Raw genomic sequence first — 84,498 nt, 5'->3', positions numbered from 1 at the left:
CAACGGACAACGGACCCTATTCTTCACACCCGATTGGTGCTCCCGGAGGTGCTATCGCATGAAGGGTTGGTTTTGCATCGGCGGGCGTTTTCATTCTTTCAAGGGCAAGTAAAAGGTGCCCGTTATATAGGGAGTCGGTGGATGTTTTTCTTTTGGATTCGATGTATGATTTAAGTGAGGAAAGTGACTGAGATAGTACGGAGCGGGTCGCAAATGAGTTATTGTCATTTATGCCTGACGAAAGCAGGTACGTGAGCAATAGCTGCTCGGTTTGCTGTTGTATCAATCCTTCCGTCCCTTTTCTGCGGGGAGCTTTCCAGGTTGCGCCGATCACAAGATCCAGGACTTCAGGGAGCGCGAGCGTATTAGTTTGCGCAATATTGCCGGAGAGCCTGTTAAGCCGGTCGCTGTTGAACAGGAATGATAGCGGCAGGTCGGCAGCTGTTTCTGCGGGACTTAGTGCATCGAAAGCCATGCCTCCTCTTTTGCGGAAAAGTTCGCGGCTGCTGCCATAACCAGAAGGTCTGGGAGGAATGAGTTTGATTATCCGTTCCGGAAGAATTAATGCGGAAGGCTCTATGGTGGTGAGCACTGCCTGCAGGGCAGATAACTGTTCCTGGCGCGAAAGAGCTTTGGTGACCGTCTGTCCGTCACCACGCAATGCGTAACGGTAATCCATTCCGCCGACGAGCTTGACCGTCGCTTCAACCTGGTAACGATGAAAGAGGTAGATCGGCACCAGTGCATCTTCCAGGAAAGCCATGGGTGTGCCGGGGCGGATATTGTTCTCTCCGAACCTGCTCAACGCTTTTTCACGAACTTTCATCACATGCTTCAGTTCATCGATCGCATTGCTTCCGTTATCCCAGAGGTGCGCTGTAGGATGGAGTCCGCCGGGAGCACGTGCATCACGATCGCTGATGAACTGCATTCCTTTTTTGTCAGCATCTGTCAGAAGTTTGTTGAGCGCAGCTTTTTCATCTGTACCATTGGGAAAATCCTGGTACCCCCAGGTAATGCTAAGCTTATCCCATTCTCCGATTCCGTCCGCATACGCCTGGCTTAGATCGATGTTGCCATTGGCATCAAGCGTCGCTGCCGGTGGGGGATAGTCCATCACACTGGAACGATTGACGACACTGGCGGCATAGTTATGCATAAGTCCGAGTGTATGCCCTATTTCATGTGCCGATAATTGTTTCAAACGGTTCAATGCCATCTTCAGCATTTTGTTATCGGCAGGTATTCCATTTTCATAAGGAGAAAGCAGACCGCTTGCGATCAGGTAATCCTGACGTACACGCAGGGAACCCAGTGTTACGTTTCCTTTGATGATCTCGCCGGTGCGGGGATCAGAAACGGAATAGCCGTAAGACCAGCCACGTGTTGAACGGTGGACCCAGTTGATCATGTTATAGCGAACATCCATCGGATCAGCTTCTTCCGGCAGGATCTTCACCTGGAATGCGTTGATGTATCCGGCAGCTTCAAATGCCTGATTCCACCATTGCGCTCCTTCAAGAAGTGCACTGCGGATCGGTTCGGGCGTGCCATTGTCAAGATAATAGATAATGGGTTTTACCGCTTCACTTTTAGCGGCAGACGGATCTTTCTTTTGAAGCCTGTGGCGAATGATAAAATATTTATCGATCGGTTCGGTAACAGGTGTGCTGTAATCAAAATAAGACATGCTGATAAAGCTGCTGCGTGGATCAAATACACGGGCTTGATAGTTGTTGTCCGGTAGTTGCACGAAGGAGTGATGAAGCCGCAGTGTGATCGCTTCGGAAGATGGTGTAACCTGCTGGACAAAGTTACCTGCTTCGCCATCATTGTTCACAAAAGTCAATGTCGTTTCCAGTTCTGTATTCTGCGGAAAATTCTTGCTTTGCGGCAGATAGATCGCCGAACGTGTTTTATCCAGCGTATAATTTCCCTGACGCATGCCACGGATGCGGCTGGCCACTTTCATGGCATCGCGCATTAGAAAATCAGTAGCGTCTACCAGCACACGGCCGTTTGATTCGGCTTCAATGGTAAAACCCCAAAGGACAGACTGGGCAAAGGACTGCTCAACGGCGCGGCGTTCTGCCTTATCACTCGAGAGAGCGCGGTAGTCGTAGTTCGGTTGAGTCATCAGTAACTTGCGGCCGGTCCGGTTGAACCGCACAACACGATTGTCTCCCAACAACCCTCGATCAAGACCGATATCATTTGACCCAAGACCCGCCGGCAGCGAGTTGATGTACAGAATAGCCGAGTCCAGCTTGTCTATTTCAAGCCAGATCTTACCGCTGTTCTCGTCCCAGTAGAAATTAAGATACCCTTCATACTTTTTCAGATTCTTTGTTTTGTCGTCAATAGAAGGTAGTGCCTGCGCACGGGTGATAAACGGCAATAACGCCAGGAGAAAGAGCGTGATGCGAGCCATAACAGTTAGAGGTTTTAGTATGGCTCAAATTACGCCCAAAACGCGAATAAAATACAAACGCGAATGACCGCGAATGGCCGCGAATGACCGCGAATGAACGCGATCATTCGTGTATGATCATGTTGTACCGTTTTGCCTGCTGCCTGACGATCCGTTCAATTTCTGTTTCGAGGGTCTGATCTCCTTTGCCTGTTGCGTTTTTTGCTTTTTCGGTCGTGATAAAAGACTCCCTTTTCGTGTTGTTATCTTCAATGGCTTTCTGGATCTGTTTTCTTTCTGCTGATTTTTTATCTACAAAAACTTTCAGCTCTTCTCTTGATTTTGTCTTGAGGCTGTCGGGCAGAGTTTTCATGTCTACTTTTTTGTAAGCGGCCGCATCATTCTTGCTGGCATCTACGAGGTCCCAGGAGGCATTGTCGTACAGCTCTGCTTTAGCTTTTACGGAGGCACGCTTCGCCATTACGGACTTATTCATTTTGGAGTTCATCTTATCCACTTCTTCCTGCCTGAGAGAAGAGGCTGCGCCTTCGGCTCCATAGCCGATATAGGTTTTGTTAAGCTGTTCATTCAGTGCGAAAATGGTGCTGTCATACGGGGTGGCAATATCGTCGATCTTAGCATCCTGGTTGATATTGGTGAAGCTTCCTGAGCCGCATTCACTGCCGAGGTTCCAGTGTTCGCTGATCCCCTGCATTTTATCACCGCAATAGATCGTGTTCACGATCACATTCTTTTTCCGGGCTTCGGCGCATGCTTTGGTAAAGCTGAGTTTCCCCTGTAAGAAATCTTCATTACCGGCAATAAAGATGACTTTGTAGCTATTGGCAGCGGTATCCCATTTCATTTCGGTGAGCGAACTGTACATCACCTGTCCGCAGTATTCGTCACCGCCGTTTGTCGTAAGTGAGAACAGTTTTTTTGAGACCAGGTCCAGGTCGGATGTGAAGTTGGTGATCTGTTTTACGTATCCTTTCCTGAGATCATTGTCGTCTCTTCCATATTCATACAAAGCGATCTCTACTGTAGGCGCGGCGCCATCACAGGTGGCTTTTCCCATGACGCTGACCATATTCCATAATTGCGCTTTTGCCTGATCGATCAGGCCGTCCATGCTATTGCTTACATCGAGGAGAACGGCTGCCTGGATCTTTGCGGAGCTTTTCGGTAAAGGCTTGCCGGACGGAGTTGCACCGGCCTGACTTGTATCATCCGGCAGACCGGTACCGTCCGGTGGGTTGACTGTACTAATATATTTTTCAGGGGTATGACCCTTTTTGCCGGAAAATCTTGCAATGGCGTAAACGGAGGCGAACACGCAGAGGGCAATAGCTGCAGGTTTAATAAGGCTGTGCATATCAGATGGTTTTATGCAGCTGAAGATGCCAGAGAAGTACAATTGCACAAGGTGCCATCACGGCCGAAGTGGCTTTAGGGTTATTTTAACTCTTTTTGCGAGTATGATCAAAAAAGTCCTGAAGATCAGTCGAGGAAAGGCATAAGGTGTCAGGGGTTTGTTCTTGCCTTGTTTTTGTCTGATCCATTGTTCTTCCATTCATCTACCGTTAAATTTCGGAAGATGAATGGAGGATGAACGGAGGATGGCGGAATAATCTATGACTGATCCACGGCCATTCACTATTCAGAATGACCGAAGGTGATTAGTTTCCGGTTAAACGATCTGGAGATACTGGCGGGTCAGTGACCATCTTCGGGGGATTGCCAATGATCAGGCGTTTTTAAGGGGTATTGCCATTAATGCGCGTAATGTCAAACTAAAGTTCCTGTCCGGTTCGCCGGCTATCGGTCATTGGCTATCAGATTCGCATTGCGGCCTTATAGTCCCTGGACGTGGCGGTTTTGAGCTATGCAGGTGGTCGATATTCTACATCAATTCCGCAACCCATGCTTTGAGCTCACTGGCAGTATTATTGAATCAGGGTATTGACTTAATGATCATCAATATGAAAAAGCTATTTTGCCTTTTACTGACAGCGTCAGTTTTTGTTGCCTGTAATAATGAAGGAGAAACCGATGGTTCGGGGATTGACAGTATTCCTGTTCCGGCAGACAGTATGACGAATCCGAGTTCAAGTGATCCGAATAACCGGAACACGTCTGTATATGACACTTCCGCACGCCGGGATACTGCGTCTTATGAAAGAATGCAGCAGATCAAGACGGATGACAGTATACGGCGTTAACGGGTCTCGGTAAGAAGCTGCTTCAGCAATTGCTCAAGCTCTTTTACGCGTTTTTCGAGATCGGGCAGTTTTCTTGAAACAGCCTGGCTGCGAAGGGCGGAGGTATAGTCATATGCCGGTGAACCGGTTACGGCTTTGCCTGCGTCGATTGACTTGCTGACACCGCTTTGAGCGTTCACCTTGGAGCCATCCCCCAGCTGAATGTGACCGACAATGCCGGCCTGTCCACCGATCATCACGCCCTTTCCGATCTTTGTACTTCCGCTGACACCTGCCTGGGCAGCGATCACTGAACTGTTGCCGATCTCTACATTATGGGCGATCTGGATCAGGTTGTCCAGCTTGGCGCCTTTTCTTATGATCGTAGAACCGATCGTGGCGCGATCGATGGTTGTATTCGAGCCAACTTCGACCTGGTCTTCCAGTATTACATTACCGATCTGCGGCACTTTCTTAAAACTGCCGTCCGGCTGCGGAGCAAACCCAAATCCGTCGCTTCCGATGACCGTACCGGAATGGATGGTCACACTGTTCCCAACCTGGCAGTCATGATAGATCTTTACGCCGGGATGGATAATACAATTTTCACCGATCACTACATTATTGCCGATATATACCTGTGGGTAGATCTTTGTATTGTTGCCGATCTTTACATTCTCGCCGAGATAAGCAAATGCTCCGATGAAAACCTGCTGGCCATAGCTCGCAGTTTTGGCAATGTAGCTTGGCTCCTGGACGCCGGTCATTTGCTGCTGCATTATCTCCTGGTACTTGCTCAGCAAAGTAGCAAATGCCGAGTAAGCATCCGGTACCCTGATCAGTGTTGTCTGCACAGGTTGCTTAAGCTCATAAGCTTCACTGATGATGATAACGCTGGCGCGTGTGGTATATAGATAGTCTTCGTACTTGGGATTGGCAAGGAAACTAAGTTGACCTTCTTTCGCTTCTTCAATCTTTCCGAAGGATCCAACCGTCGCATTGGGGTCTCCTTCTATCTTACCACTAACTATCAATGCTATCTGCGATGCAGGAAATATCATGAATAAAAAGTTTATGTCGGGTGAGCAACGGCAAGTTTTAAGCCAGTCAAACCCTCCAGCAACAAATGTAATATTTTTTAACAGTGCTGCTGAGATTGTGTTGTATCAATGCATTGTCTACCTGAGAAATATCGCGGATGGTCCCATCTTTGAAAAGGATATTGATCTTCTCATCAGCCGGGTTGTAAGTTGTATTGCTGGCCTCGCCGGTGAATACAAAATAATTAGCGACCTCTTCAGGCGTGAAACCGAGTTCTGCACTCAGTTCCTGTACTTTTCCGGCAAGCAGTTCCTCGCTGATAGGGTCTGCCTGTAGTTTCACTTTGTAAAGCTTCCTGTCGATCAGTGAGCGGCACAAGAGACGTAGAATTTTATCAGGATGCCGGCACCAGTTCTTGACGGTAGCCATCATATCATGATCATCAAGCTGGCAGAAGGTCTGTAGAACGTCGGCAATATTGGTAAAATCCTGCGGATTCTTCAGCATATTATCCAGCACATCTGACGCAGCCTGCAGGGGGATCCCCTGGCGTATCAGCTCTTTTGCGCGGCCGATTATCTTAATCAGCATCATTTCGGCTCCCATTACTGTTTTGTGGAGATATACCTGCCAGTACATTAATCGTCTTGAAACAAGGAATTTTTCGATCGAATAGATGGCTTTTTCTTCGACCATCAGGTCTCCGTCCTTTACGGTCAGCATTTTGATGATCCGGTCATAACCGATCACACCCTCTGCCACACCGGTAAAAAAACTGTCGCGGTTGAGATAATCCATCCTGTCTACATCCAATTGTCCGGAAACAAGCTGGTGCAAAAATCTTTTGGGATGATTATTGGTGAAGATATCGAGTGCGGTTTGAAGCTGGCCACCCAGTTCTTCGTTCAGCACCTGCATAATGCGGAAAGAGATATGTTCGTGATGAACGCCGGGGATCAGTTCCTGTTCAAGTGCATGGGAAAAAGGTCCATGGCCTGCGTCGTGGAGCAGGATGGCGATCTTTGCGCCGAGTTCTTCGTTCGCCGTGATCTCAATGCCTTTGCTTTTTAGTTCGGAAAGTGCATTGCACATGAGGTGGTAGGCTCCCAGCGAATGATGCAGGCGTGAATGCACTGCGCCAGGATACACCAGGTGGGCAAACGCCATCTGATGTATATTACGAAGCCTTTGATAATATGGATGCGATATGATCTGTAAGATCAGTGGGTGGTCAATTGTAATAAAACCGTATACCGGATCGTTGATGATCTTTCTGACTGCAGGCATTGTTGCGTTTTTGTTAAAGACCCAGCGGGGAATCGGCAAAATTACGGAAGCGGGAGCGGAAAAGGCTATTTTTGGAGGAAACCGTCTAAAAGTAAAAAGTAAAAGGTCAAAAGTAAAAACGACATTACTGATGAGGAACTACTTTTTTCAATTTTTAATTTTGACTTTTTAATTAGCACACATGGCATTGGTAAAAATTATCTGGGTAGACGATGAGATCGAAAGTTTACAATCGCAAAAGCTTTTCCTCGAAAATAAAGGCTACGAAGTACAGACATTTACAAATGGGTTTGATGCGATCGATTATGTGAAAGAGAATCATGTGGACGTGGTGCTGATCGATGAGAGCATGCCGGGTATTACAGGGCTGGAGACGCTGGCCAAGATCAAGGAAATGAAGCAGTCGCTCCCGGTTGTACTGATCACCAAAAATGAAACGGAGAACCTGATGGATGAAGCCATCGGCAGCCAGATCAGTGATTACCTGATCAAGCCGGTCAATCCTAACCAGGTCTGGCTAAGCCTGAAAAAGATCATCGATAATAAAAGACTTGTTGCGGAAAAAACGACAACGGCCTACCAGCAGCAATTCAGGCATTTGTTCATGGCATTGAACAGTAATCCTGACTACAACGAATGGATGGATATCTATAAGAAACTGGTGTACTGGGAACTGGAAATGCAGAAGAGCGACAGCCCGGAGATGCAGGAGGTGTTGCAAAGCCAGAAAGGTGAAGCGAATACGGAGTTCTTCAAATTTGTTTCACGTAATTATGCATCATGGATAAATCCGAAAAGCGGGGACGGTCCGGTGATGAGCCATTCGCTTGTTCAATTCAAAGTGCTACCGCATATTGAGAAGGGCACTCCCTTGTTTTTTGTGTTGATCGATAACCTGCGTTTTGATCAATGGCGTGCGATCCAGCCCATTTTTGCCGAAAGCTTCCGCATACTGGAGGAGGATAGTTTTTACAGCATTCTTCCGACAGCCACACAATATGCGCGTAACGCGATCTTTGCCGGGATGCTGCCGATGGAGATAGAAAAGAAATTTCCGCAGCAATGGAAGAATGATGATGAGGAAGGAGGGAAGAACCTGCATGAAGAAGAATTCTTCCGTGCGCAATTGAAAAGGTTTGGGAAAGGTGATTTGAAAGTCTCCTATACGAAAGTGCTGAATAATCATGCAGGTCTTGAACTGATGAACAATATCCATAACCTGCTGAACAATGATATCAACGTGATCGTCTACAACTTTGTGGATATGCTGAGCCATGCGCGTACAGAGATGGAAGTACTGAAGGAACTGGCTGGTGACGAGATGAGTTACCGTTCTATAACAACCAGTTGGTTTGAACACTCCCCTCTACACCAGGCGTTGAAAAAGATCGCGGATAAAAATATCCGGATCGTTTTGGCAACAGATCATGGAAGTGTGCGGGTGAAAACTCCCTACAAGGTGATCGGAGATAAACAGACCACTACAAATCTCCGGTATAAGCATGGCCGGAACCTGAACTATGAACAAAAAGAGGTGCTGGCATATCGTGAACCGAAGGAGATCGGACTGCCTTCACCAACGATCAATTCATCATTCATATTTGCGAAAGAGGATGGGTTTCTTTGCTATCCCAACAATTACAATCACTACGTGAATTATTACCGTAACACCTTCCAGCATGGTGGCGTCAGCCTGGAAGAGATGATCGTGCCGGTGATAAAGATGGAGAGCAAAGGGTGACACTCCGCTGGTTTGTGAAGTCGTTTAACGCCATTTCGGCGTCGATGTTTTAAACTCCTGAGGAGGTAATTAAATTGACGCATCGCAAGATAAAATAGAAAAGGAAAGGATCTCACTTCAGAGATCCTTTCCTTTTCTATTTTATCGTTATAATCGTTCGGGCAAATAGCTTAAGACGGCTGCTCACCGTTTTCTTCCGTCTTGTCCCCTTCTCTTTCTCTTTCTTTCGCTTCTTCCGCTTCTTTGCTTTCCATGATAGCCAGGTTGGCCATGATCTCAGCATGGAGTTTTCTGCCGTCTTCGGGAAGAAAATCAGCGTGGATGTCCAGCTGTGGGATCAGGTCGATCAGTGTGTTTACCCGTCCTTCCACCTGAAGAAATTTGTTTAAAACCACTACTTTTTTCTGTTCCAGGATGCAGTATCCGCTCTGGAAGGTTCCCCTTTCATAGCGCAGGACATATCCGGCTTCTTCAGGGATAGCTTCAAGTTTATCGAGGAAGGATTGCGTGTATTTTATATTCATCAGATCAGTAATATTAGTAAGTGACATACAAAAGTACGTTGATTGGAAGGGGGACAGGAATAAGCTAACCGTAAGTTTTCCACAGAGACGATGGCAGATGACCGATGACCGATGGCAGATGACCGATGGTCACCGTTCACCGGATCTTCTCGGTACCGGAGAACGGCATAAAATCATTATTTTTACCCGTGTCATATCCTTCTCTCAAAATAACTTTTCTCGGTACAGGTACGAGCAGCGGTGTTCCGATGATAGCGTGTCCCTGTGAGGTCTGTGCTTCCGGCGATAAACGGGATAAACGGCTGCGTTCAAGTATCATGGTTGAATCGGCCACGACGCGTTTGGTGGTGGATACAGGACCCGATTTCAGGTACCAGATGTTAAGGGAAAGAGTGAAAACGCTTGATGCGGTCATTTTTACGCACCCGCATAAAGATCATCTGGCCGGGCTGGATGATATCCGCGCGTTCAATTATTTCTCCCGAAAGTCAATCGATATTTATGCAAATGCCATGACGGAGGAGGCGGTACGCCGTGATTTCTATTATGCGTTTACGGAGAATAAATTTCCCGGATTGCCCGAGTTGACCATGCATTCCATGACTGAGGAGCCATTTATAGTAGGTGATATTCCCGTAACGCCAATTCAGGTGTGGCATCTCAGGATGCCTGTGATGGGGTTTCGCTTTGGCCAGTTCACATATATCACAGATGCTAACCGGATAGAACCCGATTCAAAGGAAAAGATCCGCGGTTCGGATGTGATGGTGCTGAACGCACTTCGGAAAGAATCGCATGTTTCGCATTTTACGCTGGATGAAGCAGCTGGTATTGCAAAGGAGTTAAATATTCCGAGAGCTTATTTTACACATCTTTCGCATCAGATGGGATTACATGCAATGGTGGAACCGGAGCTCCCGCCAGGGATGCATATTGCATATGATGGACTGGTGATTGAAATGCCGGGGAGTTAAACAGATAAAATAACGAAAGAGCCGGGTGATCAGGCGCTTCCACCCTTTGGTCGGGTGTTTTCTCTTTCAGAAGGAACCATCTGTCATATAGATAGTTATAGAGCTTTTCTTTATTCCAGTAATGAAAAATACTAAACACTATTTTTAATACCGGCCTGAAGGAGAAGGGAAATATTGAAATAACTACCCTAACGCTTGTTAGTTACCTGAAGTTTTTTATATATTGCACCTGACTTCTATCGATTGCATTTTAAACGCTAAGGGTGCTACGCGGTGTGCCATCTTCCCGGGACTAAGTGATAGGGACGGTGGCACATCTTTTTATCTAAACAATAAACCTTATGAATTTTTCTACTTCCGAATTGACCGAACAGGTGCAACAAACTGCCCGGGAATTTGCACGTCAGTATATCAAGCCTCACGTAATGGATTGGGATGAAACGCAGGAATTCCCTGTTGAGGTTTTCCGTGAGATGGGAAAGCTGGGTTTGATGGGCGTGTTGGTTCCTGAAGAATATGGTGGTGCCGGTCTGGGGTATGTAGAGTATAAAACCGTGATCGAAGAGATCGCCAAGGTCTGTGGCTCCGTAGGGTTAAGTGTTGCAGCGCATAACTCGCTTTGCACTGGTCACATACTTGCGTTTGGAAACGAAGAGCAGAAGAAAAAATATCTACCGAAACTTGCAACCGCTGAGTGGATCGGAGCGTGGGGATTGACAGAAGCGAATACAGGAAGCGATGCCGGCAATATGAAATGCACAGCCGTAAAAGATGGCGATAGCTGGGTGATCAATGGAACCAAGAACTGGATCACGCACGGGAAAAGCGGCGAATTAGCTGTAGTGATCTGCCGCACTGGTGAACCACGTACAAAAGATAATTCAACGGCCTTCGTGGTTGAAAAAGGAACACCGGGTTTTGGCGCGGGCAAGAAAGAGAATAAGCTGGGTATGCGCGCCAGTGAAACAGCTGAAATGATCTTTGATAACTGCCGTATTCCGGATGCAAACCGTTTGGGCGAAGTGGGAGAAGGTTTTAAACAGGCAATGAAAGTGCTGGACGGCGGAAGGATCTCTATTGCCTCTTTATCTCTTGGTATTGCAAAAGGTGCTTACGAAGCAGCCTTACAATATTCAAAAGAACGTCATCAGTTCGATCAGCCTATCTCCAATTTCCAGGGGATCTCTTTCAAATTGGCCGATATGGCTACTGAAATAATGGCGGCGGATCTACTCACGCTCCGCGCCTGTGATCTGAAGAACCGCAAGCAACCGATGACCAAGGAAGCCGCCATGGCAAAGTATTATGCCAGCGAAGTGGCGGTGAAGGTGGCAAATGATGCGGTGCAGGTGTTTGGCGGTTACGGATATACCAAAGATTTTCCGGTGGAGAAATTTTACAGGGATGCAAAACTTTGTACTATCGGAGAAGGAACAAGTGAAATACAGAAGCTGGTTATCTCCAGGGAAGTGTTGAAGAGTTAGCGTTCTTTTTCTTTAAAACGTTCAGCTTGCAACAATACAAATATATAGTCCAGGCGATCGGCTTATTGTCAATCTGTGTAATCACGTTCACGGCACTCGCAAAGTATGCGACGGTGCCGATCGTAAGCTAGTAAACGGCCTTCTGGTACTTCTCAATCTCCGCTGGCGGAATACCAGCAAACAATCCTGGATAAGATCGATCAGGAGTTTTTTGAGGGAAAGAAATTGTTTGAAGATAAGAATTGTCAAACTTGTCACCGGGTAACAGGCCTTCATTCAGACCTTTTCACCTCTTCCGTAAAGAATGAGTACTGAACGAGCGCAGGTAAGATCGCAGATTTCCTCAGAAACCCGGAGAGCTTTTCAACTGAACCCTACCTGGTGAGCAGAATGGAAAAATTTGGCATGAAAGGGCTGCATCGTTCTTATCCCGATCTCACGGATGAACAGGTGAGCCTGATCTACCAATACATTATCCTGGCCGACTTCAAAGCCAATCAGCAATAAAACGGCATAGTAAAAGTTATCAGATCTCCGCAGATCGATCTGTAAAGCGGTTTATTTCACTTCCTGCATTTCTACGAGCTTCCTGTAAAAGCCATTGTATGCGATCAGTTCTTCATGATTACCTCTTTCCACGATCTTTCCTTTCTGTAACACGATTATCTCGTCAGCGTGGCGGATCGTGCTGAGACGGTGTGCGATCACAATACTGGTGCGGTTCTGCATCATATTGTTGATCGCGTCCTGAACCAGACGTTCGCTTTCTGTATCCAATGAAGAGGTTGCTTCGTCGAGGATTAGTATTGGCGGGTTCTTTAACACGGCGCGTGCGATGGTCAGGCGCTGGCGTTCGCCCCCGCTTAGCTTGCTGCCGCGGTCACCGATATTTGTTTGATAGCCCGCTTCCTTGTGGGAAATGAAATTATGGGCGTTTGCTATTTTGGCGGCTTGTTCAATTTCCTCCAGTGTGGCATCAGGTGTTCCCAATGCGATATTGTTCGCAACAGTATCATTGAACAGGATAGGCTCCTGTGTAACGATGCTCATCAGGCTGCGTACAGAATACAGCGAATAATCTTTGATATTGATCCCGTCGATCAGCACTTCGCCGGAAGTGACATCATGAAAACGCGGAACAAGGTCCGCCAGTGTTGATTTACCAGCGCCGGAAGATCCAACAAGCGCGATGGTTTTTCCTTTTTGGATAGTGAGATTTACATTATCGAGGATCACCGCATCGTCATACGAGAATACTACGTTTTTGAATTCGATCTTATCGTTAAAGGACGTGAGTTGTGTACCATTCGGATTTTCATCTACCACAACCGGGGCACTCAGGACTTCTTCCACACGCACCAGTGCTGCGGCACCGCGTTGAATATTAAAGAATGAATTAGAGATGTTCTTAGCCGGGTTGATGACCATCGCAAACAGGGCAATGTAACTAAGCAGTTCTCCACCTTCGATGCCCTGGTCTGCCAGCACAAGCCTGCCGCCAAAGTACAGGATCGTACTCAGTACGATCACGCCAAAGACTTCCGTCAGTGGAGATGCCAGGTCGCGGCGAGCGCCCATTTTCTTCCTGATCTTGTACAACTCATCGTTCACATCATGAAAACGACTACTCAGTAATTTTTCAGCCAGAAATGCTTTGATCACGCGCAGACCGCCAAGTGTTTCGTCGAGAATGGACAGACCTTCGCCGAGTTTGATCGCGGCATCTTCCGACTGTCGTTTCAGTTTGCGGCTTACCCGTCCGATTAGCAAACCAGTAACCGGCAATAATATGAGAAGGAAAAGTGAGAGTTGGGGAGAAATGATCACGAGCGCGACAAGGTATCCGATCACCGTGATCGGATCTTTGATCATGCCGTCCAGCATCCCGACCACAGAACCTTCTATTTCTCCGATATCGTTCGTCATCCGCGAAATAATATCACCTTTTCTTTTTTCAGTAAAATAACCGATGGGCAGCCGGAGGATCTTATCATAAACGTCGCCCCGGAGCTTTGTGATGATCATCGCCCGGACGGGCACCGAGATCCGGTTCGACAGATAAATGAAAATATTTTTCAGGATCGTGGAGATAATGATCATAAAACAGATCGCGGTCAGACCGGCCACTTTCCCGTTGTCTCCGTTATCGGCTATAGTTTTTTCGAGAAAATCGCTGATATAAGAGCCGAGTACGTTGGTTCGCATTACTGCGGGGTTCGGTGTTTGAGCCGATTCGAAGATCAACCCGAAAAAAGGGCTCAGCATGGCGATGGAAATGACGCCGAAAAGAGTGGCAAGGAGAGTGCACACAAAATACAGAACGAGTTTGCCTCTATATTGTCCCAGATAGCTGAAAACCCTTGAAAATTTTTTCATTATGTTTCTAAGTCGCTTAAACGGGCAAAGTAACTAATTTTACACCGTCTGCCAGCAAGTTTTAGGATGGGCAGATATAAATTATACGTTTATTATGGAAGAGGGAAAAAGACAAAAACAGATTGCCGGCCTGCTGAATGAAGAGATGAACCAGATCTTTCAACGGCTCGGTTTGAGTATGATAAATGGCGGAATGGTCTCAATATCATCGGTTAAGGTAACGCCAGATCTGCTGGAAGCCAGATTTTACCTGAGTCTGTTCCAGGTCAGTGACCAGGAAGACGCGCTGAAAAAGATCGAAGACCGTCACCATGAGATCAAAAAGGAGCTTTCCGGGCGTGTTCGCCATCAGCTCCGCAGTATCCCCGTGCTGAAGTTTTTCAAGGACGATACACTGGATCATGTATTCAAAATGGAAGAATTGTTCAAAAAGATCAACGAAGACCGCAAAGACACGAATTAGTTTACACTAATTTCACGAATTAGCGTAATTCATGCACACATCTTCAACCCGAAACACCCATCAGCGTTTTGAGCTTTCTCTTTGCCTGGCGTTATTTTAAAGCAAAAAAATCCACGAATGCCATCAATGTCATTTCCTGGATCAGCGTAGTGGCTATCGTGATAGGCACGGCTGCGCTGATACTGGTGTTGAGTGTATTCAACGGCTTTGAGGGATTAGTGAAGTCGCTGTATTCGTCTTTTTATACGGATCTGAAAATATTGCCACCCAGCGGAAAGAATATCACGGTTACCGCAGAACAGTTGCGGGAGCTGAAAGGTATCAAAGGGATTAAGAATTATTCGCTGGTCGTAGAAGAGAAGGCGCTTGTTCAAAATGGCGATTATCAGTCGATCGTTTACCTGAAAGGAGTAGACGATAATTATCGCTACGTTACGGGTGTGGCAAAGCATTTAGTTAAAGGAGAATATGATCTCGGTACGGAAGATTTTCCGAAACTTATCCTTGGAGCCGGTGTTGAAAATGCGTTGGGGGTTCAGGCAGACCGGAATATTTTCCCGTTGAATATCTATCTGCCCCGTAAAACAGAGGGTGAGCAGCTGGATGCAATGAATGATATCAGCAGTGATACGATCAATACTTCGGCTGCATTTGTGATCCAGCAGGACTTTGACACGAAATACGGGATCACGAATCTTGCCTTTGCAAAAAAAGCCCTGCGGCTCGGAGCGGATGTTTACAGCGGCGTTGAGATCACACTCAACGATCCCGGAGCAGCAGAGCAGGTTCAGAAACAGGTGCAAAAAGTCTTCGGGAAGGGGTACCTTGTTCAAACGCGCTATGAGCAGAATCAGGGTCTTTATTCTGTAATGAATATGGAGCGATGGATTATCTATGGGGTGCTCAGCCTGATCATGGTTGTCGCGGCATTTAACATGATCGGAGCACTAACAATGCTTGTGCTGGAAAAGCAGAAAGATATTGGTGTATTGCATGCGCTTGGCGCCGATCGTGGTTTTATCCAGCGTATTTTTCTCAGCGAGGGTCTTTTGCTTGCGCTGATCGGTACTGTCGTGGGAATGTTTCTTGCTTATACAATGATCCTGCTTCAGTTGAAGTTTCATCTTATCTCCTTAATGCCCGGATCTTTCCTCATAGATTATTTTCCTGTTGAGCCGCATCTTGCAGACTTTCTGCTTGTAACGGCCACTGTTTTTGTGATCGCCATACTGGCTTCCTGGTTTCCTTCGAGAAAGGCGGCGGGGCAGAGGTTTGTTGTCCGTTGACCGTTGGTCGTTGATCGTTGCCGTTGACCGGAGGGAAGCTGAAGTGGAGAAAATTGAATATGCGTATAAAACTAAAAAGCGAATGGCTATCGTCATCAACGATAGCCATTCGCTTTTAATTTTTATCGGTCAACGGTCAACGGACAACGGTCAACGATTAATAGTCTCCCATTGTTTCCGGCAGTTGTGCCAGTGCTTTGGCCAGTTGTTCGTCATTTGGAGCGATGCCATGCCAGTTGTGATCGTTTTCCATGAAGTCAACACCTTTGCCCATGATGGTGTGCATCATGATGGCGATTGGTTTGCCCTGGCCGGTGAGTGATTTTGCTTTGTCGAGCGTAGCGATCACATCGTCCATATCGTTGCCGTTCATTTCGAGGGTGGTCCAGCCGAAAGCGTCGAACTTCTGGCGGATGTTGCCGAGGCTCATTACTTTATCTGTGGGTCCGTCGATCTGCTGACCGTTCCAGTCGATGGTAGCGATCAGGTTGTCAACTTTATGGTGAGGGGCGAACATTGCTGCTTCCCAGATCTGTCCTTCATCCAGCTCGCCATCGCCATGGAGGGAAAAAACGGTTGTATTTTCCTTGTTGAGCTTTTTGGTCAATGCCGCGCCGATCGCTGCGCTCAGGCCCTGGCCCAGGGAACCGCTGGCGATACGGACGCCCGGAAGATGTTCGTGAGTGGCAGGGTGGCCCTGCAGTCTTGAATTGATCTTACGGAATGTTGCCAGTTCTTTTACGTCGAAATACCCGGAGCGGGCCAGAACGGAGTAAAAAACCGGGGAAATATGCCCGTTGGAGAGAAAGAACACGTCTTCGTTAGTCGCATTCATGTTGAAGTTCGGGTCATGTTTCATCACCTGGAAGTACAGGGCGGTGAGAAAATCAGCACAACCGAGTGAACCACCCGGGTGACCGCTGCTGGAACCATGTACCATCCTTACGATATCTCTGCGGATCTGTGACGCAATTGCTTTGAGTTCAGGCATAAATATTAGGGATTTTTTAAACTTTTTGTATCTTGCTGCCTCATTTCACTACGAGGGCGTTGCAAAAGTGCAATCTTTTTTTGATACAAAATTCATTGACAGGGATTAATTGTTGCGCCGGATAAAGTTCGTGCGATTGTCTTTTACACCCCGTGTTCGAAATGATCCTATTCTTTACCCTTGATAAGCCAGCGGTTCAGGCCAACTTTTTTACCGTAAACCCAATCTGATGCTTGACATCTCGCTTCTGGACATTCTGCTCACGGCATCCGTGGCATTTATCATATCTTTCCTCGCAATACCTGTTGTTTTACAAATTGCGGAGCAGAAAAAGCTATACGATATCCCGGATGAAAGAAAGGTACACGCACATGCGGTGGCTTCGCTTGGCGGAGTAGGGATATTCGGAGGATTTTTACTGGCGTCCCTGCTTTCTATTCAGGGGTATCTAAACCCGGAGTTCCAGTATTTTTTTGCCGCGGCGATCGTGATCTTTTTCCTGGGGTTGAAAGATGACCTGGTAGTTCTTTCGGCCAGTAAAAAGATCATCGGACAGGTGATCGCTGCCTCTATCCTGATCCATCTTGGAGGTATCAGGATCAACAGCATGCACGGGCTCTTCGGGATCAATGAGCTTCCCCAGGCTTTTGATCTGGCGCTTTCTTACCTCACGGTTATCGTTGTGATCAATTCTTTCAACCTGATCGATGGTGTTGACGGGCTTGCCGGCAGTCTTGGTGTACTGACCATGCTTGTCTTCGGTACCTATTTCTATACCATCCATTTCCAGGCTTACGCCTTGCTTGCGTTTGCCCTGGGAGGAAGTCTTGTTGCTTTCCTGATCTTTAACCATCCCCCGGCAAAGATATTTATGGGAGATTCCGGTTCACTGATGATCGGATTGATCAATGCGATCATGGTGATCAAGTTCATCAATGTGGCGGGCAATCCGGCCGTCCGCGTTCCGCTTGATTCATCCGTAGCCATTGGCGTTTCCATCCTGATCATTCCCCTGCTTGATACGCTGCGGGTGTTCGGGATCCGGATCTTCAATGGCAGATCCCCCTTTACCCCCGACCGCAATCATATTCATCACTTATTACTGGCACGCGGCCTCGGGCATGCGGGAGTTACCCTCACCTGTGTTGCTGTAAACATCTTCTTTATAGTACTGGCGTACACGCTGCGCTCTTTTGGTTCTACCATTGTTCTCGCGATCATGCTCGTTATCGGCCTTGGCGGAATCGGTATGCTGTATTACACACGTAAACAGAATCGCCGTCTTTTTGTGGCCCGTCAGCCGGAGGAACTGAAACCAACTTCAAAAGTGGTCAATCTGAATCCCGAAACGGTTGCTGCGGAACACAAGTGATTCTCGTCGCCGTTGTCCGTTGACCGCCGATCACCGGTGCAAGGTTCAATTAATGCCCTTTATAAAATTACTTCTATTACGGAAATCAGGACGATGGTCAACGAACAAGGCTCAGCGATCCGTGGATTTTCATTAGCTTTGCCGCGACCGCTAAACGGATTTTATGACAGAAGATATTTCAACAATTATTGCCGCAGGCGAAGAGCTGATGCGGAAGGCTATCAGTCACCTGGAAAGTGAATTGACAAAGATCAGAGCCGGGAAAGCCAACCCGCAAATGTTCGATAGTGTGATTGTAGATTATTATGGTTCTCCGATGCCGATCAACCAGGTAGCGAATATCAGCGTGATGGATGCCCGTACACTCAGCATTCAGCCCTGGGAAAAGAATATGCTGCAGCCTATCGAAAGAGCGATCATCAACTCAAACCTTGGTGTGACTCCTCAGAATGACGGCGTCCTGATCAGGATCTTTATGCCGCCGCTGACAGAAGAAAGAAGACGTGAGCTGGTGAAAAGATGCCAGGGAGAAGGAGAACAATGTAAAATTGCCGTGAGAAATATCCGTCGCGACGCGATCGAGAACATAAAAAAACAACAGAAGAACGGCCTTAGCGAAGATGCTGCAAAAGACGCGGAAGCGGAAGTGCAACAACTTACTGATCGCTATACAGCCGTGGTGGAAAAGCATTTGGCAGCAAAGGAGAAGGAGATTATGGCGGTGTAGGGAGGAGATCGTTGACCGTTGTCCGTTGACCGTTGTCCGGAATTTCAGCGAGCTAGAATACAATTGCATTTTCGTGTACAAATTAAAAGAGAGGGGCTATCGTTTAAAAACGATAGCCCCTCTCTTTTAATTTGTGACGGTCAACGGTCAACGGTCAACGGTCAACGGTCAACGGTCAACGACTTTCTTCCCGATCTGCAACTTTGCCAGAAATACCCCAAGCAGGATCAGCAACAGGCACGCAATATCTTTGATAGTGATCGTTTCTCCAACAAGGGCGCCCCAAAAAAGTGCTACGAAAGGAATGCCGTATGTGACCAGTGAAGCGAACAGGGGGCCTGCTTTTTGCACCAGGGCATAGAAGAGAACGGTGGCGAATGCACTGCCAACAATTCCCAGCACGACAACGTTGAGAACAGACCATTGCAGGTCGCGGACAGAGAAATCAAGCGAGAAGAAGCCTTGTGACCAAAGCACAATGCCTGCAGGAACTGACATAAATGCAAGTGATACTGATGCCATATGAACAGGCCTGATATCCTTTAAAAAATGACCTACGATGTTAACATTCAGTCCGTAAAAGATCGTCGCCAGTACAACAAGCCCTGCATAACCAAGATTACCGAGATTGATGTCCTGCCTTGATATTGCGAGAAGGCAAAGTCCGGCGAAACCAACGATCACTCCCAGGATCTTTTGCCATTCTATTTTGTCTTTGAAGAAAGCGATACCGATGATCACCATGCAGATCGGTGTGAGCGAGTTCAGAATGCCTTCGAGCGAACTATCCAGTTTGATTATGGCGGCCGCGAAAAGAAAGGCGGGGAACAGGTTGCCGAATAAACCGGTCACTACCATCAGCCCCATCTTTTTGCGCGGAATAAAGCGGATATGGTAAAAGGCGAAAGGGATAAATACAATCCCGGCGGAAAAGATCCGCAGCGACGCTATCTGTGCGGCAGTCAACGCCGTCTTTCCTTCTTTCATAAGGATGAAAGAACTACCCCAGATAAAACAAAGAAGGGTGAAGAGAAGCCAGCTGAGCAGTTTGTTATTCATAATTGAAGTGCAAAGGTCTTGTTTTTAGTCCGACTGGCGTTTGGTTCCCGCAGATTTCGCGGATTTCTCAGCTCTTTTTTTGCACCTGACTTCTTTCATTTGATAAGAGGATAATTTGTTTGCGCAGATCACGCAGATGATCCCTGAGCAGCGAAAGATCTGCGGGAACCAACGCCGGTCGAAGTACCTGAAAAATCAATAACTTTAAATATGAGCAAAATCAGTCTAAGTAAGATCAGCACACGTGCCCCGAAAGAATTTGACAAGGCCGAAACCAAAGAGAAAACCGCCGCGATTCTCGAAGAGCTGGATGATCTGCAGAATCTTCTCTATGCAGAGAACCGTCATTCTATATTGATCGTGATACAGGGAATGGACGCCAGTGGAAAGGACGGCGTGATCCGTAATGTAATGGGAAGTATGAACCCGCAGGGGGTAATGGTCAAATCATTCAAAGCTCCGACATCGGAGGAACTCAGCCATGACTTCCTCTGGAGGATACACAATCATACGCCGGCAAAAGGAATGATCCAGGTCTTCAATCGCTCTCACTATGAGGATATCCTGATCACACGCGTGCATCGCTGGATAGACGATGAGCGTACAAAGAAACGCGTTGAGGCCATCAATGCATTTGAACGGTTGCTCGAAGAGCATAATGAAACGCATATCCTCAAATTCTATCTGCATATTTCCCGGGAAGAACAAACTCAGCGGCTGGAAGAACGTATGCATAATCCTGCCAAAATGTGGAAGTACAATGAACAGGATTTTGAAGAGGCGAAGCTTTGGGATAATTATCAGTCAGCCTATGAAGATTGTTTCGAAAAGTGCAATGAGCCTGAGTGGACGATCGTACCATCTGATCAGAATTGGTATAAGGAATATGTGATCGCAAAGGCGCTGCGTGATATGCTGAAAGGATTAAAAATGCAGTTTCCCGGTTTGAAGAAAGAGTAAAAAGTTTTTTCCTTTACTTTGGGTAACTTTTCAATAGGAAAAGTTTGAAAGTTTAATTGTTTGAAAGTTCATTGGTTGTAATCGCTTCGGCCTGAATTTTGAAACATGGATGCGCATCAAAAAACCTCCTTTTACCAACACTAAAAACTTCAATTATGGGACTTTTTAAAGAATTCAAAGAATTTGCGCTGAAGAAGAATGTTGTAGAGCTTGCCGTTGCCGTTATTATTGGTGCAGCTTTCGGAACCATAGTATCATCTCTCGTGGATGATGTGATCACTCCTCTATTGTTAACACCTGCGCTGGAAGCAGCAAATGCTCAGGATCTTGATAAGCTGGTATGGGGAAATGTTAAATATGGTAAGTTCCTGGCGGCTGTGATCAAGTTCGTTATTATCGCCTTTATCCTGTTCCTGATCATAAGAGCGATGAAGGGATTGATGAAAAAAGAAGAGGAAGCTCCAACGCCTGCGGTGACGCCGGAAGATATCCTCCTTTTGCGTGAGATCCGTGACTCTTTAAAGAAATAGTCCCCAACGATATTTCCCTTATTTTTGACCCCCGTACCGCCCCAGGTGGTCCGGGGGTTTAACTTTTAATATGGCTAATACAGCATCTTACCAGATCAAATTACCCCAGTTCGAAGGACCTTTCGACCTGCTCCTGTTCTTTATTGAAAGGGACGAGCTGGACATTTACAATATCCCTATCACCCGGATTACCAATGACTTCCTTGAATATATCCATCAGCAGGAATCGCTGAACATTGAAATGTCAAGTGAATTCATCCTGTTCATTTCCACGCTGATGCGGATCAAGGCGAAAATGCTGCTGCCCCGTAAGGAAGTGGATGCCCAGGGTAATGAAATTGATCCGAGGGAAGAGCTGGTAAGCAAACTGCTTGAATACAAGAAGTTCAAGGAAGCGTCTGCCCAGATGGCGGAAATGGAAGCTATCCGGATGCTGATGGTAAAGCGTGGAAATATTCAAAAAGAACTGTCACAGATAGGTGAAGATGCCGGCGAAGGAACAGAGATCCAGAATATCACCCTGTTCAAATTAATGAAAGCCTTCGAAAAGGCGATGCAGAAGTATTCAGACAGGGTAAACAAACCGGTGCACACTGTTGTGCAGTATCGCTACACGATGGAGAACGCACGCCGGAATATGATGGATGTTGCAGCCAGGGAAAAGACGGTTTCCTTTGAAAAGATATTTGAAGTGGCAGAGAACCGCGTCCATGCGATCTTCCTGTTCCTGTCGCTTCTCGAACTTGTACAGCAGAAGTTCATGAAGATCATGATCGGAGATGGCCGGAATAACTTCCTCATCGAGTATGTAGAACCTGAAGAACGCGCGGCAGAGCTGGCGGAAGACGGTCTGACAGATGCCGACTTCAAATCGTCATTTGACGATCCAGCGCCTCCCGCGGAAGAAGGAGATCAGCAGCCTCAGTAAAACCATAAACATTATATATTATGAAACGTCACGCTACAGCCAACTGGAAAGGCACCGGAAAAGAAGGAAAAGGAACCAACACCACGCAATCAGGCGTATTAAAAGATACTCAGTATTCATTCAGCAGCCGCTTTGAAGAAGGCATCGGCACAAACCCTGAAGAACTTGTTGCGGCAGCTCATGCAGGTTGCTTCACCATGAAACTCAGCTTCGACCTGAATGCAGCAGGATTTACTGCTGACAATATTGACACGAAATGTACGATTACTTTTGAGAATGGCGCTATTACAGAAAGTCACCTCGAAGTAAAAGCCACGATCCCGAATATCGATGCCGCGAAATTTGCAGAAGTAGCTGCGGGTGCAAAAGCAAACTGCCCGATCAGTAAATTGCTGAATACGAATATTACAATGGAAGCGGAATTGGCGTGAGACCGCTATCCGTTGACCGTTGTCCGTTGACCGTTGTCCGGCTTTCGGAATTTTGTAAAACTATTATAGTAAAGAAGCCTTCTGCGATTAGAAGGCTTCTTTGTTTTATCGCAGAGTACGACGAACACGAACACGAACACGGACACGGTCAACGGACAACGGACAACGGTCAACGGATAGCGGCCCGCCATTCATCCTTACCCCTTCTGGCGCTCGCCTAGTTTCCGTATCTTCCGATTTTCACCCCCTTATACCAAACCAAACCGAAATGCTCAAACGAACTATCGTCCCTTTTCTCCTGTTCCCGGCATTCATTGCCAGCGCACAGGAAAAAAAAGACTCTTCAAAGACAGCCCGTCCAATGGGATGGAAGGATATTTCCTCCTGGCGTTCTATCAGCTCCTTTAGTGTATCCCTGTCTCCGGATGGCGACTGGGTTGCTTATCCGCTGACCACCCGCGAAGGTGATGGCGAACTGATCGTGAAAAAAGTAAATGATACAACGCTGAGAAAGTACCCGATCGGAGGAACATCCGCCGGCTTTACTTTTTCGGAGGATGGAAAATGGCTGGCGTTCAAAGAAACGACCAAATTCAAGGAAGCGAAGGCTGCCGCTAAAACGCCCGGAAAACAGCTTTTTGATAAGTTGATCCTGGTAGAACTTTCTACGGGTAAGAAAACCGAATTCGAAAGAGCCGGGCTGTATTCATTCAATGGCCGTGTTTCTTCTCATCTCGCTGTTTCTATTGTAAAAGAAAGAACAATGGGTGGCGGCGGAGCCGATGCACCAAGAGGCGCAGATCTCCTGCTGGTAGAGCTTGCTTCCGGCAAAACACAGAACATAGGCAATGTTGCCGAATTTGATTTCAACAAGGCAGGAAACCTGCTTGCGTATACGATCGATGCAACCAATAAGACTGGTAACGGTGTTTATCTGCTGAATATAAGCGCCAAACAAACTACAGTGCTGGATAACGATAAAGCGTCTTACAAATCTCTGTCATGGACAGAAGACGGTGAGGCTTTTGCCTTGCTGAAAACAACTAAGGATGAGAAATTCAAATCTGATAAAGGTGTTGTACTTGGTGTAAAGAATGTAAGTGCTGTTCCTTCTGTAACGATCTATGATCCTGCGAAGGATTCGCTTGTGTTCCCCAAAGGAATGACCATTAGCAGCAACCGCAGACCTTACTGGTCAGAAGATCTTTCCCGCCTGTTCTTTGGTATCGCACCATTGCTGCCGGCTAAAAAAGAAAATGCAGACACGGCGAAGAAAGCTCCTGCTACTGCTTCTGCACAAACAGAATCACAGAAGATCGAAAGGCTGAAAACAGATACCAGTATCAAATCGCTGGCAGATCTGAAGAAAGCACTGGCTAAACTTGAAACAAAGCCTGATGTAAAACCAGCTGTTGCTCCTGGTGACGAACCTGCTAAACCGGATATGATCATCTGGAACTGGCAGGATAAACGCCTTCAAAGCCGTCAGCAGGTAATGGAAATGCAGGATAAGAACTTCACTTATCTCGCTTCATATACATTGGCGACTTCTTCATTCAAACAGGTAAATGACAGCTCGGTTCGTACGCTTGCGATCTTCCCGAAACAGCAGTTTGCGATCGCAACAGATAGCCGCGCCTATGAACTGGATCAGAATCTTGACGGACAAACTTATTCAGACCTGTACATCGTTGATCTGAAAACAGGGGCTAAAACATTGTTCCAGGAAAAATTCTATCAGCCGTCTTTTACCGCAATGCCGCAGTCATCACCTGATGGAACAAAATTCATTTATGGAAAAGATGGTCATTACTATGTGTATGACCTGATCGGTAAAACAAACGTAAATGTTACGGAGAACATTCCTTCTTCATTTGTGAATACGGAAGATGATCATAATGTGGTAAAACCACTGACCAACGTCATTGGCTGGAGCAGTGATAATAAGTATGTGCTGATCCGTGACCTCTGGGATATCTGGCAGGTAGCTGCAAACGGCAAAGAAGCCGCAACAAATCTTACTGTTACAGGACGTAAAGATAAAGTACGTTTCCAGGGGCGTTTTATGCTTGATCGTGATGAGAAGGGAATCGATCTAAAGAAGCCTTTGTATGTACGTATGTATGGCGAATGGACAAAGAAAGCTGGTATCGGACGTATCGAAGCTGGTAAGAAAGGTCTTCAGCCTGGTGTGAAAACCCTGATCTGGGATGATATTTCAGTGAATGCACTTGCAAAGGCAAAGAACGCCGATGTATATATGTTCTCAAAAGAAGGATTCTCTCAACCGACAGAATTTTATGTTGCGAACGCTTCATTGGAGAGCGGAAAACAAGTGACGGAGAATGCACCTGACCGCGGTAAATATACATGGAGTGCGGGCACTCAGCTGGTAGATTATGTGTCGGATAAAGGCGATACGTTACAAGGCGCATTATACCTGCCGGCAGGATATGTGAAAGGTAAAAAATATCCTACCGTCGTATATTATTACGAAAAAACATCCCAGGGGAAGAATGCTTACAGCAATCCTGATTTTCCGGGTGGCGGATGGCAGCCTGCGATGTATACCAGCAATGGTTATGCAGTGTTCATGCCGGATATCGTTTATAAAATGGATGACCCGGGTATGAGCGCAGTCTGGTGTGTAATACCGGCGGTAAAAGCTGCTATTGCTACCGGTGTGATCGATGAGAAGAACATCGGGATACAGGGACATAGCTGGGGAGGTTATCAGACTGCATTCCTTGCTACGCAAACTAATATGTTCAAAGCCGCAGCTCCCGGAGCTGCCCTGACCAATATGGTCAGCATGTATGATCTGATCTACTGGAACTCTGGTGGCGGTAATATGGCGATCTTCGAAGCTTCCCAGGGACGCTTCAAAGGTGCTCCATGGGAGAACTGGGATTCTTATCTCCGTAACTCACCTATTTATCATGTGAAGAAAGTAAATACACCGATCCTGTTATTGCATAATGATAAGGATGGTGCGGTTGACTTTACGCAGGGTATCGAGTTTTACAATGCACTTCGCCGTTTGAAAAAACCAGTGGTGATGATCACTTACAAAGGAGAAAACCATGGGATCGCAAAAATTGAGAACAGGAAAGACTACGCTGTTCGTATGATGGAATTCTTCGATCATTACCTGAAAGGTGCACCGGCTCCTGACTGGTGGAAGAATGGTGTGGAGAAAGGTGACCTGGAAGAGCATTTAGGTACAAGAGCGTTTGACATGGAAGATTGAATGTTTTAATATTTGCGTGGCAGAAGTATCGCAGAGCACGCAAAGAGCCGCAAAGGGCGCTAAGATCATCTCTTAGCGCCCTTTGCGCTTTTCCTCCTGGCGTTCTTAGCGATACTGCTACGCCAGGTAAATAAAAAAGCCTCATCAGGTTTACTGATGAGGCTTTTTTATTGTAGTCGATAAATTAGTTTATCCCAGCAATTCAGTAACGCGAACTTTATCCTTCATCATCTCCAGTACAGTTTCTTTGATCGCTACGGCATCATATTTACATTCATGCTGCAGTTCTTTTGGTGTTCCATGTTCTACAATGCGATCAGGAATGCCGAGGATGCGTACTTCGTTTTTGTAATTATGTTTCGCCATGAACTCGAGTACGGCGCTGCCGAAACCTCCTTCGATACATCCGTCTTCTACAGTAATGAGCTTCTGGTAACGCTGACATGCTTCATGTAACAGTTCTTCATCCAGAGGTTTTGCGAAGCGCATATCGTAATGTCCGGGGTTGACACCTTCCAGTTTCAGATCGCGGATAGCGCTGGCAGCAAAATTTCCCGGATGTCCGAATGAAAGGATGGCAATGCCATCACCATCTTTCAGTTTGCGTCCTTTTCCGATCGTGATCTCCTTCATTTCTGTTTTCCATTCTGGCATGGTGCCTTCGCCACGGGGATAGCGGATCACAAAGGGGACATCGGTAGATTCAAGCTGCGAGGTATACATCAGGTTCCTGAGTTCGCTTTCATTCATTGGTGCGCTGATCACGATGTTCGGGATGCAACGCATATAGGCGATATCGTAAGCGCCGTGGTGTGTTGGTCCGTCGTCACCAACGAGGCCTGCACGGTCGAGGCAGAATACAACCGGCAGTTTTTGGATCGCTACATCATGCACAACCTGGTCATAGGCGCGTTGCATGAAAGAAGAGTAAATATTGCAGAATACGCGCATGCCCTGTGTGGCCATACCAGCGCTGAGTGTCACCGCATGCTGTTCGCAAATGCCGACATCAAACGCACGATCCGGCATTTTCTCCATCATGAATTTCAATGATGAACCGGAAGGCATGGCAGGAGTGATACCGAAGATCCGTTGGTTGCGTTCAGCCAGTTCGATCAGCGTATGGCCAAAAACATCCTGGTATTTGGGCGGCTGTGGTGTGTCGAATTTCTTTTTAAAGATCTCGCCCGTCACTTTGTCGAACAATCCGGGTGCGTGCCATTTGGTCTGGTCCTGCTCCGCCAGTGCATATCCCTTTCCTTTAGTGGTAACAATATGCAGGAGCTTCGGCCCGGGAATGTCACGAAGGTCTTTCAATGTATCCACCAGTTTTGCGACATTATGCCCATCAATAGGTCCGAAATACCGGATCTTCAATGCTTCGAAAAGATTGGCGCTGCTGTTGACCATTCCTTTCAGTCCTTCCACAAGTTTGTGACCCATGGCGCGGGTGAAGTTCTTGCCAACGGGCAGTTTGCCCATCAGTTTCCAGACATCATCTTTTACTTTATTGTAGGTAGGTGATGTAGAGATATCAGTGAGGTATTCTTTCAGTGCGCCGGTATTAGGGTCGATACCGATCCCATTATCATTAAGAATGATCAGCATATCGGAGTTTGCCACGCCGGCGTGGTTCATGGCTTCGAAAGCCATCCCTGCGGTCATGGAGCCGTCGCCGATCACTGCCACGGTCTTGCGGTCTGTTTCGCCCTTGTATTTGGCGGCCATCGCCATTCCTAATGCAGCGGAAATAGAGGTGGAAGAATGTCCCACGCCAAATGTGTCATATTCGCTTTCGCTTCTTTTGGGGAACCCGCTGATGCCGTTGTATTTCCGGTTGGTGACGAAATTGTCGCGGCGGCCGGTCAGGATCTTATGTCCATAAGCCTGGTGGCCGACGTCCCATACGAGCTGGTCATAAGGTGTATTATACACGTAATGAAGTGCAGTTGTCAGTTCAACTACACCGAGACTTGCGCCGAAGTGCCCGCCATGCACACTCACCACATCAATGATATATTGACGCAATTCGTCGCAAACCTGGTGCAATTTTTCGCGCGGAAGCTTTTTGAGATCGGCAGGTGAATCGATCGTCTTTAACAACGGTCCGGGTATAATCTCCATGGAGGGCGGTTTTGGCGACAAAAGTAGGCTTTTTCGGTGGATTGGGAAGGCGCGTTGTCTATTCACCTTTGCCCGTTGCCCGGAATTATGGGCTGATCGTGAATGTTCCGCCGGAGCTTCGGCTATGTACATCAGCAACAGCTTTGATCCGGTCAGCGGACAACGGTGAACGTTGAACGCTTCTCGGCCATATTTCCCTGCTCCCTTTTGTCTATTTTCTCGCCCACTGGTATATATTTACCATGTTCGCCGGCGGCGGAATTAGTTAGATTTGTTCACATGAGTAACGGTAAGTCAATATACTGGCTATTCCAGCTTATTGGTTGGGGCAGTTTTGCTGCGATCAATATGTTCTTTGCCTTCTTCTTTGAGAGAATGGCTGATGCTCCGTCACGGCAACTGGCGATCGCCAGATTATCGCTATTTATCCTGTCTGGCCTTGCTGCAACCCACTTGATGCGGTCAGTGATACAACGGCTAAATGTCGTAAAGAAGTCGCTCGACAAGCAATTTGCTTATTTTTTCTTTTTATCAGTCGTCTTCTCCGTCCTCCCGGGCACCTTGTATGCGATGGGATGTTTAAGGTGGGAGATGCTGGGCGAAGGGGACGCCGCTTTTGCCGGCAGGCCCTTGCTGCTGATCCTAAGAGGAAGTTTTTATTTTTTTCTGAATACTGTGATCTGGAACCTGGTCTATTTCGTCTCTCATTTTGTATCCGCAAGCCGCAGGCAACAACAGGATGTTTGGCGACTGGAAGAAATGATGAAAGAGATGACGCTGGATAATTATCAATTTCAACCGGAGCAGAAATAATTAGATTTGAATTTATGCGGATAGGTAACTCTTTATACTGGCTGTTTCAGGTGATTGGTTGGGGCTCCTTTGCTGCCATCAATGTATTCTTTGCCATCTTTTTTGAGAAAATGGGTGATGCGGAGTCGCGGCGGCTTGTATTGACCCGCCTTGGCATTTTTGTTTTGCTGGGTATAGTGTTCACCCATCTGATGCGGGCGGTCATCATTCAGCTGAATACCCTGCAGAAAACGATCGAGAAGCAAGTTGCCCAGTTCTTTTTCATCTCCATAGCTTTTTCCCTGATCACCGCCACCCTTTATATGCAGGCATGCGAAAGCCTCGGACTGCTGAATGATGGCGAGAAGAACTTCGTAGACCGCCCGTTGCTGCTGATCCTGAGCGGTGCGTTCTACTTTTTTATCAATATCGTCATCTGGAACCTGATCTATTTCATTTATCACTATGTGACGAAAAGCCGTAAACAGCAACTGGATACTTTAAGGCTGGAATCGCTTGTAAAAGAACTTGAATTAAAGACGATCAAAGCGCATATCAATCCTCATTTTATTTTTAACTCCCTCAACAGCATACGTGCACTGGTAGATGAAAATCCTGAGCGGGCTAGACGTGCAATTACTGAGCTGAGCAATATCCTGCGGAGCAGCATGCAGTCTGATAAATCTGAACAGGCTCCGATGGAAAAAGAACTGGATATTGTAAAAGATTATCTCGCGCTGGAGAATATGCGTTTTGAAGACCGTCTGAAAATTGAATACGAAGTGGATGAGGATACGCTTGATCTTCCAGTACCTCCGATGATGCTGCAGACACTGGTGGAGAACGCGATCAAGCACGGCATCAGCAAACAGATAAAAGGAGGAGTAGTGAGAGTGATCTCCGTATTGAAAAACAACTTCCATGAGTTATCTGTGCAGAATACCGGCTTGTTGAACAGCCAGGTGAACGGCAGTGGTTTTGGCTTGTCCAGCACCACTAACCGGTTAAATCTTTTGTACGGAAATAAAGCTAAATTTGAAATCAGACAGGCAACACCTGAACTTGTGGAAGCAAGGGTGTTGATCCCATTCACAGCCGATCATTAAAAAAAATCACATGCGAGCTATTATTATCGATGATGAACGCCTGGCAAGGACTGAACTTAAAAAACTGTTACAGGAATTTCCAGAAATAGAAGTGATAGACGAAGCCGCGAATGCGGAAGAGGGCATCGCTAAAATTGACAGTCTTCAACCTGATCTGATCTTCCTTGATATCCAGATGCCAGGTAAAACCGGGTTTGACATGCTGGCGCAACTGGAACGTGCCCCTCAGGTCATTTTCACTACAGCGTATGACGAGTTTGCTCTTAAAGCATTCGAAGTAAACGCCCTTGATTACCTGCTTAAGCCTGTTGAACCAAAACGCCTTGCTGACGCTATCCATAAGCTGCATGCAGCCGAAGCAAAGGAAGTGAAAGTGAACGGCGAGTTTGTAAACAATAGTATTCTCGGTGAGCATGACCAGGTTTTTGTAAAAGATGGGGAGCGCTGCTGGTTTGTGAAGCTGAGTGAGATCAGGCTTTTTGAAAGCGTGGGAAACTACGCGAAGGTTTTCTTCGGCCCTAACAAACCGCTTATCCTGAAATCTCTGAACGCACTGGAAGAAAGACTGGATGAAAAATTCTTCTTCCGCGCTAACAGAAAGCATATTGTGAACCTCCGGTTGATCGAAAAGATCGAACCTTACTTTAATGGAGGGTTACTGCTTGAACTGAAAGGAGGGGAGAAGATAGAAGTAAGCCGCCGTCAAACGGTTAAGTTCAAGGAAATGATGAGCCTTTAAGAAAGTAAAAAATCGAAAGTAGAATTAAAATAAGTTCCTGCTTCATGAGGGCTTAATATTGTAAATTTCTAATTATACATAATGAGGAAAATCGTTTTTAGCTCGGTGTTGCTGACTGTAGCAACTGTTTCTTTTTCGCAGAATATTGATAAGATCATTAATGCAAAAGAAGCAGAGCGTATTGAGCGCGTGCTGGCATCTGATGAAATGAGAGGTCGCCGGACTTTTTCTCCGGAGATAGATAAAGCGGCAGATTTTATCGCTGCGGAATTTAAAGCTGCAGGCCTTGAGACCTGGAAGGGTAGCGGTTCTTATCTCCAGAAGTTTGCGCTTATCGGAACAAAACAGACAAGTTTATCAGCGACATTGGATGGCAAACCGATCGATGCAAAGAACGTGGCGGTTTCAACTACACAGGCAGAAGTAAAGGTAACCCCTGCTTCCGGTTATGAAGTTGGAAGCATCGCCGCTGGTGCAAACTTTAATGTTGAATATCCGAAGCTGGTACAGTCAGGAAAAAACATGATCATTTACATTGATCCCAGCTTTGCAAATATCTTTACGCGTGTGTCGTCTTCGCTGAGGAGAGCCGCATTCAAAAAAGAAAATAATATCGTTCTGATCCTGGATTCAAAACCTGCTTCCGATTTCCTGATCGAAGCAAAATTTGAACTTACCGAACAACCGCTGGCGAATGTAGTAGGTGTTTTGCCTGGAAAAAGTAAAAAAGATGAGTATGTGATTTTTTCTGGTCACTATGATCATATCGGTATTGGCAAACCTGTAAATGGCGATTCGATCTACAATGGCGCAAACGATGATGCAGCCGGCACTACGGGTGTAATGTTACTGGCAAAGTATTACAAGGAATTGAAGAATAATGAGCGTACGATCGTGTTCGCAGCGTTCACCGGGGAAGAAGTGGGAATGTATGGTTCAACTTATTTCTCCAAACAATTCGATCCGGCTAAAGTAGTGGCGATGTTCAACCTGGAGATGATCGGAACTGAAAGCAAGTGGGGAAAGAACTCAGCCTATATTACAGGATATGATAAAACGGATATGGGCACAATACTTCAAAAGAACCTGGAAGGAACAGGCTTCACATTCTATCCGGACCCGTACACGGAGCAGCAGTTGTTCTATCGCTCCGATAACGCAACACTGGCGAGATTAGGCGTGCCTGCTCACACAATCTCGACTTCCAAGATGGATGTGGAACCACATTATCATAAAGTGAGTGATCATGTTGAAACACTTGATATGGCGAACATGGCCATGGTGATCAAATCGATCGCGTTAAGTGCACGCAGCATCGTTGCAGGCAAGGACACGCCAAGCAGGGTAAAAACAGAGGATCTGAGATAACAATGTATGTAGGTAATGCATAAAAAAATTGGACATCTTCTGGCCATGCTTTTAGGAGCATGGCCTTTTTTATTGGCACAACAACCGGTTACAGATTCTTTTCCTGAGCAAAGGGCAAGAGAGATCATTACAGTGTTGGCCGGCGACTCATTGCGTGGCCGGGGAAACCTGACTCCCGATCTGTTGAAGGCGGCCGGTTTTGTGATGAATGACTTCGCCCATTCAGGATTGAGACCTTTGCCGGGTGGTAGTTTCTTTCATGCCTTTCAACCGAATGGCGGCCCTTCTGAAAGTAAGAAAGACAGGCTTGAATGGAATGGCAGAGTGGTCAGCCCGGACGACTACCTGTACTTTCACAATGCTCCGGGGATTTATCAACCACGGGAACTTTCCTCATTCAAGGTGATAAGGATCGATTCTGTCAGTGCTGATATTCTGCAGCGCTACCAGGATGTGCAGGATGATCTGCTTTTGTGGACAGTCAACCCATTGAAAGAGGAGGACTGGAAGAGGATACGTCTCCCCGCAGATACGTTTGCAGGGGCAAGGCTCCTGATCACTGGTGTGGATGCTCCGCAGACGATGCGATTGGTGGCGGAGGAAGCGTATTACAGGTCTGTCAGCTACAATATCGCCGGAATATTGCCAGGAAAAACGTTGCCCTCGGAATGCATCGTTTTTTCCGCTCATTATGATCATATCGGGATTGAAAAAGGACGGGATAGTATCATGAATGGAGCAAACGATAATGCGTCTGGTACAACAGCCCTGCTGATGCTTGCAAGATATTTTGCAATGAGGGATGATAATGCAAGAACCCTGGTGTTTTGCGCATTTTCAGGTGAGGAGATCGGTTTGAGAGGTTCTTCAGCGATGACCAGGGAGCTTTCCACGGATAAAATAAAAGCAGGGATCAACCTAGAGATGCTTGGTTATCCGCAATACGGCAAGAAAAGGGTTTACATTACGGGCCAGCACTATTCTTCAATGCCGGCTTTCTTAAAAAAGGCCCTGACCGCAGAAGGGCTGAAGGTGGTCAGGGAACCGGATGAGGAAAAGATGCTTTTTGCCCGTAGTGATAATTTCCCTTTTTTCAGGAAAGGGATCCCGTTTCATACCATTATGGCGAGCGACGATGATGAGCCCTGCTATCACAAGCCCTGTGATGAGGTGGCCCGGATGGATCTGGCAAATCTCTGTGTAATTGTCAAAGCGATCGCACATGCGGCAAAAGATCTGATCAGCGCGGCTGAAACACCCGGGAAATTGCGGCTTCCCCGGTATCTCGAGAGAGAGGATTGATACAGTTACAGGATAGCTAAGCTGTTACAGTGATGGAATGGATCGCATCACTCATTTCACGGATCAATGAAGCATCTTTTTCGATGGCATTTCCGACAACGATCACATCGGCTCCGGCTTTACAGTTCAGGTAAGCCTTTTCAGGATGAGTGATCCCTCCGCCAATGATGAGTGGGGTAGAAATGCTTTTAGAGACTGCTTCGATCATGCTCTCCGAAATTGCGCGGCGCGCTCCGCTACCGGCGTCCATATAGATCAGCTTCATGCCGAGCATTTCACCCGCCATTGCGGTACACATGGCGATTTCATTTTTATCAGCAGGCACAGGCGCCGCATTGCTGATATACGAAACGGTAGTTGGCGCTCCTCCATCGATGACGATATAACCGGTGGACATGATCTCCAACCCGCTTTGGCGAACGGCGGGTGCCGATACCACGTGCTGGCCGATCAAAAGTTCGGGATTGCGTCCGGAGATCAGCGACAGATACAACAGCGCATCCGCATGCCGGGTGATCTGAGAAGGGCTGCCGGGAAAAAGAACAACGGGAATGGAACAGTTCTGTTTGATGTGCTGAACGCACTCATCCAGGTGATTGGAGATGACCAGGCTACCACCAACCAGCAGATAATCAACCTTTGCGGAAACCGATAATCCGATCAGTTCATCCAGGATGGCTTTATTGACCTTATCTGGATCGATCAGCACAGCAAAGGACTTTTTGCCCTGCTGCTTTTTACCCGTTAAAGAAAGATAGATGTCCTGTTTCATTCGGTACCGGTTGTACATTCACAAAAATGCGAAAAAGTTTTGGCTTTTAAAGGGTTAATTTTCACGGGGATGACGGGGAATGAAGGTTTTTATATGGCCAAAAAGTAAATTGCTGATGAGTTCTCAGAAAATATCGCTGACTACCAAACATTCTTTGCGCAAAAAACCATTGTTTGCGTTTGGTTCCAGGAAATAGTGATCCTTTTACTCTAGCTTATCGGGAATCTATTCCGGTCCGGATGGTGATGGATAACGCCCCGTAAATCTACCTGATTACTGTAAACCAACTATCTCTATATGGAAAAGCTTCGAAACCATATCGTGCTGTTTGCCTTCGCAATTGGCCTTTTATTCCTGGCAGCCTGCCAAAACGAAAGATCAAATAACAATTCAAAGGAAGCTTCGCCAGATGTTCCTGCCGGCGAAATAATGGTAAAAGAAACAAAACCGGCTGCACCCATTTTCTCATCGATAACGGAGTTGATCAATTATTACAAGAACGCGATTGATTCTTTATCCCGGCAGGAAAAAAGGGCACAGGACCCTGAATTGATCATGAAGCTATCAGACTCGTCTTACGTTGTAACCAGGGAGCAAAACAACCACATCTATGCATTCCTGGCGGAGCATGACAGAACATCAGAAAATTTTTACGCATTACGCTACCTGGTCATACCTGCTTTAACGGATGTCAGGCCAGAACAGTTGGATAGTCTTTTTCAATCATTTCCAGATTCGATGAGAAAGACGGCCAATGGAAGATTCTTTGCGGAACAGATAAGGCTGAAAAAGATCTGGAGTTCCCAACAGACATATGATCCATCGATCCTTGACCTCGTTTTTATGGATACATCGGGTGGTAATGTCAGACTTAAAGATATTCCGGGGAAATATCTGTTGCTCGATTTCTGGTCTTCGTGGTGCGCGCCCTGCCGTGTTGAGAACCGCTACATGGTAACAGTAGCAGATCAGATCCAGGCAGACGGCAAAATAGCGCTGGTGGCTTTTTCTCTTGACGATAAAAAGCATAAATGGATCGAAGCTACCGGTGATGATAAATTGAATTATATCAGTCTGTCAGACCTTAAAGCGTTTGACTCTCCCCTGGTTACCGCATTCAAAATAGATGTGAGCAAACGCGGGATCCCATTCAGTGTGATGATCGATAAAAATGGCAATATAATCAGGGGCGGTGTGTCGAGAGAGGAGTTGATGCAACTGGCAAACACGCTTCCATGATCTCATATTGCCGTATCGGGTTATGTAGGTCCCAGCAGATTTTTATGACATTCATCAATATAGAACAGGTTGCTGACGCAAGATTTGCTTAGCGCCCGTATAGTTTTACCGGTTTATTTTTTACAGGCAAATCTGTACCATCTGTGGGAACCGACGCATTCCGGTTTAAAAATGTGTTTTAGCTGCAGGATTTCATAACCGCAGGTAGGTCGCGATCTGCGCTATATGATTGTTGATCGAGGTATTATTTCTTCCCTGGGTATACTGATACATGTAACCTGCTTCAAGGTCGATCTTTTTGTTTATGCGATATCCGCCAGCAATATAAAGACGATTCTGATCAAAGGTTTTTCCGTTTACATTTGATTTGTTCCCGGTATTGATAAACACCTCATTCTGAAGAGAGGCAAATAATCCTTCTGTAAAAGCGCCGGTTTGTTTTTTCAGCGGAACGATATTGCGTATGAAATAACGAAGACGGTATGCATTACCGAAGCCATCTTTTTCAAGCTCATTATTATTGTTGATCCGTGCGGCAGGGATAAATCTTTGCTCAGATCGCAGACGGTGTTGAATAAACACGGGACCCGTTTTATGGTTATAGATCAGCTGTTGCCAGATCCTGTGCTCCATCAGGTAGCCGCTTACACCGGATAACTGCCGGCGGTTATCGATTGATGCATAACCCAGTGTCAGGCCGAGTTTATTCGTGATGCTGTATTGCAATCCCGAACGGATAAGCAGGGTTTGAAGATGCTGGATCTCGTCGGTGCTTCGAAATTGAACATCGTTGAGAAGCGTGGTTTTCTTTCCCAGTTTTATTGTGTTAAACACGCCCAGCCACCCTGAGAATTGGTTCTGTTGCGCATTAACTGAAATCGTCAAAGAAGAAACAAGAAGACACAGGCAGGCGATCAGCGTTTTTTTCATTCGTCTGTAAAGTTTTTGTAATGACTTATTAAGGGCTGCTCAGAGTTGATCTTCTTCAGCGGCAAAAAAACAAAAAAATCTGTTATCATTCTCTTATCCTTTGTTAAACCTTTTCTTATGCTATTTTAACCAGGCTTTCTGTAGATGAAAAGATATAAGATCAACCAATGAGGATCTAACGTTATTGTATGTGTCTTTACTATAATTGGAGCATATTATAGAGTGCAGCGGCCGCTCATTTACAGTCGATATCGTAAAGCCGCGGCGTCAAAAGGTGCCGGCCTGTTGTTTTTGATGATGGTTGCCCTACGGCATCATGAGGATAGAAATTGTCGATGGTTAACGATGTAGCCAGGATGAATGAATAAATAAAGGCCAACTCAAATCAATGAGTTGGCCTTTTACTTTTCCCAGGAGATTGAACTGACAGTAGATGGTGGCGTTTATCGTTACTGGTTATTTATCCCACCAAACTTTTGTATCCGGAGTATCTCCCCCGCTTAGTCTGCCAACAGCCGTATTGGTGTTCTCGCCATTTACAGAGTAGGCGAGTGAACCATAGGTAAAACGTCTCGGGATCTGTTTGCTCGGATTGCTCGCGTTGGGCGAAGGCACCAGTGCGGGAACACCCGTCCTGCGCCAGTTAGCCCATGCCTGCATTCCATTAGGGTAGAATGCAAAATATTGCTGCATATGGATCTTGGATAATGCATTTCCTCCGGCCAGTGAGACATTCGCCTGTCCGACATAAGCATTGATGTCTCCTTTTGCCCCCCATTGTCTCCATGATTCAGAAATGCCCTTTTGATAGGCTTCTGTAACATCTCCGGCGATCCAGCCACGTTGTCTGGCTTCTGCTACGGCCAGCATCACATGCGCGGAAGAAACTACTACTACCGGTGCACCCGCTGCGCGATAAGCTGACGGGTGGATACGTGAATAGGTGGGATTATTCTCTCCAAAGGTCACCGCATCGAATCTGGTTAATCCATAGGGAAAACCGATAGTGGATGAACCGAACGAAGTTTGCCTTGGATCGTTGTACGCTGCCATAAAATCAGTCATCACCTTTGACTGTGCGAAGTCAGCGCGGGTCAGGTAAAGATTATACCACGGGTTTCTGTAAGCAGCAGTGCCCGGATAAAACAAGGTGAGGTTTTGTGTGCTGTCACTGATGTATCCGTCGCTGTCAGCATAGGCATTTGCAAATTCTGTTGCAGCCCATTCGCCCGGGTTGGGATATACTTTAGACGTGCGTAAACTGATCAGCATTCGCAGCGTATTAGCGAGTCGTTTCCATGATGCTGCAACACCACGATAGAGAAGATCTCCCGTTGCAATCGATCCTCCATCAAACTGGTCGCTTGCCTCTTTCAATTCCTTCACAAGATCTTTATAGATCGCTTCCTGCGTATCGTATGCGGGCGTTAATTCCTCTTCACCCTTAAGTGCTTCAAAATAGGGAACGTCTCCCCATCTGTCGGTGATAGTCCAGAATATATATGCCTTCAGGATCCTGGCGATAGCGATCTGATGATTGGCTGAACCAAATTTTGCGGAAAGCGCCAGCTTGTCTGCGTCGGTATTGTACCGGATGATGTTTTGAAGATCGAACAGGGCACCTGAGTACACGGCGTCAAAATCCAGCCGGGGCAGTGCGTAGTTGGATACTTCTGTGTATTGCGTTTCGGAGAAATACTGAGAATATAAACCTTCTCGGGTCTGTGTGGCATAGCTGCCCAGTCCCGCTTCTACACCGCTAAGCAAAGCTGCTGTGGATGGGTCTGTAGCTCCATTGGGATTCACATTTGTGTCTCCGAACTTACTACAGCCGGCAGCTATTACAGATGCAGCCAGTAGGAATGATAAAACTTTTACTGATTTCATATTGATAATTTTTTCCAATAAATATTAGAAGCCAAGTTTGAGGTTAATACCGAGTGATCTGGTGCCTGGGAATTGTCCGTTCTCGCCAAACACATTGCTGATCTCTGAGGGATCAAAATCTTTAGCTTTACGGTAGATCATTAATGGATTCCGCGCAATGAAAGAAAGTGTTGCATTCTGCAGCCATTTGCCGGTGAAACCCCATTTTTGCACAGGTAGTCTGTAGCCAAGGCTGACTTCGCGCATTTTTACAAACGTGAGATCATAAATAAACTCATCGAACACGTTATTCTCAACCATGGAATGGAAGTAATCCTGTGCCTCTACATAGACATCAACAGGGTTCTTATTCTCATCAACTCCTATTACGCGGATCCCACCGCCATCTGCGACTGCATCGCGGATCGGGTTGCCCTTATCATTCAGTCCAACCGTTCGGGACGTCAGGCCTGAGTAAGAGCCCCACATATCAGACATGGAAAAGAATTTGCCACCAACCTGGAAGTCGATGTTAACGTTCAATACAATGTTCTTGTAATTGAAAGAGTTTTGGAAACCACCAGTGTAGTCAGGCAATACAGAACCGAATTTTACATTTTCATCTTTTACGAACAGACCTTCTGAAGTGACAACGGGTTTTCCATCGACGTACCTTTTACCGCCACCGATCAGCATACCCCATGTCTGACCAACCTGGTGAACTGTAAACGGAGGAGTGATCCCATTGAAGCCGGTGCCATTTGACAGTGTGATCTGTGATACATCAGGAGCCAGGCTCACTACTTTGTTTTCAAGTATCCGTCCGTAATTCACACTAATATCCCAGGAGAAGTCCTGCGTTAATACAGGTTTCGCGAACGCCTGGATCTCCATACCGCGTCTGGTGATCTCGCCTGCATTGATCGTTTTGGAACTGTAACCGCTGGTTCCGCTGACAGTGATCGAGATAGGAGAGTTAACGGTCGATGCGTGGAAGTAAGTGGCACTTACACCAACCCTGCTTTTCAGGAAACGGAGGTCGAGTCCTAACTCTTTGGTAGTTTGAGTGGCGCCTTTGATGTTAGCGGCAGCGATACCGTTCGGAGTTGTTTGTGTGATAAAGTTTGTTGAAGGAACCGTAGCGGCCCATTGGTCAGCATTAACGCCATAAGCCATTGCAAGGCTGTATGGCCCGACAGCCTGCGGTACTTCACCCCAGGTTGCTCTTAATTTGCCGTAGCTCAACCAGGGCAAAGCTGCTTTTGTAAGATCGCTGAATACAAAGCTTGCGCCAAACGATTTTACAAAGATATTGTTATCGGTTACCGGCAATGTGGAATACCAGTCATTGCGCAATGTAATATCTGCAAATAATAAATTTCTCCAGCCGATGCTTCCTCTGGCGAACACGGCGCGGCGTTTCTCATTGTTCCGTTGGTTGCTGTATTGAATGGAGGAAAGAGAATTACTCAAAGCGAAGAAATCCGGGATATAAAGGCCGTCCCGGGTGTTCGCCCTGATGTCCTTGTCGGAGATCTTTACGATTTCACCACCTGCCAGTACATCAAAAGAAAGGTCATTCACTTTTTTGTTGAATGTACCGATGAGCTCAAGCCTGTCATCCGAGAAGAATGATTCTCCGGTTGCATAACCTGCTCTTGTTCCGGTTTGACGGGCACTTCTTTCAAGGATGTAATTAACCTTGTTCTCATACCAGGTCGTAACCAGGCTTTTTCTGTAAGCAGCGCGGATCCTGATGTCACTGTTTACTTTATAGGTGATGGAAACATCTCCAAACAGGCGGTCTCTTCTGGATAGATCTTCCCGGTTGTTGAAATAATTGAACGGGTTGTAGTGATAGTTAGCACCATAGAAGTTCAATGGAAGGTTCGGATTATATGCGGGTGGATTGGAGTGATTCCATGCGGCCAGCACGCCCGGGGTTCCGGTGGCTCCTGCCGGCGACAGGACACCCGCCATCTCTCTCATAATGCCCATATCAATATTCCTGTGGAACCATTGATTAAAACCTCCGCTTGATGCATTACCGTAACCGTCATTATTTTCGGCCTGCATGTTCTGCGTGATATAATTCAGGTTAGTGCCCACCGTCAGGTGAGGATTGAGATCAAAAGAGAAGTTAGCGGCAAATGTGTTTCTTCTCAAATAACTGTTCGGGATCAAACCTTCCACATTGAGATTTGTATAGGATAAACGTGTAGAATAATTATCACCCGCTTTCGCGAAGTTGATATTATTCGTCGTGGTAACCCCGGTATTATAGAAGTCACGGATATTGTCTTTCTGCGGGGTCATATTCGCCGTCTTATAGGAATATTTTGTATTGGGATACCATGCATACCATGGAATGTATTCCTGCCCGGTCATTCTTGGTCCCCAGGACGCATCATCACTGTAGTCATGATGATATTTTCCACTCAATGCTTTCCATTCTTCGGGTTGCCCGGCAGCCCAGGTATATTGTGTAAGGACGGAATTCGAGCCGCCGCCGTATTCATTTTGATAGTTGGGAAGAATATAGATCTTATCCACGGTAACACCGCTATTCACCTCGATGCCTAATCCTTTCTGCCCCTTTTTTGCTCTTTTAGTGGTGATCACAATTGCACCATCAGCCGCCTGCGGTCCATAGATGGCTGCGCCGCTCGGGCCATTCAATACGGTGAGGTCTTCCACATCATCAGGGTTGATATCGATAGAGTTGGTCGGTGTTCCATCGACGATATAAAGAATACTCTGCCCGCTCAGCGTACCGTCCCCACGTAAACGAACAACGGCATCACGCCCCAGCGCTGCGGCAGACTGGCTGCGTACCTGTGCTCCGGCTACTTTACCGGCAATGGCATTGTTGATGTTGGGTTGACGGATCGTGTTCAGCTGTTCTGCCTGAACGATCTGCGCATTGGAAGTCAGGCTTCGCTGCGTTTTCTTGGTATTGTAACCGCTTGATACAATAACTTCTGTCAGGCTTTCACTGCTTTTCCGAAGGGACGCAGTTACTGCACCAGACGAAGAAATGGTGATCTCAACCGGGCTATAACCCTGGCTTGAAACAACCAGGACATCTCCCACGTTTACTTTGATGATGAACGCACCATTTTGATCCGCAGCAGTTCCCTGTGTGGTGCCTTTCACAGAGATGCTTGCGAGAGGAATTGCTGTTCCCTGCTCGTCCGTTACCTTACCCGTAACACTACGGGTTTGCGCGAATGCCAATGCACTGAATAGCATCAGCACCACGAAAGAAGAAACTCTTCTCATGTAGCTAATTTTGATTTGTTGTGATAAATAAAAGTCCTGCCCAGCAGTAGGGCCTTATACATGGACAACCGGATTGTTAAAATTTGATAACGTTTACCACCGAAATGTCGGATTAGTGTGCTGAAGTGAATGGCAGGACAGATTCTATGCTGGGGCTGGCGATTTTTATTCTCATCTGGCGTAGGAGTATCACGGAGTACGCAAAGTAACCGCAAAGCACGCAACGAAATCTTCGCGCTCTTTGCGGCTACTTTGCGTACTCCGCGATACTCCTATGTGAGTCGGATACAAGACAGAGACTTCGGTAGCCTGACGGCTACAGGCTCAGGTGCAGGAGAGCAACGCTCCCGGAAAGATTAAGACAGCATGCATCATTTAAATGAACACCCGGTTGTCATAACTGTAATTCTCTCTGAATTCTTTTGGCGTACAACCCTTTTTCTTTCTGAATAACCTGTTGAAATTGGAGATATTATTGAACCCGCAATTGTAAGCTACTTCTGCAACAGACTGTGTGGTGTCTATCAATAACCTTGACGCATGTCCTAACCGCATTTCCAGCAGGCTATCCATAAAAGTGATGCCTGTTCTATTCTTAAAAAACCTGCTGAATGATACATCCGTCATATTCGCAAGCTTTGATACCTCGGAAAGTGTGATCGCCTTCTGGAAATTCAGGTTCATGTACTCTATGGTCTTTTCAATACGGCGGCTATTGTAAGAAAGCTCCGCATTGCTGAAGCTGGCATCAGAAAGTGTATGCATGTTCCGGGAGATCGAAAGATCGTGCAGGATAGAAAGAAGCTCAAGTACCGAATCAAAACCCTGCTTCTGACTTAAGATGGTCAGCCGGGGGTGGATCGATTCTATGGTCTGACGGGAAAACTGAATACCACGGGCAGACCGTTCAAGCATATTCCTGATAAAGCTGAGCTGATTACGCCGCAGAAACTTTTCATCAAACAAGTCTTTGTGAAATTGTATGGTGATCTCTCTGATCTCATCACTTGTACACTTGTGTGTTTGCCATACATGCGGAAGGTTTGACCCCACCAGGACCATTTCCAGGTCATCGATCTCACCGATATGATCGCCTACCACACGTTTCGCTCCATGGGCATTCATGATGAAATTTAACTCCAGTTCCTCATGACTGTGAAGCGGAAAATCAAAGTTTGACTTCACCCTGCTGAAGATGGTAAAACAGTCACTGCTTGTGAGGGGAGTGATCTCACGCAAGATATTTTTCTGCATATGGCAAGCTTGTAGTTCATTAAAGGTATGGAATAAAGATAAAAAAGTATTATTCAGATAAGTCAAAACACCTATAAATGTATGCGATTACAATGTATGTGGATAAGCAAGTTTCAACATTCAATAATATCAGGCGGTAGAAAAAAGCATTAGGATTGGATAATAAAGTATTAGTAAGTGGTGATGTAATAAAGTTACTTTTGGTGAAACAACTTGCTATATGAGACAAAAACGATTCCCTCGGGTAATCGCAGCCACGATCGTGTTGCTATTGCTCTCCACGACGCTTTTCGCCCAGAAAAGATCAGTTACAGGTATCATCTCCGATCAAAACAATGCACCACTCTCCGGTGCGACTGTAACGGTAAAGGGAGAAAAAGAAGTCACCACCACAGATGCCAATGGCGCTTTCCGGATTGCTGTATCATCAGATAAAGCCATACTGGTCATTTCCTATGTTGGTGCAAAAGATATTGAGATCGGAACCGAAGGAAAGACTACTGTTTCCGGCTCTGTTGAGATCACGGACACCAAGCTCAGTGAAGTGGTGGTGATCGGTTATGGTTCCAAAAAAAGGGCTGATATCTCCTCCTCTATTTCGTCTGTCAGCAGTAAGGATCTTAAAGATCTTCCTGTAGCTGGTATTGATCAGGCCCTGCAGGGAAAGGTAGCAGGCGTGACCATTACCAATAACAGCGGTCAGCCTGGCGGCGGCGTATCGATCAAAGTACGTGGTGTAACAACCATCAACAGTAATGACCCGCTGATCGTGATCGATGGAGTGCCATTCATGAGCAATACAAAAAGCAGTACTGGCTACGCTGGACTGGGTGGCTCTGACGGCCAGACAGGAAACAGTGTGATGGCCACGCTGAATCCCGGCGATATTGAATCAGTCGACATATTAAAAGATGCATCTGCGCAGGCTATCTACGGATCGCTTGCTGCAAATGGCGTTGTACTGATCACCACAAAGAAGGGAAAGACCGGTGAAGGTAAAGTCAATTATGATGTTTATTATGGCCAGCAACGCGTAACAAGGCATCTCGACCTGATGAATCTTCGCGAATTTGCAAAATACCAGAATGAAACAGCTCCGCTGCTGGGGCTTACTCCCTCACCTGAATTTGCCGATCCGTCAAAACTCGGAGAAGGTACCAACTGGCAGGATGCAATGTTCCGGACCGGCCAGGTGCAGAATCACCAGTTGAGCTTTTCCGGTGGCAAAGACAAAACCAATTACTACCTGTCAGTGAACTATTTCAACCAGGAAGGTATACTGATCGGTTCTGATTTCAAACGTTATTCAACCCGCTTTAGCCTCGACCATCAGTTGAAATCATGGTTAAAGGTTGGTGTGAGTGCAAATGGATCACGCAGTATTCAGAACGTAACACTTGCTGATGCGGCAGAAGGTACGATCTGGTGGGGTGCCGTTCAGAGCCCGCTTATTCCGGTGAAAAATCTTGACGGAAGCTGGGGTGGTGGCCAAATGATCGGCGGTTTTCAGTATAGCCAGGATAACCCGATCGCCAGGAGCTATTACCGTGGAAACAAATCAGTAAGTTCCCAGGTGTTCGGAAACATCTATGCCGATGTGCAATTCCTTAAGAACTTTTCACTTCGTAATGAGATCTCTTACTCTCTCGGCTTAAATAATAACACCGCACACCAGCTTGCCGGCAATATCGGGCCAACTGCTTTAAGGGCACAGCTGTTTGACGGACGGGGAAACAGTTACTATTATGCCATCAGGAATTACCTGAACTATAATAAATATTTTGGCAAGCACAGTATCAGTGGTACTGCCGGTCACGAAGCTCAATACTCTTACTTCGAGCAGATCAGCGGGAAAAAGGTGGATCTGCAGAATAATATCCTTGACCTTAATACCGGAAGCAGTGATCGCACGACATGGGAACTTGGCGGAGGGAAAAGCCACTGGGCGATGGAATCGTATTTCGCACGTGGTCAGTATACATACGACAACCGTTACTCTCTTAGCCTTACGATCCGTGCAGATGGTTCGTCCAACTTCGGGCCAAACAATAAGTGGGGTTATTTCCCTGCCGGATCATTCGCATGGACCGTTTCCAACGAAGCTTTTGCGCAGAACTGGAAGAGCACGGTTACAAACCTGAAACTTCGCTTAGGTTATGGATCTGTGGGTAATCAGAATCTGCCGAGCGGTGCACAGAATCCTCCTTATGTTTCAGCTATTGGTTTCTGGACCGGCCCTGTTGGTTTTGGAAACTCAAACTATCTGAACGGGATCACCAATCCGAATCTCAGCTGGGAATCTGTGAAAACGAAAAATATCGGGGTTGATGCAACATTGTTCAATGGCTTTGTTGATCTCTCGGTTGATGTATACAGAAAAACGACCAGTGATATGTTGTTGTTCCTGACAGGCCCGCGCCTGATCGGTGTTGGCGACTCATGGGATGATCTCAAAGCCCCTATCGGAAACGTTGGCCAGATGTCAAACAATGGAATTGACATAAGCATCAATACCAACAATATCCGGAGCAAAGACTTCACCTGGAAAACAAATTTGATCTTCTCCAAGTTTACAAACAAGCTGGATAAAATGGCGAACTCTACAGCAGGTCTGACCGGTAGAGTATATTACGACAACTACACAATTACCTACACCAATCCAGGATATGCCGTAGGGTCTTTCTTTGGGCTGGTAACAGACGGACTGTTCCGCAATCAGAGTGATCTGAATGGCAGCCTTCCTCAGTTTGGCTATGCTATCAGACCGGAAGAAACATGGTTGGGAGACATACGCTTCAAAGATGTCAGCGGAGCAGATGGTAAACCCGATAATGTGATTGATGCAAACGATATCACTTTTATAGGAAGTCCTCTGCCTAAATTCACTTATGGTATCACGAATACATTTTCTTTCAAAGGATTTGACGCCTCCTTTTTCCTCCAGGGAAGTTACGGAGCCAAGATCTTTAACTTCCTGAGGTGGCAGCTGGAGAAAATGGATAATGCTTTTTATAACCAAATGCGAAGCGTGCAGGACAGGTACACTGACGCAAATACAGGCGGTAGCCTTCCCCGTTTCACCAATACCAACTCCAATAACGTGTACATGTCTGACCGGTATGTTGAGAGTGGTTCTTATATGCGGATCCAGAACGTAACCCTTGGCTACCGGATCCCGACAAGGATACTGAACAAGGCCAAGATCACCAACGTACGCCTCTATATGTCGATCCAGAATCTGCATACGTTCAGTGATTATTCAGGATACGATCCCGAGGTTGGAGCGTTTAACAACAATATCCGCCTCATGAATGTGGATATGGGACACTATCCAAACCCGCGTTCATTTACGTTCGGCGCGAACATCGAACTATAACCTTTAACAATTACACTAAAATATATTCGGATGAAAAAGAAAAGTGTATATGCCATCCTGGTCTTAACTACTCTGATGGCTTCCTGTAAAAAAAGCTTTATTGACCGCCCATCACTGGACGGTACTACACTGACTAACTTTTATAACACTGCCGAAGAAGTTCGTGGGCTCACCAGTACCCTGTACGGGCTTCCATGGTCTGGTTTTGAAAACCGCGCAATGGACGCGATCGGAGATGTGATGGGTGGGAATATTTATTCCGGAGGTAATGATGATCCTCCATTTACCAACTTCTCTTTCGCCGCTACTTCAGTGCGCATTGCAGATACATGGAAAGTGTTTTATAAGATAGGTGGCTGGACGAGCGAATACGTGAAGGCTCTTGAGCAGAAAAAATCAATGGGTGGTAATGCCAGCTTTATTGATCCTGCCATTGCTGAATGTCATTTCTTCCGTGGAGTGGTGTATTTCTACATTGCCCGTATATGGGGTGATGCACCGATTGTAACGGATCCGGGTGAAACAGCCCTTACCGGTAATTTCAACATACCCCGTTATTTTCAAAAAGATGTAATGCGGTTTGCACTGGAAGAACTTCAAAAGGCTGAAGCAGGATTGCCTGAATCAGATGTGCCGGGCCGTCTTACAAAGTATTCAGCAAAAGGGATGATGGCAAAGCTTTACCTGTACAATAAGGACTATGCCAACGCCAAGATAAAATCACAGGAAGTGATCGCTTCCAATAAATACCGGCTTTTCGACAACTACCAGGGATTATTCAATAGCAGTGCGAACAACAATAACATCGAATCATTATTTTCTATCCAGCACCAGCTGACAGGGAATCCGTGGGGTTCAGGAAATCAGAAAAATCCGGACCGCGGACCCGCAAATCTCCAAACGGCTGAAGCAAGCATGTGGGAAATGTACATTCCATCAATGGATATCCTGAAAGCGTACGAATTTGGGGATCTCCGCCGGAAAGGCTCAATAATGGAGCATGGCTGGACTTATCCTGCCTGGAAACCTAAAAATACCAATTCCACCTATAACGCATTCATGGCTAACGGATATAAGTATGACACCCTGCAACCTGTTGGAGATGGCGGTCAGAAAAATACTACCCGGTCCAATATTGCCAAGTATGTAGTAGGGCCAGGAGCCGGCTTTGGTGGAGAAGCGGTGCTGGGTATGAATAGCGGTATCAATACAATGATCCTTCGCTATGCGGATGTATTGTTGATCTATGCTGAAGCAACGCTGGGAACAAACGCGTCAACTTCCGATGCAACCGCACTTGCAGCCTTGAACGCTGTACGCAAACGTGCCAACCTCGCAGAGAAAACTTCATTCAATATTGATGATATCCTGCATGAACGTCGTGTAGAATTTGCATTCGAAGGAGATTTCTGGTTTGACATCCAACGCCAGGGTTATGCAAAAGCAAAATCGATCATTGAAGCTCAAAACCGTGGAACGCCAGATTTGCCTGTGTATGTTACCTTCTCTCAGAACAGAATGCATTTGCCAATTCCCGCAGGTGAGATACTGCAGGATCCTGCTCTCGCACTTGATCCGGTTGCCTACTATTGATAAATGTTTCCTGAACGAATCCATTTAATACAATTAAAAGCTTTATATGCAAAACAATTTTTTTAAAAACCTCACAGGATGGGCAATGGCGGTAACGGTCCTTGCCGCTGGTCTCAGCTCCTGTGAAAAAGATAAAGACGGTACTCCTGAAGTTGCTGTAGGTAATATGGCTTCCGGTTCCATTGACCCGGGCGAAGCTGGTGGAGGAGCACTCATCACTTTAACCGGATCCGGCATCGGCCAGATCCGCAGCATTATGTTTGAAAAAAATAATGTTCCGGCAGCTTTTCAACCAACGCTTAATACAGAAAGTTACCTGATCTTCCATGTGCCGGATACAGCCTTCGGTGGCCCTCAGAATATCGTATTCACCAACACTGATGGGAAAACACTGACTGTTCCATTCACTGTCCTTGCATTCGCAAGCGTGGCCAGCGTGTCTAATTATAATTTTACCACTGATACTGAAATCACCCTTACGGGTAATAACCTGGACGATGTGACAAAGGTCAACTTTACCGGTACAACTGGAAATATTACCATCGTTTCCAAATCACGTAAAACACTGGTGATAAAAATGCCCGCAACTGATATCGCGCGCTCAACACTGGATATAACCAACTCAACCGGTAAAACAGTAACCACACAGGAATTTGTAAATCTTGATAAAGCATTAAAGATCTTCACAGATGGCTACGGCGCTGACTTTGGTGATAATTCATGGGGCGATGGCGCCACCATTTCTTCAACTGAATTTAAATCAGGTACAAAATCATTGACCAAAACCTATGCAAAAGGCAACTGGCATGTATTCGGTTTTGCAAACTGGTGGCCGGGTGTGGCCAGCGATCCTTCTTACAAATATTTCTCCTTCTGGATAAAAGGCGGTTCCGCTGATCAGACACTCTACATTACAGGAGATAAAAAAGCCGGCGGAGGTTTTGGTAATTCAGACCGTTCGTCTCCGGTGAACGTACCTGCCAACGTCTGGACCTACTTCAAATTTGCATTGAGTGACCTCAAACTCTGGCAGAACGGTGCAACATTCAATCAGATCGGTTTTTGGATCCCTGGACCTGAGAATGCTGATGAGAAGTTTCACCTTGATGATGTGATCATAACGAAGTAAAAAGTAAAAATTAAAAAGTCAAAAGTAAAAAGTAAATAATCAGAAGGGAATGGGACTATTGTTTTTAGTCTCCTTTCTAAGGGCGCTTTTTTACTTTTTACTTTTGACTTTTTGATTTGGTCAGCTTGATTATAAGTTTTCGAAAATGACTCTGAGACTTTGTGCCTTCTTCCTGTTCATTTCTTTATCCGGGCAGTCCCTTGCTGCTGATAAGGACATGCCATGTAATTCTTCTGCGACAAAGGAGACCGTCAACCTTTACCGCAATTTGAAGAAACTCTCCTTAAAAGGATTCATGTTCGGACATCAGGATGATCTTGCCTATGGTGTCAACTGGAGATATGAACCCGGTAACAGCGATATTAAGACTGTTGTAGGCAACTATCCCGCAGTATATGGCTGGGATCTTGGTGGGATAGAATTAGGACAGGAGAATAACCTTGATGGGATCCCCTTCAAAAAGATAAAGCAGTTCATCAAAGAAAGTTATGAGCGCGGAGGTGTGACAACCATCAGCTGGCATGCGCGAAGCCCCATAGGTGCAGAAAAAGGTGCATGGGATACCACTAGAGGTACGGTAGCATCCATTTTGCCAGGTGGAAACAATCATGAACTTTACAAGACATGGCTCGACAAGATTGCCTTGTTCATTACTTCCTTAAAAGGAAATAAAGGGGAAAGCATCCCGGTGTTGTTCCGGCCATTCCATGAGCTGACTGGAAACTGGTTCTGGTGGTGCCGCAATACCTGTTCTGAGTTTGAATTCAGAACACTCTGGCGATTCACTGTCTACTACCTGCAACAGGAAAAGAAATTGAACAACCTGCTTTGGGTATACAATACTTCCGACAATATTAATACAGCAGAAGATTTTTTGCAACGATATCCTGGAGATGATATGGTTGATATGCTCAGCCTCGATGCCTATCAATACGATGACCCGCAAAAGAACGACAGGTTCGTTACTGGAACAGCAAAGCTTCTGACCCTGATCGACAGCATTGCGCAGACCAAAGGAAAGCTATCTGCTTTTGCGGAAACCGGTTACGAAGCTATTCCCTATTCTGAATGGTGGACCAGGGTGTTGCTTAAAGCTATCGGAAATTCAAAGATCTCTTACGTACTTGTTTGGAGAAATCACGGATACGCGGCCTGGAATCAAAAAATGCATTACTACGCTCCTTATAAAGGGCAGGTATCCGCTGATGATTTTAAAAAGTTTTTTGATCTGCCAAATACCTTTTTCGGAAGGGATGTGGCGGGAGAGAAGTTATATGGACCGTAACACACAGGCCGTAGACGGCTGGGCAACGGTCAGCGATTTTAAAGCAGCAATCGTTCGAGCAGGGTTGCTGGTGGATTCTTCCTCCGGCAACCAATTTTAAACAGGCAGGATGATACTACATCCATAGAAAAGAAATTGTATATTCTCAAATGAAATTAACACTCCTCGATGTAAGTATTATTCTTCTCTACCTCGCCACGATGGTGGTGATTGGGTGGGTATTAAGGAAGAAGGCAAGGCAGAATAAAGAGAGCTATCTCCTGGGTGGCAAAAAGCTTCCCTGGTATATGCTTGGGATGAGCGATGCGTCCGATATGTTTGATATCAGTGGCACAATGTGGATGGTTGCCTTGTGTTTTGTTTACGGAATGAAAAGTATCTGGATCCCCTGGCTATGGCCCGTATTCAACCAGGTATTTCTGATGATGTTCCTGTCAAAGTGGTTGAGGCGATCAAACGCCACCACCGGAGCTGAATGGCTGACAACCAGGTTTGGTACAAAAGGCAGAGGCGTGAAAGGCTCCCACACCGTGGTCGTTGCCTTTGCATTGCTGAGTTGCCTGGGTTTTCTCGCTTATGGCTTCGTCGGCCTGGGAAAGTTCATTGAAATATTTGTTCCATGGGATGCTGTAAAAGAGTATATACCATTTAATATTTCAGCGGAATTCGTGCCGCATTTCTACGGGATCGTGTTCACGCTGTTTGCAATGTTCTATTCCATACTGGGCGGCATGCATAGTATTGTTCTTGGAGATTTTATCAAGTACATCATTATGACGATCGCCTGTATTTCTGTAGCGGTCATCGCGATGATGCATCTTCGTGATCATCCATTGAACGTACCGGAGGGATGGGCAAATCCTTTCTTCGGATGGAAGCTTGACCTTGACTGGAGTAAGATCGTTCCCGCCGCAGATAAGAAGATCGCAGCGGATGGATTCGGGGTCTTCGGCTTCTTTTTTATGATGATGCTGTTCAAAGGTGTATTCGCGAGTCTGGCCGGCCCCGCTCCGAATTATGATATGCAAAAGATCTTATCTACTCGTTCACCTAAAGATGCGTCCAAGATGAGCGGATTTGTCTCGATCATCCTTCTTCCGGTAAGGTATTCCCTCATTATCGGGCTTACTGTTCTCGGTCTGCTCTATTATGATCAGATGAACCTGGACGGAGGGTCCGGCACCGACTTCGAACGTATTCTTCCCGCCACTATAAACAGTTTTCTACCCGCGGGAATTCTCGGTTTGGTATTGACCGGGTTGCTTGGTGCATTCATGGGGACCTTCTCCGGAACATTGAATGCGGCGCAAGCCTATATCGTGAATGATATCTACCTGAAATATGTAAATCCAAACGCCACTACAAAGAAGGTCATTTCGATGAACTACCTCGCAGGGGTGGTCGTTGTCACACTGGGGATCATACTCGGATTTTATGCTAAAGATGTGAACAGTGTGCTGCAATGGATCGTTGGCGCATTGTATGGCGGTTATATTGCGGCGAATATGTTGAAATGGTACTGGTGGCGATTCAATGCCAATGGATTTTTCTGGGGAATGGCTTCGGGTATTATTTCGGCACTCATCTTTCCTTACCTGTTCCCGGATACGCTTGCATTGTATTACTGGCCGCTTTTGTTCCTGATCTCACTGGTGGGTTCTTTCGTGGGGACTTACACAGCACCTGCAACAGATATGCAATTATTAAAAGAATTCTATAGAACGATAAAGCCATGGGGCTTCTGGAAACCGGTGCATCAACAGGTTATTACTGACGATCCCGCTTTTCAACCCAATAAACGTTTCGGTCTTGATATGTTCAATGTTGTACTGGGAATAATCGGGCAATGCTGCCTGACCATACTGCCGATGTTTGTGGTACTGTGGCTGAAACTGCCTCTGTTGATCACGGTAGCGATATTGGCTGTGATCATTGTCGTACTGAAAAGAACCTGGTGGAATAAATTGGAGAATTGAATTTTAAATGATAGATATGCGAACAGATTTTTTTACCCGTTTGTCAGAGTTGGAGAAAAGGCATGATGCATTACTGCATCAGCAAAATGAAGAGATCTTGCCGGGCAATGGTATCTTCAAGCGATATAAGCATCCTATACTAACAGCAAAACATACACCGCTATTCTGGCGATATGATCTCAATCCACAAACCAATCCGCATTTGATGGAGCGGTTTGCGATCAATGCAGTTCTGAATCCTGGCGCGATCCGGAGGAATGGTAAATACATCATCATGGCGCGGGTGGAGGCTTCTGACAGGAAATCGTTTTTTGCAATTGCAGAAAGTACAAATGGCGTAGATGATTTTAAATTCTGGGATTACCCGGTAAATATACCCGAGACTGATCTTCCGGATACGAATATCTATGATATCCGGTTGGTTCAGCATGAAGATGGATGGATCTATGGTTTGTTTTGCACAGAAAGAAGGGATCCCTCCGCTTCTGAGGCAGATCAGTCTGCCGCTGTGGCCCAGTGTGGTATTGCCAGAACCAAAGATCTGATCAGCTGGGATCGTTTACAGGATCTTAAAACTCCTTCGCCGCAACAACGAAATGTCGTATTGCATCCGGAATTCGTAAATGGGAAATATGCGTTCTATACCAGACCCCAGGATAGTTTCATCAACGCCGGCTCAGGTGGCGGCATCGGCTTCGGTCTTAGCGAAAGTATTGAACAGGCGCAGGTGGATAAAGAGACAGTGATTGATCGTAAGATCTATCATACCGTTTATGAGGCAAAGAATGGTGCCGGACCAGCTCCTATTAAAACAAACCATGGATGGCTTCACCTCGCCCATGGTGTAAGAAATACTGCAGCCGGACTTCGATATGTATTGTATATGTTCATGACGGATCTGAATGACCTTACTCACGTGACACATAAACCTGCGGGATATTTCCTTGCGCCGGAAGGCGATGAAAGAACAGGCGACGTATCCAACGTCGTGTTTAGCAACGGATGGATCGCAGATGATGACGGTACTGTGTATATCTACTATGCTTCTTCTGATACAAGGATCCATGTAGCTGTTTCAACCATCGATAAACTTCTGGATTATGTAATGAATACAGCGCCTGACGGATTCAGCTCTGCGGAAACTGTCCGCACCTTAACAGAACTGATCGATAAAAATCAGTCACAGAGCCTGGTAAACGTCGCTAACCCTGCCCGTAATGAAAATGGTGTTAAACCCTGATGCATACGATCCCCGCAGATATTCCAGTTGATCTGCTAAGAAAATACAGGCAGCAATTGCAGGATGAACTGCAACATGTCTTATCATACTGGACCGGCCATACACTGGATAACGATAACGGTGGTTTTTATGGAAGTATTAACTGGAATGATACTCCCGACCCGGCTGCACCCCGCGGTATTGTCCTCTACAGCCGCATTTGCTGGACGTTTTCTGCTGCCCATTCGATGACTGGAGCGGATCAATATCTGCAGATGGCGACACGTGCTTACGAGTACATACGTGCGAATTTCCTGGATGCCGGATTTGGTGGGGTATACTGGTCTGTAGATCAAAATGGGCAGATGCTTGATGGGAAAAAGCAACTATACGGCCAGGCGTTTTGCATCTATGCAATGGCGGAATATTTCAAAGCAACCCGCAATGATGATGCGCTTCAGTTGGCGAAAGATCTTTTTGCGCTAATAGAAAAGCATGGATTTGAAGAAGAACAGAACGGATATATAGAAGCCCGCAGCCGGGAATGGGGATTAGCCGCCGATCTGCGGTTGAGTGATAAAGATGAGAATGAAAAACGATCCGCCAATACTCATCTGCACATTGTGGAAGCTTATGCGACCCTGTTTTCTGTTTGGCCGGATGAAATGCTGAAAGCCAGGATCAGGAATCTTCTCGATATTTTTAGAAAAAGGATCATTAGCCGTGACAGTGATCATTTGCTGCTGTTCTTTAATGATCAATGGGAACCCCGGTCCTCACTTGTTTCTTTCGGGCATGATATAGAGGCCGCATGGCTTCTGCCTCTTTGTGCGGAGGCGATCGATGATCCGTCATACATCAGGCTGTATCAGCTTATCACGATTCCTGTCACAAAAGCCGCAATGGAAGGCCTTGATCGAAGCGATGGCGGTTTGTGGTATGAATACGATGTAATGAACGATCAATGGATATTTGAAAAACACTGGTGGCCGCAGGCAGAAGCAATGATTGGCTTCTTTTATGCGTGGCAACTCTCCGGGGGAAAGGGCTATTTAGAACAATCTATCAAGTCCTGGGAATTTGTGAAGTCATATCTGAGGGATGGCGAAAAGGAATGGTTTTGGGGAATACAAAAAGATTATTCAGTGATACAAAAGGAGAAAGCGGGTTTCTGGAAATGCCCTTATCATAACGGCCGTGCCTGCATGGAACTGATCACCCGGATCTCATCTCTTATAACGGAATAACGATGCTAATGAAACAGATAAATTTACTGGTCATCTCGTTGACCATGTTTATTGCTTGTAAGAAGAACAATGATCCTCCTGCTGGCGGCGCTGGTTCTGAACCGCCGCAGGAGATCAAACCGCAGGTTGATCCGCCACTCGCCGGGTCGATCGGTTTTTTTATGGATGACTGGCAGCCTAAGACATTTACCATTCCATCATTTACCGAAACAACTATTCCCGCGGCATCCTCGGGTACCGTCACGATCGATTACAGTAATGTCGTTACGAAAGTATCACGATCGCTATTTGGAAACAATGCCAACACATGGATGACGCAAATGGTGACCGAGCCGGCATTGATCAATCATCTGAAGAATCTTAAACCGAATATTATCCGCTTTCCCGGGGGAAGTATCAGTGATATTTTTTTCTGGAACAGGAATGCTGCTGATCCACCCGCTGATGCTCCGGCTACATTACTGAACGCAGCAGGTGCAAGCAATCCTTCCGGTTACTGGTTTGGAAAGAATACAGCAGGTTGGACTTTGTCGGTGGATAATTACTATGCCATGTTACAGCAGACCGGTAGCCAGGGGATCATTACGATCAATTATGGCTATGCACGATATGGAACAGGGCCCAATCCCGTTGCCGCCGCCGCCCATCTTGCTGCTGATTGGGTAAGATATGACAATGGCCGTACGAAATACTGGGAGATCGGCAATGAAAATTTTGGCGACTGGGAAGCGGGCTATCGGATCAATAAAGCAAGCAACCAGGATGGTCAACCCGAATTCCTGACGGGTCAGTTATATGGACAACATTTCAAAATATTCGCAGACTCCATGCGCAAAGCGGCCACTGAGATCGGGAAGACCATCCGCATTGGTGCCGTGATGATCGAATCTGAAACGCCGGTATGGGCGACGCCGACCCAATCAACCTGGAACGCGGGATTGCTTGGTGCTATCAATAATTCGCCTGACTTCCACGTTGCACACAGTTATTACACGCCATATAATGCAAACAGTAATGCTGCGGATATTCTTTATTCAGCAACAACTGAAACGAAAAAGAATATCGAATTCATCTCAAAAGCTATTCAAACGGCTGGTGCTACAGCAAAGCCGGTTGTATTGGATGAATGGAATATTTTTGCTGCGGGGAGCAAACAGCAGGTTTCTCATATCAACGGACTGCATGCTGATCTAGTGATCGGAGAATTATTGCAGAATAAATATGGACTGGCCTGCCGTTGGGACCTGGCAAATGCATGGGAGAATGGCAATGATCATGGCATGTTCAATAACGGGGATGAACCGGATGGTGTGCCCAAATGGAATCCACGACCTGTCTTTTATCACATGTATTTTTTTCAACAGTTCCTCGGTGATCGTTTGGTTACATCCGGCACGGGAGCTTCAACGGAGATCGCTTCGTATGCTTCATCTTTTTCTTCCGGAGAGCTGGGTGTTGTATTAATAAACAAGTCCACATCTGATAAGATAATGGAGCTGGATATAAAGAATTTCAGGGCAGGAAAAAGATTCTACTGGTATACGCTGAGTGGAGCGGGGGATAATGGTGAGTTTTCAAGAAAGGTACTGGTGAATGGTGTAACAGCCACGCATGCTTCCGGCGGCCCTGAAAATTATACATCGATCAAAGCCAATGCAGCGAATACCGACAAGGGCATCCGCATTCGCATACCATCGCGTTCCGCCGTATTTCTTTGTGTAGATAAACCATAAACCTTCTTCAATGAAAAGAATTTTTGTTACTGCGTTGTCTTTGTTACTCCTGTTAAAAATACAGGCTCAAACCGCTCAGGAGATACAAAAGACCGAAAGCATTCTTCGGGGTATGACGCTCGAAGAAAAGGTTGGCCAGATGACGCAGGTGACGCTTGCGGTGATCGCGAAAGGCGGCTGGGGAAATGAAGACGGTTCACTTGATCCGGCTGAAGTTAAAAAGGCAGTAACAGACCATCATGTAGGCTCCATCCTGAATACAACAGCACATGCCCTGCCTCTTGCAACCTGGCATCAGGTGATTTCGCAGATCCAGGATGAAGCAAAGAAAACAAGGTTGAAGATCCCGGTGATCTATGGGCTTGATGCCATCCACGGACAAACCTATACTCTTGATGCAACATTGTTTCCTCAGAATATAGCTATGGCAGCTACGCGTAATCCTTCACTGACAGCAGCCGTCAGCAAAATCACTGCGGCGGAACTTCGTGCGTCCGGCGTGAGATGGAACTTTGCTCCGGTCCTTGATATTGGACGCCAACCCCTATGGTCGCGATTCGCGGAAACCTACGGTGAAGATGTATTCATCGGTACAACAATGGGTGTCGCGGCTATCCGTGCATATGAAGAAGATGGATTGAAAAAAACAACCTCTGTGGCGAGTTGCATGAAGCATTTTCTGGGATATTCTGCATCACGAACGGGTAAAGACAGAACACCGATCTATCTTCCGGAGATCGAAATGCGCGAATACTATCTGCCACAATTCCGCGCAGCGGTCAAAGCCGGTTCTTCAACGATCATGATCAATTCAAGTGAGATCAATGGCGTTCCCGTTCATGCAAGCAAATACCTGCTCACGGATCTGTTGCGTAAAGAACTGAAATTCGAGGGCCTGATCGTTACGGATTGGGAAGATATTATTCGTTTGCATACCATTCATCGCGTGGCGGCAACGCCAATGGATGCAGTGGCGATGGGGGTAAATGCCGGTATCGATATGAGCATGGTTCCTTCTGATTATTCTTTTTATGACCTGCTTATCGAAGCGGTGAAAAAAGGAAAAGTACCGGTTGCCAGAATAAACGATGCCGTACGAAGGATCCTGTTGCTGAAATTTAAAACTGGGTTATTTGATGATCCTTATCCGGAAAAAGCGGCTATTGCGAAATTCGGATCTCCTTCTTACCAGGATGTTGCTTTGCAATCAGCCCGTGAGGCAATGACCCTGTTACAGAATACTAACAATACGTTACCACTTTCAAAGAATGCACGCGTCCTTGTCGCAGGTCCTTCTGCACAAAGCATCAGTGCATTGAACGGTTGCTGGAGTTATACATGGCAGGGGAATGACGAACGCTGGTATCCTGCAGGATCTAAAACCATTCTTCAGGCGATCGCTGATAAGCTTGGTGCTGATCATGTGATCACTTCTTCTGGTAAAGGATTTGATCATGCGTCAAATTATGATACAACAGCACTGAAGCAGTCAGCTCAGAATGCTGATGCAATCATTTTATGCATCGGCGAAAATGCCTACGCTGAAAGCCCGGGCAATACCCGCGATCTTGCATTGCCGGAGAAGCAGTCCCAATTGGTAAAAGCTGCCATCAACACCGGTAAGCCTGTTGTTCTAATACTGACCGAGGGACGTCCTTTGTTTATCACTCAGCTGGCTCCATCTGTAAAGGGCATTCTCATGGCTTACTGGAGCGGAAGAAAGACTGCTGAAGCTGTTGCTGATGTTTTGTTCGGCGATTACAATCCTGACGGCAAACTTCCCTTCAGCTATCCAAAGAGCATGGGCGAAATTGTTTTGTATGATCGCAAACACACGGAAGAGAAAAGGGAGATCCTGAATTCGGATGTTACCTGGGATGGTTATGATCCATTGTTCCCGTTTGGTCACGGGCTTAGCTATACCAGTTTTGCTTACAGCGATATCAAACTGAGTGCAGCCACGTTGAAAGGCTCACAGCCAATAACTGTATCTGTTACAATTACTAATACCGGCGATCGGCAGGGGAAGCATACGGTAGAACTCTACAGCCGGGATCTTTACGCCAGTATTACGCCATGTGTGAAAAGATTACGGGCCTTCGAAAAGATCGAACTTAAACCCGGAGAAAGCAAAGCAGTGAGTTTTAGCATCACGCGGGCTGATCTGTCTTTTGTAAACGCACAACTGAAAACAGTGACAGAACCCGGCGAATTCGAATTAATGATCGGTGATAAAAAAGCATCTTTCAACTATGCTGAATAATCGGTTGATCACGGGCTTGGGTGTATTAATGCTGATGGCCTGTGGCGTCTTTGTAAATATCTCCTTGACTGCATGCGGGGACGGAAAGAAGAAAGACTCCACATTGAACTTTTACCAGGCAGATGATCCTCTGATCCGGTACACAGGCAGAATTGATTTTTCTGATAAATTGAAACCAAAGTTCTGGCAGCCCGGGGTATACATTGAGTGGGCATTTGAAGGCGATAGCTGTATACTGATCCTGGAGGATGAAATGCTATGGGGTGATTCGCATAATTATTTCGAATTGGTAGTAGATGGGAAAGAGCAACGCTTGCAAATGAAAACAAAGCGGGATACGATCCTCGTTGCAACAGATGCCGGCCCCGGAATTCATCGCGTCTTTTTCTGCAAGAATACGGAGGCCGGTATCGGCTATATGCGCTTTGCCGGGATCAGTTGTCAGAAACTAGTGCCGCTTCCTCCTCCAATGAAAAGAAAGATCGAGTTCATTGGTAATTCCATTACAAGTGGAATGGGAAGTGATGAATCTGAAATTCCCTGCGGCAAAGGTGTTTGGTATGATCAGCACAATGCATACCAAAGCTATGGCGCGATTGCTGCAAGATCGATGAACGCGCAATATCATCTTTCATCTGTTTCAGGTATAGGATTAATGCACAGTTGTTGTGAAATGAAAGTGATCATGCCACAGGTTTTTGATAAAGTAAATATGCGCGACGATTCGGTCGACTGGAATTTTACAAACTACCAGCCGGATGTCGTATCCGTTTGCCTTGGCCAGAATGATGGCATCCAGGACTCAGCAACTTTCTGCAGTAACTATATTTTATTTATAAAGACATTACGCAAACACTATCCTTCGGCAACGATCGTCTGTCTGACGAGCCCGATGGCAAACGATCAGCTCATGCCGGTATTGAAGAAATATCTTGCAGCAATAACGAAAGAGGTGAATAAAGCAGACAGTAATGTTCATACGTACTTCTTTTCAAAACGGTATAGCAGGGGCTGCGGGGAACATCCTTCCCTGGAAGAGCATCAGGAGATTGCGGGGGAGCTGACCGTTTTCCTGCGCGAACTCATGAAATGGTGAGATCAGGGGTATAAAATAAGCTTTCATTATGATCGTTTTCAGTTTACTGATCCTATCTTTCACCTGAAAACGATAAAGGACATGTTTAGACCTTATCTCATTCTTGTTGGACTGATAACTGGTTTACTGCAGGTTTCAGCCCAGCAACCGGCGGTTTTATGCAATCAGATCGGTTTTTATCCCAACGGCCCCAAAAAGGCGATCGTTACGGGAGGTAAAGCTGAACGTTTTTATATCGTCAATCTCGCCGATGCAAAAGAGGTGAGTGCCGGAAAGCCGGAGGGCGTTGTACCGTCCTCTAATTCTTCGCTGCAATGCCAGGAGATTGTATTCACAGGCTTAACGAAGCCGGGTCATTACAAGATCGTTGTGCCGGGAATTGATAGCCCTGCTTATTTCTCAGTTGATCCAACCATTCATCGCGAAGCTGCTGCAGCGGCAGTTAAAGGATATTATTTTCAGCGGGTATCAATGCCGCTGGATAAACAGTATGCGGGAATATGGGCAAGACCGGCAGGTCATCCCGATACTTCAATAATTATACATGCATCAGCCGCTACTGCAAAAAGGCCGGAAGGGGCAGTGATCTCTACACCTGGAGGTTGGTATGATGCCGGTGATTACAATAAGTATATCGTCAATTCTGGTATCACCATGGGTACACTGCTTTCTGCCTATGAAGATTTTCCTGATTATTTCGACTCGCTTTCTACCAATATCCCCGAGTCAAAAAATGGCATTCCGGATCTGTTGGATGAGGTGTTGTACAATCTTCGCTGGATGCTGACAATGCAGGATCCATATGACGGAGGCGTATACAATAAGTGTACAAATGCTGGATTTGATGGTATTATCATGCCAGATGCGGCTAATAAGCCAAGATATGTAGTACAAAAGGGAACTGCGGCAACTCTTGATTTTGCAGCAGTAACAGCGCAGGCATCCCGGGTGTTTGCAAAGTACAAAAAGCAGCTTCCCGGTCTTAGTGACAGCTGTCTTACCGCTTCCATAAAAGCCTGGAACTGGTCGATCGAAAATCCTGCGCTTGCCTATAACCAGGACCTGATGAATAAAACGTTCAAACCGGAGATCTCTACTGGGGGATATGGCGACCGTTCTTTTAAAGATGAATGGTATTGGGCCGGGGTGGAATTGTACATCACTACGGGCAAAGATCTTTATGCAGAGGCGGTAAAGAAATACAGTGATGCGGTGAACGTATTGCCAGGATGGCCGGATGTCGGTATGCTGGGAAGCTTCAGCCTGATTCGCTTTGCGTCAAAACGTCCGCTGGGAAAGGATATGTCGCAACCGGTTCATGCACTCGTGCTTCGTTTGGCAAATGAATTAACCGAAGGTTCAAAGCGCAATGCATTCTGTACGCCCATGGGGGGCAAAAAGACAGATTTTATTTGGGGGAGTAACGCGGTTGCCGCCAACCAGGGTTGGTTACTGGTAAATGCTTACTTCATAAGCGGCGAAGAAAAGTATTTGCATGGCGCATTAGCCAACCTGGATTACTTACTTGGCCGCAATGCGACCGGTTATTCATTTCTAACCGGCTTTGGAAAGCAATCAACGAAACATCCCCATCACCGTCCATCAATGGCGGATGATATTGATGCGCCTGTACCAGGCTTACTTGCCGGGGGACCGAATTCGAAAGCCATAGTACAGGATAAATGTGAATACCGATTTACCGAGGCAGAAACCATGTATACAGATGTAGCCTGTTCTTATGCATCAAATGAAATTGCGATCAACTGGAATGCGCCCTTTGTTTACCTGGCTGCGGCAATGGAAGCGTTGATGAACAAACGATGATAAAGTAACATGCAATTGAGACAGTTTCACTTCTACCGAACTCTTACAGGAAAAGCAAACGGGTAAGCCGGTAATCGTTAACGAGCATTTAGGTTTGCCATCTCCGTTAGGGATGGCAGTATCCTTCTTCTTTCTTTAAAGGCTGATGGTATCCCGTAATTCGCGAAATTAGCGTATCAAAATTAGTCCATCATGTCTTACACTCCTTCCTCCTCCCGATACGATCACATGCAATACAATCACTGCGGTAAAAGCGGTCTGAAACTTCCTGCTGTGTCTCTTGGCTTGTGGCACAACTTCGGTGATGTGGATGATTTTAAAAACGGCCGTGCTATCATCCGCCATGCGTTCGATAAAGGCATTACACACTTTGACCTGGCTAATAACTACGGCCCCCCTCCGGGGTCCGCAGAAGAGAATTTTAGTAAAATACTGCGTAAGGACTTTAGCGGTTATCTGCGCGATGAATTGATCATTTCTTCCAAAGCGGGTTATACAATGTGGCCTGGAGCATATGGCGACTGGGGTTCGCGCAAGTATCTTCTTTCCAGTCTTGATCAAAGTCTGAAAAGAATGGATCTTGAGTATGTAGATATTTTCTATTCTCATCGCCCGGATCCTAATACACCGATTGAAGAAACCATGCAGGCGCTGGACCACGCCGTTCGTTCTGGAAAAGCCTTGTATGTGGGGATCTCAAATTATAGTGCAGAACAGTCAAAGGAAGCTTTTACTGTATTGAAGCAATTAGGAACACCCTGTGTGATCCATCAGCCCAAATATTCGATGTTTGTACGTTGGGTGGAAGAAGGGTTGCTGGATGTACTGGAAGAATATGGTGTGGGTTGTATTCCGTTCTCTCCGTTAGCGCAGGGACTACTGACAAATAAGTATTTAAACGGCATCCCGGAAGATTCGAGGGCTGCCAACCCAAACGGATTCTTGCAGGTTGGAGATGTAACGGGAGACAAAATAGAAAAAGTAAAAAAGCTGAATGAAATTGCGATCAGAAGAGGACAATCACTCGCTCAGATGGCATTGGCTTGGGTTTTAAAAGACAGGCGGGTAACAAGTGTACTCATCGGCGCCAGCTCTGTGAAGCAGCTGGATGATAATCTTGAGGCAATGCGGAATACGGGATTTGAGGCGGAGGAGCTTGCTGAGATTGAAGAGATTCTTAAGTAGTTCAGGCTTAGGAGTAAGGCAGAGAGTGCAGAGTCCCGCCAAGGACGCTAAAATTGTCTTCGCTTCCTTTGCGGGACTCTGCACTCTCTGCCTTACTTCATACGAAGATAGAGTTAAAAAACTATCCTGTCAGTGTAGTAAACTTTCGATTCTCCGCAAGCATATTTCACAAGGATAATCCTAATGCATGTTTCACTTTCAGATATTATTTTAGCGACAAATCAATCTGGTATCTATGAAAACACGCATTATCCTGCTGGTTCTGATTATCACTCTCGGATTACAGGCATGTAACCGCGCAATGTCTCCTTACGAAGCCGCCAATAACCCCAGAGGGAAGAAATGCAGAGATATCCGCTAATTATCCCTGGCCAAAAAGACTACCAACAGCGCCTTCAAGCATTGGGAATTTTTCCACGACGTAATTCTTGATAGATTCGATGGCTTTTTTAGCCTGCTCGTCTGTCAGGCCTGCTTCGGATTTCAGTTTGTCAATTAATTCCTGCATAAGAAGAGATTTTAAATTGGAAATATTTTTTGAAGTCAAAATTCAAAAGTAAAAATTAAAAAAAGCCTCGCTTAAGACGGAGTTAACTCTGTTCCTAAGCGAGGTTATTTTTACTTTTTAATTTGTCAGGCTACTTTCAGCAGACTGAGTTTGCTCTTATCAAATTTACGTTTTGCGTAATCAAGGTCGAGTGTAAAGGATGTTTCCTTGGATGATGGCAGTTCAAACATTGCGTCGGTCAGGATGCCTTCGCAAATGCTTCTCAGGCCACGTGCGCCAAGTTTGTATTCAACAGCACGCTCTACCATGAAATCCAGCACATCATTTTCAATAGTAAGATCGATGCCTTCCAGTTCAAACAATTTCTTGTACTGTTTCATCAACGCATTCTTTGGCTGGGTCAGGATCGCTCTTAACGTTTCTGCGTCAAGCGGGTCGAGATGGGTAACCACCGGCAGACGGCCAAGCAATTCCGGAATAAGGCCAAACTGTTTCAGATCTGTGGCGTTGACATAACGAAGCAGGTTCTTCTTCATGTTTTCCTGCAGCGTCTTGTCTACGTTGAACCCGATCGTATTGGTCTGAACCCTTCTTGCAATGATCTTATCGATGCCGTCAAATGCTCCACCGCAGATGAACAGGATGTTCTGCGTATTGATCTTGATGAGCTTTTGCTCCGGGTGTTTTCTTCCGCCCTGGGGTGGAACCAGTACGTCTGTACCTTCCAGCAGCTTCAGCATACCCTGTTGTACGCCTTCTCCACTCACATCCCGCGTAATAGAAGGATTGTCTCCTTTGCGTGCGATCTTATCGATCTCATCGATATATACAATACCTTTTTCAGCAGCATTTACGTCGTAGTTGCAAACCTGGAGAAGCCGGGTGAGAATGCTTTCTACGTCTTCACCGACATATCCCGCTTCTGTAAATACAGTCGCATCTACGATCGCGAAAGGCACATTCAGCATCCGGGCGATACTTTTCGCCAGCAGGGTTTTACCGGTACCGGTTTCCCCCACCATGATGATATTGCTTTTTTCAATTTCGATCTCATTACCGGCTGCCGCGTTGACATCAGCAGGTCTTTGCTGCAGACGTTTATAGTGATTGTATACAGCAACCGCAAGTACTTTCTTTGCTTCATCCTGTCCGATCACATATTCGTCCAGGAATTTTTTGATCTCGATCGGCTTTTTGATCGTGAGCTTGAAAGAGCTGTTAGGCGCTTTCTCATCTCTCACCATCAGTTCCTGATCAATGATCTCCCTTGCGTGTTCCACACAGTTTTCGCAGATATGTCCCTCCTGGCCGGCAATCAGGATCTTAACCTCATCACGGCTGCGTCCGCAAAACGAGCAATGCAAAATGTTTTTAGCCATGTTTTTTCCCTTAGATATTGATTCAAATACGGTACGGAAATAGACTACAAAAATAAAAAACCGTCCCGAGAAAGACGGTTTTTACCTATAACTTATTTAATCTTCTGATATTTAGCTGATTACAGCTTCGTAATGATCTTATCTACGATGCCATAGTCGATTGCTTCCTGCGCATCCATCCAGTAATCGCGGTCGAAGTCCTTTAGAATCTGCTCTACAGTCTTCCCGCAATTGTCTGCGAGAATTCTCGCACCCATATCTTTTACGCGTTTTGTCTGACGTGCCTGGATCTCCAGGTCGGCGCTTACACCACGGATATAACCACCGAGTGAAGGTTGGTGGATCATCACCTCGCCGCTTGGATAAATAAAGCGCTTGCCTTTCTTACCACCGCTCAGCAGAATGCTTCCCATCGATGCGGCAAGACCCATACAGATCGTGCTCACGGGGCTTTTGATCATCTGCATCGTGTCATACATCACCATGCCACTTGTGACCACGCCGCCGGGGCTGTTGATATAGAATTTGATCTCTTCTCCTGGCTTATCAGCGTCAAGCAGCAGCAATTTTGCCACCACGTCCTTCGCGCTCTTATCGTCCACCACGCCCCACAGATAAACGCTGCGGGTATCAAAGAAATGTTTTTCCAGTCTTTTGCTGAACATCATGATGTCAGACTTTGGTGTTTCTTCTTTCTCCTCTTCTTCATCATCCATCCTCCAATCGCTATATAAAAAATGATTCCGATTCATCTTATTAAAAATTATGTTATTGAATGTCTGTCAAATATTATAGTTCACCATTCGAGATTCGCGTCTATTCGCGGCCATTCGCGCCTTATTCGCGTTTCGTGTTAGTCTTTCTTTTCCTTCCGTGGATTTGTCAGCAATACCTCATCTACCAGGCCATATTCCTTCGCTTCTGTTGCTGTCATCCACTTGTCGCGGTCGAAGTCTGCTTCGATCTGCTCAATAGGTTTGCCTGTGTGGTAGTTCACTACGTCATACAGTTCTTTTTTCAGTTTCCTGATCTCGTTCACGGTGATCTCGATATCACTTGCCTGTCCGCCGATCGCGCCACTCGGCTGGTGCATCATGATGCGCGAATGTTTCAGCGCTGCTCTTTTGCCCTTGGTTCCCGCACCGAGCAGAACGCAAGCCATGGAAGCCGCCATGCCGATGCAGATGGTTGATACGTCAGGCGCCACAAACTGCATGGTGTCATATACGCCAAGGCCCGAGTATACGCTGCCACCGGGGCTGTTGATGTACATATTGATATCGCGCGTGCGGTCGGTTGAGTCGAGGAACAATAGCTGCGCTGTAATGATATTCGCTATTTCGTCGTTAACAGGATAGCCCAGGAAAATGATACGGTCCATCATCAAACGGCTGTAAACATCCATCACGGCGACGTTCATCGGTCTTTCTTCGATGATGTTCGGGGTCATAGCGGTTACGAGATGGTTAGCGTAGCTGTTGAGGGTATTACTGGATAATCCGCGATGCTTTACCGCGTATTTCTCGAATTCTGAATTAAAACTCATAAAATCGTCTGTTTGCTTATGAATGTTGTGTTAGCTGTTTGAGATTCAGCAACTAAATTTAGCAACTAAATTCTTGCTAAGATAGTTTAGTGTTATCAAATATCCGTCCAAATGCCAAAAGCCGGGAATGGGTGACAGTTTTGCAGGGTTTAGGAAATTGAGCGTGTTATGGTGTTCGGGGCAGTGTGTCTGCCAGCCAAAAAGTCTTTTAATGCCGGAAGCCCGGCAGCGTTTTTTGAATGCGTTTTGTTTCGACGGGAGCGTCGAAGGCTCTTTTTTTGCAGGAGGGGCAAGGGCACTTTTTTTTCGAGGGGTTGCCTCGAAGACTCCGTTTACTTTTTTTGCCGGAGGGGCAACGCCTCTTTTTTTCGACGGGAGGTCGAAGACTCCGTTTACTTTTTTTGCCTTGATGCAAAAAAAGTAACAAAAAAAGATCAAGGCTGGGAAAAAATGGCTAAAAATGGGAGGATGTCACCTGCACCAAAAAAAACTCGCCGGAGGAGTGTTTGGGATTGATTGGCGTGCTGGCTCAGACAGTTTTTTGGCGCCTTCGCACGCCTGCGGTGTGGCTCAGACGGTGCCAGCCTCCCATTTTCTTAACGCCATTTTTTCCAAGGCCGGGGGCGTTGAGAGAGGAGGATTCGGTTGCGAGGAATATTCGTTATAACTCAGTAGCTGTTTCATAATTTGAAAATGGTACTCTTTCTATTCTATACGTTTGTAATAAGAGAACAGAAAACCTGCCAGAACCGTATGGTTACAATCCTGTCGAGGCCTTCTGCCCGCTTTAAGAGCGGCGGCCTAGCGCAAATGGCGTTAAAAAAATATGGGCGTAACCGACGAGCCGAAGGCGAGGGCGCTAAAATATTGTCTGAGCCAACACGCCAATCAACCCCAAATCCTCCTCCGGCGAGTTTATTTTAGTGCCAGGAGCAGCCCATAATTTTTAGCCCCCGCATCGAGTGCGGGGCTGGCTATTTGCGCGTAGCCTTGATCTTTTTTTGTTACTTTTTTTGCATCAAGGCAAAAAAAGTAAACAGAGTCTTCGACTCCCGTCGAAAAAAAGGCCCTTGCCCCTCCGGCAAAAAAATGTAAACAGAGTCTCCTAAACAAGGAAGATCGGTTGCGAGGAATATTCGTTGTATCTCCGTTGCGCTATCACAAATTGACGCGTTGCTATTCCTGACAACAGAAAACAAAACTTGCAAGAACCGTTAGGCAACATTTATGTAAAGGCATCCTGCCTGCTTTAAGAGCGGCGGCCTAGCGCAAATGGCGTTAAGAAAATTATGGGCGTAACCGACGAGCCGAAGGCGAGGGCGCTAAAATATTGTCTGAGCCAACACGCCACTCAATTCCAAAACCCTCCTCCGGCGAGTTTATTTTAGTGCCAGGTGCAGCCCATAATTTTTAGCCCCCGCATCGAGTGCGGGGCTGGCTATTTGCGCGTAGCCTTGATCTTTTTTTGTTACTTTTTTTGCATCAAGGCAAAAAAAGTAAACGGAGTCTTCGACCTCCCCGTCGAAATAAAAGCGCCCTTGCCCGTCCGGCAATGTAAACAGAGTCTTTCGACCTCCCGTCGAAAACAAGAGCCCTTGCCCCTCCGGCAAAAAACTAAAAGGAGCCCTCGACGCTCCCCCGTCGAAAAAAACACCTTGCCCAACAACCTAACCCCGCCTTTGGCAACCCACACCATAAAAAAGGCCGCAGTAAAAACTGCGGCCTTTTCTTCATCTCTTTATGAAAATATCTCCCTCACTTTATCAAAGAAGCTCTTTTCATTCTTATCTGGCTGGGGCTTGAAATTTTCTGATTGTGATAATTTCTCCAGCATCGATTTCTCTTCTGCTGTCATTGTCTGTGGCGTCCACACATTCACGTGTATGAGCTGATCGCCTTTCTCGTATGAGTTCACCGCAGGAAATCCTTTTCCTTTCAACCGGAATACTTTGCCGCTCTGGGTACCGGGGGGTATCTTGATCTTTGCTCTGCCATCGATGGTGGGCACTTCTACCTGGATACCAAATGCTGCTTCCGGGAAAGATATATGCAGATCAAACGCCACGTTCAGATCCTGGCGTTGCAGTTCCTTATGTTGTTCTTCTTCGATCACAACGATCAGATCGCCATTCATACCACCTCTTTCGCCTGCATTTCCTCTGCCGCTAACACTCAGCTGCATGCCTTCTGCGACGCCTGCCGGGATATCAATGCTCACTGTCTCTTCCGCAAATACTCTTCCTTCACCTTTACAGTTGCCGCATTTGGCCGTGATGGTGCTGCCTTCGCCGTTACAGGTAGGGCAGGTACTTACAGTTTGCATCTGGCCAAGGAAAGTATTCTGCACTTTTCTTACCTGACCACTTCCGCCACAGGTCTGACAGCTTTGCACACTGCCTTTATCTTTTGCTCCGCTTCCGCTGCAGACATTACAGGAAACGTATTTTTTTACTTTGATATTCTTGGTCACGCCTTTCGCGATCTCTTCGTAAGTAAGCTTCAGTTTTACACGAAGGTTGCTGCCACGAACGCCTCTCGGGCGCTGACCGCCGCCACGGCGTTGCCCGCCACCGAAGAAACTGCCAAATACATCATCGCCGAAAATATCTCCAAACTGGCTGAAGATATCATCCATATTCATATTGCCTCCATTGAAGCCACCGCGGCCTCCGGCTCCTCCAACACCGGCATGACCAAACCGGTCATACTGCGCTTTCTTGTCGGAGTCACTCAGAACTTCATAGGCTTCCGCCGCTTCCTTGAACTTTTCTTCCGCAGCTTTATCGCCGGGATTGCGGTCAGGGTGAAATTGCATAGCCACCTTGCGGTATGCTTTTTTGATCTCATCTGCAGACGCAGATTTTGACACACCCAGTACTTCGTAATAGTCTCTTTTGCTCATTGTGATCTTGTAAAATAGAACATGCAAAAATGCATGGATGATGGCGGATGTTTTATTTGCCCACTACAACTTTTGCATGGCGAATGATCTTATCATTCAGATAATAGCCTTTCACTACTTCGTCCACCACTTTGCCTTTTAATTCTTCAGTAGGAGCGGGTATTTCTGTGATCGCTTCATGCAGGTCTGCATCAAAGTCCTTACCGATCGTTTCCATCGGTTTAAGGCCTTTCGAGTGCAGTGTATTACGAAGTTTGTTGAATACCAGTGATACACCTTCCTGAACCTGTTTATCGTCAGATTTATCGAGTTGTTTTTGTGCCCGGTCTGAATCATCGAGTACATCGAGCATGTCCTTGATTACTTCCCGGCCTGCCGTCTGAATGGTCTCGATCCTCTCTTTCGCGCTTCTGCGGCGGAAGTTATCGAACTCAGCCACCAGGCGGACATATTTGTCTTTACTGGCATCCAGTTCTGCTTTCAATTTTTCAAGCTCAGAATCGCCAATCGATTGATTATCATCGGTATTGATATCCACTCCGCTATTTTCCTCCGGAGTTTGATTCACTTGATCTTGTACGTCTTTTTCTGCCATTTTTTACAAATTGTTTGCAAAGGTAAGCTAGTCAAGAATATTGCCAAGGGAAGGATTGGGACAAATTGGCCGTTTCTGGTTGGGGAGACTGCAACTTTGTTCGTTGCCGTTGTCGGTTGGCCGTTGGCCGACAAGTGACAGCCAGCCGGAAGATCGTTTGATGACTGTTAACCTATCTTCGAATTTCACGATTTCTTTCAGCCATCGGTCATCGATCATCGGCCATCTCTTACCTTTGCAGGCTTATGCACAAAGTATTTCTAAAGCGCAAGATAGCACCCCGCATCGCGAACGGGCACCCCTGGATATTCGCCAATGAGGTGGAAAAAACGGAGGGAGATTTTGAAGGGGGCGATACCGTTGAGGTGTTTACACATGATAAAAAATTTGTTGGCAAGGGATATATCAACCCGAAGTCGCAAATCCTTGTACGACTGCTGACCAGGCAGAAAAACGAAGAGATCAATGCGGAGTTCTTTCTTCGCCGCATCCGTGAATGCTGGGAATACCGTCAGAAGATTGGCTATACCGAAAACTGCCGCCTGGTTTTTGGCGAAGCGGATGGATTGCCACAATGCATTATTGATAAGTTTAATGACTATCTGGTGATCCAGACCATCGCATTGGGTATCGACAAGTGGAAACCTGCCATAGTGGATGCACTGAACACCATTTTCCAACCGAAAGGGATCTATGAAAGAAATGATGTGCCGGTTCGGGAATTGGAAGGATTGACCCAGCAAAAAGGATTTCTTTCGGCGCCTTTTGACCCGAAGATCATCATTAATGAAAACGGACTTAAGTTTCATGTAGATATAGAGAACGGACAAAAGACGGGTTATTTCCTTGATCAGCAGGATAACCGCCGTGCGATCCGTCATATCGTAAAAGATGCGGATGTTCTCGGTGCGTTCACTTACACAGGAACATTCGAAATTCATGCGGCTCATTACGGTGCGAAATCCGTACTTGGTCTTGATATTTCTGAAAATGCCGTCGCACAGGCAAACCGGAACGCCGCGCTGAATGGGCTGGAGAACATTGTCCGTTTCGAGGCGGCCAACGCATTCGATGTGCTGAAGCAATGGGGAAAAGACAATAGACAATACGATGTGGTAATGCTTGACCCGCCAGCGTTCACCAAAAGCCGTGAGACCATTCAGAAAGCGATCACCGGTTATAAAGAGATCAACCTGCGTGGTATGAAGCTGATCAAACCCGGAGGATTCCTGGTCACTTCATCCTGCACCAACCTTGTAAATCCTGAATTATTCCTCCAGATCATTGACATGGCCGCAAAAGATGCCCGTCGCAAGATCCGGCAGGTGACGTTCAAAGCACAGTCTTCGGACCATCCGATCATCTGGGGAATGGACAATACCGAGTATCTGAAGTTTCTGATTGTGCAGGTGCAATAAAGGGTTTAATAGTTTAAAAGTTTAAGGGTTTAAAAGTTTAATGTTAGCACTGAGGCAACCATTAGACTTTTAAACCCTTAAACTTTTAAACTACTTATTGCGTCACCTGGAACTTACCCGACTCAACGATCTTTCCCGCTGCATCAGTAAGGTGGTAGATATACATTCCACGGTTATAGTCATTCAGCGTAACTGTTGTTTTCTCAGTTACGGTCTGACCTTCATACATTTTTTTACCCAAAAAACTATAGATCGTGATGGTGCGGCCTTTCTGCTGGTCCTTATCAAAATCGAAAGTGATATAAGACTTGGCAGGGTTGGGATACAACTTTACGATCTTTCCCGGCAGCTGCTCTGTCATTGGCCCCCGATTGTTCTGGGCACTGACCTGAGCAGCGGCGAAAAGCATGACGGTTAATATGGATAGAATTCGCTTCAACGAAACAAATTTACTTTTATTTTCCAATAATATACCGTTTTTGGCATTCCTGCAACGTAATTGTACGTGAAAATATACTTTATTGAAAAATAGTTAGTTACGAGTTAAATTAAAATGTATTTAACAAAATTTTTTACTGAAGTTCTGCAAGGATTTTATCGATCTGGGTAAAATCCGGGACTTCGCCGGCATTTTCCAACACTTCTGCATATTGGACTACACCATTCCCGTCAATCACGAATGCCGCTCTTTTTGAGACGCCGTGCATGTCAAGCACCCAATTCTCATAAATGCATCCATAGGCGCGGGATGTTTCTTTATTAAAATCGCTCAACAAAGGGAAATTATACTGCTGCGTTTCTTTGAACTGCGCAAGCGTGAAAACCGAGTCAACAGAAATGCCGAAAACTTTTGCCCTGGCATTGCTGTAGAGTGCAATATTGTCTCTCACACCGCACAGTTCTTTAGTACAGACACTTGTGAATGCCTGCGGAAAAAACAACAGCAGCACGTTACTGCCTTTCTGATCTGCCAGGGATACCTGTTTTTTAGTTTCGTCATATAAAGTGAAGTCGGGAGCTTTCTGACCTTTAGTGATACTCATGATGAAATTTTTATAAAGATAGGGGGATTGGACCACGGACGGCAGACAGCCGTTCAATGAACAAGTCCTTATCCACGGTCTGCGGTACGCCTCAAAACTTTGGACACTTCACTGCATTCAAACTCGCATTATTCCTGTCAAGCGATTTGATAAAAGAAACAGACAGTTCGATCCCTCCACGTCCATAACTGCTTGTCCGCAATTTTGATACATTCACATCATAACTTAATGCGAAGGAAAATGGCATGTAGTCAAGCTTGATCACAGGGATCAGCGCATCATTCAGCCTGAGGTAAGTGCCTGCATGAAGGACATAGTCCGGATTATCCGGATCCCCGCCGATCTTCAGCCCGTACATCGCACCGCCAATAGTTTCAGCATAACGGCCCTGACGCGAGTGATCTGCCTGAATGGTAAGGTATGCATACTCAGATACGCCAAACCGGAGGCCTCCGGAGAACACCCATTTCGGATTGAGTTCTATGGATGGATCACGGTAAAATGATTGATTGGGCCTTGTGAAATGATGATACGCAGCGCCGAGATAAAAATTATTCTCCGGGTTATCTTTAAGCGTGGCATTATAGCTCATGCCTACCGCTCCATCCAGGTAGGAGAAACGTGTATTGGTCAGCGGCTCTCCGTCTCCGAGACCATCGTACTGACTGTTGGTGGTCATTTTTGCGCGGTCAAAATAACGTTGCACCCAGCCTCCCATAAAGCCGATAGACAGATACCGGTTATGATCAGCGCTTACTGATTTATGGTAGGTAAGCGCGGGAAATGCCTGGATGGTCGTCCACCCGATCGTGCCTGCCCTGTCATAAAGCAACTGAACACCGGTAGTAACAAAATCATCTCCTTTACCTACCGGTAAACGGTATTCTCCATTCAGCGAAGCTGTTTTATAAGCATTGGTCACACTGTTCCACTGATCTCTGAACACGGCCTGCGCGCGGATATCACCGGTAAAAATGCCAGCCAGCGCAGGATTGCGCTGAAGCGGAGCTTCAAAGAATTGTGAGAAATGTACATCCTGCCCTTTCGCCGTAAAAAATCCTGCGCAGGCGAACAGGCAAAGCCCTACAACACGGATCCTGTATTTCCTGTTCATACGCATGTTTTAAAGTATAAGGGCGATATCGCCGGATAATTTGATCATTTCCCCGTTATCACATTGTATTTCTATCTGGTAAACATATACATCGGGTTGAGCACGGTTGCCCCTGAACCGGCCGTCCCAGCCGGCATTTGCATCATTTGCGGCAAAGCTCCTGTTCTCGAATACTACTTCTCCCCAGCGATTGAATACGCGCATTGACCGGATGAGGTACAGGCCTCTTCCCCTGGGATAGAACCGGTCATTGTTTCCATCGCCATTAGGGGAGAATGTATTTGGTATATAGAAATTGGCATCCTTACAGATCACCACCACTTCTATCGTACCTGTATTCCTGCAACCATTGATGTCGCTGAATGCAACCTGGTAGGTTGTTGTAGATCTGGGTGATGCAACAGGTCTGGGGCAATTGGAACAGCTTAATGCATAAGGCGGTGTCCAGTTCCACTGATTTACTCCGGCGGAATAAGACGCGGGAATTGTGTCGGCAAAGCCAACGGCAATGGTCATTTGCCCTGGCATGGTGATGGTAGGCAGCGGATAGACGGTGAGATTTCTTGTGGCAGTATCAATACATCCGTCACTATTGGTCGCATACGCAAACACCGTATAGCTACCTGTCTGGAACGTTTGCGCAGGAGGATTCTGGACATTGGAAGTGTTCCCGTTAGGAAAGTTCCATTGCCAGGTGACCACTGACGTATCGGGCTGTAAGAATATTCCGGAGTAACGGATCGAATCATAGATACAGGATGTACTGTCTCCGGAAATCGCAATATCGGGTCTTGCAATCACCCGCACCCCCATTGTTTTGGTATAACTGTTCACGCAACCACTTTGTGTTGACGTTGTAAGAGTAATAGTATAACTGCCGGGTGTACTATAATAATGGGAGGGCTGTTGTTCTGTGGATGTGCCTCCGTCTCCAAAATTCCATGAATAGGAGGTGATGGGCTCACTGGATGTTGTAGAGTCGGTAAAGTTTACAAGCCCGGCATCGCATAGCACTGAATCGGATACGCCAAACAGTGGATTCGCGCCCCTGATCCGGATGGAGTCAATTCCCGTAACAGGGATAACACAACCGGGAGGATCGAGCAGCACTACCTTAGGCAGATAATTTCCGAAAGACTGGTAGACATGCGAGATATTTGGTGTGTTTGACTGGCTGGTCCCATCTCCGAAATCCCAGAAATAGGACTGGGTGGACACGGGCCCTGCTGCAGAGAAATCTATCTGTAAAGGATTGCAGCCCTGCAGTGGTGTATAATTGAACCGAAGACCTGCTGTGTCAAGTACCGTGATCGTTACAAACGCCGAGTCATAACAATTTCCTATCGCTTTCATCAAAAGTCTCACACGGTACGTTCCCGGAGTCGAGTAAAAGTGGATAGGATCCTGGATCCCGGAGTTTCCTTCTCCCGGTCCGAAGTCCCAGAATGATTCGACTCCACCAACCGATGTATTTGTGAATTGAACCTCCAGCGGCACGCAGGCGCTGAAAGAATCGCTCACCAAAAAACTTGCACGGGGCCGGATCACGTTCACATAATCAACAAGCGAATCAACGCACCCAGAAGAATCCGTTGAAATAAGTTTCACTGCATAACGACCCGTATCAGCATAAGCATGAAAGGGATTATATAATGCGGAAGTATTACCGTCGCCAAAATCCCAGAAACTGCTGAAAGGTGTAGGAGTTGTGGTGTTGACAAACGAGATCCTCCCTCCCGGGCAACTGGTTGGGGATGACATTGTAAAAGAAATAGCAGGTTTGGTTGTAATGATATAGTTTATACGGGTAATGCTATCTGAGCATCCTATGGCATCTCTGACGGAAAGTTTGACCGTGAATGTATCGCTCAGAGAATACGTATGTAAAAACGGAGCACCGGTAAATGTTTGAGTAGTTCCGTCTCCAAAATCCCAGGTCCAGCTGGTAATGGCATGTGTTCCATCGGTCAGGGATTGATCGGTGAATGAGATAGGACTGCCAGTACATCCGCCGGGAGGTTGGGCAACGAAATCTGCGGTCGGTCCGTTCACCCGGATAAAAGCAGTTTTTACCAGCGTGTCCCTGCAGGTATTTAGATCTATGGCGATCAGGGTTACATTATAGGTCCCGGCGTTGGAATAAGCATGAGAGATCGGCGCATTGCTGTTGCTGAATTGCTGGGTCCCATCACCAAACAGCCATAAAAACCCGATCGTTACAGCCGGATCAACGTTTACCGGCGTAAGCGTTACCTGAGCACCCTTGCATAGCTCATTGACATCGGCGGTAAAATCCGGCATCTGGTTGATCAATGATATAGAACGCTCATACGAATTTGAACATGTTCCGTTTGTAACCGTAAGTTTTACAATATAGGTTCCAAGTGAGGGAAATACATGCGTCGGATTCTGCAGATTTGAAGTAGTTCCATCGCCAAATTCCCATAACCAGGTTTGTGGCAGGGTCGATTGATCAGTAAATGTGACGGAAAGCCGGTTGCCACAATCAGGAAGCGAAGAGAATCTTGCAATAGGAGGAAGGATATGGATGTAATTAGCTTTGATCATTGTATCGCTGCACCCGCTATTGGTGGCGATCAGCTGAACACTAAAATACCCGGCTTCTTTATACAAATAAGAAGGGTTCGGATCGGCAGAAGCATTCCCATCACCAAAACTCCAGAACAATTCTGTGAATGGAGCAGATAAATTGGTGAAATTGATCCTTTCCGTTGCACACGCTTCAAGAGGAGTTGCCGTAAAGTCTGCAACAGGCTTGGAGCCGACAACTACTGACTGGTTAAAGATCGCACTGTCATTACAGCCTGTTGAAGTTGTAAAATAGAGCTTTACTGTATAAGTACCCTGTGCTGTATAGATATTTGTAGGTTGCTGAAGCGTGGAAGTATTCCCGTCTCCAAAATCCCAGTTATAGGAGACGATCGCATCAACTGCATTAATGACGGGAGTAGGAGAGAACGTATAAGGAATGCAACCTCGTGCCGGAAGCTGGGGAACAGTTATCTGAGGACGTTGCAGTCGTACCAAAGCAGGTCTTGTCAAGGTATCGCTGCACCCCGCACTATTAGTAACGATCAGCGTTACTGTGTAGTCTCCATGACCATTATATGTATGCGTAGGATTCTGAACAGCCGAAGTCGAATTATCTCCGAAATCCCATGACCAGCTCACTGCTCCCGTTGAAAGGTCCTGGAATGTAGTGGTCAGCGACTGCTGGCAGGTTCCTGTCCCTGTGGCATTAAAATCTGCAACAGGTGGGGTTACGACGCTAATTTGCCTGCTGACTGAATCAATGCAATTGCCATAGTAATTATATAACCAGATAGTATACGTACCTGCTATTGCATAGCTATGCACCGGCATGCTGTCGTTCGAGAAAGTGCCGTCACCAAAAGACCAGCGGACGCTGTCCGGTGAAGGCGAAGAAGTATTGGTAAATGTAGTTGCTGTTCCCGGGCAAACAGAGGCCTCCGACTGAAATGAGCTGTTGAATCCGCCGACAGCAACACTGGTGCGTACCGTGTCCTGGCAACCAGCACTACTGGTAGCCACCATTGTAACCGGGTAGTTGCCGGTATTTGTGAACAGATGCGAAGGGGAGATCGTGGCAGAGGTACCCCCATCACTAAAATCCCACTGATAGGAGATCGTTCCGGGACCTGTTGTCGTATTATTGAATTGTATCGTTGCCGGTGCTGCGCATGCGATCGCGGGAACAGGGGTAAACGATGCAACAACGCCCGGGGTAACTGTGATGTAACTGCTTCTGCCGAGAATGCGGCTGCAACCTTTATCATCTGTCACTTTAAGCGTCACTGCAAAGTTTCCGGCTATCGGGTATACTGCAGACGGGTTTTGCAAAGTGGAGGTAACTCCGTTTCCAAAGTCCCACAACCAGCTGACGATGGAGCCACCACCGGCAGCAGTCGACAGATCGGTAAACTGGGTTCTGAGGGGAAAGCAACCAGTTTGCTGGCTGACCGAAAAGTTGACGACAGGCGGCGCAAAGACGGTAATGTACTGTGTCCGGGTCAGCGTATTGGTCCCGGTCGCATTTGTAACAGTAAGTCTGACCGTGTAAGTGCCTGGAGTAAAATAAGTTGCCTGCGGGTTCTGCTGAGACGAAACACTTCCATTCCCAAGGTCCCATGACCATGACGCGGGGGAGCCGGAGGAAAGATCCTGGAACTGTACGATCAGAGGCGAACATCCGCTGAGGGCATTGGCCGTGAAGTTTGCAGAAGGTGTTTGCGCAAATACACAACAACTTGCAAGCAAAGCAAGCCCAAAAGTGCAAAGCATCTTCGGCAAGACAGTAAGTGGTAGTTTTCTCAGTAGAGAATAGTTTAGGCGGACAGAAATGAAAATAGCAAAAACTATTCCTATAAGTGTAACTATCTAAATTATACCCTCCGGATGGTATTCAAAATAACAGGAAGTGTACTGGCGCAGCCCGGTCCGCCAATGTCGTTAAGCGAAGGATTTGTGCTGGATTTGACCGATGGCCGGGCTCCGCAGTTTGATAATTCACAAAAAAACAACTATCTCCTTCCAAGGGAGAATTTAATAAGCACAAGAGATATCCTGTTTGTTGTTTGATTTCGGTCATCGGTCATCGGTCATCGGTCATCGGCCATCGACCAGATCTTTTGCATTCATACAGGTTCATTTTTTGTCCAGTCGAAGATATTTTTCGATACCCGACTCAGTTTGAGAGGCCATTACATAACTAAGGCTGTGCTGGTAGATGCGCCAGGTACCATTGATCTTTCCGATCGCTTCAGCCGGGTTGGAGAAATCAGCTGTGATATCCATTGTCTCAGGGTTGCCTTCCCAGGTCCCTTTGTTTTCAATGGCACCGTTAATGATCGCATCAACAGTATAATCGCGGTTGAACTGGAATGAGTAGTCGGAGAACTGGCTGGTGATCGTGTCTTTGGCCTCAATGAACCGGGTGACCTTCCACTGGCCGTCGCTCATCACGGAGAGCACGAAGTTTTCTTTTTGCTTGTCAATTATTTTTTTGCAGCCCGTTGATGCTAGTAACAGGAAAGCCATGACCGTCAGGGTTAGCAGGTTTTTCATCGTTGGAGTTTGAACCCAAGATAAACAGATGCCCGGATCGGTGCAAACGTAGTATTGCCATTTGATATGTGGAAAATCCCTTCCGGCAAACGGTTTACCGGGAGGCAATGTATATCAGGAACCGGGAAACATGCTGTGATTCATGATCTCCCTGATCTGCTGAAGGTGATAGTTTGAATGGCTAAGCATAATCAGCAGCAACTGATAGCAGTCAATGTTGCCGATTTCCGTCTGAACAACATGATTCCGAAAGTTTTCCGTTGTATTCCGGATATACTTCGCCTGGCTGGTCCGGGTAATTTTGAAAGATTCCAGTGCAAGCGCGGCTGATGGCCAGTTGAACGCATATGATCCTGTAGTGGCGTCTGGGAAAAGATCATGTCCGGTAGTGGAAGCAAGTTCCAGTAGCCGGCTATCGGAATAGTGGACGTCCAGCCGTTCATTTAGCGGAGCCGGGCTTTTCATGGCCAGCTGAAGTTTTTCATCCATCGCCTTTTCCGTAATGGCCAGGTGATAAATATGCTCCTGGATGCTTGAACTGTGATCCGGCGGGTGAAAGCTAAGTTGTTGCGGGGATAATTTATTCAACGAACTGATCAGCTCATTCCGCGACTTTTTCAATTGTCCCACACAAAACTTCCGCTCTTCAGCCGACAAAGTCATATTCCCGGGTGTGCCCGCCATACCAGTTATGACCAGTAGCGCAAGCAAAAGGCGTCCTTTTGTTCTTTGAAGCATGATCAGGTGGTTTACAATCGTGTTATTAAATATAAGGAAAAAGCGGGAGAGGACGGATCGCAAACTGTTTAAACAGCCACGTCTAGCTACAAGGTCTTCTCTCATTCGGGGTGTTACGATTTTTGGAAGCCCAGTCAGGCTCCGCCTTTCTGGACAAATTCCTGTTCGTAGCAATAATGCCGGAAGACAGGAGCCAGATCAAGTGCAAAAACGGTATCGGGTTTAAAACACGGCCATATCAGACCGTTTTGCCGGCTGATCAGGCGTACTTTTCAGGAGAGAGAAAAACTTCTTAATGGCTCTATCCTTCCTTGTTCCTCCGTTCATCTTCCGTTCATTCAGCATAAAATAACGGAGGGCGAACGAAGGGTGAACGGACAGATAAGCTCCCAGAACAGGATAAGCAATGGTAAGAAAGAGGCTACTTCCTGGGCTCCGGCAGGATTAACGGTTTTGGGACATGGGGTAAGAAAACTGACAATCGGGAACTTGAGCTGTGAGGACCATTCATGGATCATCTTTAAAATCCGGGATGGAATTCTTTGGCTTATGTTACCGGTCGTTTATTCACCGCGATACTTCCGTTATTTTCCCGGAAGATCCTGTCTTTTTCCCATGGATTCCCTTTTGCCTAAAGCGATCTTTACAACAGAGAAATTTCTTAGTCACCGTCATTTTCAGGACTGGTGGAGGAGGGCAGTCCTGAAAAGGGCGGTGCGTTTTTTTATTGCATCTATGATCAAAAAACAGAAGAATGAGATAGGAATTGTGGAATGATACAATTGAAAAAGTGGGCGACGACAGTCAAACGCAGCAATGCGGTTGCTGTCGTATGCCCATTTCTGCCCTGCGCGCGCAGCGATGAATGAATCAGCGCGCGGAAATGAACGTGTCATGGCGCGCGCAGCGGTCAAGGATCGTAGCGCGCGACGAATATATTAACCCACCCCCGGGAAGTCATAGCCCCCGGTTCTGTTAAACCTTTTGCGGGATATCAACCTCTGAAACCCCTGAAACCGATAAAACCTCAGGAATCTCTGAAACCTGAAACTTTTAAACTTTTAAACCTTTAAACCTTCTCCCTTCTGCCTCCCCTGTCTCATTCCTTCAACGGTCGCTTCTTCACCATTCCTCCCCGGGTATCTTTAATGCTCTGCATAACAATAAAGGCATTCGGGTCTATCTTTTCCACCTCATTGGTAAGCCGGCTGATCTCCAGGCGGGTTACAACAGTGAACAGAATATCCGTGGCTATATCGCTTTCCCCTCTCTTGCCGAATCCACGGCGGCCGGAATAAACGGTCAGGCCGCGCCCCATTTTTTGTTTGATAAAAGTGGCGATCTCTTCACTTCTTGGAGAAATGATCGTAACGCCGGTAAACTCTTCAACCCCTTCCAGGATAAAGTCGACCGTTTTTGAAGCCGCGAGATAAGTAAGTATCGCATAGAGTGCTGTTTCCGGAGAAAGCAAATAAGCGGCAAATGAGAAGATCAGGATATTGAATACCAGAATAAAATCGCCTACACTCAGGCTTCGTCTTCTGCTGAGAAAGATGGCAAGGATCTCCGTGCCATCGATCACGGCGCCGCCCCGGATCGTTAACCCGATGCCTGCTCCGAGAAAAAAACCTCCGAACACTGCCACCAGCAGCTTATCATTGGTAACGATCGGGTAGGGGATGACGACAATGGCAAGAGCCAGCAATGAGATCGCAACAATACTACGGATGCTGAAACCTTTACTGATCTGTTGCCAGCCCAGCAACAAAAAGGGAATATTGATCAGGATGATCATAGCCGAAAGTGAGATCTGTGTTTTGGCATTTATCAGCAATGAGATGCCCGTTACTCCACCATCGATGAAGTTATTCGGCATAAGGAAGCCTTTCAATCCAAAACCGGCAGATAACACACCAAGGCCTACCAGCAATGCGCTGCGTATGCTCCCTCTGATCGCTTTCTTCTTTTGCCATGACAACTTCGCCTGCCTGTACCTGCTCGTTGACTCCTGCTCGGTTTTCCCCAAAGTCAAAATAATCTTTTCCCGCAGATTGCGGATAAACCGTATCGCCATTGGACGGGCATTTATTGGATTTGTTGGATTATTAGGATTACCATCTTAAATATAACGTTTAATTTGCCGGGCAGAATCCCATTGATCCAACAAATCCAACAAATCCAGTTCAATGCCTGTTATTGCAGAGATCATTTCCTTTCTTGAGTCCGTAGCACATCCCTCTCTTCAGGAGACGTATGATAACGCGGGATTGATCATCGGTCATCCTTCCTGGGAATGTACAGGTGTGATCTGTTCGCTGGATGTCACAGAAGAGGTGATCAGCGAAGCGATCTCGAAAAAATGTAACCTGGTGGTAGCACATCATCCGATCGTTTTCCGGGGGCTCAAGAGGATCAACGGACATAATTATGTGGAACGCACGGTCATCGCGGCGATCAAACACGATATTGCGATCTATGCGATCCATACAAATCTGGATAACGTGCAGCACGGTGTGAGCGGTCGTATGGCAGCCCTGCTGGGTTTACAAAAGCTGATGGTCCTTGATCCGAAAGAACATACATTGAAGAAGCTGTTCACATTCGTACCGGCAGACAAGGCGGAGCAGGTCCGTCAGGCGATGTTCGCAGCCGGCGCGGGTCAGATCGGAAACTATAGCGAATGCAGTTTTAACTCGGAGGGAAGCGGAACCTTCCGGGCGGGACCCGGCTCAAACCCCTATGTGGGACAACAGGATGTACGGCACAGTGAGGCGGAAATAAAGATCGAGGTCGTCTTTCCGGCATACCTTGAATCCCCTGTCGTGGCGGCTTTAAAAGGCAGCCATCCGTACGAAGAAGTAGCATTTGATGTCGTTGCCCTGGTAAACAGGCATCCTCAAATAGGCTCCGGGATGGTAGGAGAACTGCCAGCTGCGATGGAGGAGACTGTTTTCCTGGAAAGGGTAAAGGAGATTTTCGGACTGAAGGTTATCCGTCATACACCATTGACAGGCAGATCCGTCAAAACCGTAGCAGTCTGTGGCGGTGCGGGTAGTTTTCTGATTTCCAAAGCATTAAGAGCAAAGGCCGATATGTATATCACGGCTGATATGAAATATCACGAGTCTTTTGATGCCGAAGGCCGCATGGTGATCGCTGATATAGGCCATTATGAGAGCGAACAATTCACCATAGCCTTGCTGCAAGAGGTTTTAGAGGAAAAATTCCCTACCTTTGCCGTCCTTAAAACTTCTGTCAATACCAATCCTGTGCAGTATTTTTAAGCCGGGTCTGCTGAAAAGCGGCCAAACAAACTTCAAACTATAATCAATACATGGCAAACATTAAAGAATTTTCTGTAGAGGAAAAACTTACTTCTTTAGTTACCCTGCAAAAGATCGAGAGCAAAATGGACGAGATCCGTATCCTGAAAGGAGAGCTTCCTATGGAAGTTGCGGACCTTGAAGATGAGATCCAGGGATTGAACGCCCGCCAGATGCGTATCGAAGAGGAGATCAATGGTGTAACGGATTTTATTACGCAAAGGAAAACGGCGATCAAAGAAGCGGAAGAACTCGTAAAGAAATACGAGAAACAAAGCAGCAATGTAAAGAACAACCGCGAGTTTGAAGCTATCAATAAAGAGATCGAAATGCAGCAGCTTGAAGTGAAGCTTGCTGAAAAACATATCAAGGACGCAACGGAAGAAATTTCTGAAAAAGCTGTTCTGCTTGAAAAAGCAAAAAAGAACATCGCGGTAAAAGAAGGCGTTCTGTCTACAAAGAAAGGTGAGCTTGAAAAGATCATCGCTGCAAACGAAAAAGAAGAGAAACATTTTGCTGCCCAGGCTGAAGAGGCAAAACAACATGTTGATCCGCGCTTGCTCGTGAGCTACGAAAAGATCCGCAAAAGCTACCGCAACGGCCTGGCAGTAGTTCCGGTTGAACGTGACGCCTGCGGTGGTTGCTTCTACTACATCCCGCCACAAAAACAGAGCGAGATCAAACAACACAAAAAAGTGATGATCTGCGAAAACTGCGGACGTATCCTGGTTGACGAAGACCTGCACAACGCTGTAGAGATCGCCTAGTTAAGAGGATGAAGAGGCGAAGGAGGAAAGGGAGGATCCTGATCTTACAACGTCGCTGAGATCTCTTAGATAAACATATTTTTTTCTTTTTTTTATTTTCCCCGTTCGGCTTCGGTCGCAACGGGGTTTTATTTGGCTACAGGGGAAAGAGAATATTCTAAGTTGAAGGATAAATTTCCAGTACAAAAATCTGCTGGATTGAAAAGTTTGACACTCCTTTACAAAACTCCTTTTCCTCTTTTCCCTCTTTCAAACTCTTAGCTTAATTTAGCAGGCATGCTGAGAACTCTTTCGATACAGAATTATGCGATCATAGATGAGCTGGAAATTGATTTTTCGGCGAGGCTCAATATTATTACAGGTGAAACAGGTGCGGGTAAATCGATCATACTGGGTGCGCTTGGTCTGATACTTGGCCAGCGGGCTGACTCAGGCGTGTTGGTAAGTAAAGACAGAAAGTGTATAGTAGAGGGGACCTTTGTTGCCGGAAGCAAGAAGGCTATTAAGCAATACCTCGTGGATAATGAATTTGATTTGCAGGAAGAAGTGGTGGTAAGAAGGGAGATCGCTGCAAGTGGCAAAAGCCGCGCATTCATTAACGATACGCCGGTCACTTTATCCCAATTGAATGAACTGAGTTCTTTACTGGTTGATCTTCACCAGCAGTTTGATACGCTGGAGATAGGTGATACCGATTTTCAACGGGAGGTGCTGGATGCTCTTGCGGGTAACGGAGAACTGCTGCAATCATATATGGTGGTCTATCGCAAATGGCAGGAGACAAAAAAGCAATGGGAGTCTTTAAAGGATCAGCAACTGCAGTTTAATAAGGAGGCCGATTATCAGCAGTTCCAGTATAATGAACTGGAAGAAGCGGCATTCAAAGAAAACGAACTGGAAGATATTGATGCGGAGTTGAAGATGCTAAGCAATGCAGAAGGCATCAAGACGATGCTGGATAAGATTAATTTCGAATTGCAGGAAAGTGAATCTCCTTTAGTGCCGCAGTTGAAAAGCCTGTTGCATCAGGTACATTCTTATGAAGCATTTCATCCGGGCCTTCCTCCACTGGCGCAGCGGTTACAGTCATTGCAGATCGAGTTGCAGGATCTGGCTGACGAATTTGAGCAGGTCAGCAGTCAGGTGAATTATGATCCTGTAAAGATAGAGCAGCTGAATGACCGTCTTTCGATGGGTTACCGGTTGCAGAAGAAGCATGGTGTTGGTGATACAGCGGGGCTCATTGCCATTCAGCTGCAATTAGGAGAAAAACTTCAGGCTGTTTTGCATATTGACGAAGAGATCACACAGAAAGAAAAAGAAT

General features: G+C 46.4%; 66 protein-coding genes (1 of these 66 cut by a window edge). 39 read left to right on the top strand and 27 right to left on the bottom strand.

The genetic code is table 11. From position 1 onward, the window contains the following. Positions 1-16: 16 nt before the first annotated feature. Positions 17-2,431 (bottom strand): zinc-dependent metalloprotease, encoded by a 2,415-nt coding sequence (locus tag LZZ85_RS09055; protein ID WP_237870818.1) that lies wholly within the window; start codon positions 2,429-2,431, stop codon positions 17-19. Positions 2,432-2,534: 103 nt separating this feature from the next. Further along, positions 2,535-3,785 (bottom strand): vWA domain-containing protein, encoded by a 1,251-nt coding sequence (locus tag LZZ85_RS09050; RefSeq protein WP_237870817.1) that lies wholly within the window; start codon positions 3,783-3,785, stop codon positions 2,535-2,537. Between the two features lie 607 nt (positions 3,786-4,392). Between LZZ85_RS09050 and LZZ85_RS09045 the strand changes: the two genes are divergently transcribed. After that, positions 4,393-4,632: a hypothetical protein gene (locus LZZ85_RS09045; RefSeq protein ID WP_237870815.1), complete on the top strand. Its 240-nt coding sequence runs from the start codon at positions 4,393-4,395 to the stop codon at positions 4,630-4,632. Here LZZ85_RS09045 and lpxD read toward each other — a convergent pair. Beyond that, positions 4,629-5,672, bottom strand: coding sequence for a UDP-3-O-(3-hydroxymyristoyl)glucosamine N-acyltransferase (gene lpxD / locus LZZ85_RS09040; RefSeq protein WP_237870813.1), 1,044 nt, complete (start codon positions 5,670-5,672; stop codon positions 4,629-4,631). The two genes, LZZ85_RS09045 and lpxD, sit on opposite strands and share 4 nt — an antisense overlap. 46 nt (positions 5,673-5,718) lie before the next feature. Next, complete coding sequence (locus LZZ85_RS09035; protein WP_237870811.1) at positions 5,719-6,939, bottom strand: HD domain-containing protein; 1,221 nt, start codon at positions 6,937-6,939, stop codon at positions 5,719-5,721. A 181-nt stretch (positions 6,940-7,120) separates the two neighbouring features. On the opposite strand from LZZ85_RS09035, the gene porX reads away from it, so the two are divergent. Beyond that, on the top strand, positions 7,121-8,680 hold the full coding sequence (gene porX / locus LZZ85_RS09030) for a T9SS response regulator signal transducer PorX (RefSeq protein WP_237870809.1): 1,560 nt from the start codon (positions 7,121-7,123) through the stop codon (positions 8,678-8,680). Positions 8,681-8,850: 170 nt separating this feature from the next. Here porX and LZZ85_RS09025 read toward each other — a convergent pair whose 3' ends face one another. Continuing rightward, positions 8,851-9,231 carry a hypothetical protein gene (locus LZZ85_RS09025; protein ID WP_237870807.1) on the bottom strand — a complete coding sequence of 127 codons (381 nt, stop codon included), beginning with the start codon at positions 9,229-9,231 and terminating at the stop codon, positions 8,851-8,853. A 161-nt stretch (positions 9,232-9,392) separates the two neighbouring features. On the opposite strand from LZZ85_RS09025, the gene LZZ85_RS09020 reads away from it, so the two are divergent. The 4 genes from LZZ85_RS09020 (at position 9,393) to LZZ85_RS28405 (ending at position 12,169) form a co-directional block, all read left to right on the top strand. Then, positions 9,393-10,178, top strand: coding sequence for an MBL fold metallo-hydrolase (locus tag LZZ85_RS09020; RefSeq protein WP_237870805.1), 786 nt, complete (start codon positions 9,393-9,395; stop codon positions 10,176-10,178). Between the two features lie 341 nt (positions 10,179-10,519). Continuing rightward, positions 10,520-11,662, top strand: a complete 1,143-nt coding sequence (locus LZZ85_RS09015) for an acyl-CoA dehydrogenase (protein WP_237870803.1) — start codon at positions 10,520-10,522, stop codon at positions 11,660-11,662. A 162-nt stretch (positions 11,663-11,824) separates the two neighbouring features. Beyond that, positions 11,825-11,977, top strand: a complete 153-nt coding sequence (locus LZZ85_RS28770) for a c-type cytochrome (protein WP_432422759.1) — start codon at positions 11,825-11,827, stop codon at positions 11,975-11,977. 66 nt (positions 11,978-12,043) lie between these two features. Beyond that, a complete protein-coding gene (locus tag LZZ85_RS28405; protein ID WP_255724026.1) occupies positions 12,044-12,169 on the top strand; it encodes a hypothetical protein in 126 nt (41 codons plus the stop codon). A gap of 51 nt (positions 12,170-12,220) precedes the next feature. Here the strand turns inward: LZZ85_RS28405 and LZZ85_RS09010 are convergent, their stop codons facing one another. After that, positions 12,221-14,038 (bottom strand): ABC transporter ATP-binding protein, encoded by a 1,818-nt coding sequence (locus LZZ85_RS09010; protein ID WP_237870801.1) that lies wholly within the window; start codon positions 14,036-14,038, stop codon positions 12,221-12,223. Positions 14,039-14,132: 94 nt separating this feature from the next. Between LZZ85_RS09010 and rbfA the strand changes: the two genes are divergently transcribed. Next, entirely contained in the window at positions 14,133-14,501 is a 369-nt protein-coding gene (gene rbfA / locus LZZ85_RS09005) for a 30S ribosome-binding factor RbfA (protein WP_237870799.1), read from the top strand. A gap of 68 nt (positions 14,502-14,569) precedes the next feature. Next, positions 14,570-15,787, top strand: coding sequence for an FtsX-like permease family protein (locus LZZ85_RS09000; protein WP_237870797.1), 1,218 nt, complete (start codon positions 14,570-14,572; stop codon positions 15,785-15,787). Between the two features lie 157 nt (positions 15,788-15,944). Here the strand turns inward: LZZ85_RS09000 and LZZ85_RS08995 are convergent, their stop codons facing one another. Continuing rightward, positions 15,945-16,778, bottom strand: a complete 834-nt coding sequence (locus LZZ85_RS08995) for a transketolase (protein ID WP_237870795.1) — start codon at positions 16,776-16,778, stop codon at positions 15,945-15,947. Positions 16,779-17,007: 229 nt separating this feature from the next. On the opposite strand from LZZ85_RS08995, the gene LZZ85_RS08990 reads away from it, so the two are divergent. Both LZZ85_RS08990 and frr read left to right on the top strand, forming a co-directional pair. After that, positions 17,008-18,150, top strand: a complete 1,143-nt coding sequence (locus LZZ85_RS08990; RefSeq protein WP_237870793.1) for an MraY family glycosyltransferase — start codon at positions 17,008-17,010, stop codon at positions 18,148-18,150. 163 nt (positions 18,151-18,313) lie between these two features. Then, a complete protein-coding gene (frr, locus tag LZZ85_RS08985; RefSeq protein ID WP_237870791.1) occupies positions 18,314-18,877 on the top strand; it encodes a ribosome recycling factor in 564 nt (187 codons plus the stop codon). Between the two features lie 168 nt (positions 18,878-19,045). Here the strand turns inward: frr and LZZ85_RS08980 are convergent, their stop codons facing one another. After that, positions 19,046-19,936 (bottom strand): DMT family transporter, encoded by an 891-nt coding sequence (locus LZZ85_RS08980; protein WP_237870789.1) that lies wholly within the window; start codon positions 19,934-19,936, stop codon positions 19,046-19,048. A 210-nt stretch (positions 19,937-20,146) separates the two neighbouring features. Between LZZ85_RS08980 and LZZ85_RS08975 the strand changes: the two genes are divergently transcribed. The 5 genes from LZZ85_RS08975 (at position 20,147) to LZZ85_RS08955 (ending at position 26,035) form a co-directional block, all read left to right on the top strand. After that, the gene (locus LZZ85_RS08975) at positions 20,147-20,896 is read left to right on the top strand and encodes a PPK2 family polyphosphate kinase (protein WP_237870787.1); all 750 of its coding nucleotides are present in this window, start codon (positions 20,147-20,149) and stop codon (positions 20,894-20,896) included. 155 nt (positions 20,897-21,051) lie between these two features. After that, positions 21,052-21,426, top strand: a complete 375-nt coding sequence (gene mscL, locus LZZ85_RS08970) for a large conductance mechanosensitive channel protein MscL (protein ID WP_237870785.1) — start codon at positions 21,052-21,054, stop codon at positions 21,424-21,426. A 70-nt stretch (positions 21,427-21,496) separates the two neighbouring features. After that, positions 21,497-22,354 carry a segregation and condensation protein A gene (locus LZZ85_RS08965; RefSeq protein WP_237870783.1) on the top strand — a complete coding sequence of 286 codons (858 nt, stop codon included), beginning with the start codon at positions 21,497-21,499 and terminating at the stop codon, positions 22,352-22,354. Positions 22,355-22,374: 20 nt separating this feature from the next. Continuing rightward, positions 22,375-22,785, top strand: coding sequence for an OsmC family protein (locus LZZ85_RS08960; protein WP_237870781.1), 411 nt, complete (start codon positions 22,375-22,377; stop codon positions 22,783-22,785). 268 nt (positions 22,786-23,053) lie between these two features. Beyond that, positions 23,054-26,035 (top strand): S9 family peptidase, encoded by a 2,982-nt coding sequence (locus tag LZZ85_RS08955; protein WP_237870779.1) that lies wholly within the window; start codon positions 23,054-23,056, stop codon positions 26,033-26,035. Positions 26,036-26,224: 189 nt separating this feature from the next. Here the strand turns inward: LZZ85_RS08955 and dxs are convergent, their stop codons facing one another. After that, positions 26,225-28,159: a 1-deoxy-D-xylulose-5-phosphate synthase gene (gene dxs, locus LZZ85_RS08950; protein WP_237870777.1), complete on the bottom strand. Its 1,935-nt coding sequence runs from the start codon at positions 28,157-28,159 to the stop codon at positions 26,225-26,227. A gap of 279 nt (positions 28,160-28,438) precedes the next feature. Here dxs and LZZ85_RS08945 point away from each other — a divergent pair, with 279 nt between their 5' ends. The 5 genes from LZZ85_RS08945 to LZZ85_RS08925 all read left to right on the top strand — a co-directional run bounded on the left by LZZ85_RS08945 (position 28,439) and on the right by LZZ85_RS08925 (position 33,466). Further along, positions 28,439-28,972, top strand: coding sequence for a hypothetical protein (locus LZZ85_RS08945; RefSeq protein WP_237870775.1), 534 nt, complete (start codon positions 28,439-28,441; stop codon positions 28,970-28,972). 14 nt (positions 28,973-28,986) lie between these two features. Then, on the top strand, positions 28,987-30,057 hold the full coding sequence (locus LZZ85_RS08940; protein WP_237870773.1) for a sensor histidine kinase: 1,071 nt from the start codon (positions 28,987-28,989) through the stop codon (positions 30,055-30,057). A gap of 10 nt (positions 30,058-30,067) precedes the next feature. Next, complete coding sequence (locus LZZ85_RS08935) at positions 30,068-30,796, top strand: LytR/AlgR family response regulator transcription factor (protein ID WP_237870771.1); 729 nt, start codon at positions 30,068-30,070, stop codon at positions 30,794-30,796. An 81-nt stretch (positions 30,797-30,877) separates the two neighbouring features. Next, entirely contained in the window at positions 30,878-32,164 is a 1,287-nt protein-coding gene (locus LZZ85_RS08930) for a M28 family peptidase (RefSeq protein WP_237870769.1), read from the top strand. 15 nt (positions 32,165-32,179) lie between these two features. Beyond that, complete coding sequence (locus LZZ85_RS08925) at positions 32,180-33,466, top strand: M28 family metallopeptidase (RefSeq protein ID WP_237870767.1); 1,287 nt, start codon at positions 32,180-32,182, stop codon at positions 33,464-33,466. A gap of 16 nt (positions 33,467-33,482) precedes the next feature. On the opposite strand, the gene LZZ85_RS08920 is transcribed toward LZZ85_RS08925, so the two are convergent. Continuing rightward, positions 33,483-34,238 carry a phosphoglycerol geranylgeranyltransferase gene (locus tag LZZ85_RS08920; protein WP_237870765.1) on the bottom strand — a complete coding sequence of 252 codons (756 nt, stop codon included), beginning with the start codon at positions 34,236-34,238 and terminating at the stop codon, positions 33,483-33,485. A 297-nt stretch (positions 34,239-34,535) separates the two neighbouring features. Between LZZ85_RS08920 and LZZ85_RS08915 the strand changes: the two genes are divergently transcribed. Further along, entirely contained in the window at positions 34,536-35,477 is a 942-nt protein-coding gene (locus LZZ85_RS08915) for a TlpA family protein disulfide reductase (RefSeq protein ID WP_237870763.1), read from the top strand. A 192-nt stretch (positions 35,478-35,669) separates the two neighbouring features. Here the strand turns inward: LZZ85_RS08915 and LZZ85_RS08910 are convergent, their stop codons facing one another. From LZZ85_RS08910 to LZZ85_RS08895, 4 genes are all read right to left on the bottom strand, one after another. Further along, positions 35,670-36,407, bottom strand: coding sequence for a DUF2490 domain-containing protein (locus LZZ85_RS08910; protein ID WP_237870761.1), 738 nt, complete (start codon positions 36,405-36,407; stop codon positions 35,670-35,672). Between the two features lie 456 nt (positions 36,408-36,863). Next, entirely contained in the window at positions 36,864-38,294 is a 1,431-nt protein-coding gene (locus tag LZZ85_RS08905) for a SusD/RagB family nutrient-binding outer membrane lipoprotein (protein ID WP_237870759.1), read from the bottom strand. A 24-nt stretch (positions 38,295-38,318) separates the two neighbouring features. Next, positions 38,319-41,555: a SusC/RagA family TonB-linked outer membrane protein gene (locus tag LZZ85_RS08900; RefSeq protein ID WP_237870757.1), complete on the bottom strand. Its 3,237-nt coding sequence runs from the start codon at positions 41,553-41,555 to the stop codon at positions 38,319-38,321. A gap of 375 nt (positions 41,556-41,930) precedes the next feature. Beyond that, positions 41,931-42,809, bottom strand: a complete 879-nt coding sequence (locus LZZ85_RS08895; RefSeq protein ID WP_237870755.1) for an AraC family transcriptional regulator — start codon at positions 42,807-42,809, stop codon at positions 41,931-41,933. A gap of 220 nt (positions 42,810-43,029) precedes the next feature. Between LZZ85_RS08895 and LZZ85_RS08890 the strand changes: the two genes are divergently transcribed. The 13 genes from LZZ85_RS08890 (at position 43,030) to LZZ85_RS28400 (ending at position 63,096) form a co-directional block, all read left to right on the top strand. Further along, positions 43,030-46,185, top strand: a complete 3,156-nt coding sequence (locus tag LZZ85_RS08890; protein WP_237870753.1) for a SusC/RagA family TonB-linked outer membrane protein — start codon at positions 43,030-43,032, stop codon at positions 46,183-46,185. Positions 46,186-46,215: 30 nt separating this feature from the next. Continuing rightward, positions 46,216-47,778: a RagB/SusD family nutrient uptake outer membrane protein gene (locus tag LZZ85_RS08885; protein ID WP_237870751.1), complete on the top strand. Its 1,563-nt coding sequence runs from the start codon at positions 46,216-46,218 to the stop codon at positions 47,776-47,778. Between the two features lie 46 nt (positions 47,779-47,824). Further along, complete coding sequence (locus LZZ85_RS08880) at positions 47,825-48,907, top strand: hypothetical protein (RefSeq protein ID WP_237870749.1); 1,083 nt, start codon at positions 47,825-47,827, stop codon at positions 48,905-48,907. 145 nt (positions 48,908-49,052) lie between these two features. Next, the gene (locus LZZ85_RS08875; RefSeq protein ID WP_237870747.1) at positions 49,053-50,192 is read left to right on the top strand and encodes a glycoside hydrolase family 26 protein; all 1,140 of its coding nucleotides are present in this window, start codon (positions 49,053-49,055) and stop codon (positions 50,190-50,192) included. A 149-nt stretch (positions 50,193-50,341) separates the two neighbouring features. Next, positions 50,342-52,168 (top strand): sodium:solute symporter family protein, encoded by a 1,827-nt coding sequence (locus LZZ85_RS08870; protein WP_237870745.1) that lies wholly within the window; start codon positions 50,342-50,344, stop codon positions 52,166-52,168. A gap of 16 nt (positions 52,169-52,184) precedes the next feature. Then, on the top strand, positions 52,185-53,408 hold the full coding sequence (locus LZZ85_RS08865) for a glycoside hydrolase family 130 protein (protein ID WP_237870743.1): 1,224 nt from the start codon (positions 52,185-52,187) through the stop codon (positions 53,406-53,408). Beyond that, complete coding sequence (locus tag LZZ85_RS08860; protein WP_237870741.1) at positions 53,408-54,634, top strand: AGE family epimerase/isomerase; 1,227 nt, start codon at positions 53,408-53,410, stop codon at positions 54,632-54,634. The genes LZZ85_RS08865 and LZZ85_RS08860 overlap by 1 nt, the downstream gene beginning before the upstream one ends. A gap of 8 nt (positions 54,635-54,642) precedes the next feature. Continuing rightward, complete coding sequence (locus LZZ85_RS08855) at positions 54,643-56,367, top strand: alpha-L-arabinofuranosidase (protein ID WP_237870739.1); 1,725 nt, start codon at positions 54,643-54,645, stop codon at positions 56,365-56,367. 10 nt (positions 56,368-56,377) lie between these two features. Then, the gene (locus LZZ85_RS08850) at positions 56,378-58,630 is read left to right on the top strand and encodes a glycoside hydrolase family 3 N-terminal domain-containing protein (RefSeq protein ID WP_237870737.1); all 2,253 of its coding nucleotides are present in this window, start codon (positions 56,378-56,380) and stop codon (positions 58,628-58,630) included. Continuing rightward, entirely contained in the window at positions 58,620-59,726 is a 1,107-nt protein-coding gene (locus tag LZZ85_RS08845) for an SGNH/GDSL hydrolase family protein (RefSeq protein WP_237870735.1), read from the top strand. The genes LZZ85_RS08850 and LZZ85_RS08845 overlap by 11 nt, the downstream gene beginning before the upstream one ends. An 81-nt stretch (positions 59,727-59,807) precedes the next feature. Next, a complete protein-coding gene (locus LZZ85_RS08840) occupies positions 59,808-61,550 on the top strand; it encodes a glycoside hydrolase family 9 protein (RefSeq protein WP_237870733.1) in 1,743 nt (580 codons plus the stop codon). A 192-nt stretch (positions 61,551-61,742) separates the two neighbouring features. Then, positions 61,743-62,735, top strand: coding sequence for an L-glyceraldehyde 3-phosphate reductase (gene mgrA / locus LZZ85_RS08835; protein ID WP_237870731.1), 993 nt, complete (start codon positions 61,743-61,745; stop codon positions 62,733-62,735). A gap of 235 nt (positions 62,736-62,970) precedes the next feature. Next, positions 62,971-63,096 (top strand): hypothetical protein, encoded by a 126-nt coding sequence (locus LZZ85_RS28400; protein WP_255724025.1) that lies wholly within the window; start codon positions 62,971-62,973, stop codon positions 63,094-63,096. Here LZZ85_RS28400 and LZZ85_RS08830 read toward each other — a convergent pair whose 3' ends face one another. From LZZ85_RS08830 to LZZ85_RS08805, 6 genes are all read right to left on the bottom strand, one after another. After that, on the bottom strand, positions 63,097-63,243 hold the full coding sequence (locus LZZ85_RS08830) for a hypothetical protein (RefSeq protein WP_237870729.1): 147 nt from the start codon (positions 63,241-63,243) through the stop codon (positions 63,097-63,099). Positions 63,244-63,368: 125 nt separating this feature from the next. Beyond that, positions 63,369-64,622, bottom strand: a complete 1,254-nt coding sequence (clpX, locus tag LZZ85_RS08825) for an ATP-dependent Clp protease ATP-binding subunit ClpX (protein ID WP_237870726.1) — start codon at positions 64,620-64,622, stop codon at positions 63,369-63,371. A gap of 119 nt (positions 64,623-64,741) precedes the next feature. After that, positions 64,742-65,374: a ClpP family protease gene (locus tag LZZ85_RS08820; RefSeq protein WP_237870725.1), complete on the bottom strand. Its 633-nt coding sequence runs from the start codon at positions 65,372-65,374 to the stop codon at positions 64,742-64,744. Between the two features lie 101 nt (positions 65,375-65,475). Then, positions 65,476-66,168, bottom strand: coding sequence for a ClpP family protease (locus tag LZZ85_RS08815; protein ID WP_284698423.1), 693 nt, complete (start codon positions 66,166-66,168; stop codon positions 65,476-65,478). Positions 66,169-67,906: 1,738 nt separating this feature from the next. Then, positions 67,907-69,070, bottom strand: a complete 1,164-nt coding sequence (gene dnaJ, locus LZZ85_RS08810; protein ID WP_237870724.1) for a molecular chaperone DnaJ — start codon at positions 69,068-69,070, stop codon at positions 67,907-67,909. A 52-nt stretch (positions 69,071-69,122) separates the two neighbouring features. Then, positions 69,123-69,665, bottom strand: coding sequence for a nucleotide exchange factor GrpE (locus tag LZZ85_RS08805; RefSeq protein WP_237870723.1), 543 nt, complete (start codon positions 69,663-69,665; stop codon positions 69,123-69,125). Positions 69,666-69,910: 245 nt separating this feature from the next. On the opposite strand from LZZ85_RS08805, the gene LZZ85_RS08800 reads away from it, so the two are divergent. Continuing rightward, on the top strand, positions 69,911-71,083 hold the full coding sequence (locus LZZ85_RS08800) for a class I SAM-dependent rRNA methyltransferase (protein WP_237870722.1): 1,173 nt from the start codon (positions 69,911-69,913) through the stop codon (positions 71,081-71,083). A gap of 94 nt (positions 71,084-71,177) precedes the next feature. Here the strand turns inward: LZZ85_RS08800 and LZZ85_RS08795 are convergent, their stop codons facing one another. The 4 genes from LZZ85_RS08795 to LZZ85_RS28590 form a co-directional block, all read right to left on the bottom strand. After that, on the bottom strand, positions 71,178-71,444 hold the full coding sequence (locus LZZ85_RS08795; protein ID WP_237870721.1) for a T9SS type A sorting domain-containing protein: 267 nt from the start codon (positions 71,442-71,444) through the stop codon (positions 71,178-71,180). A 211-nt stretch (positions 71,445-71,655) separates the two neighbouring features. Further along, positions 71,656-72,126 (bottom strand): redoxin domain-containing protein, encoded by a 471-nt coding sequence (locus LZZ85_RS08790; RefSeq protein WP_237870720.1) that lies wholly within the window; start codon positions 72,124-72,126, stop codon positions 71,656-71,658. Positions 72,127-72,217: 91 nt separating this feature from the next. Further along, on the bottom strand, positions 72,218-73,240 hold the full coding sequence (locus LZZ85_RS08785) for a PorP/SprF family type IX secretion system membrane protein (protein ID WP_237870719.1): 1,023 nt from the start codon (positions 73,238-73,240) through the stop codon (positions 72,218-72,220). A 9-nt stretch (positions 73,241-73,249) separates the two neighbouring features. Beyond that, a complete protein-coding gene (locus tag LZZ85_RS28590; protein WP_284698424.1) occupies positions 73,250-77,563 on the bottom strand; it encodes a PKD domain-containing protein in 4,314 nt (1,437 codons plus the stop codon). A 114-nt stretch (positions 77,564-77,677) separates the two neighbouring features. Between LZZ85_RS28590 and LZZ85_RS08765 the strand changes: the two genes are divergently transcribed. Beyond that, a complete protein-coding gene (locus LZZ85_RS08765; protein ID WP_237870717.1) occupies positions 77,678-77,860 on the top strand; it encodes a hypothetical protein in 183 nt (60 codons plus the stop codon). Between the two features lie 66 nt (positions 77,861-77,926). On the opposite strand, the gene LZZ85_RS08760 is transcribed toward LZZ85_RS08765, so the two are convergent. The 3 genes from LZZ85_RS08760 to LZZ85_RS08750 form a co-directional block, all read right to left on the bottom strand. After that, positions 77,927-78,346: a hypothetical protein gene (locus LZZ85_RS08760; RefSeq protein ID WP_237870715.1), complete on the bottom strand. Its 420-nt coding sequence runs from the start codon at positions 78,344-78,346 to the stop codon at positions 77,927-77,929. A 114-nt stretch (positions 78,347-78,460) separates the two neighbouring features. Then, a complete protein-coding gene (locus LZZ85_RS08755; protein ID WP_237870713.1) occupies positions 78,461-79,084 on the bottom strand; it encodes a DinB family protein in 624 nt (207 codons plus the stop codon). A 1,099-nt stretch (positions 79,085-80,183) separates the two neighbouring features. Next, the gene (locus LZZ85_RS08750; RefSeq protein ID WP_237870711.1) at positions 80,184-81,158 is read right to left on the bottom strand and encodes a YitT family protein; all 975 of its coding nucleotides are present in this window, start codon (positions 81,156-81,158) and stop codon (positions 80,184-80,186) included. 112 nt (positions 81,159-81,270) lie between these two features. Here LZZ85_RS08750 and LZZ85_RS08745 point away from each other — a divergent pair, with 112 nt between their 5' ends. The 3 genes from LZZ85_RS08745 to recN all read left to right on the top strand — a co-directional run. Continuing rightward, positions 81,271-82,368, top strand: coding sequence for a Nif3-like dinuclear metal center hexameric protein (locus tag LZZ85_RS08745; RefSeq protein ID WP_237870709.1), 1,098 nt, complete (start codon positions 81,271-81,273; stop codon positions 82,366-82,368). A gap of 50 nt (positions 82,369-82,418) precedes the next feature. After that, on the top strand, positions 82,419-83,174 hold the full coding sequence (locus tag LZZ85_RS08740) for a zinc ribbon domain-containing protein (protein ID WP_237870707.1): 756 nt from the start codon (positions 82,419-82,421) through the stop codon (positions 83,172-83,174). A 276-nt stretch (positions 83,175-83,450) separates the two neighbouring features. Further along, positions 83,451-84,498 carry the 5' portion of a DNA repair protein RecN gene (gene recN, locus LZZ85_RS08735; RefSeq protein WP_237870705.1) on the top strand. The gene runs 608 nt beyond the window's last position, so the window shows 1,048 of its 1,656 coding nt (coding positions 1-1,048); it begins with the start codon at positions 83,451-83,453; its stop codon lies beyond the right edge, outside the window.

Origin of the sequence: Terrimonas ginsenosidimutans (assembly GCF_022012415.1) — a bacterium.
GTDB classification, from domain to species: domain Bacteria; phylum Bacteroidota; class Bacteroidia; order Chitinophagales; family Chitinophagaceae; genus Terrimonas_A; species Terrimonas_A ginsenosidimutans.
Note: the sequence above shows the minus strand (reverse complement) of the source record. Positions and strands in the feature narration are given on the sequence as shown.

Bases quoted from the DNA above. Each gene is read 5' to 3' on its own strand.
- LZZ85_RS08885 (WP_237870751.1), top strand. From the start codon at position 46,216: ATGAAAAAGAAAAGTGTATATGCCATCCTGGTCTTAACTACTCTGATG.
- LZZ85_RS09045 (WP_237870815.1), top strand. From the start codon at position 4,393: ATGAAAAAGCTATTTTGCCTTTTACTGACAGCGTCAGTTTTTGTTGCC.
- LZZ85_RS08740 (WP_237870707.1), top strand. From the start codon at position 82,419: ATGGCAAACATTAAAGAATTTTCTGTAGAGGAAAAACTTACTTCTTTA.
- LZZ85_RS09025 (WP_237870807.1), bottom strand. From the start codon at position 9,231: ATGTCACTTACTAATATTACTGATCTGATGAATATAAAATACACGCAA.
- LZZ85_RS08945 (WP_237870775.1), top strand. From the start codon at position 28,439: ATGAGTAACGGTAAGTCAATATACTGGCTATTCCAGCTTATTGGTTGG.
- LZZ85_RS08965 (WP_237870783.1), top strand. From the start codon at position 21,497: ATGGCTAATACAGCATCTTACCAGATCAAATTACCCCAGTTCGAAGGA.
- LZZ85_RS08890 (WP_237870753.1), top strand. From the start codon at position 43,030: ATGAGACAAAAACGATTCCCTCGGGTAATCGCAGCCACGATCGTGTTG.
- dxs (WP_237870777.1), bottom strand. From the start codon at position 28,159: ATGGAGATTATACCCGGACCGTTGTTAAAGACGATCGATTCACCTGCC.
- LZZ85_RS08795 (WP_237870721.1), bottom strand. From the start codon at position 71,444: ATGACAGAGCAGCTGCCGGGAAAGATCGTAAAGTTGTATCCCAACCCT.
- LZZ85_RS08870 (WP_237870745.1), top strand. From the start codon at position 50,342: ATGAAATTAACACTCCTCGATGTAAGTATTATTCTTCTCTACCTCGCC.
- LZZ85_RS08845 (WP_237870735.1), top strand. From the start codon at position 58,620: ATGCTGAATAATCGGTTGATCACGGGCTTGGGTGTATTAATGCTGATG.
- LZZ85_RS08920 (WP_237870765.1), bottom strand. From the start codon at position 34,238: ATGAAACAGGACATCTATCTTTCTTTAACGGGTAAAAAGCAGCAGGGC.
- LZZ85_RS28590 (WP_284698424.1), bottom strand. From the start codon at position 77,563: ATGCTTTGCACTTTTGGGCTTGCTTTGCTTGCAAGTTGTTGTGTATTT.
- LZZ85_RS09050 (WP_237870817.1), bottom strand. From the start codon at position 3,785: ATGCACAGCCTTATTAAACCTGCAGCTATTGCCCTCTGCGTGTTCGCC.
- clpX (WP_237870726.1), bottom strand. From the start codon at position 64,622: ATGGCTAAAAACATTTTGCATTGCTCGTTTTGCGGACGCAGCCGTGAT.
- LZZ85_RS08955 (WP_237870779.1), top strand. From the start codon at position 23,054: ATGCTCAAACGAACTATCGTCCCTTTTCTCCTGTTCCCGGCATTCATT.
- rbfA (WP_237870799.1), top strand. From the start codon at position 14,133: ATGGAAGAGGGAAAAAGACAAAAACAGATTGCCGGCCTGCTGAATGAA.
- lpxD (WP_237870813.1), bottom strand. From the start codon at position 5,672: ATGATATTTCCTGCATCGCAGATAGCATTGATAGTTAGTGGTAAGATA.
- LZZ85_RS08995 (WP_237870795.1), bottom strand. From the start codon at position 16,778: ATGCCTGAACTCAAAGCAATTGCGTCACAGATCCGCAGAGATATCGTA.
- LZZ85_RS08925 (WP_237870767.1), top strand. From the start codon at position 32,180: ATGCATAAAAAAATTGGACATCTTCTGGCCATGCTTTTAGGAGCATGG.
- LZZ85_RS08940 (WP_237870773.1), top strand. From the start codon at position 28,987: ATGCGGATAGGTAACTCTTTATACTGGCTGTTTCAGGTGATTGGTTGG.
- LZZ85_RS08865 (WP_237870743.1), top strand. From the start codon at position 52,185: ATGCGAACAGATTTTTTTACCCGTTTGTCAGAGTTGGAGAAAAGGCAT.
- LZZ85_RS08980 (WP_237870789.1), bottom strand. From the start codon at position 19,936: ATGAATAACAAACTGCTCAGCTGGCTTCTCTTCACCCTTCTTTGTTTT.
- LZZ85_RS08830 (WP_237870729.1), bottom strand. From the start codon at position 63,243: ATGCAGGAATTAATTGACAAACTGAAATCCGAAGCAGGCCTGACAGAC.
- LZZ85_RS08860 (WP_237870741.1), top strand. From the start codon at position 53,408: ATGCATACGATCCCCGCAGATATTCCAGTTGATCTGCTAAGAAAATAC.
- LZZ85_RS08820 (WP_237870725.1), bottom strand. From the start codon at position 65,374: ATGAATCGGAATCATTTTTTATATAGCGATTGGAGGATGGATGATGAA.
- LZZ85_RS08895 (WP_237870755.1), bottom strand. From the start codon at position 42,809: ATGCAGAAAAATATCTTGCGTGAGATCACTCCCCTCACAAGCAGTGAC.
- frr (WP_237870791.1), top strand. From the start codon at position 18,314: ATGACAGAAGATATTTCAACAATTATTGCCGCAGGCGAAGAGCTGATG.
- LZZ85_RS08805 (WP_237870723.1), bottom strand. From the start codon at position 69,665: ATGGCAGAAAAAGACGTACAAGATCAAGTGAATCAAACTCCGGAGGAA.
- LZZ85_RS08975 (WP_237870787.1), top strand. From the start codon at position 20,147: ATGAGCAAAATCAGTCTAAGTAAGATCAGCACACGTGCCCCGAAAGAA.
- LZZ85_RS08910 (WP_237870761.1), bottom strand. From the start codon at position 36,407: ATGAAAAAAACGCTGATCGCCTGCCTGTGTCTTCTTGTTTCTTCTTTG.
- LZZ85_RS28400 (WP_255724025.1), top strand. From the start codon at position 62,971: ATGAAAACACGCATTATCCTGCTGGTTCTGATTATCACTCTCGGATTA.
- LZZ85_RS08850 (WP_237870737.1), top strand. From the start codon at position 56,378: ATGAAAAGAATTTTTGTTACTGCGTTGTCTTTGTTACTCCTGTTAAAA.
- LZZ85_RS08755 (WP_237870713.1), bottom strand. From the start codon at position 79,084: ATGCTTCAAAGAACAAAAGGACGCCTTTTGCTTGCGCTACTGGTCATA.
- LZZ85_RS08930 (WP_237870769.1), top strand. From the start codon at position 30,878: ATGAGGAAAATCGTTTTTAGCTCGGTGTTGCTGACTGTAGCAACTGTT.
- LZZ85_RS09035 (WP_237870811.1), bottom strand. From the start codon at position 6,939: ATGCCTGCAGTCAGAAAGATCATCAACGATCCGGTATACGGTTTTATT.
- LZZ85_RS09055 (WP_237870818.1), bottom strand. From the start codon at position 2,431: ATGGCTCGCATCACGCTCTTTCTCCTGGCGTTATTGCCGTTTATCACC.
- LZZ85_RS08800 (WP_237870722.1), top strand. From the start codon at position 69,911: ATGCACAAAGTATTTCTAAAGCGCAAGATAGCACCCCGCATCGCGAAC.
- LZZ85_RS08760 (WP_237870715.1), bottom strand. From the start codon at position 78,346: ATGAAAAACCTGCTAACCCTGACGGTCATGGCTTTCCTGTTACTAGCA.
- LZZ85_RS08915 (WP_237870763.1), top strand. From the start codon at position 34,536: ATGGAAAAGCTTCGAAACCATATCGTGCTGTTTGCCTTCGCAATTGGC.
- LZZ85_RS08990 (WP_237870793.1), top strand. From the start codon at position 17,008: ATGCTTGACATCTCGCTTCTGGACATTCTGCTCACGGCATCCGTGGCA.
- LZZ85_RS08900 (WP_237870757.1), bottom strand. From the start codon at position 41,555: ATGAGAAGAGTTTCTTCTTTCGTGGTGCTGATGCTATTCAGTGCATTG.
- LZZ85_RS08765 (WP_237870717.1), top strand. From the start codon at position 77,678: ATGGTATTCAAAATAACAGGAAGTGTACTGGCGCAGCCCGGTCCGCCA.
- LZZ85_RS08875 (WP_237870747.1), top strand. From the start codon at position 49,053: ATGACTCTGAGACTTTGTGCCTTCTTCCTGTTCATTTCTTTATCCGGG.
- LZZ85_RS09010 (WP_237870801.1), bottom strand. From the start codon at position 14,038: ATGAAAAAATTTTCAAGGGTTTTCAGCTATCTGGGACAATATAGAGGC.
- LZZ85_RS08935 (WP_237870771.1), top strand. From the start codon at position 30,068: ATGCGAGCTATTATTATCGATGATGAACGCCTGGCAAGGACTGAACTT.
- mgrA (WP_237870731.1), top strand. From the start codon at position 61,743: ATGTCTTACACTCCTTCCTCCTCCCGATACGATCACATGCAATACAAT.
- LZZ85_RS08790 (WP_237870720.1), bottom strand. From the start codon at position 72,126: ATGAGTATCACTAAAGGTCAGAAAGCTCCCGACTTCACTTTATATGAC.
- LZZ85_RS09015 (WP_237870803.1), top strand. From the start codon at position 10,520: ATGAATTTTTCTACTTCCGAATTGACCGAACAGGTGCAACAAACTGCC.
- LZZ85_RS08750 (WP_237870711.1), bottom strand. From the start codon at position 81,158: ATGGCGATACGGTTTATCCGCAATCTGCGGGAAAAGATTATTTTGACT.
- porX (WP_237870809.1), top strand. From the start codon at position 7,121: ATGGCATTGGTAAAAATTATCTGGGTAGACGATGAGATCGAAAGTTTA.
- LZZ85_RS08855 (WP_237870739.1), top strand. From the start codon at position 54,643: ATGAAACAGATAAATTTACTGGTCATCTCGTTGACCATGTTTATTGCT.
- LZZ85_RS08840 (WP_237870733.1), top strand. From the start codon at position 59,808: ATGTTTAGACCTTATCTCATTCTTGTTGGACTGATAACTGGTTTACTG.
- mscL (WP_237870785.1), top strand. From the start codon at position 21,052: ATGGGACTTTTTAAAGAATTCAAAGAATTTGCGCTGAAGAAGAATGTT.
- LZZ85_RS08960 (WP_237870781.1), top strand. From the start codon at position 22,375: ATGAAACGTCACGCTACAGCCAACTGGAAAGGCACCGGAAAAGAAGGA.
- LZZ85_RS08785 (WP_237870719.1), bottom strand. From the start codon at position 73,240: ATGAACAGGAAATACAGGATCCGTGTTGTAGGGCTTTGCCTGTTCGCC.
- dnaJ (WP_237870724.1), bottom strand. From the start codon at position 69,070: ATGAGCAAAAGAGACTATTACGAAGTACTGGGTGTGTCAAAATCTGCG.
- LZZ85_RS08745 (WP_237870709.1), top strand. From the start codon at position 81,271: ATGCCTGTTATTGCAGAGATCATTTCCTTTCTTGAGTCCGTAGCACAT.
- LZZ85_RS08880 (WP_237870749.1), top strand. From the start codon at position 47,825: ATGCAAAACAATTTTTTTAAAAACCTCACAGGATGGGCAATGGCGGTA.
- LZZ85_RS08815 (WP_284698423.1), bottom strand. From the start codon at position 66,168: ATGAGTTTTAATTCAGAATTCGAGAAATACGCGGTAAAGCATCGCGGA.
- LZZ85_RS08905 (WP_237870759.1), bottom strand. From the start codon at position 38,294: ATGAAATCAGTAAAAGTTTTATCATTCCTACTGGCTGCATCTGTAATA.